General features: G+C 62.5%; 97 protein-coding genes, 2 tRNA genes and 1 riboswitch (2 of these 100 running past the window's edge). Of the genes, 35 read left to right on the forward strand and 64 right to left on the reverse strand.

The genetic code is table 11. From position 1 onward, the window contains the following. Nucleotides 1-781 carry the end of a TRAP transporter large permease gene (locus HS961_RS17675; protein ID WP_182324237.1) on the forward strand. The gene continues 1,040 nt to the left of window position 1, outside the view, so 781 of the gene's 1,821 nt are visible here — the last part of the coding sequence; its start codon lies beyond the left edge, outside the window; the stop codon is at nt 779-781. Nucleotides 782-1,015: 234 nt separating this feature from the next. Here HS961_RS17675 and HS961_RS17680 read toward each other — a convergent pair whose 3' ends face one another. The 4 genes from HS961_RS17680 to HS961_RS17695 form a co-directional block, all read right to left on the reverse strand. Continuing rightward, complete coding sequence (locus tag HS961_RS17680; protein ID WP_182324239.1) at nt 1,016-2,101, reverse strand: TRAP transporter substrate-binding protein; 1,086 nt, start codon at nt 2,099-2,101, stop codon at nt 1,016-1,018. Nucleotides 2,102-2,368: 267 nt separating this feature from the next. After that, a complete protein-coding gene (dxs, locus tag HS961_RS17685) occupies nt 2,369-4,282 on the reverse strand; it encodes a 1-deoxy-D-xylulose-5-phosphate synthase (protein WP_182324241.1) in 1,914 nt (637 codons plus the stop codon). A 125-nt stretch (nt 4,283-4,407) separates the two neighbouring features. Continuing rightward, nucleotides 4,408-5,316, reverse strand: a complete 909-nt coding sequence (locus tag HS961_RS17690; protein ID WP_182324243.1) for a polyprenyl synthetase family protein — start codon at nt 5,314-5,316, stop codon at nt 4,408-4,410. Between the two features lie 9 nt (nt 5,317-5,325). After that, nucleotides 5,326-5,583, reverse strand: a complete 258-nt coding sequence (locus HS961_RS17695) for an exodeoxyribonuclease VII small subunit (RefSeq protein ID WP_182324245.1) — start codon at nt 5,581-5,583, stop codon at nt 5,326-5,328. 396 nt (nt 5,584-5,979) lie between these two features. On the opposite strand from HS961_RS17695, the gene HS961_RS17700 reads away from it, so the two are divergent. The 3 genes from HS961_RS17700 to HS961_RS17710 all read left to right on the forward strand — a co-directional run bounded on the left by HS961_RS17700 (nt 5,980) and on the right by HS961_RS17710 (nt 9,312). Further along, nucleotides 5,980-7,119 carry an aromatic ring-hydroxylating oxygenase subunit alpha gene (locus HS961_RS17700; protein WP_182324247.1) on the forward strand — a complete coding sequence of 380 codons (1,140 nt, stop codon included), beginning with the start codon at nt 5,980-5,982 and terminating at the stop codon, nt 7,117-7,119. A 148-nt stretch (nt 7,120-7,267) separates the two neighbouring features. Further along, nucleotides 7,268-8,149, forward strand: coding sequence for a DMT family transporter (locus tag HS961_RS17705; RefSeq protein WP_182324249.1), 882 nt, complete (start codon nt 7,268-7,270; stop codon nt 8,147-8,149). A 242-nt stretch (nt 8,150-8,391) separates the two neighbouring features. Next, complete coding sequence (locus HS961_RS17710; protein WP_182324251.1) at nt 8,392-9,312, forward strand: sulfurtransferase; 921 nt, start codon at nt 8,392-8,394, stop codon at nt 9,310-9,312. 66 nt (nt 9,313-9,378) lie between these two features. Here the strand turns inward: HS961_RS17710 and HS961_RS17715 are convergent, their stop codons facing one another. The 3 genes from HS961_RS17715 to ppc all read right to left on the reverse strand — a co-directional run bounded on the left by HS961_RS17715 (nt 9,379) and on the right by ppc (nt 14,813). After that, nucleotides 9,379-11,325 carry a trypsin-like peptidase domain-containing protein gene (locus HS961_RS17715; RefSeq protein WP_182324253.1) on the reverse strand — a complete coding sequence of 649 codons (1,947 nt, stop codon included), beginning with the start codon at nt 11,323-11,325 and terminating at the stop codon, nt 9,379-9,381. A 119-nt stretch (nt 11,326-11,444) separates the two neighbouring features. Then, nucleotides 11,445-11,816: an SMR family transporter gene (locus tag HS961_RS17720; RefSeq protein WP_182324255.1), complete on the reverse strand. Its 372-nt coding sequence runs from the start codon at nt 11,814-11,816 to the stop codon at nt 11,445-11,447. Between the two features lie 111 nt (nt 11,817-11,927). Next, entirely contained in the window at nt 11,928-14,813 is a 2,886-nt protein-coding gene (ppc, locus tag HS961_RS17725; RefSeq protein WP_182324257.1) for a phosphoenolpyruvate carboxylase, read from the reverse strand. Between the two features lie 181 nt (nt 14,814-14,994). Between ppc and hemC the strand changes: the two genes are divergently transcribed. From hemC to galU, 9 genes are all read left to right on the forward strand, one after another. Further along, a complete protein-coding gene (gene hemC / locus HS961_RS17730) occupies nt 14,995-15,915 on the forward strand; it encodes a hydroxymethylbilane synthase (RefSeq protein WP_182324258.1) in 921 nt (306 codons plus the stop codon). Between the two features lie 17 nt (nt 15,916-15,932). Continuing rightward, entirely contained in the window at nt 15,933-16,769 is an 837-nt protein-coding gene (locus HS961_RS17735) for a uroporphyrinogen-III synthase (protein ID WP_182324260.1), read from the forward strand. Next, nucleotides 16,766-17,905: a uroporphyrinogen-III C-methyltransferase gene (locus HS961_RS17740; RefSeq protein ID WP_182324262.1), complete on the forward strand. Its 1,140-nt coding sequence runs from the start codon at nt 16,766-16,768 to the stop codon at nt 17,903-17,905. The genes HS961_RS17735 and HS961_RS17740 overlap by 4 nt, the downstream gene beginning before the upstream one ends. A gap of 3 nt (nt 17,906-17,908) precedes the next feature. Then, the gene (locus HS961_RS17745; RefSeq protein WP_182324264.1) at nt 17,909-19,195 is read left to right on the forward strand and encodes a heme biosynthesis HemY N-terminal domain-containing protein; all 1,287 of its coding nucleotides are present in this window, start codon (nt 17,909-17,911) and stop codon (nt 19,193-19,195) included. A gap of 271 nt (nt 19,196-19,466) precedes the next feature. After that, nucleotides 19,467-20,030 (forward strand): cytochrome b, encoded by a 564-nt coding sequence (locus tag HS961_RS17750; RefSeq protein ID WP_182324266.1) that lies wholly within the window; start codon nt 19,467-19,469, stop codon nt 20,028-20,030. A gap of 31 nt (nt 20,031-20,061) precedes the next feature. After that, entirely contained in the window at nt 20,062-20,637 is a 576-nt protein-coding gene (locus HS961_RS17755; protein WP_182324268.1) for a YceI family protein, read from the forward strand. Nucleotides 20,638-20,701: 64 nt separating this feature from the next. After that, complete coding sequence (locus HS961_RS17760; RefSeq protein ID WP_182324270.1) at nt 20,702-21,277, forward strand: YceI family protein; 576 nt, start codon at nt 20,702-20,704, stop codon at nt 21,275-21,277. A 231-nt stretch (nt 21,278-21,508) separates the two neighbouring features. Beyond that, complete coding sequence (locus HS961_RS17765) at nt 21,509-24,412, forward strand: valine--tRNA ligase (protein ID WP_182324273.1); 2,904 nt, start codon at nt 21,509-21,511, stop codon at nt 24,410-24,412. Between the two features lie 107 nt (nt 24,413-24,519). After that, a complete protein-coding gene (galU, locus tag HS961_RS17770; protein WP_182324275.1) occupies nt 24,520-25,407 on the forward strand; it encodes a UTP--glucose-1-phosphate uridylyltransferase GalU in 888 nt (295 codons plus the stop codon). 109 nt (nt 25,408-25,516) lie between these two features. On the opposite strand, the gene HS961_RS17775 is transcribed toward galU, so the two are convergent. The 3 genes from HS961_RS17775 to cysM are packed head-to-tail and all read right to left on the reverse strand — an operon-like array spanning nt 25,517 to nt 27,362. Then, nucleotides 25,517-25,744, reverse strand: coding sequence for a sulfurtransferase TusA family protein (locus tag HS961_RS17775; RefSeq protein ID WP_027010629.1), 228 nt, complete (start codon nt 25,742-25,744; stop codon nt 25,517-25,519). A gap of 32 nt (nt 25,745-25,776) precedes the next feature. Next, complete coding sequence (locus HS961_RS17780) at nt 25,777-26,403, reverse strand: NUDIX hydrolase (RefSeq protein WP_182324277.1); 627 nt, start codon at nt 26,401-26,403, stop codon at nt 25,777-25,779. Nucleotides 26,404-26,450: 47 nt separating this feature from the next. Further along, nucleotides 26,451-27,362 (reverse strand): cysteine synthase CysM, encoded by a 912-nt coding sequence (gene cysM / locus HS961_RS17785; RefSeq protein WP_182324279.1) that lies wholly within the window; start codon nt 27,360-27,362, stop codon nt 26,451-26,453. A 37-nt stretch (nt 27,363-27,399) separates the two neighbouring features. Between cysM and HS961_RS17790 the strand changes: the two genes are divergently transcribed. Next, a tRNA-Leu gene (locus tag HS961_RS17790) sits at nt 27,400-27,484 on the forward strand. A 308-nt stretch (nt 27,485-27,792) separates the two neighbouring features. Here the strand turns inward: HS961_RS17790 and HS961_RS17795 are convergent. From HS961_RS17795 to HS961_RS17805, 3 genes are all read right to left on the reverse strand, one after another. Further along, nucleotides 27,793-29,097: a hypothetical protein gene (locus HS961_RS17795; protein WP_182324281.1), complete on the reverse strand. Its 1,305-nt coding sequence runs from the start codon at nt 29,095-29,097 to the stop codon at nt 27,793-27,795. Nucleotides 29,098-29,311: 214 nt separating this feature from the next. After that, on the reverse strand, nt 29,312-30,493 hold the full coding sequence (locus HS961_RS17800) for a DUF11 domain-containing protein (protein WP_182324283.1): 1,182 nt from the start codon (nt 30,491-30,493) through the stop codon (nt 29,312-29,314). 348 nt (nt 30,494-30,841) lie between these two features. Then, on the reverse strand, nt 30,842-31,132 hold the full coding sequence (locus HS961_RS17805; RefSeq protein WP_182324285.1) for a hypothetical protein: 291 nt from the start codon (nt 31,130-31,132) through the stop codon (nt 30,842-30,844). Between the two features lie 609 nt (nt 31,133-31,741). On the opposite strand from HS961_RS17805, the gene HS961_RS23535 reads away from it, so the two are divergent. Then, nucleotides 31,742-32,857, forward strand: coding sequence for a DNA/RNA non-specific endonuclease (locus HS961_RS23535; RefSeq protein WP_202883124.1), 1,116 nt, complete (start codon nt 31,742-31,744; stop codon nt 32,855-32,857). 18 nt (nt 32,858-32,875) lie between these two features. Here the strand turns inward: HS961_RS23535 and HS961_RS17815 are convergent, their stop codons facing one another. The 6 genes from HS961_RS17815 to tenA form a co-directional block, all read right to left on the reverse strand. Then, the gene (locus HS961_RS17815; RefSeq protein WP_182324286.1) at nt 32,876-34,318 is read right to left on the reverse strand and encodes an efflux transporter outer membrane subunit; all 1,443 of its coding nucleotides are present in this window, start codon (nt 34,316-34,318) and stop codon (nt 32,876-32,878) included. Between the two features lie 3 nt (nt 34,319-34,321). After that, nucleotides 34,322-37,516, reverse strand: a complete 3,195-nt coding sequence (locus HS961_RS17820) for an efflux RND transporter permease subunit (protein ID WP_182324287.1) — start codon at nt 37,514-37,516, stop codon at nt 34,322-34,324. Continuing rightward, nucleotides 37,513-40,638 (reverse strand): efflux RND transporter permease subunit, encoded by a 3,126-nt coding sequence (locus HS961_RS17825; RefSeq protein ID WP_182324288.1) that lies wholly within the window; start codon nt 40,636-40,638, stop codon nt 37,513-37,515. The genes HS961_RS17820 and HS961_RS17825 overlap by 4 nt, the downstream gene beginning before the upstream one ends. Nucleotides 40,639-40,651: 13 nt before the next feature. After that, complete coding sequence (locus HS961_RS17830) at nt 40,652-42,328, reverse strand: efflux RND transporter periplasmic adaptor subunit (protein ID WP_182324289.1); 1,677 nt, start codon at nt 42,326-42,328, stop codon at nt 40,652-40,654. A 738-nt stretch (nt 42,329-43,066) separates the two neighbouring features. Further along, nucleotides 43,067-43,300 carry a hypothetical protein gene (locus tag HS961_RS17835; RefSeq protein WP_182324290.1) on the reverse strand — a complete coding sequence of 78 codons (234 nt, stop codon included), beginning with the start codon at nt 43,298-43,300 and terminating at the stop codon, nt 43,067-43,069. 224 nt (nt 43,301-43,524) lie between these two features. Next, on the reverse strand, nt 43,525-44,190 hold the full coding sequence (tenA, locus tag HS961_RS17840; RefSeq protein WP_182324291.1) for a thiaminase II: 666 nt from the start codon (nt 44,188-44,190) through the stop codon (nt 43,525-43,527). A gap of 286 nt (nt 44,191-44,476) precedes the next feature. On the opposite strand from tenA, the gene HS961_RS17845 reads away from it, so the two are divergent. The 3 genes from HS961_RS17845 to HS961_RS17855 all read left to right on the forward strand — a co-directional run bounded on the left by HS961_RS17845 (nt 44,477) and on the right by HS961_RS17855 (nt 46,761). Next, nucleotides 44,477-45,724 carry an NAD(P)/FAD-dependent oxidoreductase gene (locus HS961_RS17845; RefSeq protein ID WP_182324292.1) on the forward strand — a complete coding sequence of 416 codons (1,248 nt, stop codon included), beginning with the start codon at nt 44,477-44,479 and terminating at the stop codon, nt 45,722-45,724. A gap of 226 nt (nt 45,725-45,950) precedes the next feature. Next, nucleotides 45,951-46,163 carry a 30S ribosomal protein S21 gene (gene rpsU, locus HS961_RS17850; RefSeq protein ID WP_007833691.1) on the forward strand — a complete coding sequence of 71 codons (213 nt, stop codon included), beginning with the start codon at nt 45,951-45,953 and terminating at the stop codon, nt 46,161-46,163. A gap of 151 nt (nt 46,164-46,314) precedes the next feature. Then, nucleotides 46,315-46,761, forward strand: a complete 447-nt coding sequence (locus tag HS961_RS17855) for a GatB/YqeY domain-containing protein (protein ID WP_182324294.1) — start codon at nt 46,315-46,317, stop codon at nt 46,759-46,761. A 100-nt stretch (nt 46,762-46,861) separates the two neighbouring features. On the opposite strand, the gene HS961_RS17860 is transcribed toward HS961_RS17855, so the two are convergent. Continuing rightward, nucleotides 46,862-50,221: an IPTL-CTERM sorting domain-containing protein gene (locus tag HS961_RS17860; protein ID WP_182324296.1), complete on the reverse strand. Its 3,360-nt coding sequence runs from the start codon at nt 50,219-50,221 to the stop codon at nt 46,862-46,864. A gap of 520 nt (nt 50,222-50,741) precedes the next feature. Between HS961_RS17860 and HS961_RS17865 the strand changes: the two genes are divergently transcribed. The 3 genes from HS961_RS17865 (at nt 50,742) to HS961_RS17875 (ending at nt 54,721) form a co-directional block, all read left to right on the forward strand. Beyond that, the gene (locus tag HS961_RS17865; RefSeq protein ID WP_182324298.1) at nt 50,742-51,977 is read left to right on the forward strand and encodes a CaiB/BaiF CoA transferase family protein; all 1,236 of its coding nucleotides are present in this window, start codon (nt 50,742-50,744) and stop codon (nt 51,975-51,977) included. A 272-nt stretch (nt 51,978-52,249) separates the two neighbouring features. Beyond that, nucleotides 52,250-52,978 (forward strand): SIMPL domain-containing protein, encoded by a 729-nt coding sequence (locus HS961_RS17870; RefSeq protein WP_182324300.1) that lies wholly within the window; start codon nt 52,250-52,252, stop codon nt 52,976-52,978. Between the two features lie 195 nt (nt 52,979-53,173). Beyond that, entirely contained in the window at nt 53,174-54,721 is a 1,548-nt protein-coding gene (locus HS961_RS17875) for a hypothetical protein (RefSeq protein WP_182324302.1), read from the forward strand. A 29-nt stretch (nt 54,722-54,750) separates the two neighbouring features. On the opposite strand, the gene HS961_RS17880 is transcribed toward HS961_RS17875, so the two are convergent. Beyond that, a complete protein-coding gene (locus HS961_RS17880) occupies nt 54,751-55,662 on the reverse strand; it encodes a DMT family transporter (RefSeq protein ID WP_238347646.1) in 912 nt (303 codons plus the stop codon). Between the two features lie 209 nt (nt 55,663-55,871). Between HS961_RS17880 and HS961_RS17885 the strand changes: the two genes are divergently transcribed. The 3 genes from HS961_RS17885 to HS961_RS17895 all read left to right on the forward strand — a co-directional run bounded on the left by HS961_RS17885 (nt 55,872) and on the right by HS961_RS17895 (nt 59,641). Beyond that, entirely contained in the window at nt 55,872-56,954 is a 1,083-nt protein-coding gene (locus HS961_RS17885; RefSeq protein ID WP_182324307.1) for a tartrate dehydrogenase, read from the forward strand. Continuing rightward, nucleotides 56,935-58,215 (forward strand): PQQ-dependent sugar dehydrogenase, encoded by a 1,281-nt coding sequence (locus HS961_RS17890; RefSeq protein ID WP_238347647.1) that lies wholly within the window; start codon nt 56,935-56,937, stop codon nt 58,213-58,215. Before HS961_RS17885 ends, HS961_RS17890 begins: the two co-directional genes overlap by 20 nt. 142 nt (nt 58,216-58,357) lie before the next feature. Continuing rightward, nucleotides 58,358-59,641, forward strand: a complete 1,284-nt coding sequence (locus HS961_RS17895) for an MFS transporter (RefSeq protein WP_182324311.1) — start codon at nt 58,358-58,360, stop codon at nt 59,639-59,641. 13 nt (nt 59,642-59,654) lie between these two features. On the opposite strand, the gene HS961_RS17900 is transcribed toward HS961_RS17895, so the two are convergent. The 4 genes from HS961_RS17900 to HS961_RS17915 all read right to left on the reverse strand — a co-directional run bounded on the left by HS961_RS17900 (nt 59,655) and on the right by HS961_RS17915 (nt 63,799). Beyond that, nucleotides 59,655-60,638, reverse strand: a complete 984-nt coding sequence (locus HS961_RS17900) for a tripartite tricarboxylate transporter substrate binding protein (protein ID WP_182324313.1) — start codon at nt 60,636-60,638, stop codon at nt 59,655-59,657. Nucleotides 60,639-60,673: 35 nt separating this feature from the next. Next, nucleotides 60,674-61,861: an alpha-hydroxy acid oxidase gene (locus tag HS961_RS17905; protein ID WP_182324315.1), complete on the reverse strand. Its 1,188-nt coding sequence runs from the start codon at nt 61,859-61,861 to the stop codon at nt 60,674-60,676. 101 nt (nt 61,862-61,962) lie between these two features. After that, entirely contained in the window at nt 61,963-62,868 is a 906-nt protein-coding gene (locus tag HS961_RS17910; protein WP_182324317.1) for a LysR substrate-binding domain-containing protein, read from the reverse strand. A gap of 1 nt (nt 62,869) precedes the next feature. Continuing rightward, a complete protein-coding gene (locus HS961_RS17915) occupies nt 62,870-63,799 on the reverse strand; it encodes a LysR family transcriptional regulator (RefSeq protein ID WP_182324319.1) in 930 nt (309 codons plus the stop codon). A gap of 101 nt (nt 63,800-63,900) precedes the next feature. Between HS961_RS17915 and tam the strand changes: the two genes are divergently transcribed. Next, nucleotides 63,901-64,662 (forward strand): trans-aconitate 2-methyltransferase, encoded by a 762-nt coding sequence (gene tam / locus HS961_RS17920; RefSeq protein WP_182324321.1) that lies wholly within the window; start codon nt 63,901-63,903, stop codon nt 64,660-64,662. A gap of 3 nt (nt 64,663-64,665) precedes the next feature. Here the strand turns inward: tam and HS961_RS17925 are convergent, their stop codons facing one another. Further along, the gene (locus HS961_RS17925; RefSeq protein ID WP_182324323.1) at nt 64,666-65,373 is read right to left on the reverse strand and encodes a riboflavin synthase subunit alpha; all 708 of its coding nucleotides are present in this window, start codon (nt 65,371-65,373) and stop codon (nt 64,666-64,668) included. Nucleotides 65,374-65,498: 125 nt separating this feature from the next. After that, nucleotides 65,499-66,899: a metalloprotease PmbA gene (gene pmbA, locus HS961_RS17930; protein WP_182324325.1), complete on the reverse strand. Its 1,401-nt coding sequence runs from the start codon at nt 66,897-66,899 to the stop codon at nt 65,499-65,501. Nucleotides 66,900-66,979: 80 nt separating this feature from the next. On the opposite strand from pmbA, the gene yjgA reads away from it, so the two are divergent. The 3 genes from yjgA (at nt 66,980) to HS961_RS17945 (ending at nt 69,829) form a co-directional block, all read left to right on the forward strand. Further along, a complete protein-coding gene (gene yjgA, locus HS961_RS17935; protein WP_182324327.1) occupies nt 66,980-67,669 on the forward strand; it encodes a ribosome biogenesis factor YjgA in 690 nt (229 codons plus the stop codon). Nucleotides 67,670-67,696: 27 nt separating this feature from the next. Further along, nucleotides 67,697-68,293, forward strand: a complete 597-nt coding sequence (mog, locus tag HS961_RS17940; protein WP_182324329.1) for a molybdopterin adenylyltransferase — start codon at nt 67,697-67,699, stop codon at nt 68,291-68,293. A gap of 312 nt (nt 68,294-68,605) precedes the next feature. Then, a complete protein-coding gene (locus tag HS961_RS17945; protein ID WP_182324331.1) occupies nt 68,606-69,829 on the forward strand; it encodes a multidrug effflux MFS transporter in 1,224 nt (407 codons plus the stop codon). A 130-nt stretch (nt 69,830-69,959) separates the two neighbouring features. Here HS961_RS17945 and uraH read toward each other — a convergent pair whose 3' ends face one another. Both uraH and HS961_RS17955 read right to left on the reverse strand, forming a co-directional pair. Then, on the reverse strand, nt 69,960-70,373 hold the full coding sequence (gene uraH, locus HS961_RS17950; protein ID WP_182324333.1) for a hydroxyisourate hydrolase: 414 nt from the start codon (nt 70,371-70,373) through the stop codon (nt 69,960-69,962). Nucleotides 70,374-70,425: 52 nt separating this feature from the next. Beyond that, on the reverse strand, nt 70,426-70,932 hold the full coding sequence (locus HS961_RS17955) for a GlcG/HbpS family heme-binding protein (protein ID WP_182324335.1): 507 nt from the start codon (nt 70,930-70,932) through the stop codon (nt 70,426-70,428). 162 nt (nt 70,933-71,094) lie between these two features. On the opposite strand from HS961_RS17955, the gene HS961_RS17960 reads away from it, so the two are divergent. Together HS961_RS17960 and HS961_RS17965 are read left to right on the forward strand one after the other, a co-directional pair. Next, the gene (locus HS961_RS17960; RefSeq protein WP_182328321.1) at nt 71,095-71,769 is read left to right on the forward strand and encodes a heavy metal response regulator transcription factor; all 675 of its coding nucleotides are present in this window, start codon (nt 71,095-71,097) and stop codon (nt 71,767-71,769) included. Next, a complete protein-coding gene (locus HS961_RS17965; RefSeq protein ID WP_182324337.1) occupies nt 71,766-73,142 on the forward strand; it encodes a heavy metal sensor histidine kinase in 1,377 nt (458 codons plus the stop codon). Before HS961_RS17960 ends, HS961_RS17965 begins: the two co-directional genes overlap by 4 nt. A 92-nt stretch (nt 73,143-73,234) precedes the next feature. Here HS961_RS17965 and HS961_RS17970 read toward each other — a convergent pair whose 3' ends face one another. Then, nucleotides 73,235-76,336 (reverse strand): IPTL-CTERM sorting domain-containing protein, encoded by a 3,102-nt coding sequence (locus HS961_RS17970; RefSeq protein ID WP_182324339.1) that lies wholly within the window; start codon nt 76,334-76,336, stop codon nt 73,235-73,237. 370 nt (nt 76,337-76,706) lie between these two features. Here HS961_RS17970 and HS961_RS17975 point away from each other — a divergent pair, with 370 nt between their 5' ends. Then, on the forward strand, nt 76,707-77,927 hold the full coding sequence (locus HS961_RS17975; RefSeq protein ID WP_412101607.1) for an ABC transporter substrate-binding protein: 1,221 nt from the start codon (nt 76,707-76,709) through the stop codon (nt 77,925-77,927). Between the two features lie 175 nt (nt 77,928-78,102). Continuing rightward, nucleotides 78,103-78,786 carry a YitT family protein gene (locus HS961_RS17980; RefSeq protein ID WP_182324341.1) on the forward strand — a complete coding sequence of 228 codons (684 nt, stop codon included), beginning with the start codon at nt 78,103-78,105 and terminating at the stop codon, nt 78,784-78,786. A 273-nt stretch (nt 78,787-79,059) separates the two neighbouring features. Here HS961_RS17980 and HS961_RS17985 read toward each other — a convergent pair whose 3' ends face one another. Together HS961_RS17985 and thiC are read right to left on the reverse strand one after the other, a co-directional pair. Then, a complete protein-coding gene (locus HS961_RS17985) occupies nt 79,060-79,731 on the reverse strand; it encodes a nitroreductase (RefSeq protein WP_182324343.1) in 672 nt (223 codons plus the stop codon). Nucleotides 79,732-79,873: 142 nt separating this feature from the next. Next, the gene (gene thiC, locus HS961_RS17990) at nt 79,874-81,808 is read right to left on the reverse strand and encodes a phosphomethylpyrimidine synthase ThiC (protein ID WP_182324345.1); all 1,935 of its coding nucleotides are present in this window, start codon (nt 81,806-81,808) and stop codon (nt 79,874-79,876) included. A 294-nt stretch (nt 81,809-82,102) separates the two neighbouring features. After that, nucleotides 82,103-82,236, reverse strand: a riboswitch (TPP riboswitch). Nucleotides 82,237-82,435: 199 nt separating this feature from the next. Here thiC and HS961_RS17995 point away from each other — a divergent pair. Next, nucleotides 82,436-83,659 (forward strand): ABC transporter substrate-binding protein, encoded by a 1,224-nt coding sequence (locus tag HS961_RS17995; RefSeq protein WP_182328323.1) that lies wholly within the window; start codon nt 82,436-82,438, stop codon nt 83,657-83,659. A 74-nt stretch (nt 83,660-83,733) separates the two neighbouring features. Here HS961_RS17995 and HS961_RS18000 read toward each other — a convergent pair whose 3' ends face one another. From HS961_RS18000 to HS961_RS18155, 32 genes are all read right to left on the reverse strand, one after another. After that, nucleotides 83,734-84,717, reverse strand: coding sequence for a branched-chain amino acid ABC transporter permease (locus tag HS961_RS18000; protein WP_182324347.1), 984 nt, complete (start codon nt 84,715-84,717; stop codon nt 83,734-83,736). Between the two features lie 9 nt (nt 84,718-84,726). Continuing rightward, the gene (locus HS961_RS18005) at nt 84,727-85,611 is read right to left on the reverse strand and encodes a branched-chain amino acid ABC transporter permease (RefSeq protein WP_182324348.1); all 885 of its coding nucleotides are present in this window, start codon (nt 85,609-85,611) and stop codon (nt 84,727-84,729) included. A gap of 133 nt (nt 85,612-85,744) precedes the next feature. Further along, nucleotides 85,745-86,941 (reverse strand): ABC transporter substrate-binding protein, encoded by a 1,197-nt coding sequence (locus HS961_RS18010; RefSeq protein WP_182324350.1) that lies wholly within the window; start codon nt 86,939-86,941, stop codon nt 85,745-85,747. 76 nt (nt 86,942-87,017) lie between these two features. Further along, nucleotides 87,018-87,740, reverse strand: coding sequence for an ABC transporter ATP-binding protein (locus HS961_RS18015; RefSeq protein ID WP_182324352.1), 723 nt, complete (start codon nt 87,738-87,740; stop codon nt 87,018-87,020). A gap of 1 nt (nt 87,741) precedes the next feature. Continuing rightward, nucleotides 87,742-88,512: an ABC transporter ATP-binding protein gene (locus tag HS961_RS18020; protein WP_182324354.1), complete on the reverse strand. Its 771-nt coding sequence runs from the start codon at nt 88,510-88,512 to the stop codon at nt 87,742-87,744. Nucleotides 88,513-88,841: 329 nt separating this feature from the next. Next, a complete protein-coding gene (locus tag HS961_RS18025; protein ID WP_182324356.1) occupies nt 88,842-89,348 on the reverse strand; it encodes a DUF1178 family protein in 507 nt (168 codons plus the stop codon). A gap of 4 nt (nt 89,349-89,352) precedes the next feature. Beyond that, entirely contained in the window at nt 89,353-89,679 is a 327-nt protein-coding gene (locus HS961_RS18030) for a DUF2818 family protein (protein WP_182324358.1), read from the reverse strand. Between the two features lie 31 nt (nt 89,680-89,710). Further along, entirely contained in the window at nt 89,711-91,204 is a 1,494-nt protein-coding gene (gene nuoN, locus HS961_RS18035) for an NADH-quinone oxidoreductase subunit NuoN (RefSeq protein WP_182324360.1), read from the reverse strand. A 27-nt stretch (nt 91,205-91,231) separates the two neighbouring features. Continuing rightward, on the reverse strand, nt 91,232-92,701 hold the full coding sequence (locus tag HS961_RS18040; RefSeq protein WP_182324361.1) for an NADH-quinone oxidoreductase subunit M: 1,470 nt from the start codon (nt 92,699-92,701) through the stop codon (nt 91,232-91,234). Nucleotides 92,702-92,713: 12 nt separating this feature from the next. Then, nucleotides 92,714-94,753, reverse strand: coding sequence for an NADH-quinone oxidoreductase subunit L (gene nuoL, locus HS961_RS18045; protein ID WP_182324362.1), 2,040 nt, complete (start codon nt 94,751-94,753; stop codon nt 92,714-92,716). Nucleotides 94,754-94,781: 28 nt separating this feature from the next. Next, entirely contained in the window at nt 94,782-95,090 is a 309-nt protein-coding gene (gene nuoK, locus HS961_RS18050) for an NADH-quinone oxidoreductase subunit NuoK (RefSeq protein WP_133854614.1), read from the reverse strand. Further along, nucleotides 95,087-95,755 (reverse strand): NADH-quinone oxidoreductase subunit J, encoded by a 669-nt coding sequence (locus tag HS961_RS18055; protein ID WP_182324363.1) that lies wholly within the window; start codon nt 95,753-95,755, stop codon nt 95,087-95,089. Before HS961_RS18055 ends, nuoK begins: the two co-directional genes overlap by 4 nt. A 35-nt stretch (nt 95,756-95,790) precedes the next feature. Next, entirely contained in the window at nt 95,791-96,303 is a 513-nt protein-coding gene (gene nuoI, locus HS961_RS18060) for an NADH-quinone oxidoreductase subunit NuoI (RefSeq protein ID WP_182324364.1), read from the reverse strand. A gap of 15 nt (nt 96,304-96,318) precedes the next feature. Next, nucleotides 96,319-97,395: an NADH-quinone oxidoreductase subunit NuoH gene (nuoH, locus tag HS961_RS18065; protein WP_182324365.1), complete on the reverse strand. Its 1,077-nt coding sequence runs from the start codon at nt 97,393-97,395 to the stop codon at nt 96,319-96,321. Next, nucleotides 97,392-99,506: an NADH-quinone oxidoreductase subunit NuoG gene (nuoG, locus tag HS961_RS18070; RefSeq protein WP_182324366.1), complete on the reverse strand. Its 2,115-nt coding sequence runs from the start codon at nt 99,504-99,506 to the stop codon at nt 97,392-97,394. The genes nuoH and nuoG overlap by 4 nt, the downstream gene beginning before the upstream one ends. Nucleotides 99,507-99,520: 14 nt before the next feature. Further along, on the reverse strand, nt 99,521-100,876 hold the full coding sequence (gene nuoF / locus HS961_RS18075) for an NADH-quinone oxidoreductase subunit NuoF (RefSeq protein WP_182324368.1): 1,356 nt from the start codon (nt 100,874-100,876) through the stop codon (nt 99,521-99,523). Then, nucleotides 100,873-101,364, reverse strand: coding sequence for an NADH-quinone oxidoreductase subunit NuoE (gene nuoE, locus HS961_RS18080; protein WP_182324370.1), 492 nt, complete (start codon nt 101,362-101,364; stop codon nt 100,873-100,875). The genes nuoF and nuoE overlap by 4 nt, the downstream gene beginning before the upstream one ends. Then, on the reverse strand, nt 101,361-102,614 hold the full coding sequence (locus HS961_RS18085; protein WP_182324372.1) for an NADH-quinone oxidoreductase subunit D: 1,254 nt from the start codon (nt 102,612-102,614) through the stop codon (nt 101,361-101,363). The genes nuoE and HS961_RS18085 overlap by 4 nt, the downstream gene beginning before the upstream one ends. Nucleotides 102,615-102,641: 27 nt before the next feature. After that, the gene (locus tag HS961_RS18090) at nt 102,642-103,250 is read right to left on the reverse strand and encodes an NADH-quinone oxidoreductase subunit C (protein WP_182324374.1); all 609 of its coding nucleotides are present in this window, start codon (nt 103,248-103,250) and stop codon (nt 102,642-102,644) included. 8 nt (nt 103,251-103,258) lie between these two features. Further along, the gene (locus HS961_RS18095; protein WP_021028558.1) at nt 103,259-103,738 is read right to left on the reverse strand and encodes a NuoB/complex I 20 kDa subunit family protein; all 480 of its coding nucleotides are present in this window, start codon (nt 103,736-103,738) and stop codon (nt 103,259-103,261) included. A gap of 22 nt (nt 103,739-103,760) precedes the next feature. Next, a complete protein-coding gene (locus HS961_RS18100) occupies nt 103,761-104,120 on the reverse strand; it encodes an NADH-quinone oxidoreductase subunit A (RefSeq protein WP_182324376.1) in 360 nt (119 codons plus the stop codon). 73 nt (nt 104,121-104,193) lie between these two features. After that, a tRNA-Leu gene (locus tag HS961_RS18105) sits at nt 104,194-104,278 on the reverse strand. A 115-nt stretch (nt 104,279-104,393) separates the two neighbouring features. Beyond that, the gene (secG, locus tag HS961_RS18110; protein WP_238347648.1) at nt 104,394-104,861 is read right to left on the reverse strand and encodes a preprotein translocase subunit SecG; all 468 of its coding nucleotides are present in this window, start codon (nt 104,859-104,861) and stop codon (nt 104,394-104,396) included. A 43-nt stretch (nt 104,862-104,904) separates the two neighbouring features. Further along, nucleotides 104,905-105,648 (reverse strand): triose-phosphate isomerase, encoded by a 744-nt coding sequence (gene tpiA / locus HS961_RS18115; RefSeq protein ID WP_182328324.1) that lies wholly within the window; start codon nt 105,646-105,648, stop codon nt 104,905-104,907. After that, nucleotides 105,642-106,637, reverse strand: coding sequence for an NAD(P)H-quinone oxidoreductase (locus HS961_RS18120; protein WP_182328325.1), 996 nt, complete (start codon nt 106,635-106,637; stop codon nt 105,642-105,644). Before HS961_RS18120 ends, tpiA begins: the two co-directional genes overlap by 7 nt. A 99-nt stretch (nt 106,638-106,736) precedes the next feature. Continuing rightward, entirely contained in the window at nt 106,737-108,983 is a 2,247-nt protein-coding gene (gene pnp, locus HS961_RS18125) for a polyribonucleotide nucleotidyltransferase (RefSeq protein ID WP_182324381.1), read from the reverse strand. Between the two features lie 209 nt (nt 108,984-109,192). Further along, nucleotides 109,193-109,459 (reverse strand): 30S ribosomal protein S15, encoded by a 267-nt coding sequence (gene rpsO / locus HS961_RS18130; protein ID WP_182324383.1) that lies wholly within the window; start codon nt 109,457-109,459, stop codon nt 109,193-109,195. Between the two features lie 132 nt (nt 109,460-109,591). Next, a complete protein-coding gene (locus tag HS961_RS18135; RefSeq protein WP_238347650.1) occupies nt 109,592-109,921 on the reverse strand; it encodes an AzlD domain-containing protein in 330 nt (109 codons plus the stop codon). Beyond that, nucleotides 109,918-110,640, reverse strand: a complete 723-nt coding sequence (locus HS961_RS18140; RefSeq protein ID WP_182324386.1) for an AzlC family ABC transporter permease — start codon at nt 110,638-110,640, stop codon at nt 109,918-109,920. The genes HS961_RS18135 and HS961_RS18140 overlap by 4 nt, the downstream gene beginning before the upstream one ends. Before the next feature lie 130 nt (nt 110,641-110,770). Then, nucleotides 110,771-111,307, reverse strand: coding sequence for a GAF domain-containing protein (locus HS961_RS18145; protein WP_182324388.1), 537 nt, complete (start codon nt 111,305-111,307; stop codon nt 110,771-110,773). Further along, nucleotides 111,304-112,662 (reverse strand): MFS transporter, encoded by a 1,359-nt coding sequence (locus tag HS961_RS18150; protein WP_182324390.1) that lies wholly within the window; start codon nt 112,660-112,662, stop codon nt 111,304-111,306. The genes HS961_RS18145 and HS961_RS18150 overlap by 4 nt, the downstream gene beginning before the upstream one ends. 23 nt (nt 112,663-112,685) lie before the next feature. Further along, the gene (locus HS961_RS18155; RefSeq protein ID WP_182324391.1) at nt 112,686-113,918 is read right to left on the reverse strand and encodes a metal-dependent hydrolase family protein; all 1,233 of its coding nucleotides are present in this window, start codon (nt 113,916-113,918) and stop codon (nt 112,686-112,688) included. A 137-nt stretch (nt 113,919-114,055) separates the two neighbouring features. Here HS961_RS18155 and HS961_RS18160 point away from each other — a divergent pair, with 137 nt between their 5' ends. Further along, nucleotides 114,056-114,961: a LysR substrate-binding domain-containing protein gene (locus HS961_RS18160; protein WP_238347651.1), complete on the forward strand. Its 906-nt coding sequence runs from the start codon at nt 114,056-114,058 to the stop codon at nt 114,959-114,961. Between the two features lie 69 nt (nt 114,962-115,030). Next, nucleotides 115,031-115,343 carry the 5' portion of a low affinity iron permease family protein gene (locus HS961_RS18165; RefSeq protein ID WP_182324393.1) on the forward strand. The gene runs 80 nt beyond the window's last position, so 313 of the gene's 393 nt are visible here — the first part of the coding sequence; it begins with the start codon at nt 115,031-115,033; its stop codon lies beyond the right edge, outside the window.

Raw genomic sequence — 115,343 nt, forward strand, 5'->3', positions numbered from 1 at the left:
TGCCCGCCGCCGCCTGAACATGACCCTGCTCAAGCAGGCGCTGGGATCGACCACCAAGCTCGCCAGCTTTGTGATGTTCATCATGATTGGCGCGACGACCTTCAGCCTGGTGTTCCAGGCCGCTGACGGCCCCAAGTGGGTGGAACACCTGCTGACCAGCCTGCCAGGCGGCCAGGCCGGCTTCCTGATTGTCGTCAACGTGATGATCTTCTTCCTGGCCTTCTTCCTGGACTACTTTGAGCTGTCCTTCATCGTCGTGCCCTTGCTGGGCCCGGTGGCCGAGAAGATGGGCATCGACCTGATCTGGTTTGGCGTGCTGCTGGCGGTCAATATGCAGACCTCGTTCATGCACCCGCCCTTTGGCTTTGCGCTGTTCTTCCTGCGATCCGTCGCGCCTGACAAGCAGTATGTGGACCGGGTCACGCACAAGGTGATCGAACCGGTGACCACCATGCAGATCTACAAGGGTGCTGTGCCGTTTGTGCTGATCCAGCTGGTCATGGTGGGTGTGCTGATCGCCTTCCCGGGCATCGTGACCGGTGCGCTGGACAAACCGGTGGTTGTCGATATGCAGAAGATCGACGAGCAGATGATGAACCAGCTGGGCGACCACGACGGTGGCTATGGCGCAGACAACCCGTTTGCTACGCCGGATGTCCCTGCCGATGCTGGCGCAGCAGGTGCAACGCCCGCACCCGCCGCAGAAGGCTATGGCTCGGACGACCCAGCCAAGGCCTTGCAGGATTCGCTGGGCACAGCGCCTGCTGCAGAAAGCAAATAAAGGGCTCCCGGCCCATCACTCCTGAACCCTGGCTTGCCAGGGTTTTTTTATGGCTGACTGCAGCTGGGCCCAGCCTCTTCCAAGCGTTTGGCTGGCTGCCCCCCAGAAATCCTCTGAATACGCCAGCGGATCACCAACACCTACCTGTGCCCCGTAGACGCAAAAAAGCCGCAGCAAGCTGCGGCTCTTGGACTGTGCCACCAGGCCCCAATGGCCTAGTGCATCCCCTCCCGATCAGGGAAGTTTGGCCTGGGCCATGTACTGGTTGAACGGGTACTCGGAGAAGCGGTTCCACAGGATCTGGTCCTTCTGGAAGGCGCGCATGTCCTGGTGGATCTTCTTGAACTCGGGCGACTTGGCTTCGTGCTCGGCAAAGGTTTCCATCGAGGCCTTGAAGCCGGCGTCCATCAGCTCCTTGGAGAAAGGCTTGAGCTGGGTCTTGTTGGCAACCAGGTTCTTCAGTGCGATGGGGTTCAGCACCTGGTACTTGGCGGTCATGTCGGCTGCTGCCACGCGGGTGGCGGCGTCAAGGATGGCCTTGTTCTCGGGCGACAGGGCGTTGTACTTCTTGATGTTGATGAAGAACTCCAGATCGGCCGAACCTTCCCACCAACCGGGGTAGTAGTAGAACGGTGCGACCTTGTTGAACCCCAGCTTTTCATCGTCGTAAGGACCGACGAATTCAACGGCATCCAGCGTGCCCTTTTCCAGTGCCTGGTACACATCGCCAGCAGGCATATTCTGCGCCACCACACCCAGCTTGGCCATGGCCTCGCCGAACACGCCGCCGCCCATGCGCATCTTCAGGCCCTTCAGGTCGGCCACGGTCTTGATTTCCTTGCGGTACCAGCCGCCCATCTGGGTGGTGGTGTTACCGGCAGATGCGGTCTTGAAGTTGTACTTCTCAAAGAAGGCATCGAGCAGCTTGCGGCCATTGCCGTGGTCCTTCCAGCCTGCCATCTGCAGGGTGGTCAGGCCAAAGGGCACAGCGCAGCTGAATGCGAAGATCGGGTCCTTGCCGGTGAAGTAGTAGGCCGCCGTTTGGGCCATGTCGATGGTGTCGCCCTGCAGCGCATCAACCACGCCGAAAGCGGGCATCAACTCGCCGGCCGGGTGGACCGAGATTTCAAACTTGCCGCCCGACATGGCCTTGACGGCGGAGGACAGCTTTTCGGCGCTGCCGAAGATGGTGTCGAGCGACTTGGGGAAGCTCGATGCCAGGCGCCAGCGCACTGCTGCTTGCGCATGCACCGCCGGCGCTACCCCAGCAGCCAGAACGCCAGCAATACCGGCATTTTTGATAAGCGAACGACGATCCATGTATGTCTCCAATTATTTGTAGAAAGTAAAGGTAGCTATCGTGCCATAGGCGCAAGCCGCTTTTAGCATTGCAAATTGTAGAAATGGTTGCAGAAGTGACTTCAGGGGGTTTTCCCCAGAGTCGGACAAAGGATTTTGTCCGCATTGCGCCACAGTCCATGCAAAGCCCGCAGCGGCCCCACTCCAGCGCTTTCGCAGGCAACAAAAAGCCCGGTACGCAAAGGACCGGGCTTGTCGCGGAGCACCAGGCGCAGGCCTGGCAGCAGATCAGGCCGCTGCGCTCTGGCCGGAAGCAGCCTCAGAAACCGCAAAACGCTCGCGGATGCTGCGCTCGATGCCAGCGGCATCCAGGCTTTGCATGGCCATCAGCTTGACCGGATCGCCATGCTCGATAAACGCATCAGGCAAGCCCAGCTGCAGCACTGGCACATCGATATGCAGCTGCTGCAGGGCTTCCAGCACCGCACTGCCGGCGCCGCCCATCACGCAACCGTCCTCGACGGTGACCAAGGCATCATGGCTTTGGGCAACCTGCTGGAGCAGCGCAGTATCCAGCGGCTTGGCCCAGCGCATATTCACGACCGTGGCATTGACGGCCTCGCCCACTTCCAGCGCGGGGTAAAGCAAGCTGCCAAAGGCCAGGATGGCAATGCGCGGACGGCCGGCCACGGCAGGCTGGGCCTGGCGGCGGAGCTCGCCCTTGCCAAAGGGCAGGCCTTCCAGCGATTCGAGCGGCTCCACACCGGCACCGGAACCACGCGGGTAGCGCACGGTAACGGGATGGTTCTGCGCAAAGGCGGTGCTCAGCAGCTGGCGGCATTCGCGCTCGTCAGCGGGGCAGGCCACACTCATGTTGGGGATGGCGCGGGTAAAGGCGATGTCGTAATTGCCGGCATGGGTGGCGCCATCGGCACCCACCAGGCCTGCGCGATCAAGCGCAAACACCACGGGCAGGTTCTGCAATGCCACATCGTGGATCAGCTGGTCATAGCCGCGCTGCAGGAAGGTGGAGTAGATGGCCACGACGGGCTTGAGCCCTTCGCAGGCCAGGCCACCGGCAAAGGTCACGCTGTGCTGCTCGGCAATGCCGACATCGAAATAGCGCTTGGGGAAACGCTTTTCAAACTCGACCATGCCCGAGCCTTCGCGCATCGCGGGGGTGATCGCGACCAGGCGCTCGTCCTGGGCGGCCATGTCACACAGCCAGTGGCCAAACACCTGGGTGAAGGTTGGCTTGGGTGGTGTGGCCGGCTTGACCAGGCCAATGGCCGGGTCGAACTTGCCCGGGCCGTGGTAGGCCACAGGATCGGCCTCGGCCAGCTTGTAGCCCTGGCCTTTTTTGGTGACCACATGCAGAAACTGCGGGCCCTTGAGCTGGCGGATGTTCTCCAACGTGGGGATCAGCGAATCGAGGTCATGTCCATCGATGGGGCCAATGTAGTTGAAGCCAAAGTTCTCGAACAAGGTCGCCGGCACCACCATGCCCTTGGCTTGCTGCTCCAGGCGCTTGGCCAGCTCCAAGAGCGGCGGCACCTGCTTGAGCACGCTTTTGCCTACGCCGCGCGCCTTGGCATAGAACTGGCCGCTCATCAGCTGTGCCAGGTAGCGGTTAAGCGCGCCAACCGGTGGGCTGATGCTCATGTCGTTGTCGTTCAGGATCACCAGCAGGTTGGCATCGCTGACGCCGGCATTGTTCAGCGCCTCAAAGGCCATGCCAGCGGTCATGGCGCCGTCGCCGATGATGGCCACGGCCTGGTGCTCGCTGCCTTTGATCTTGAAGGCCTCGGCCATGCCCAGCGCCGCCGAGATGCTGGTCGACGAATGGGCGGTACCAAAGGCGTCGTACTCGCTCTCGCTGCGCAGAGGAAAGCCGGAGATACCGCCCCACTGGCGCAAGCCCTGCATACGGTCGCGGCGACCGGTCAAAATTTTGTGTGGGTAGGTCTGGTGGCCCACATCCCAGACAAAGCGGTCATGGGGCGTGTCGTACACCGCATGCAGCGCAATCGTCAGCTCCACCGTGCCCAGGTTGGAGCTCAGGTGGCCACCCGTCTTGGACACGCTCTCCAGCACAAACTCCCGCAGCTCACGTGCCAGGGTCTTGAGCTCGGCGCGCGACATCTTGCGCAGATCCGCCGGGTCGTTGACGGTGGCTAGCAGGGGGAAGGACTTCGTGGACATACTTTGGTTTGGATCACTTGCTACGCATGCCCAGGAGCATCCGCGCAGTTTTTTTACTTGAAGGGCAAGGGGCTATGTTAGCGCCTTGGGACCAGAAGACTGGTCTTTAGGCGCATTTGGCCTACTCAGTGGCTGCGGCGCACGACCATGTCGGCCAACGCCGCCAGAGCGGCCGTTTGTGGCAAACCGCTACCCGCCAGCGCCTGCTGGGCCTCGGCCAGCAGTTCATGGGCGTAGTCGCGTGCGGGCTGCAGACCCATCAGCGATACATAGGTGGGCTTGTCGTTGTCGGCATCCTTGCCGGCTGTTTTGCCCAAGGTGGCAGAGTCGGCCACCACATCAAGCACATCGTCAATCACCTGGAAGGCCAGCCCCAGCGCTGCACCATACTGCTGCAGCGCTGCCAGCGCCGCCCCCTGAATGCCGGCGCAGGTGGCGCCCATCTCGACGCTGGCTTGCAGCAGCGCGCCGGTCTTGAGCTTGTGCATCTGCTGGAGCTGGTCGCGCGTCAGCTGTTTGCCCACGCTCGCCAGGTCAATGGCCTGGCCACCGGCCATGCCGCTGTAGCCCGCTGCCAATGCCAGCTGCCGGCACAAACGTGCCTGCACCGCATCGGGGATGGCACTGCCCTCGGGCACCAACAGCTCAAAAGCCAGTGCCTGCAGCGCATCGCCAGCCAGCAGGGCCTGGGCCTGGCCAAACTGCACATGCACGGTGGGCTTACCCCGGCGCAGCACATCGTTGTCCATGCAGGGCATGTCGTCATGCACCAACGAATAGGCATGGATCAGTTCGACGGCGCAGCCGGCGCGCAAAGCGGCCTCCGCTTGGGCGGCATCCAGCTTGCCCACGGCCTGGGCAGCGGCCAGCACCAGCAAGGGGCGCAGGCGCTTGCCGCCATCGAGCACGGCATAACGCATGGGCTCGCCCAGGTTGGCGGGGGCATCGGCGGCGATCCAGCGTGTGAGGGCATCTTCGACGCGGGCGAGTTCCTGGCTGCACCAGAGGGCAAAATTATCGTGCGTTGATGTCATTGTTTGCGCTTATTCCTCGCTGGCCCAGGGCTTGAGCTGGCCCTCATCCAGTACTTTGATCTGGTCCTGCACGGCTTCGAGCTTGCCCCGGCAAAAGGCCAGCAGCACGGCGCCGCGCTGGTAGGCAGCCAGCATATCGCCCAAGGGCAGCTGTCCCGACTCGATACGCGCCACCAAGCCTTCCAGCTCCTGCAACGCACTCTCGTAGTTATCGGGTTCGGGCAGTTCTGGCGCGGCAGAGGTCTTGGAAACGGAGGCCTTGGGCATGGGCAAAGTGGGCAAACGGGTTGCCCAGGTGCATGAAGTTAAAGCCATGATTTTAGGCGCAGGACAAGCCGCCGCGCGCGCAGCTGCGACCGCACGCCCTCCCCGGCCGTGTTGCCCGCTTGCTATTCCCGCAAAGAATCCCTGCCATCTATCGTGGAATAAGCGGTTTCAGCTATCAATTTGATAATATGGGCACTCTGCAAGTGCGGCAGAGGCGAGCGGAGAAGATGTGCTGCCAACCTCCAATTCACGCATGGACAGAACGGGAATAACCCCACTGGGTATAATCCCATTTTTCGCGAAACCGGCCATCCTTTGTTGTTGCTGCCGGTTTTATTTTTTCTCAGTGTGCGTACGCGCACCCTCCCTGTGGGGAGTCTTTAGGTCAGGTCACCCATGTCTGATTTAAGTCTTCAACTGCAGCAGGCCGCAAGCCAACTTCCAGTTTCAAGCTACTTCGATCAAGCGCTGTTTGAGCGCGAGATGCAAACCATCTTCCAGAACGGCCCCAAGTATGTGGGCCACCAGCTGGCGATTCCCGAGATTGGCGACTACTACGCCCTTCCCCATGAAAAGGAAGGCCGCGCCTTGGTGCGCAATGCCGCTGGCCAGGCGGAGCTGATCTCCAACGTCTGCCGCCACCGCCAGGCGGTGATGCTCAAGGGCCGAGGCTCGCTGAACCAGCAGCAAAAAGGCAGCGCGGGCGGCAATATCGTCTGCCCACTGCACCGCTGGACCTACAGCCCCAGCGGCGAGCTGCTGGGCGCGCCGCATTTTGCGCAGGACCCTTGCCTCAACCTGAACAACTACAAGCTGCAGGAATGGAATGGCCTGCTGTTTGAGGACAACGGCCGCAATATCCAGGCCGACCTGGCCAATATGGGCCCGGCAGCTGCCTTGAGCTTTGATGGTTTTGTGCTCAACCATGTGGAGATGCATGAATGCAACTACAACTGGAAGACTTTTATCGAGGTCTACCTGGAGGACTACCATGTCGGCCCCTTCCATCCCGGACTGGGCAACTTCGTCACCTGCGACGATCTGAAGTGGGAGTTCGCCAAGGAGTACTCGGTGCAAACCGTCGGCGTGGCCCCCACGTTTGCGAAGCCAGGTTCGGACATCTACAAGACCTGGCATGAAGTGCTGCTCAACTTCCGCCAGGGCAAGATGCCCGAGCATGGAGCGATCTGGCTCACCTACTACCCCCACATCATGGTGGAGTGGTATCCGCATGTGCTGACGGTCTCGACCCTGCACCCGGTCGGCCCGGACAAGACCATGAATGTGGTGGAGTTCTACTATCCCGAGGAAATCAGCGCCTTCGAGCCGGAGTTTGTGCAGGCCCAGCGTGCCGCGTACATGGAAACCGCCATCGAAGACGACGAAATCGCCGAGCGCATGGATGCCGGCCGCAAGGCCTTGTACGAGCGCGGCGACAACGAAGTCGGCCCTTACCAGAGTCCGATGGAAGACGGCATGCAGCACTTCCACGAGTGGTATCGGGGTATGATGCAAGCCGCTGTTCCAGACAAGTGATCTGCCACGGCCAGGCACTCCCAACTTCCAGGTGACGTCTGCAAAACTCCTTGCCGTGGTCTGACACGGGCTCGGGCGAGGGTTCAGCAGAGGACCCATATAGCTGCTAGCGCTTTGCGATAGCAGCTTTTTTATTTAGAAAATTCCGATGCAAGCCCTTTGGATGGTGGCCGCCGCGTTCATGTTTGCACTCATGGGCGTGTGCATCAAGTTCGCCTCTGTGTACTTCAATGCGGCTGAGATCGTGTTCTACCGGGGCATCATCAGCATGGCGCTGATCTGGTGGCTCACCCGGCGCCAGCATATCTCCCTGACTACCCGCTACCCCAAGATGCATGCCTGGCGCAGCTGCATTGGCGTGACATCGATGGGCATGTGGTTCTACGCCATTGGCAAGCTGCCACTGGCCACGGCGATGACCTTGAACTACATGAGCAGCCTCTGGGTGGCGGCCTTTGTCGTGGGCAGCGCCCTGCTCACCTGGCGGCCCAAGGGCGAGGGCGACCAGCCCGCGCTGAACATTCCGCTGGTGCTGACGGTGATCAGCGGCTTTTGCGGCGTCATTCTGATGCTGCGCCCCAATATCGACGCCGACCAGATGTTTGCCGGCATGGTGGGGCTGATGTCGGGCCTGATCTCGGCCTTTGCCTATATGCAGGTGGTGGCGCTCTCGCGCATGGGCGAGCCCGAGCAGCGCGTGGTGTTTTACTTTGCCGTGGGCTCGGCCATTGCCGGTGGGCTGGCGACTTTGTTTGTCGGCACCTCCAGCTTCCCCGGTTGGCCCGCGCTGTGGCTGATTCCCGTGGGCATTCTCGCTGCTGGCGCGCAGCTGGCCATGACGCGCGCCTATGGCTCGGCCACCACGCGCCGCGCCACCTTGGTAGTGGCCAACCTGCAGTACTCGGGCATTGTTTTTGCCGGGCTGTTCAGCGTTGTGGTGTTTGGCGACCAGATTCCGGCCATCGGCTGGATGGGCATGGCCTTGATTGTCGCCAGCGGCATTGTGGCGACGGTGCTGCGCAAGCGCTAGAGATCCTCTGCAGTACCCTCGCCAAGCGGGATGGACGTGGATCGGGATGAGGGGCAAGGCGTGTTTTGCAGTCGAGCCGTAGCTATTGACAAGGAAGACAACGCAGCGGATCGCCCGAGACCGCATTCCGACCACGGCAGGGAGCTTTGCAGAGGGTCCCAAACGACAGGCAGTTCGCTGGCAGCGGCATGCCCGGCACTGCCACATAATGCTTGGCAGACCTTTCTCTGGAGCACCCTGCCATGGCCACCACGCCCCTCACCGCCACCTACTCCCCGCTGATCAGCGTTGCTCAATTGCAGGCGCTGCAGCAGTCCAGCCCTCAGCAAGTGATGGTGTTCGACTGCAGTTTTGACCTCGCCAAACCGGCCGCAGGCGCCGAGCAGTTTGCCCAGGCGCATATTGCAGGTGCTGTCTATGCCAATCTGGACAAAGACTTGAGCGCCGCCCATGGCGCCCTCAGCCATGGCCAGACCATTGCAGCCACCGACTTTGGCGATCCGGCATCGGGTGGCCGCCACCCGCTGCCCAGCCGCGAGCGCTTCGCGGTGTGGCTGTCGCAAGTGGGCTTTCGCAATGACATGCAGGCGGTGGTGTATGACCGCAATGGTGTGAACTATGCTGGCCGGTTGTGGTGGATGCTCAAGTGGGCGGGCCATGATGCGGTGGCCGTGCTGGATGGCGGCTTGCAGGCATGGCAGGCAGCAGGTGGCGCCATCGACACCGGAGAATCCGTCAGCCACTTCCAAAGCAACTTTGAGCTACGCCCGGCGCTGCGCACGCTCAAGACCGCTGCACAGGTGCAGCAAGCGCTGGGCGGCCAGCAAACCGTCCTCGACGCGCGAGCGCCTGCCCGCTACCGCGGCGAGGTCGAGCCTTTGGATCCTGTAGCCGGCCATATCCCCGGCGCGCTCAACCGCCCCTTCAGCAGCAATATTGGCGCCGACGGCCGCTTCAAGCCAGCCGCCGAACTGCGTGCCGAGTTCGATGCACTGCTGGCCGGGCACGATCCGCAAACGGTCGTGCACCAATGCGGCAGCGGCGTCAGTGCGCTGCCCAATTTGATGGCGATGGAGATTGCCGGCTATGCACCGACGGCACTGTTTGCCGGGAGCTGGAGCGAGTGGTGCAGCGACCCATCACGCCCGGTGGAAAAGGGCTGATGGGCCGGTGGCTGAACAGAAGGTCTGACCGCTCTCCCGCCAGCGGTCAGACCTGAAGGGCTTGCCTTACTGGCTGCCCCAGACGTAGTAAGCCACGCCCTCGAACAGGAACTGCGGGTAGGTCGCCACCACAAAATCACGCTCGGAGGGATTGGTGGTGTAGAAGTGCGCGCCGGTGAGCGTATTGTAGAAACGGTACATGGGCACCGAACCATCGCCTTGCGCCTGGCGCGCATACCAGGCCACACCTTCCACACTGAACTGCGGGTAGTTCGCGATCACAAAACCCCGCTCGTCGGCATTGATGGTGTAGAAATGCGAGCCCGAGTTGTTGTTGAAGAAACGGTAGACCGCATTGGGCGCTGCAGCCGTCTGCGTCGACGCATAGAAACCAATATTTTCATACTGGTAGTTCGGGTTGCCCTGGATCACCGCATCGCGCTCCTGCGCACTGGCCGTGAAAAAGTGCGTGCCGTTCTGCGTGTTGTAGAAGCGGTAGACCGGCATGCGGCCCGATGCGGGTACCTGCGTGCCGCCCGCATCCACCAACCATTTGCGCAGCGCAGGCATCACGCTGTTCAAGCTGGGATAGAAGCTGTAGGCACCCGCACCATTGGCCCGGCAACTGGCCTCCGAGGCGCCCGTCAACACGCCGGTGACGGCGCCGTTGTTGAACAGCGGTGAGCCACTGCTGCCTTGCTGGGTCAGGCCCAGGGACCAGCGCACATAGTAGTAGTTGCCGGTGCTGCGGGCAGAGGTGCAGAACACGCTCTCGCCATCCAGGCTGCAGTCATAGCGCGAAGACATGGTGCCCATGCTGATCTTCTGCAGGCCACCGTCGGGGTGGTGCACACCGATCACGCTGCTGTTGTCAGGCACGATGCTGCTGTCCCAACCCAGAAACACAGCACCCGCCGGCGGCGTGTCGTTGAGTTTCAGCAAGGTGACATCGGGGTTGGCGCTGCTGTACAGCAGCTGGGCGCCATTGCGCAGATTCACGCTGCTGGGCGACAGGCTGTTGCTGGAGCAGCGGGTGGAGGTATAGAACCAGTCGGTCTCCAGCGCCGAGGCCAGGGTCTGGGTCGACATGCAGTGCGCGGCCGTCAGAAAGTACGGCGTCCTGGAGCCCTGGGCATCGTTGAGCAGGCTGCCGGTGCACAGGCCGTAGTAGTAGCGGCCATCGGCCAGACGCTCGGTCACATAGGCCATGCGGGCCACGCCCTTGCGCTCGGTTTGCAGTTGGGTGAAGCAGTTGACATCCAGATGGCATTCAACCGGATTGCCCAGCGGCAGGGACTTGGCATCTTCTTGCGCTTCATCGGCCTCTGCCGTGCCCAGCGGCAGCGACAGGTTTTCATAGATGTGCATCACCTCTGGCATCGACACCTTGAGCTGGTCAGGCGCCGTGCCCGGGGGCAGCTCGATCTCCAGCGTCACCTGTTCGCCAGAGCTGCTCGGCGTCCACCAGGTGCGGCCTGCTTCGCTGTCATCACCGGCATCCCGATTGGCCTGCAGAATCTGCATCACGCGCTGGCCAGAGATCTCGAACACCGCGGCAGGCTGGTGGTCGGTATAGAGGCGCAGCATGGCGCTGCCGGGCAGTTGCTCCACCACCAAGCCCAGGCGCATGCCCTCGGCACCGCCAGAGCGCACACTCAGGGCCGCCACCGCGCCACCTTTGGCGGATGGTTGCCATTGCAGCAGCTGTGCCGTCTGGGTGGACGACTGGGCCTGCTGCACAGCGCGCGAGGCACCGATGATGTGCACGGGCAGCTGGGGGGCGGATTTCAGCCCCACCCACTCGCCCAGGTCAATGGCGACCGGCTGGATCGCCAGACCGGCCTCCATGCTCTTGGTACGCACAAATTCCAGCGGCACGCCTGCGGGCTGCTCCAGCGCAGGCACCTTGAACACCTGGTCTGCCAAGCCTTGCGGCAGCGCCGCGCCAGCCATTCCCGCCATCGAACCCCAGGTGACCAGACCGGCCACCCTTATTTTTGCCATCCATCCCATGCCTGCTATCCCTCCAGAGCCATCAATACAAAACGAAGCATTCTAAGATTTATTTTATAAATCGATGGCGGAAGTTCTGTGTCAATCCTTGCAAGGCTGGCATCTGTGGACAACAAGCATCAGTGCCCTGCCGACTTGGAAAACAGGTTGATCACCAGCACCCCGGCAATGATCAGCCCCATGCCCGCCATGGCGCCTGCATCAAGCTTTTGCCCATGCAAGGCCCAGGCGATCAGCGAGATCAGCACAATCCCCACGCCCGACCAGATGGCATAGGCAATGCCGGTGGGCACGGTTTTCAAGGTTTGCGCCAGCAGGTAAAACGACAGCACATAGCCGACGCCGCAGATCAGGCTGGGCACCAGCCGGGTAAAGCCCTCGGAGGACTTCATGGCCGTAGTGGCCATCACTTCCAGCGCAATCGCGCCGCCCAGGTAGACATAGGCATTCATCTCAACTCCTTTTGGTTTTCTAAGAGGATAGGCAAGCATGGAAGCACACCTATTCTGAATAGCAAAGGCCCCGGCTTTTAACCAGGGCCTTCGTCGTTTGTCAGGCTCCTTATCCGCCCGGTCCAGCAGTTCCGGCCTGCACCGGCTCCATCAACCGGTATTGCGCAACGCGGCAGCAATGCCGTTGATGGAGATATGGATGCCGGTCTTCACCCGCTCATTGTCTTCGCCATTGCGCCAGCGGCGGATCAGCTCCACCTGCAGATGGTGCAAAGGATCGATATAAGGGAAGCGGTGGCGGATCGAGCGCTCCAGCGCCGGGTTGTTGGCCAGGCGGTTGTCCTCACCAGTGATCAAGGCCAGGGCCTCGGCAGTGCTTTTCCACTCCACCTCAATCGCCTGGAACACCCGCTTGCGCAAGCGCGTGTCTGCCACCAGCTCGCTATAGCGCAGCGCCAGCGCCATGTCGCTCTTGGCCAGCACCATGTCCATGTTCGACAGCAGGGTGCGGAAAAACGGCCACTGGCGGTACATCTTCTGTAGCAGCGCCCACTGCAGCTTGGCGGTCTTGCCTTCCTGGTTCACAAAGGCCTGCACCGCCGAGCCAAAGCCGTACCAGCCGGGCAAGGTCAGGCGGCACTGGCCCCAGCTGAAGCCCCAGGGGATGGCGCGCAAATCCTCGATGCGCTGGCTGGCCTTGCGCGATGCAGGACGCGAGCCGATGTTCAGCTCTGCAATCTCGCGGATCGGCGTGGAGCTGAAGAAGTAGCTCTCAAAGCCCTTGGTGCCGTAGACCAGATCGCGGTAGGACGACATGCTGGCGGCCGACAGGTCAGCCGCCGCATCCAGAAACGCCTGGCTGGCTGGCTTGGTAGGCTGCAGCAAGGTGGCCTCCAAGGTAGCGGCCACCAAGGTTTCCAGATTGCGCCGGCCGATCTCGGGGTTGGCGTATTTGGAGGCAATGACTTCGCCCTGCTCGGTCAGCCGAATCTGGCCGCGCACGGTGCCCGGCGGCTGGGCCAGAATCGCCTGGTAGCTGGGGCCACCGCCCCGCCCCACGGTGCCGCCCCGGCCATGGAACAGGCGCAGCTGCACGGGGTTGGGCTGGCTCAGCTCGTCAAACAGGGCCACCAGCGCCAGCTCGGCCTGGTACAGCTCCCAGTTGCTGGTGAAGATGCCGCCGTCCTTGTTGCTGTCGCTGTAGCCCAGCATGATGTCCTGCTCGGCACCGCTGCGCTGGATCAGCGCGGCAATATGCGGCAGCGCATAGTACTCGCGCATGATGCTGGCGGCATGGCGCAGGTCGTCAATAGTCTCGAACAGCGGGCTCACGATCAGGGTGGCGCGCGATTGGCCATCGTTGATGCGGCCGTTCAGCAGACCCACCTCTTTTTGCAGCAGCAGCACTTCGAGCAGGTCGCTCACCGATTCGGTGTGGCTGATGATGTAGTGGCGAATGGCCTCCTGGCCATAGAGCTGCACCGACAGGCGGGCGCGCTCAAAAATCGCCATCTCGCTGATGCAACGGTCGCTGTAGGCAGCGCCCACCACGCGCAGCGGCCGGGCATCGCTCAGCAGCTGCAGCAGCAGCTCGCGCTTGGCCGTTTCGTTCAGCTGGCTGTAATCGGCCTGCAGGCCGGCGGTGGCCAGCAGCTCGGCAATCACCGCCTCGTGCTGGTCCGAGCTTTGGCGCAGATCGACGGTGGCCAGGTGGAAACCAAACACCTGCACCGCCCGGATCAGCGGCGACAGGCGCTGCTCGGCCAGCGCGCGGCCATGGTTGTCGCGCAGGGAGTCTTCAATCACGCGCAGGTCGGCCAAAAATTCCTCGCTGGCGGCATAGGGGTTTTGCGGCGCCACCGCATGGCGGGCGGCTTCGCCACCGCTCAGGTTTTTCAAGGTTGCGGCCAGGCGCGCATACACGCCAATCAGCGCGCGGCGGTAGGGTTCGTCCTCGCGGTGCTGGCTGGTGTCCGGCGAGCGTGCTGCCAGCGCCTGCAATGCAGCGGTGTTGCCCGCCAGGCGCTGGGACATCGACAGCTCGCCGCCCAGGTAGTGCACCTCGGTCAGGTAGTGGCGCAGCACCAGGTCGGACTGGCGGCGCAGCGCCTCTTGCAGGCTCTTGGCGGTGACGTTGGGGTTGCCGTCGCGGTCGCCACCAATCCACTGGCCCATGCGCAAAAAGGTGGCCAGATCGCGCTCGCCCAGCTCGCGCTCCAGCGCGGCATAGAGCTTGGGGATTTCGGTCAGGAAGGTAGCCTGGTAGTAGCTTAGTGCGTTGTCGATCTCGTCCTCGACCGTCAGCTTGGAGTAGCGCAGCAAGCGCGTCTGCCACAGCTGGGTCACCTGGGCACTCAGCTGCAGTTCGTTGTCGGCCAGCTGGCGCGGGGTCAGGGTATCCTTGCTGCTGTTGAAGAGCTGGGCGCGCTGGGCGATATCGTCACGCGCCACCAGCAAGGCGGCAATCGAACGCTCGGCATCCAGAATGCTCTTGCGCTGCACCTCGGTCGGGTGGGCGGTAAGCACGGGTGAGATGAGACTGTGCGCCAAGGTCTGCGCCACCGCTTTGACGGGAATGCCCGCCCAGCGCAGGCGCGCCAAGGCCACCTCGATGCTGCCCTCTTGGGTATTGCCAGCGCGCTCATGGATCTCGCGGCGGCGGATATGGTGGCGGTCTTCGGCCAGGTTCGCCAGGTGCGAGAAATAGGTGAAGGCGCGGATCACGCTGACCGTCTGATCGCCCGACAGACCCTTGAGCAAGGACTTGAGCGATTTCTCCGCATCCTGGTCGTCATTGCGGCGGTAGGCCACCGACAGCTGGCGCACCTGCTCGATCAGGTCAAAGGCGGCCTGTCCTTCCTGCTCGCGAATCACATCGCCCAGAATCCGGCCCAGAAGCCGGATGTCGTCCATCAAAGGCTGGTCCTTGTCTGCACGGCGGGCAACGGCCTGGGCGGGGGCGGGGCTGCTCGCCTTGGGTTTGCGCGCCGGGGGCTTGGTGACTGCGGAGGTGTCTTTTTTGCTGGCAGTGGTCATGGGCGAAGAGGGCAAAGTAGCAACGGGGGGCTGGACGCTTGATGCCGCTCAATGTCGCACTGCGCCAACAGCGGCGCTGCACATGCTAGCATCAGCCGCCTGTTGTGAACCGCTTGTTGACCACGTACCGTGCCCGGTCCCCGCTATGGATGCGCCCGTGCCTGTCGTGGCCCCTAATCCCATGAGCTCCTTGTCCCTGACCATCGCCACGCGCGAAAGCCAGCTTGCCCTGTGGCAGGCCGAACATGTGCAACACATCCTGCAGCGCCTGGGCCACCAGGTCAACCTGCTGGGGATGACCACCTTGGGCGACCAGATTCTGGACCGCACTTTGTCCAAGGTCGGCGGCAAGGGCCTGTTTGTCAAAGAGCTGGAGACGGCACTGGAGACCGGCCGTGCCGACCTCGCCGTGCACTCGCTCAAGGATGTGCCGATGGAGCTGCCACCGGGTTTTGCGCTGGCAGCCGTGCTCGAACGCGAAGACCCGCGGGATGCCTGGGTCTCCAACCACTACGCCAGCCTGCAGGATCTGCCCCAGGGCGCTGTGGTCGGCACCTCCAGCCTGCGCCGCCAGGTGCTGCTGCGCGCCTTGCGGCCTGACCTCGATATCCAGCCGCTGCGCGGCAATGTCAACACCCGCTTGCGCAAGCTCGACGAAGGCCAGTACGACGGCATCGTGCTGGCCGCCGCCGGCCTCAAGCGCCTGGCGATGGATGCCCGCATTCGCCATGCTTTCGATACCGATACCATGCTGCCCGCCGCCGGCCAGGGCGCGCTGGGCATTGAAGTGCGCAGCGACCGCCAGGATTTGCTGGACCTGTTTGCCGGCCTGGCCGATGCCCGCACTTGGCAGACGGTGACAGCCGAGCGTGCCGTGAGCCGCTGCATGGGCGGCAGTTGCTCCATGCCGCTGGCCGCGCACGGTGAATGGCAGGACGGCCAGCTCTGGCTGCGCGCCGCCTGGGGCGATGAAGCCAATCCCAACGCCCCCCTGGTGTCTGCCCAAGCCAGCGCTGCCGTCCACGACCTGGCTAGCGCCGATGCACTGGGCCTGCACGTGGCATCGCTGCTGCAGCAAGCGGGCGCACAGGGGCGCCGCTGAGCACCCGGTCCTTTGCCATGGCCCAGCCAAAGCACCGCATCATCATCACCCGTCCCCAGCCTGAAGCGGACGACTGGGTGGCCCAGCTGCACCAGCGGGGCCTGCTGGCCGATGCCCTGCCGCTGATCGCAATTGCCCCCGCCGATAGCCCCGCCCACCAGGCAGCCAGGATGCAGGCGCGCCAGCACTGGCAGCGCTATGGCGCGCTGATGCTGGTCAGCACCAATGCTGCGCGCTTTTTTCTGGACCCGGCCCTGGTGCAGGCGCTGGCCCAGCAACAGCGCAGCGCCCCCCACACCCGGCTGTGGTGCCCCGGCCCTGGCACAGCGCGCGCGGCCCAAGCCTTGGGTGTTCCCAGTGATCTGATCGACCAGCCCGCCACCGATGCCCCGCAGTTTGATTCCGAATCGCTGTGGACGGAGGTAGGCCCCCAAGCCGCTGCAATGGCGGCATCGGGCCTGCGGGTGTTGGTGGTGCGTGGCGCCAGCGCAGGCAGCGCGATTGACCAGCTGGTCAGCGGCTCGGGCCGCGAATGGCTGGCCCGCCAGTTGCAGGCGGCCGGTGTTGGCGTGGATTTTGTCGGCGTCTACGAGCGCCGGGCGCCCGCTTGGACAGCCGCGCAGCTGGCGCTGGCGACCGCGGCGCTGGCCGATGGCAGCGTCTGGCTGTTCAGCAGCTCCGAGGCAGTGATGCATTTAAGCAACAGATTCAACGCCGCCGCATTGGCGCCCGCGCAGGCGCTCACCACCCATGCACGCATCGCCCAGGCGACCCGCGAGGCAGGATTTGTGCATATCCAACAATGCAGGCCTGCGCTGGATGACGTTATAGCGTCGTTAGAATCAGCCCTATGACGCTGCCAGAGCACGCACCGAACCCCACGCCTTCCCACCCGGCCCCCGCCTCCAGCCAGGTCCACCCTGCTGGCAGCCGCATGCCGCAGACCTGGGTCTGGACGTCCGTGGCGCTCGGCGTGGCCGCCACCATCGCCATCATCAGTGCGGCCATGCTCTGGCAAAGGCTCAACAATATCCAGCAGCAGCTGGCACTGCAAAGCGCCGATTCACGCGGCCAGGCGGTAGAGGCCCGTACCCTCGCACGCCAGGCCGATGATGTCTCGCGCGACACCGCCTCGCGCATGTCGGTGATGGAAGCCCGTGTGGGCGAGGTGGCCCTGCAGCGCGGCCAGTTGGAAGAGCTGGTACACAGCCTCTCGCGCAACCGCGATGACAGCCTCGTCGGCGACATCGAAAGCGCTGTGCGCTTTGCGATGCAGCAAAGCCAGCTCAGCGGCAGCCCCGACCCTTTGGTCAGCGCCCTCAAGATTGCGCAGCAGCGCGTTACGGTCTCGGCCCAGCCGCGCCTGGCCCCACTGCAGCGTGCCATCGCCCGCGATCTGGACCGCATCGCGACCAGCAAATCGCTGGACACCGCCGGCCTGCTGGCGCGTATGGATGATTTGCTGCGCCAGATCGATGATCTACCACTGCAAAACGATGTGCTCGACAAAAATGCCCGCCGTGCGCCGCCGGCCCGCAACCGGGGCAGCCAGTCGCCCGCCCCGGCAGCAGCGAATGGCAGCGCCAGCACCCCAGCGGACGACAGCCCAGCCCCCAGCTGGTGGATGTCTGCGTTGAGCACCGCCTGGGGCGTGGTGCATGAGGAAGCCCGCAGCCTGGTGCGCGTGCGACGCATCGACTACCCCGATGCGGTGCTGCTCTCGCCCACGCAGGCGTTTTTTGTGCGTGAGAACCTCAAGCTGCGCATCATGAATGCCCGCATGGCCCTGCTGGGCCGCCAGATGAATGCCTCGCGCAATGACTTGGCCGCTTCCGCCGATGCCGTGCACAAGTACTTCGATGTCAGCTCGCGCCGTGGCCAACAGGCTGCGCAGCAGCTCAGCCAACTGCAACAGGCCATGCAGGATGTGGAGGTGCCACGCGCCAATGACACCTTGGCCGCATTGGCCACCGCCGCCGCAGGACGCTAAGCGATGAGAGCCGCACTTTGGTTGATTGGCCTGTTTGCCGTGGCAGTGGCCGCTGCGCTGTTTGCTGGCAGCAACCAGGGCAGCGTCACCCTGCACTGGCCGCCCTACCGCATTGATTTCTCGCTGAACATGGTCGTCGTGCTGCTGCTGCTGGCCTTTGTGCTGGTCTACGGCGCATTGCGCGGCGTCAGCGCCATGTTCGAGCTGCCCCGCCAGGCCAAGCGCTGGCGCATTCAGCAAAAAGAGCGCGCCATGCATGGCGCAGCGCTGGATGCCGTGACCCAACTGCAAGCCGGCCGCTTTGTGCGCGCCCGCAAGGCAGCGCTGTCGGCCCTGGCGCAGGAGCAAGCCTTGCAGGACAGCGGCGCCGCCATCCCCAACGGCTTGCAACTGCGGGTGCTGGGCCATGTGCTGGCGGCCGAGAGCTCGCACGCGCTGCAGGACCAGGCCCAGCGCGACCAGCACTGGGAGATGGCCATGCAGGAAGCCGCCACACCCCAGGCTAAAAACCTGCCTGAGCTGGCCGAAGGTACGCAGCTGCGTGCGGCCCAATGGGCACTGGACGACCACAACGCCCACGACGCCATTGAGCAGCTTGCGCGCCTGCCCCAAGGTGCCGCGCGCCGCACCCTGGCGCTGCGCCTCAAGCTCAAGGCCGCGCGCCAGTTGCGCCAGGCCTTGACGGCCTTGGACACCGCCCGACTGCTGGCCAAGCACCGGGCCTTTTCCGCGGCAGCGGCGCAAAGCATCATCAAGGGCTTGGCGACCGAACTGATCAACGACGCCCATGACCCCGAGCAGCTGATGCAGGCCTGGCGCAACCTGGATGCCAGCGAGCGCAGCCTGCCCGAGGTCGGTATCCAGGCCGCGCGCCGCCTGCAACAACTGGGCGGCAACCCGCAGCAGATGCGCGAATGGCTGTTGCCCGCCTGGGAGCGCTACACCAACAGCAACAATGGCCTGCCGAGTTTGCAAGCCGAGCGCCTGGTGCGCGTGCTGGAAGACAGCTTGGGCGCACTCGACGCCAGCTGGCTGGCCCGCATCGAAGCCGCGCAGCAGCGCCGCCCGCACGACGCCTATCTGCAGTACCTGGCCGGCTGCGCCTGCCTGCAGCGCCAACTCTGGGGCAAGGCCCAGCAGTGGCTGCAGCAGGCTGCGCCTTCGCTGCAAGAGGAATCGCTGCGCCGCCGCGCCTGGCAGCACCTGGCCCGGCAAGCCGAATACCGGGGCGATGCGGCAGCCGCCGCCCAGGCCTGGAAGCAGGCGGCTCTGGCCGGCGAACCGGGCTAACACCCAGCTAGCCCGACAGGCTTTGCGCAGGACGATATACAAGACGATACAAAGTCCTGCGCCGTCGCTGTTGTAAGCGCACCCCTGAAAGCGCGGGTCTGTGTCTGCTCAGCATATGCTTATGCGCATTGGTTCTGGAACCGACCAGGCCGCACCCGATCAATTCAATTAATTTGAACTTCGCCATCAATTGCGCTGAACTTCTACCGATTGATCCGCTCCTACACTCGCTTCAAACACTACCGCTGCATCCTTCGCTGCAGCGTTTTTTATGGCTACCACGACCAATAACACCCGCTATACCGGCACCGCGATCGCCCTGCACTGGATTCTGGCCCTGGCCCTGATTGGTATCTTTGCCTTCGGCCTGTACATGACCAGCCTGCCCTTCTCCCCCACCAAGCTCAAGTATTTCAACTGGCACAAATGGGCCGGCATGACGATCCTGATTCTGTCGGCCGTCCGCATCCTCTGGCGCTTTACCCACCGCCCGCCCGCCTTGCCTGAAGCCACCGCCCGCGCGATGCCCGCCTGGCAGCATGTGGCCCACCACGGTGTGCACCACCTGATGTATGCCTTGTTCTTTGCCGTGCCGCTGATGGGCTGGGTCTACAGCTCGGCAGCAGGCTTTCCCATCGTGCTGTTTGGCGTGATGCCCCTGCCGGATCTGGTGAGTCGCAGCCCCGAGCTGGCAGAAGCCCTCAAGCCCTGGCATGCTTACCTCGCTTACACGCTGGCAGCCTTGGTGGTCATGCATGTGGCGGCCCTGCTCAAGCACCAGCTGATTGACCGCGACGGCCTGCTCTCCCGCATGCTGCCCGGCCGCGCTTCTTAATTCCTTCCGTTTTTTACTGGAGTCTGATCTGATGTCCAAGCTCTCCCCAACCGCCCTGTTTGCTGCCGCACTGACCGCCGCAGCCTTTGCCGCCCCCGTGATGGCCCAGCAAGTGCTGGTGCCTGCGCAAAGCGCCGTCAACTTCGAAGCCAAGCAAATGGGCGTGCCGATCAAGGGCCACTTCCAGAAGTTCGATGCCAAGATCGCCTTCGACACGGCCAAGCCCGAAGCCAGCAAGATCCATTTCTCGGTCGACACCGGCAGCGCCACGATGGGCGTCAAGGAAACCGATGCCGAGCTGCCCAAGGCCGAATGGTTCAATGTCGCCAAGTTCCCGCAAGCCACCTTTGATTCCACCGCCGTCAAGGCGCTGGGCGGCGGCAAGTACCAGGTCGATGGCACCCTGACGATCAAGGGCAATGTCCAGAAGGTCAGCCTGCCCGTCACCCTGACCCAGTCGGGTACCACCACCACCGCTGCCGGCACCCTGCCCTTGAAGCGCCTGACCTACGCAATTGGCGACGGCGACTGGAAGGACACCTCGATGGTGGCGGACGAGGTGCAGGTCCAGTTCAAGCTGGCCCTCACTGGCGTCGGCAAGCTCTAAGCACGTTTCGCGATCTACGCTTTTTTTGTTTCCCCCTGTTCCCTTACCTTTAGGAGATACCTAGATGCGCACTTCCCTGATGGCCCTGGCCGCTGCTTCCCTGTTTGCCGGTGCTGTGCACGCGGCTCCAGCCACCTACGCGATCGACCCGACGCACACCTTTGCGACCTTCGAGATCGACCACAACGGCGCCAGCACCAACCGTGCCCGCTTCGACAAAAAAGAAGGCACCTTGACCCTGGACCGCGCTGGCAAGACCGGCTCGGTGGACATCAGCATCGACATCGCCTCGGTGAACTCCGGCACGCCCGGCTTTGACAAGCACCTGCAAAGCAAGGACATCTTCAACGTGGCCGAGCACCCCAAGGCCCGCTTCCAGTCCACCAAGTTCGTGTTTGATGGCGACAAGCTGGCTTCCGTTGAAGGCAACATGACCCTGTTGGGCAAGACCCAGCCCGTCACCTTCAAGGCTAGCAAGTTCAGCTGCTACCCCAACAAGATGCTGCAAGACCGCGAAGTCTGCGGTGGCGATTTCGAAACCACGTTTGACCGTACCGCCTTCGGCCTGGACTACGGCGTGAACTGGGGCGCTGCCAAGAACGTGCGCCTGGTGGTGCAGATCGAAGCCGTCAAGCAGTAAGCAAGTTTGAAACTGCCGGGCTCCTCTGCAGACGAGCCCCTGACTGCCAGCAGCCGATTGACGGCGGCTGGCAGTTTTTTTATGGCTGCCACCAGAGATGCAGGCCGCAGCCAAGCGGCACACAAGCCCACGCAGGCCGGTCATGGCCGCAGGCGGGCTAAAATCAGCCTATTCATTCCAAGCTATTCAACGGCATCTCGATCTGTGGTGCCGTTTTCCATTGATCACACCATGAGCGACACCAACAGCCAAGCGATCCCCCAACCAGGTCTCGATAGCCTGTCCAAGTCTTTTGAGCCGTCGGCCATTGAAGCCCAATGGGGCCCCGAGTGGGAAAAGCGCGGCTACGGCAACGCCGGCTATCGCGGCACCGGTGCGCCAAATGCGGAATCGGTGGCCGAGCAGCGCAATTTCTCGATCCAGCTGCCGCCCCCCAATGTGACCGGCACCCTGCACATGGGCCATGCGTTCAACCAGACGATCATGGATTCGCTCACCCGCTACCACCGCATGAAGGGCTACAACACGGCCTGGATTCCGGGCACCGACCACGCCGGTATCGCCACCCAGATCGTGGTGGAACGCCAGCTTCAGGCCGCCGGCCAAAGCCGCTATGATCTGGGCCGCGAGAACTTTGTCGCCAAGGTCTGGGAGTGGAAGGAACAGTCGGGCAACACCATCACCACGCAGATGCGCCGCATGGGCGATACCGTGGACTGGAGCCGCGAGTACTTCACGATGGACGACAAGCTCTCCAAGGTGGTGACCGAGACCTTCGTCAAGCTCTACCAGCAAGGCCTGATCTACCGTGGCAAGCGCCTGGTGAACTGGGACCCGGTGCTGCAATCGGCCGTGTCTGACCTGGAAGTGGAAAACCAGGAAAAAGACGGCTCGCTGTGGCATATTGCCTACCCGCTGACCAGCGGCGAAGGCCAGCTGGTGGTGGCCACCACCCGCCCCGAGACCATGCTGGGCGACGTGGCCGTGATGGTGCACCCCGAAGACCCGCGCTACCAGCACCTGATCGGCCAGACCGTGACCCTGCCGCTGGTGGGCCGCCAGATCCCGATCATTGCCGACGACTATGTGGACCGCGAGTTCGGCACCGGCGTAGTCAAGGTCACGCCTGCGCATGACCAGAACGACTACCAGGTGGGCCAGCGCCACAAGCTGCCGATGATCGTGGTGCTGACTCTGGAAGCCAAGATCAACGACGAGGCGCCCGAGAAATACCGTGGCATGGACCGCTTTGTGGCCCGCAAGGCCATCGTCGCCGACCTGGAAGCCCAGGGCCTGCTGATCGAGACCAAGAAGCACAAGCTGATGGTGCCCATCTGCGACCGCACCGGCCAGGTGATCGAGCCGATGCTGACCGACCAGTGGTTCATCGCGATGAGCAAGGTCAGCGACCAGGACCCCACTGGCAAGAGCATTGCGCAAAAGGCCATCGATGCCGTCGCCAGTGGCGATGTGCAGTTTGTGCCCGAGAACTGGGTCAACACCTACAACCAGTGGATGAACAACATCCAGGACTGGTGCATCTCGCGCCAGCTGTGGTGGGGCCACCAGATTCCCGCCTGGTATGACGAAGAAGGCAATATCTACGTGGCCAAGAACGAGGCCGAAGCCCAGGCGCAAGCGCCCGGCAAGGTGCTGCGCCGCGATGCCGATGTGCTGGACACCTGGTACTCCTCGGCCATGGTGCCGTTCAGCACCATGGGCTGGCCCGAGCAAGGCGATGCTGCCGATGACGACTTCAACCTCTACCTGCCCTCGTCGGTGCTGGTGACGGGTTACGACATCATCTTCTTCTGGGTCGCGCGGATGATCATGATGAGCACGCATTTCACCGGTCGCGTGCCGTTCAAGCATGTCTACATCCACGGCCTGGTGCGTGATGCGCAGGGCAAGAAGATGTCCAAGTCCGAAGGCAATGTGCTGGACCCGGTGGACCTGATCGACGGTATTGCGCTGGAGCCCCTGCTGGACAAGCGCAGCGTGGGCCTGCGCAAGCCAGAAACCGCGCCCCAGGTGCGCAAAAACACGCAAAAGGAATTCCCCGAAGGCATTCCCGCCTACGGTGCCGATGCGCTGCGCTTCACCTTTGCGGCGCTGGCATCGCTGGGCCGCTCGATCAACTTTGACAGCAAGCGCTGCGAAGGCTACCGCAACTTCTGCAACAAGCTCTGGAACGCCTCGCGCTTTGTGCTGATGAACTGCGAAGGCCATGACTGCGGCCTGCTGGAACACAGCAAGGACCAGTGCGCTAGCGGTGACTACCTGCAGTTCAGCCAGCCAGACCGCTGGATCGTCTCGCAACTGCAAAAGGTCGAGGCCGAGGTGGCCAAGGGCTTTGCCGAGTTCCGCCTGGACAACGTGGCCAACACGCTCTATGACTTTGTCTGGAACGAGTTCTGCGACTGGTACCTGGAGATTGCCAAGGTGCAGATCCAGACCGGCAACGACGCCCAGCAGCGCGGCACCCGCCGCACGCTGATCCGCACCCTGGAAACCATTCTGCGTCTGGCCCACCCGATCATCCCGTTCGTGACCGAGGAGCTGTGGCAGAAGGTTGCGCCGGTGGCCGGCCGTGCAGGCCCCTCGGTGGCGATTGCCGCCTACCCGCAAGCCCAGCCCGAGAAGATCGACGAAGCGGCCGTGGAGTACGTCGCCCGTATCAAGCAGATGGTGGACGCCTGCCGTGCGCTGCGCGGTGAAATGGCCGTGTCGCCTGCCCAACGCGTGCCGCTGCTGACGGTGGCTGGTTCGGCTGACGGTGCCGCCTTCCTGCGCGCCAACGCTGATGTGTTGAAGAACCTGGCCAAGCTGAGCGAAGTCAAGGTGTTTGACGACGAAGCGACCTGGGCTGCAGAGGCCCAGCACGCACCGGTATCGGTGGTGGGCGATGCACGCCTGGCGCTGTTTGTCGAGGTGGATGTGGAGGCCGAGAAGCTGCGCCTGGGCAAGGAGATCAAGCGCCTGGAGGGCGAGATCACCAAGGCCAACGCCAAGCTGTCGAATGAAGCCTTCTGCGCCAAAGCCCCTGCCGCGGTGCTGGAGCAGGAGAAAAAGCGCATGGCCGACTTTGGCGCCTCGGTGAGCAAGCTCCAAGAGCAGCTCCAGCGCCTCGCCTGAAACGGTCTGGGCCGGGCAGAAATCAGCACATAATGCCCGTTGACCCTGCACACAAAGGCGCAGCTTGCTGCGCCTTTGTCACACCCGAGTCTTGAAACCAGGTATTTATGACTACACCGACCCGTGTCCGCAAAGCCGTTTTCCCAGTCGCTGGCCTGGGCACCCGCTTTTTGCCCGCCACCAAGGCATCGCCCAAAGAGATGTTGCCCGTGGTGGACAAGCCCTTGATCCAGTACGCCGTCGAAGAGGCCTACGAGGCGGGCATCCGTGACATGATCTTTGTCACCGGCCGCAGCAAGCGCGCGATCGAAGACCACTTCGACACCGCCTATGAGCTGGAAAACGAGCTGGAAAACGCCGGCAAGCAAGCCATGCTGGATCTGGTGCGCAGCGTCAGCCCCGACGACATGAACTGCCTGTTTGTGCGCCAGCCGCGCTCGCTGGGCCTGGGCCATGCGGTGCTCTGCGCCGAACCGCTGGTCGGCAATGAGCCCTTTGCCGTGCTGCTGGCCGATGACTTGATGACCGGCATCCCCGGCGGACCCGGCGTGATGGCGCAGATGACGGCCGCTTTCTCCAAACAAGGCCGCTCCCTGCTGGCGGTGCAGGAAGTGCCGCTGGAGCACACCAAGCGCTACGGTATCGTCAAAGGTGAGCCGGCAGGCGGCCCGCTGATGCGCATTGACGAGATCGTCGAAAAGCCCGCGCCCGAGAAAGCCCCGTCCCGCATGGGTGTGGCCGGCCGCTATGTACTCACCCCCGGCATTTTTGACGAGATCCGCAACCAACCCAAGGGCGTGGGCGGCGAGATCCAGCTGACCGATGCGATTGAGCGCCTGATGCACAACGAAACCGTGTATGCCTACCAGTACAGCGGCAAACGCTATGACTGCGGCAGCAAGGAAGGCTTTTTGCAGGCCACGGTGGAGCTGGCCCTGCAGCACCCCGATGTCGGCGATGACTTCCGGGCGTTTTTGAAGAACCTGCAGTTCTGATCGCCTGCGCGGCTAAGACCGCTGCACACTTCCCCAAAAAACCAAGGCCTGCATTAAGCAGGCCTTGTTCTTTGAGCGCCGGAGAGCGCCAGCGCAGGCTTCAGCCGCCTCAGCGGCGGCGCAAGATGTGGATGAACTCCTCACCCACCGTCTGCTGCTCCACCAGCTCATTGCCGGTTTGCTTGGCAAAGGCCTGGAAATCGCGGATCGAGCCGGTATCCGTTGCCACCACCTTGAGCAGTTGCCCGCTCTGCATGGTGGCCAAGGCCTTCTTGGCTTTCAAAATCGGCAGCGGGCAGTTCAGCCCCCGCGTATCCACTTCCTGGTCAATATCCATCGTGTTCATTCGTTGTTGATAGCGCAGCTGGTTCAACCCAGGCGGGGTGCCACCACAAAGCGGGCATCCTCTTCCCAGTAGTTCACCGGCCATTTGGCGGGATCAGGGTCGGGGTTGGCGTTGTTGGGGCGGAAGGCGCCAAAGCGCACCGGCTCGCCCTTGCTCTTGACCCATTCGGCCATCGCATAACCCGTGCCAGAAGGCCAGCAAAGCACATCCTGCGCCGTCTTCCACTGGTATTCCACCAGTTCGGGCGACAGGCGCACATCCTCGGGCCGGCCAGCCACGCGCACATGGTAGGCAATCAACACCTGGTTCATGCGCAAAAACTCCCAGCAGCCAATCAGGCGCAAGGCCTTGGTCTGCAGGCCGGTTTCTTCCAGCACTTCGCGGGCAATGCCGGCTTCGGGCGATTCACCGGCTTCCATAAATCCGGTGATCAGACCAAACATGCCCGGCTGCCACATCGCATTGCGCGCCAGCAGCACCTGGCCCTGGTCATTCTCAACCACGGCAGCCAGCACCGGCGTGGGGTTGCCCCAGTGCGTCCAGCCACAGGCGGGGCAGCGCAAGCGGCTGACATCGCCGCTGTCCTCAGCCACCACCATCCATTCCAGCGCCGTGGCGCAGTTCAGGCAGAATTTCGTTTCGTATTGCATAGGGCTTTCATGCCAGCAGCCGAGCGCAAGCAGCTCGGCGTTCGCGTTCAGGCGGGAAACACGCCGGTGGACAGGTAACGGTCCCCCCGGTCGCAGACGACAAACACAATGGTAGCGTTGCGTTCGCGGCGCGCAATTTCCTGGGCGACATGGCAGGCGCCTGCGGCAGAAATACCAGCAAAAATGCCTTCATCACGGGCCAGACTGCGGGCCATGTCTTCGGCATCGTTCTGGGTCACATAGACCATCTCATCGACTGCGCTCGGGTCATAGATCTTGGGCAGGTACTCTTCCGGCCACTTGCGAATACCGGGAATGCGCGAGCCCTCGGTCGGCTGGGCGCCGATGATGCGCACGGCCGGGTTCTTTTCCTTCAAGTAGCGCGACACACCGGTGATGGTGCCGGTCGTACCCATCGCGCTGACAAAGTGGGTGATCTGGCCACCCGTCTGCTCCCAGATCTCGGGACCGGTGGTCTCGTAGTGGGCGCGCGGATTGTCCGGGTTGGCGAACTGGTCCAGCACAATGCCCTTGCCTTCGGCCACCATCTTGTCGGCCAGGTCACGGGCATATTCCATGCCGCCGCTCTTGGGCGTCAGGATCAGCTGCGCACCATAGGCCTTCATCGTCTGTGCACGCTCGATGGACAGGTCCTCCGGCATGATCAGCACCATGCGGTAACCCTTGATGGCAGCGGCCATCGCCAGCGCAATACCCGTATTGCCCGAGGTGGCCTCGATCAGGGTGTCACCGGGCTTGATCTCGCCCCGCTCCTGCGCGCGCTGGATCATCGACACCGCTGGCCGGTCCTTGACCGAGCCCGCCGGGTTGTTGCCTTCCAGCTTGCCCAGCACCACATTGCCATGGGTTGCGTTGTAGTCAGCACCGATACGCTGCAGGGCCACCAAGGGCGTCTTGCCGATCGCATCTTCAATCGTTGGGTATTTTTTGGAACTCATTATTTGTGCCATAATTGCGAGCTGCGATACAGACACAGCCCGGGTGGTGAAATTGGTAGACGCAGGGGACTCAAAATCCCCCGCCGCAAGGCGTGCCGGTTCGATTCCGGCCCCGGGCACCACACTCAAAGCCGTTAAGTTTAAACAACTTAGCGGCTTTTTCTTTGTCTGGCGTGGAGTGATACATGTCTTGGCGCTTGCGGTGGAGTGGGCTGGGCTCGTATAAAAACGATAGCAGCCAACATTCTAACCAGAGGGCAAGGCCCTTGCTACGTCGGTGTTGGGGCGCCGGCTGAGCACCCGATTTCCACATCGATGCACATCGCGACTGCCCCTACGCTTTCGCCATCACCCTGCGCCACATTGCAACGATGGCTACCGGTGCACCCGGCAGCCACCCAATACGACGATGGGCATCCGTTGAAATGGACTAGCCGCCATCTCCACTGCGAACAAAATCTGCCGCCTCTTTGGCGATTTCCCGGACTGCGCCTTCCCGAACTGCATCAAAGCGAACGGTATTGTTCCTAGAGCAAAATTCTTGAACCACCGGAGGAACGGTGTCAAGCGTGCCTTCTCCACCAAATACATTGCGGTAGCGAAGGTTGCTGCATTCGACTTTCTCTGCGCTTCTCTTGCCTGCAATCACCTTGGCCTTCCTGGATTGGCTATCGCGAACGTTCATGCTCCAGTTCAAGTCGTATTTGGTGGTTGTGTAGTCGAACAGGACGCTGGCGTTTCTGGGGATAAAGAGCAGGGTTGCAAAATCCAGTTGCGAGACCGTCTGCGTCTGAACGGCGGGAGCACCCTCACGCTCGCTAAAACGCAGCCTGGACAGGGTGAGGGTTCGCTTGGCTTCGTCGTCAATACTGATCCACTCATTGGACTTGGGCAGCTCGGTGGCCAGCTCATCCACGAAAGGATCATCGCTTTCAGACGTGACGCGCAGCTTGGTCTCACGCCTCTGCATCTCGGCGACGATAGTCTTTGAAAACTCATCCTTGCCATAGGCGGTGAGCTGCTCCCTACTCAGCGATGGCGATTGAAAGTGCTTCACCACCAATGCGCGCAATTCGGCATCTTTGGTGTCGGAATAAGCACCCATCACGGTGTTCAGAGCTGAGCTGCCCTTGTCTTCAGCCAACAGCTTTGAAGCCTGTATTCGCAATTGTGGCAGAAGCATTTGCGCTTTCTCCGGGCTCTCGGCTTTTACAGAGCGGTAGACGCCCACATAGTCCGCAAAGGCCTTCAACTTGCCATCCAGTGCATGCTGAAATTCAACATTCTTTGCTTCTGCAACCAGCTCCGGCAGCTTGGGATAAGCGCGCTTTACCCGATCGCTGACATCTTTTTGGAGCACGATGTTGCTAGCAATCTGGCGCCCCAGCGCGAGCTCAACCTTCTCGGCACCGGCTTCGGACAGCAAGCCTGTCTCTTTGGCTCGATCCAAGTAGAGCCTTCTGTTCAGAAAGTAAGTCTCAGATTCGCCGATTTGATTCAACGGAGAAAGCGTTTGGGCGAGAAACTCATTTTGGAAGTTTGGACCTGCAGCTTCCTTGATGCGTTGCGCCGCCTTTTTGACTTGATCAGCAGGTGCAGGGTTGTGGTACATGCTGACCGAGTAAAAAGCCGTGGCATAGGCCTTACTCTCAATCGCTCCATCAACATAGCTCGTAGCACAAGCCGATAACAGAGCGCTCACAATTACTGCCAATGCAAGCTTTCCCAATCGCATACCTTTTCCTTTTAATGACCGCAATTACATACCTTAACAATCATTTTCCGCTCGGAGGGGCTGATGGACCTCTCCTTGAAAAGGCGAGGCTATTTTCTTGAGATACCAGCCAACCTGAGGCAAATGCTGCCATTGCAAGACTTCTCACTGCGCGCTACCGGCACAGCAAAAAGCCCTCACCAGGAGGGCTGCATCCACGCACTGGCCAGAACATTTACTCTTCGGTCCTTGGCGAGTTTCCGTCCCTGCGGCGCCAAGCCATAAAACCGAAGGCTGCCGTCAATGCCGCCAGTGCGCTGGCGCCCAATACAGGAACCGGGGCTGGGGCAGGCATGACGACAGGCGGATCTGCAGGCGTCAAGCGCGTGTAATTGGGGCTGACATTAGCGGAGCACCCCGTGGTGGCCGAGCACACTCCGCCGGCACCTGGCGTGATGGTGGCGGTATTGTCCAAGCTAGCCAGACCCGTGACGGTGCCTGCCAAGCTGAACACCAGGCTGGATTGGGCGGGCAAATCAAACACCGCATCGCCGCTGACCGGACTAGGACACACGGCGCTTCCCGCCCCTGCAGTGCAGGACCAGACGGGGTTGTTCACACCCGCAGGCAGCGCGTCTGCCAGCGTCAGACCACGGGCATCCACCAACCCCTGGCTGCTGACCGTGATGCTGTAGCGGATCGCATCTCCAGGTAGATAGCTGGCCTTGTCCGCCGTCTTGGTGATGCTGATCGGAGACACGGAACAGACGGACTCACCCGCAGTGTGGGCGCGCGCCAAAAAGCCTGCCGCCCAGCCGGTGTCAGCGGTGCTGAACACCAAGGTGTTGAGGCCCGCTGTCCAGCCACTGTTCAGCGCCGTGTACACCCCCATGCCAAACCCGTTGGGCGAGAAAGGCGACACTGCCACACCATTCACGTACGCGGCAGTGGCTACGTCGTCGCCCATGTATTCGAGCGCGATGCTGAGGGCGGAAGGAGGCACTTCTGGCGACAGATTGAACTGCATCCGGTAGTGGTTGTAGGTGGGGATCGCACTGGGCGTGGGGCGGGGCCACCAGTTTCCTGACCAAGATTGGTTGAAAGCACCGTTCACGCTCGAAAAGCCCGGACTGAGCCATTGGGCATCGCTGAAGGTCACCCAAGCGGGATCGACCGTTCCCGGGGTATAGGCCTGGGCCCAGGAAGCCGTATCTGGCGGCGGTGTTTGAGGGGTGGGCGTGTATTCCTTGAACTGGCTCCAGATGCGATCGGGCTGGGCAAGTCCCAATTTTGTGCCGTCGACAACTCCCGTATTGAGCTCCGAGACCAGGCTCGAACAAGACAAGGTGGGAACCGTCTGCGCGAAAGCAGACAGGGTGCAGGCAGTTGCTGCAACGGCCAAAAGGTGCTTTTTCATGGCTGAAAGGAAGATGGTGAGGATCGGCTCTGCCAGCTTGCGACGGGGCGGAACAACCAACATTTCCAAAACCAGAGTCGACGCCAATAGAGAAACTTATTGTCACATATTTAGGCAATAAGTGTTAGTTTTAGTTACAAGGATGTTGGAAATGTCTTTTTTTGGAGCGGCGTCGTGCAGCACACGGCAGGGAGACTCAGCGATCCGGGCAGAGCTACTGGTTCAAGCTTGGTGGGCAAAGGCGATGACAGGGCTTCAGGTCCCTGTGTTGAACCCTCGCCAAGTGGGATGGACGCGGATCGCCCGAGACCGCGCTCAGATCATGGCAGGGATTGTCGCAGAGGGTCCTTAAAGCCCACTGACATTATCATCCCCACCCGATTTAGCCCTCCCACCCATTTGCTCGTCATAAAACTGCCCCAGCCCCAGGCTACCCACATCGCGGCGCAATTGGATGTCGTAGATAAAAATCTTGTTGAATACCCGGTCCAGGCGCACATACTGGTAGGTGGCCACCGTGGTTTCATTGACCACTAGCTTGATGGGATCCGTTCTGTACACACCGAAATGGCTGGTGGGCCGGAGTTTTATCTTAGAAAACGGCTCTGACGACAAATACACGTAGACAGGGGTGTACATTGAGTAAATATTGTCTTTGCGAATTAGGAGCAGCAAATACCGTTTGCCGCCCATTATCTGCAATGCCTTTCATACCTCTGCACTGATTTACTGCTTCAGTGCGCGAAGTACCAAATGGCATGGATGCAGCGATTAACTCTGCGCTAACACTTAGCTATAATTGATAGCTATATCATATTCGATCAAATCTATTTGTGCTTGGCGATATATGGGAGTTTGCAGTTGTTTGCTATTTGCAAGGGACTTAAGGGACCCTCTGCAAAACTCCCTGCCGTGGTCTGAACGCGGTGTCGGGCGATCCGCGTCCATCCCGCTTGGCGAGGGTTTTGCAGCGCATCCCAAGGTTTTCTCTGACCGCGGGCAGGGAGCGGCCTGTTCGGCGCTGCGCTTTGCACGGCGATGCAGCCCTCCCCAGCGGCGGGCGCTACAGCGCAACATGTGCCATATTTTTATACAGTAGCCTTCAACAGCAACCTTTGAGCATGTTTAGCTTTTAGGCATCTGCAGTGCTGAATAGTTAGCTTAAAAATTCATAGCATTTGCCCAGTCCCAGGTAGCAATTTACGCCACAATACTGCAGTTGTCTTGCTGTGCGGGTTGACTACCCGCATGCCCTGGTTGTTGTCGTTCATGGCCTGTCCTCCTCCCCGTTCCACCAAGCGTTCCGCCAAAAAGAAGAAAGCATCCTCGTCGGCTCCTGGTCTGCTGCGCGGCTTGTTGCGTGGGCTGGTCGGCAAGGGGGCGATTGCAGCTTATGGGGCAGTCGCAGCACTGGCCTCGGCTGCCTATGTGCCGCAGCTCGACCAGGCACGGCAATGGGCCATCAGCAGCAGTACCCAGTGGTTGCAGCAACAGGCACCGGTGCAAACGCTGCAGCACTGGCTGGCGCAGATCCAGGGCACGGCCACAGATTGGCAAGGCCGCTTTGTCGAGATTGCCCGGCAAAGCCGGGGTGGCGCGGCGGATGCCGGTGCCGGCCAGGCGGCCTCTCCCTCATCGGGGGCGCCAGCCAACAGCGCAGCGCAGTCGCCCCGCGCAGGCAACAGCGACAAAGGTAGCCAAGGCTTTTCCGACTGCGCCGAGCAGTTGCCCGCGAGCGCCCCACTCAGCGCCACTAGCGTGGGCCGCAGCTGGATGCCCGTCACCTTGTGCTCCACCGGGTTTGCGGTGCTGTACTCAGGACTGTCCAAAACGCCGATCGTCACGGTCGAGCGCTTGAGCCGCCAGCGCTTGCAAAATGCCGCCGGTCTGCAGCGCACCGACCACTTCTATGCCGATGCGCGCCTGCGCGCCGCCTACAAGGCCGAGCTGTCCGACTACCAGGCCAGCGGCTATGACCGGGGCCATATGGCGCCTGCGGCGGACCAAAGCAGCGTTACGGGCATGGCACAGTCGTTTGCGCTGTCCAACATGGTGCCCCAGGACCCGACGCACAACCGCCAGGTGTGGTCCAAGCTCGAAGCCGATGTGCGCAAGTACGCCAAACGCGCGCGCGGCAATGTGTTTGTCTACACCGGGCCGCTCTTCGAAGGCCAAACCCCCACCATTGGCCGCAACCAAGTCTGGGTACCCAGCCATTTGTACAAGCTGGTGTTTGATGAGCAGCAGCAGCGCGCCTGGGCCTGGGTGCTGCCCAACCGGGCCGATGTGCAGCTGGGCGCGCCTATGAGCTATGCCCAGTTTGTGCAGCGGACGGGGCGCAATTTTCTGCCCCATCTGCACTGAGCGCCCTCGCCTGAGGTTTTAGGCCTCTGGCTTTGTCCAATCGGCATGCCAACCGCCGCCCAGCTCCTGGATCAGCTGGGCCGCCGCCAGTTGCTGGTTCAGCTGCAACTGGATCAAGGAGCGGCGCGCCGACAGCGCAGTCGCCTGGGCGGTGACCACGTCGGTGTACTGCACCTGGCCTTCCTTGTAGCGGTTGAGCATTTGCTGCTCCACCTTTTCGGCCGAATCCAGGCTTTGCTGCAGCAGCGGCAGCTGGGCATTGAGCGCGGCCACATTGCTCAGCACATCCTCGACCGCCTGGAACGCTGACAGCACCGACTGGCGGTAGCTGGCAGTGCGGGCGGCGTGGGCCGCGCGGGCGGAATCTACCTGCGCCGTCGTGGCCCCGGCGTTGAAGATGCTCTGGCTCAGCGACGCGCCCAACGACCACAGCAGGCCCGAGGCGCTGAACAGATTGCCGATGTTGGATCCGGAGCGGTTCAATGAGCCACTCAGGCTGAGGCTGGGGTAGTAGGCGGCCTGGGCCACGCCGATCTGCGCATTGGCAGCGGCTACGGCGCGCTCGGCCGCCGCAATGTCGGGCCGGCGCTCCAGCAGGGTGGAGGGCACAACACCCGGCACTTGCGGGACGGTTACGTTCCAGGCAGCGGCGGGCAGATCAAACTGCGCCGGTGCCTGGCCTGTCAGCACCGCAATCGCATGCTCATAGGTCTGGCGCGATTGGCGCAGCGATTCCACACTGGCCTGGGTAGTGGTCAAGGTCGTCTGCGCCTGCAGCACCGCAGTGCGCGCTTCGACCCCCACGTCGTAGCGGTTCTGCACAATCTGCAGGCTGCGCTGGTAGCCCTCGATCGACTGCTGCAGGATCTGCATTTCCGCATCCGCCTCGCGCAGTCGGAAGTAGTTTTGCACCAGGCTGCCCACGGCGGACAGCCGCGCGCCCGCCAGGTCGGCCTCGCTGGATTGGGCACTGCTTTGTGCGGCGCTGACCGACTCACGCAGCCGGCCCCACAGATCCGCATCCCAGGCGGCGCTGATGCCCAGCGATGAGCTGCCGTTGCCGCTGGCCTGGCCTCCGCCCTGGCGCGTCTGGCCCAAGGTGCCGTTGACCGTGGGCATCAAACCGGCCTGCTCCAACCGCAAAGCCGCCTGGGCCTGCTGCACGGCAGCAGCGGCCGCTGCAATGTTCTGGTTGTTGATCTGTACCTGTGCAGCCAGCTGGTTCAGGGGCTCGTCGGCAAACAAGGTCCACCAGTCGCCCCGGTCAATCGCATCATTGGGCTGGGCGCTTTGCCACAGCGCGCCCGCTTCTTTAAAGCTGGCTGGTGCGGGGGTGGCGGGCACTTGGTAGGTAGGCGCGACCGAGCAGGCGCTCAGCAGGCCGGCGCAGCACAGAGCCACGGCCAGGCTGCGCAGCCTGGGCGCGCGATAAGAAGGAGAGAGTTCAAGAGAGAGCGTCATGGCTTATCCGTGTTCCGGGGTGGGCATGCCATCGGTGGTGGCACGGCCCAGGTCGCGCTCGTTGGGCGCGCGGCGGCGTAGTTTGTCCAGCAGCACATAGACCACCGGCGTGGTGACCAGGGTCAGCAACTGGCTGGCCAGCAGGCCGCCGATGATGGCGATGCCCAGCGGCTGGCGCAGCTCCGAGCCCTGGCCAAAGCCAATGGCCAGCGGCAAGGCGCCCAGCGCTGCGGCCAAGGTGGTCATCAAGATGGGGCGGAAGCGCAGCATGCAGGCCTCGCGCACGGCATCGATGGCGGACAGCCCGCGCGAGCGCTCGGCCTCCAGCGCAAAGTCGATGATCAGGATCGCGTTTTTCTTCACGATGCCGATGAGCAAGAACACCCCAATGAGCGCAATCACCGTGAACTGCATGTCAAACAGCATCAGCGCAATCACCGCACCCACCCCCGCCGATGGCAGGGTCGACAGCACCGTGATCGGGTGCACCAGGCTTTCATAAAGCATGCCCAGCACGATGTAGATCACCACGATGGCCGCCAGAATCAGGTACAGCTGCTGGTTTTGCGATTTCTGAAAACTCAGCGCCGTGCCCTGGAAGCTGCCGCGCACATTGATCGGCATGGCAATATCGGCCTCGGCCTTGGCGATCACCTGCTGGGCTTCGCTCAGCGCCACGCCAGCATCCAGGTTGAAGGAGATGGTGGTGGACAGCTCGCCATCCTGGTGGTTGACGCTGGTGGGCGCCGGCCGCTCCATCACTTTGGCAAAGCTCGACAGCGGCACCATGGTGGCCACGCTGGTGCTGATCACACTACCAGTCGATGCACTGCGCAGAGCTGGGTTGGATGCCGTGCCCTCGGTGCCGCTCAGGTTCGATGGCACATAGATATCCTGCAGCGCCGGCGGCCCGCGCGTGTACTCCGGTGCCCATTCCATGATCACCGAGTACTGGTTCAGATCGCTGTAGATGGTGGCCACCGAACGCTGGCCAAAGGCGTTGTAGAGCGCATTGTTGATGGACTTGGAGTTGACCCCCAGGCGCGCTGCGGCCTGCTTGTCCACCTCGACATACACTTCCACGCCGCTCTCCGACTGGTCGGTGTCCACGTCCTGCAGCAAGGGCTCTTCCTTCAAACGCTCGGCCAGGCGCGTCGCCCATTTCTTCATGTCGGCGGTGTTGTCGCTCTTGATGGTGTACTGGTAGGTGGAGTTGGACGAGCGCCCGCCCATGCGCAAGTCCTGCACCGGGTTCAGAAACACGCGCAAACCGGTGATCTGCGCCAGCTGCGGCCGCAGCCGCGCCACCACCTGCAGGCTGGTCACGTCACGCTGGCTCACCGGCTTGAGGTTGATAAACACAAAGCCCCCGCCCGAGCGGCTGCCACCAGCAAAACCCACCACCGTGTCGATGGCAGGGTCCTGTTGGATGATGGCCAGCGCCTCCTTGAGCTTGCCGGCCATCGCGGTGGACGAGATGCTCTGGTCCGCGCGCAGGCCGCCGGCCAGCTGGCCGTTGTCCTGCTGCGGGAAAAAGCCCTTTTGCACATGCATGAACAGATAGCCATTCATGGCGATGACGATCAGCAGGATCAGCATCACCACGGTCTTGGCATGCAGGGCCCAATCCAGGCAGCGCTCGTAGACGCGCAGCATGGCGTTGTAGCTGCCTTCCAGCGCGCGGGCAAAACGGCCGCGCGGTGCCGTCTCGATGGCGTCTTCGTTGCGCAAGAACCAGGCGCACATCATCGGCGTGGTGGTCAGCGAGATCACCAAGGAGATCATCACCGCGACCGACAAGGTCACCGCAAACTCCTTGAACAAACGGCCAATCTGGCCTTCCATGAACAGCAGCGGTATAAACACCGCCACCAGGGACAGGCTGATGGACAGCACGGTAAAGCCCACCTCGCGCGCGCCTTGCAGTGCGGCGGCCATCTTGTCCATACCTTCCTCGATGTGGCGGCTGGTGTTCTCCAACACCACAATCGCGTCATCGACCACAAAGCCGGTGGCCACCGTCAGCGCCATCAGGCTCAGGTTGTTCAGGCTATAGCCCAGCAGGTACATGACGCCAAAGGTGCCCAGCAGCGATACGACCGTGGCTACCGCCGGAATCACCGTGGCCCGCGCCTTGCGGATAAAGGCACCCACCACCAGCACCACCAGGATCACCGAGACCAGCAAGGTGGTCTCGATCTCGTGCAAGGACGAGCGGATGGAGTTGGTGCTGTCGCTGGCCACCTGGATCTTCACATCCTTGGGCAGCTGGGCCTGCAGCTCGGGCAAGAGCTTGCGCACGTTGTCCACGGTGTTGATGATGTTGGCGCCGGGCTGGCGCGTGATCAGCACCAGAATGGCCGGCTGGCCATTGAACAGGCCCATGGTGTAGACATTGGCTGGCCCGTCAATGACGCGGGCCACATCGCCCAGCCGGACGGCCGCATTGTCGCGCCAGCCCACCACCAGACTCTGGTACCAACTGGCCTTGCGCTCGGGCGCGGGGGTGTAGATCTGCAGGCGGTTGCCACCGCTCTCGATGGCGCCCTTGGGCCGGTTGGCATTGGCCGCCTGGATGGCGGCGCGCACATCTTCGGTCGCAATACCGTAATGGCTCAAGGCCTGGGGCAGCAGCTCAACCCGCACCGCAGGCAAGGAGCCGCCACCGATTTCCACATCGCCCACGCCATCGACCTGGGAGATGCGCTGACTCACCACATTGGAGACTTCGTCATACAGCTCGCCGGGCGTGCGCGTGGGCGAGGTCATCGCCAAGATGATGATCGGCGAATCCGATGGGTTCATCTTGCGGTAGGTCGGGTTGCTGCGCAGGTCCGATGGCAGATCGGTGCGCGCGGCGTTGATCGCTGCCTGCACCTCGCGCGCCGCGCCATTGATGTCGCGGTTCAGGTCAAACTGCAAGGTCACATTGGCCGACCCGGTGGAGCTGCGCGAGGTCATTTCGTTGACCCCGGCAATCACACCCAGGTGGCGCTCCAGCGGCGTGGCCACGCTGGAGGCCATGTTCTCCGGGCTCGCGCCCGAGAGGCTGGCCGACACCGAAATCACCGGGTAATCCACCTGCGGCAAGGGCGCCACCGGCAGCGCAAAGAACGCAGCAATGCCCGCCAGCGCGATGCCGATGGTCAGCAGAACCGTCGCGACCGGACGTTTGACAAAGGGCGCGGACAGGTTCATGCCTGCACCTCGGCAGGGCCGTTGCCGTTGTCCTTGTTGTTGCCGCCAGGGCGTTGGCGGCGGCCCATGCGCGCGCCGATGCGGTCAAACACCAGGTAGATCACCGGCGTGGTGAACAAGGTCAGCAGCTGGCTTAGCATCAGTCCGCCAAAAATCGCCAGGCCCAGCGGGCGGCGCAGCTCGGCGCCCTCGCCCCAGCCAAACATCAGCGGCAAGGCGGCAAACAAGGCCGCCAAGGTGGTCATCAAGATGGGCCGGAAGCGCAGCAAGGCTGCCTGGTGGATGGCCTCTTGCGGCGCCATGCCCTGGGTGCGCTCGGCATCAATCGCAAAGTCGATCATCATGATCGCGTTCTTCTTGACGATGCCAATCAGCAAGATGATGCCGATGATGCCGATCACGCCCAGGTCGTTGCCGCTGATCATCAAGGCCAGCAACGCGCCCACGCCAGCGGACGGCAAGGTCGAGAGGATGGTGAGCGGGTGCACATAGCTCTCGTACAGCACGCCCAACACGATGTAGACGCAGACCAGCGCCGCCAAAATCAAGACCAGCTGGCTGGTGAGCGAGTTCTGGTAGGCGGCAGCAGCGCCCAGGAACTCCACGGTCAGCGACGAAGGCATACCAATATCTTTGGCCGCCTGCTTGATCGCATCGACCGCATGGCCCAGCGACACGCCGGGCGCGGTGTCGAAGCCCAGGGTGGCGGCGGGGTACTGCGATACGCGGGTCACCTGCAGGGGGGCCATCTGCTCCTCGATCTTGGCAATGGCCGACAGCGGTGTGGCGCCCGTGCTGCTGGCGCTGATCGCCAGGTTGCCCAGGGTCTGCACGCTGTTGAGCTGGTCTTGTTGCGCCTCCAGAATCACACGGTACTGGTTGGTCTCCGTAAAGATCGTCGACACAATGCGCTGGCCAAAGGCGCTGTAGAGGCTGTCATCAATGCTGCTGGCGCTGATGCCCAGGCGCGATGCGGTATCGCGGTCCACATTCACAAAAGCAGACAGGCCCTTGCGCCCGGCATCGCTGGTGGCATTGCGCACCGCGTCCACGTTCTGCAGTTGGCTGACGAGCTTTTGCGTCCAGTCATTGACCTGGTCGGTGTTCACGCCACCAATCGACAGGCGGTATTCGGTGGGACCGGTTTGCGAGTCAATGGTCAGGTCTTGCGAGGGCTGCAAGAAAATACGTACCCCTGCCACCTGGCTCACCCGCTCGCGCAGCCGCTGCATCACCTCGTCCTGCGCATCATGTGGCCGGGTCAGGTTGATGGACAGGCTGCCGGTGTTGAGCATGGTGTTGTTGGCGGCATCCACCCCCACCACCGAGCTGACCGAGGCCACATCCTTGTCCTGCAGGATGGCGCTCACCGCCTGCTGCTGCAGGTTGCTCATGCGGGCAAAGGACACCTCTTGCGCGGCCTCGATCTGCGCCTGCAGCTGGCCGGTATCCTGCGTCGGGAACAAGCCCTTGGGAATGGCCAGGTAGAGCAAGCCCGTCAACACCACGGTGGCCACCGCCACGACCATGGTCAACGCCTGGTGGCGAAACACCCAGTGCAGGCCGCCGTCGTAGTGGTGGATCACCTTATCAAAACCGCGCTGCACCGAAGCCGCCCAGCCGCGCGTGTGCGCCGTCGTGTCCTCTGGCTTGAGCCAGCGCGCCGACATCATCGGCACCAAGGTCAGCGAGACCACCGCCGAGATCAGGATGGTGATGGCCAGGGTCACGGCAAACTCGCGGAACAGGCGGCCCACGATGTCGCCCATAAAGAGCAGCGGAATCAGCACCGCGATCAGCGACACGGTCAGCGAGATGATGGTGAAGCCGATTTGCGCCGCACCCTTCAAGGCGGCGGCCATGGGCGCCTCGCCCTTTTCGATATAGCGGGCGATGTTCTCGATCATCACGATGGCATCGTCGACCACAAAGCCGGTGGCAATGGTCAGCGCCATCAGGCTCAGGTTGTTCAGGCTGTAGCCCAGCAGGTACATGGCCCCGCAACTGCCGATCAGCGAGATGGGCACCGCCAGGCTGGCGATCACCGTGGCGCGCAGGCTGTGCAGGAAGAAGAAGATCACCAGCACCACCATCACCACGGCCAGCGCCAGCTCCATCTGCACATGCTCGACGGAGGCGCGGATGCCGGTGGTGCGGTCGGTAAGCACCTTGACCTCTACCGAGGCGGGCAAGGAGGCGGTGAGCTCGGGCAGGCGCTGCTTGATCGCATCGACCGTGGCAATCACATTGGCACCGGGCTGGCGCTGCACATTCAAGATGATGGCTGGCGTCTCATCGACCCAGGCGGCCAGCCGGTCGTTCTCGGCACTGGCCACCACGCGCGCCACATCCTTCATCATCACCGGGGCGCCGTCCTTCCAGGACACGACCAGGTTCATATAGTCGTCCGCCGTCAGCAGCTGGTCATTGCTGTTGATCGAGTAGGAGCGCTTGGGGCCGTCAAAGCTACCCTTGGCGGTGTTGGAATTGGCATTGCTGATGGCAGTGCGCAGGCTGCTCAAGGTAATGCCATTGGCCGCCAGTGCCTGGGTGTTGGCCTGGATGCGCATCGCTGGCTTTTGCCCGCCTTCCAAACTGACCAGTCCCACGCCGGTGACCTGGCTGATCTTTTGTGCCAGGCGGGTGTTGACGATGTTCTGCACCTCGGTGAGCGGCAGCTCCTTGGAGGTGATGGCCAGGCTCATCACCGGCGTATCGGCCGGGTTGACCTTGGCATAAATCGGTGGCGCGGGCAGGTCGGCCGGCAGCAGCGCGCTGCTGGCGTTGATCGCCGCCTGCACCTCTTGCTCCGCCACGTCCAGCGACAAGCCCAGCTGGAACTGCAGGGTCACGATGGACACGCCTGCGGCGCTGGTGGACGACATGCGGTCCAGCCCGGACATCTGGCCGAGCTGGCGCTCCAGCGGCGCAGTCACGGTGCGGCTCATCACCTCAGGGCTGGCGCCGGGGTATAGGGTCTGCACCTGGATGGTTGGGTAATCGACCTCGGGCAGCGCCGACAATGGCAGCAACCGGAAGCCGACCAAGCCGGTCAGCACAATGGCCAGCATCAGCAAGGCCGTCGCTACCGGCCGCTGGATAAAGGGACGGGAAGGACTCATCGCTCAGCCCGCCTTAAGGATTGGCGCGCTGGGCGGGTTGCACGGTGGCGGCGGGCGCCATGCCCTTGGGCAAGTCTTCTGGCTTGATGGGGGTACTGCCTTGACCTGCCGGTTGGCCGGTAGAAGGCGAGGAGGACGATCCGCCAGACGCGCCTGCCGCCGGCTCTGGGTTTGCCGCAGGCGCAGCATGGCTGGGTTGACCGGCATTGGGCTCTACGGCAGCACCACTGCCACCACCGCTACCGCCTCCATTACCGCCGGCCGTGCCAGTGCCCGCAGCGGCAGCAGGTGCGGTGGCACCGGCAGCGCCACGGCCCTCGCCATTGCCACGTCGGCCGCTGCCATCGCGCGGGGCGCCCTCACGCGCGCCGCCCTCACGTGGGCCGCGCCGGCCACTGCTGGCGCCTTGGGCTTGCGTGGGGGTATCGCCCTGCAAGGCCACCACGGCGCCATCCTTCAAACGGTCGGCACCCTCGGTCACGACCAGCTCGCCTTCCTTGAGGCCCGAGTTGATGGCCACCCATTCCACCGTGCTCATGCCCCGGATAACGGTGCGCTGGGTGACGGTGCGGTCGGCATTGACCACATAGACAAAATCGCCATTGCCGCCGGTGCGGATGGCAGTCACCGGCACCACCAACGCGCTCTCGTCCTTCAAGGTCAAGCGGGTGTTGACGAACTGGTTGGGGAACAGCGCGCCGTCGGCATTTTGAAAGCGGGCCTTGGCCTTGACGGTGCCGGTGGCGGTGTCGACCAGGTTGTCCAGGGTCAGGAACACGCCCTGCGCCACAGTCTTGTTGCCGGCGCGGTCCAGCGCCACCACCTGCAGCCGGGCATCGGCCTTTTGCGCGCCCATCACCGAGGGGATATGGTCCTGCGGCACGGTGAAGCTCACATCGATCGGCGCAATCTTGGTGATAACGGCAATGCCGGTGGTACCACCCGCGCTGATGTAGTTGCCCGGGTCCATCGTGCGCAAACCAATGCGGCCATCGATGGGCGAGGTGATGCTGGCATAACCCAGGTTGAGCTGGGCCGTTTGTACCTGTGCCTGGTCGGTGAGGACCGTGCCTTCGAGCTGCTTGGCCAACGCGGCCTGGGTGTCCAGATCCTGGCGGGCGATCGAATCCTGGTCCCACAAGGTCTGGTAGCGTTTCAGCGTCACGCGCGCTGCATCGAGCTGCGCCTGGTCGCGCGCCAGCTGGCCCTTGGCCTGCTGCAAGGCCTGCTCAAACGGGCGCGGATCAATCTGGGCCAGCTTCTGGCCCTTCTTGACCATCTGGCCTTCGGTGAACAGCACATCGCGCAGAATGCCCGAGACCTGGGTGGTCAAGGTCACCGTGGTGGTGGGTACCACCGTGCCCATCGCTGTCAAGGTCACGGGCAAGGTCTCGCGGCGCGCGGCCGCACTGCCTACCGTGACGGCCATGGCGCGCATTGCTGCACCGCCGCCCATGCCGGGAGGGCCTCCCATGCCAGGCGGGCCACCGGCCATGCCCATCGGGGTTTTCTTGCTCTGCACAAGGTACCAGGCGCCGCCCGCCAGCGCCGCCACCAGCGCGATGGCAATCGCCGAGCCCAACCAGCGGCTGCGGCGCTTGGGTGCTGTTGTGGCATAGGTACCAGGCGATGTGCCGCCTGCGGCTGGGGCTTGGGTGGGACGGGTTGAATTATTGGAGTTATGGTCCATGGCAGCAATCGGTCAGAGGTGTGTTACAGCAGCGGCTGGAGGCGAGATTCCTGCATCGGCAACGGCATGTAAAGAATGACCGCATCCTAGTGCAGCCATGTTGCACGAGGCCTGTACCGACTGCGAAGATAAGTAAACGCCTCCACCGCCAGACCCAGAGTCTACGGGGATTCAGAGGCGGCAAGCTATCTGCAGGGCTGTTTGGCAGCCGGGTTTTGGGCCCGAGGTACTCGCAGCAGAAATTGCGCTGGCAACGTTGCATTGTCTCCCTACACCAAAGTGAGCCAACACTACGGCATCCCTTGATCCGACCGCCGCGTGCGATCCGCGATGGCAAGTCCAGCCCCAAATGGGCGCGACACTGCTTGTCCCCATTGCACGGGCACAATGCTGTGGAAAGCTGTGAAGAAGCTTGTAGATAAGCGGGGCAATGTTTTGATTTACAAGCACAATGCCAGCCATGCTGAAAATTGAGGCATACCGGGCTATTTGCGCAGTTCCGCTGCAGTTTTCGGCCCCCTCGACGCTCTCAACACCCTTTTGAGGTAGGGAAAAGCCCGCTTTCAAGCGGTTCCCGGCTTGTCCCCATTCCGTGGGCACAATCTTGTGGAAAGCTCTGTGTACAGCTGTAGATAAGCTTTCCAAGCTATTGAAATGATGGCACTAAGCGATTGATGGTGAAAAAAAAGGCAGCCTGCTTAGGTTGCCTGGGTGCTTTGGCTTGGCGCTGGCTGGGGATCAGGCATCGTTGCGCTTGATCTGTTGCAGGCCTTGCTCGGTAATGGCCATGTAGCCCTCACGCTCCACCACCATGCCGCGCTCCAGCAGGCGCTTGGAGACATGCGCATGCACGGCATCCTCCAGCGAAATTTTTTCTCCCAATTCCAGCTTCTTCAAAACAGCCAACTCATCGACCGTGGGTTCAAACACGGGGGCGTGGTAAGTGGTATGGGTCGTATTGCTAGACAACATGGCAACTCCTTTTAAGGTTGCGATACGTGCGTGTAGGCCTCGGGCTCGCTCGGGGTCTGCGCGTTGGCGCATCTGGTAAATGAATGCCACGAAGCGTAAGACCGTTTTACGAAAGCGCCTGTAGGCGAATACCGCCAGCCTATCGCTCCTTGGAGCAGCATTGCATAACTTTACGCCGGCGCTGCCCTGTCTTTACCAACTGCGCACGCCCCACCCGCTGCGGTTCATCGCGTGGGCCAGTTGCTCTCTTGGTAGGCGCTGTCCCAGAACATCCATTCCAGCTCGGCGCTGTAGCGGTAGGCCTCGGCCATGCGCGTGCGGGTGGCGCTGTCTGCGGCGTCGGCCACGCGGTCGATGGTAGCGATCACGGCGCGCACGGCGGCATGGAATTCCTCACTGGCATAAGTGTCCACCCAGGCCTGGTAAGGGTTGCCGGGCTGCGAGCGGGCGTGGATATCGCGCCCCACTTCCGCATAGATCCAAAAGCATGGCAGCAGCCCCGCCAGCGCGACCGGGTAGCTTTCCGACCAGCTGTTGGCCAGCAAAAAGCTGGTGTAGTGGTGGCAGGCCGGCGTCAGCGGCGTGGTGGCAAAGTCCTGCGCGCTGATGCCAAAGTCGCGCATAAAGCCATCGTGCAGCTTGCGCTCTTCCACCACCGCCTCGTTCGCGGCATTGGCAAACTGCACCACGCCTTCTGCCTGGTCGGCCTTGGCAGCAGCCACCGCCAGCGCACGGCCATAGGCAACCAGGTAATGCGCATCCTGAATCATGTAATGGCGAAAGCGCTCGACCGACAAGCTGCCTGCTGCCAGCTCGCGATTGAAAGGGTGGTCCAAAGTGCGCTGGTACAGCGCCTGGTTGGCTTGCCACAAGCCCTGGCAAAACGACATGCGAACTCCTCAACGGATCTAAGACAAGCGCTGATTGTCGGCGACAGCGCTTGGGGCTCAGACGAACCGGGCCGCTGATCGGCGGGGCATGCCTGCTTGGCGGAACTGGATCTCTTCACTGGCGTCCTTATTAAGCACATGGCTCGCCTTCCAAGACGCTCTGCAAAAAGCCTGGCATGGCTGGGACCGTCTGGGTCGGGCGCACGGTAGGCAGCCACATCACCGATAATCGCTGCTTTTGTCAGCGCAGCACTCCCCGCGGTGCCCGCCCAACTTCCGGATCCGCATGTCTTCTCCCGCCCCCACCCACCTGTTTGATACCGTCATCCTTGGCGCAGGCGCTGCAGGCCTCTTCTGTGCGGCGCAGGCGGGGCAGCGCGGGCTCAAGGTGCTGCTGATCGACCATGCAGCCAAGGTGGCAGAGAAGATCCGCATCTCGGGCGGCGGCCGTAGCAACTTCACCAACCGTGATCTGGATGTGCGCCAGCCGCATAAGCATTTTGTCGGCCAGAACCCGCAGTTTTGCCGCTCGGCGCTGTCGCGCTTTGGGCCGGCCGACTTTGTCGCGCTGGTCGACAAGCACGGCATCGCCTACCACGAGAAGCACAAGGGCCAGCTGTTTGCTGACCACTCCGCCGAAGACATCATCGCGATGCTGATGGCCGAGTGCCGCGCAGGCCAGGTGACCCACTGGCAGCCTTGCGCCGTCAATGGCGTCACGGCGCTGGAAGCGGATGCGCAAGGCAACCGATTCCAAGTCAACACCGCCCAAGGCATGGTGCATTGCCGCCACTTGGTGGTGGCCACCGGCGGCCTGTCCATCCCCAAGATTGGTGCCAGCGACCTGGGCTACCGCTTGGCGCAGCAGTTTGGGCTGGCGCTGGTGCCGCGCGTGCCTGGCCTGGTGCCGATGACCTTTGATGGCAGCGCCTGGGCGCCCTATGCACAGCTGGCAGGCCTGGCCTTGCCGGTGGTGATTGGCACCGGCAGCAAGAAAACCCGCATGAGCTTCAACGAGGACCTGCTGTTCACACACCGGGGCCTGTCGGGGCCGGCGATCCTGCAGATCTCCAGCTACTGGACGCCGGGCACGCCCATCGACATCAACCTGGTGCCCGACATCGATGTGGCCGCGCACCTGATGGCGGCCAAGCAGCAGTCGCGCAAATTGATCGTCAACGAATTGGCGGGCCTGGTGCCCGCCCGTCTGGCCGATGCCTGGGTGGCGCAGGATGCGGACTTGCAGCGCCCGGTGGCCGAAGCCAGCGACAAGGCCTTGCAGCGCCTGGCCGAGCGCCTGACGCGCTGGGAGCTGACCCCCACCGGCACTGAAGGCTACAAAAAAGCCGAGGTCACCGTCGGCGGCGTGGACACCAAGGAGCTGTCGCAGCAGACGATGGAGGCCAAGCAGGTGCCGGGCCTCTACTGCATCGGCGAGGTGGTGGACATCACCGGCTGGCTGGGCGGCTACAACTTTCAGTGGGCCTGGGCCAGCGCGGTGGCCTGTGCAGCGGGCATGGCGGAGAGCCAGTAGCAAGATGCCTATAACGGCGCGCTGTAACAACAGTTCAGCTTCACATCCGTTCCCAAGCGGCAGCCCTATTGCCTTTTGATGAAAAGCTGGTTATAATCCCACCTCTTTGCTGGCAAAGCCCTGTCTGCCAATACTAGTCAATATGACAGGGCAAAACCGCCATTCAAGGCTTTGGGGCCCGATCTTTCCCAAAACCCGCTGTTGGCACCAATGGAAACATTAGCTAATGACGACTATCCGTGTAAAAGAAAACGAACCCTTTGACGTTGCGCTGCGCCGCTTCAAGCGCACCATCGAAAAACTGGGCCTGCTGACCGACCTGCGCGCTCGCGAGTTCTACGAAAAGCCAACCGCTGAGCGTAAGCGCAAGAAGGCTGCTGCCGTCAAGCGCCACTACAAGCGCGTTCGCAGCATGCAGCTGCCCAAGAAGCTGTACTAATTGCAGCGTTCACACGCCCGGCGCTATTTGCCCAGGCTGTGACACCACCCGCGCTCGGGACGCCAGGCGCGGGTTTTTTATTTTCTGGCCACGGCCAGCATTGTTAGGCAGACCGCTGCTTGCTCGGACGGCCTGCCACCAGGAGCCTGTTATGAGCTTGAAAGCACAAATCACCGAAGACATGAAGACAGCGATGCGCGCCAAGGACACGGAACGCCTGGGCACCATCCGCTTGCTGCAAGCTGCGATGAAGCAGAAGGAAGTCGATGAGCGCGTCGAGATCGACGACACCATGGTGATCGCCATCGTCGACAAGATGATCAAGCAGCGCAAGGACAGCATTGCCGCGTTTGAAGGCGCAGGTCGCCAGGATCTGGCCGACAAGGAAAAGTCTGAGATCGAGGTCATCAAGGCCTATCTGCCAGAGCGCATGACCGCCGAAGAAGTGACCGCCGCCGTCAAGGCCATCGTGGCCGAGCTGGGTGCCGCAGGTCCTGGCGACATGGGCAAGGTCATGGGCGCCGTCAAGACCCAGCTGGCCGGCAAGGCCGACATGGGCCAGGTCTCTGCCGCTGTAAAAGCCGCACTCGCACCCTGATCGCTTTGATCCACGGCACGGGGCAGCAGTGCCCCAGCGCCGCCATAAAAAAACCACTGCAGCAAGCGCTACAGTGGTTTTTTTGTGGGCACTGCGGCGTTCAGCGGCGATGGGGTTGGCGCGCTCGGCGCAGGCCCCATGCGGCGCCACCGCCCAGCAGCAACGACATCAGCAACAGTCCAGCCGGCGATACCGTGGGCACTGCAACTGGCGCAGGCCGAGGCGTTGGATCCGGTGTGGGGTCTGGCGTCGGATCGGGTGCTGGATCAGGCGCAGGGGGATCCACCTCGATGCCATTGCGGTAGACCTCATCCTCGTCCTCACTGACGCACGGCGCTTCCAGGCTGCATGGGGCCGCACCGGTTACACGTGCCAGGTTGCGGGCCCGCGCCGGTGCCAGGGCCGTTATCTGGGCTAGCACGGCATAGCGGATCGATTCGCCACCCGCCAGCCTCACGCCCGTACAACCGGAAAGGCTGCAAACACCAGCGGCGCTGCTGGCACCTACCTCAGTCGCACTGATGTCAGTCACCAGCATGCCGGTCGGCACATCGTCCCACTGCAATTGCGCAGGCATACCGCCCTGGTTGCTGAGCGTCACCACATAGCGGGTGCTGCTGCCTTCCAGCACCTGGCTCACGCCATTGCTTTTATGCACGCTGATGTGGGCCGGTGCCAGTACATCGGTGCGCGCCTGGGCACAGCTCTCGGCAGGCATGCACGCAGCGCCCGGCTCCGGAGGCTCGCTGCCACCCAGCGGGTCCATCGCTGCATGGTTGATGATGGCGCCTGCGGTTGCGGGTGCCAGCGTATGCAGACGGAAGGCCGCTCTGGCACCCTGCTCCAGCGCGGCATCCAGCACCACGTCGCACCGCAAAGGCGCTCCAGTACAGACTACCGATTCCACGCCATCACCCGGGGTCGCACCCGTCAAGCGCATGCCCTCCGGCAAGGCCTCGGCCACGGTCAGCGTATGCCCGGCTGCCACGGCCGTTTGGCCACTGTTGCCGATGCTGAATAGGTAGTCCAGCGCCTGGCCAGCTTCCACCGTTTCAGCCCCGGTCTTCGTCAACGTCAAATGCACAGGGGTGCGCAAGCTGTCGGTATCGGTGGCGGTGCAAGGGGCCGCTGCAAGGCAGTTGGCGCCTGTCAAAACCGCCGTGTTGCTCACCACCGCATCGGCGCTCCCTTCCACCAAGGCCGTCAGCTTTGCCCGCACCTGGTAGCTGACGCTGGCCTGCGCGGCAACGTTGATACCCGTGCAACCCATCGGGGCCTCCAGGCTACAGCTGCCGGCATCGCTGGGCGCCGTGGCAGGCAGCGGCGTGATGGCTTCAATCTCCATGCCAGCAGGGCTGTCCAGCCAGGCCAGTCCGCTGGCGGGCATGCCGCCGCTGTTGCTGATGGTGACGGTGTAGGTGGTTTGGGCGCCTTCTGCCAGCGCCTCGGTGCCATTGTCCTTGCGGATGCTGACAGCTGCAGGCAGCACAATCGCGTCCCGGTCTTCAGCGCTGCAGCTGTTGCCGGCGCTGCAAGTGGCGCCACTGAGGGTGACGGTATTGCGCGCGGCATCCGCACCGACCTCGCCAGTCACCGTTGCCTGCACGGCATACACCATGGTTTCTCCAGCGGCGACCGAGATGTCCGAACAACCGCTGACCGTGCAGAGGCCGGCGTCACTGTTGGCGCCCACCGTCGTCGCGCTGATGCGGTCAATGCGCAGGCCTACCGGGGTCTCCGCCCAGCGCAGACCCGTTGCAGCGCTGCCGCCGGTGTTGCGCAGCACTACTTGGTAGACCGTGCTGGCACCCTGGGCCAGCACCTCCACACCATTGCTCTTGCGGATATCCAGGTTGGCCAGGCTAACCACCAGATCCGTGTCCGTGCTGGCGCAGCCTGCGACCAACTCGCTCGTACAGGTACCGCCCAGCACCACGGCCTTGTTGCTGACCGATGCACCTGCAGCGACCGCAGCATTCAGTTTGGCGGTGACGAAGTAGGTAATGGACTGGCCGGCCGCCAACGCCACGCCCGTGCAACCGGCGGTCGTGCAGGTCCCCGCCACACTGCCAGCACCGACGGTGCCTGCCCGGATACCGCTGACCACCATGCCGCTGAGCACATCGCTCCAGCGCAGGCCCGTGAAAGCGGTGCCCGCGCTGTTGCTCAGGGTCACGCCGTAGGTCGTCTCGGCACCCACGGTCAAGCGGTCCACGCCGTTGGTTTTGACCACGCTCACCGAGTCGGACGCGACAATCAAATCCGCGTCCGTGCTGCTGCAACTGGCAGGGCTGCCGTTGCTGCAGTTGGCCCCATCGACCAAGGCGGTGTTGGATGCCATCGTGCCCACGGCAGCGATGATTTCGGCCTCGACCTGGTAGGCCAACGACGCACCAGGCGCCAAGCGCAAGCCCGTACAACCTGCGGTATCACAAACGCCAGCATCACTACCCACGCCCACGTCGCTGGCCTGTATGCCCAGCACGCGCAGACCCTGTGGCATATCCAGCCAGAAGACATCACTGGCCAGCGAGCCCCCGGTATTGCTGATGGTGACGGTGTAGACCGTGCGGCCGCCGGCGATCACCGCAGCCAGGTTGTTGGTCTTTTGCACGCCCAAGGCGGCGGGGGTGCTCACGGCCTCCTGGTTGTAGGCCACAAAGGCGATGTCCGAGTCACCGCTCAAAGCCTGCACAAATCCTGCTACCCGGCCCATGTTTTCAGGTGTGATGCCAAAGTCCGCAAAATGGTAGGCGCGCATGCGCAGATCGCGGCTGCCGTCGCCCACACTGGCCTTGGTGTGGTTGGGGTTCCAGAACTGCCAGTTCTGCCGGGCAACCACCGGCACACTGCTCAGCGCGATGCTGACAGCGTTGCCGACCACAGCGCCAGTGTCGTCGATGAAATAGAACTGGTCGGCCTTGCTGGACGGCTGGCCCACCTGGGTGACCAGCACATCGGGCACGGTATCCGTCGTGGATTCCGGATTGCCCACGCTGGCACTGAAGCGCAGCGAACTCGCCGGGATGTTGAACAGCGCGGTGTTGAGGTCCAGTCCACGCACGCCATCGGACAGGTAGGAAGCCCGGGTCTTGGAGATGTCGTAACTGCCACTTTGGGCAATCGCATTGAGTCCGCCCGACGCTGGGAGCGAGCTGGGGTTGGGCGTAAAAGCCTGGAACACCGCCGGCTGGAAAGCACCGGTGACTACCGCATCGTTGACACCGGTCGAGTAGCGTACACCACCTGCGATAAACGCCAGCAAATCGTTATGCCCATTGGCTGCCGCCACACTGGCTGCATTGCTGGTGTTGGCAGTCCAGCTATTGCTGTTGAAGCTGCCCCATACGGCGGTCACGTTGTCTGCCGCATGCGCGGAAGCCAAGCCCGCCAGACAGGCCATGCCCACCCAGCCACGCAGCAGTTTGGCACCGGCTGCCACCCCATTCGCTGAACCCATCACACCTTAACCGTTCTTGTAGAAAACACCGGCAAACGACATGCCAAGGCCCTGAAGCCTGTGCAGCATCAGGGCCAGTGTTCATTAGTTGAAATTAAGAAAAATATATTAACTTAATCAATTATCAAAAATAAGCCTTTGATTCCATGTATTCACTTTGGTTAACAAAGAGTGAAACGCCGCAAAGGCCAGACCTTGATGCGGATCAAGAAATTTCAATTCGTTATATTTGTATCTTAACATTACAAGAAATTCGGACCCGATGGCTGGTATATGGCATCTATCGGGCAGGCCATCAGCGCCATTTTTTGCAGGCCGCCTGCGGCCAACAGATACCTGCTTTCTGAATCCTTTCTGTACCGCAGGGACAGCCGATGGCGCTTGTAACCTGGCGGATGTGGTACACACGGCATAGTCCTGTCTACCCACCTGGCTGGCTGCCGCAGCGGCACCCGCTGCGAGATGTACCGAGCCCTGCGCTCACCCCCCTGCCCGCCGATGCTTTCTGCTTTCCTGAGTCATGCACCACACCGACACTCCCGCCTCTCCGAATACGCCTCCCACTTCATCGACGCTGCCTCTCGCCGGCCTGCGCGTCGTCGAGTTCAGCCATATGGTGATGGGCCCCACCTGCGGCCTGGTGCTGGCCGATCTGGGGGCGGAGGTCATCAAGGTGGAGCCGGTGGAGGGGGACCGCACCCGCCACCTGCTGGGCGCGGGGGCAGGATTTTTCCCGATGTTCAACCGCAACAAGAAAAGCGTGGCCATCGACCTGCGCCAGGCCTCGGGGCTGGAGGCGGCGATCCGGCTGGCCAGCACGGCCGACATCGTGGTGCAGAACTTCAAGCCCGGCGTGATGCGCAAGTACGGGCTCGACTACCGCGCGCTGTCACAGCTCAACCCGCGTCTGATCTATGTGAACCACACCGGCTTTCTGCCCGGGCCCTACGAGCACCGCACTGCGCTGGACGAGGTGGTGCAGATGATGGGCGGCCTGGCCTATATGACCGGCCGCCCCGGTGATCCGCTGCGCGCAGGCACCAGCGTCAACGACATCATGGGCGGCATGTTTGGTGCCATTGGTGCGATGGCTGCGCTGATGCAGCGCGCGCAGACGGGCCGGGGACAAGAGATTGATTCCGCGCTGTTCGAGAACAATGTGTTCCTGGTCGGCCAGCACATGATGCAGTTCGCGGTGACGGGCGAGGCGGCCGAGCCCATGCCCAACCGCATCTCGGCCTGGTCGGTGTATGACGTGTTCACCGTGCAGGATGGCGCGCAGATTTTTCTGGCCGCCGTGAGCGATGCGCAATGGGCCACCCTGTGCCAGGCCTTCGGCTGGGGCGATCTGCTGGCACACCCGGGCTACACCAGCAACAACGACCGGGTGCGCCTGCGCCCCCAGCTGCTGCCCGAGCTGCGCCAGCGCTTTGCCACGATGACGGCTGCGCACATTGGCCAGATCTTTGAGGACAACGGCCTGCCCTACGCGCCCATCAGCAAGCCCGAAGAGCTGCTGGACGACCCGCACCTGCTGGCCAGCGGTGGCCTGGCCCCTGTGCGGCTGAGCGATGGCGAGCGCGCCGGGCAAATGGCGCCCACCACCTTGCTGCCGCTGCGCATGGCCGGTGAGCGCCTGGGCGTGCGCATGGACCCGCCTCAGCTGGGCCAGCACACGCAGGAGCTGCTGCGCAGTCTGGGCTATGGCGATGACGGCATTGCCGCCTTGCGGGACAGCCAGGCCATTGCGGGTTGAGAACAGGGCCAGTGCCCCAGGCCCCCAAGCCCCTTGTGCAAATGTGAAAATCCATCAACCCGGTCCATTGCGGCGGGCTGTCCTACAGGGACGCTGCTGGGTCCGGCCTACGCTGTCGCTCTTCGTCGTGGTGGAAGCCCTGCTACAAACGCTTGCATCGGTAGTACGCTTTGCGAAACTTGCAAGCACTCCACCACTCCAAGCCCGGTGATCTGAGCTCCTGGGCTTGAGCCAGGATGCCCTCCGCGACTGTTTTGAAAAAGGAAAGTTTGATGAAAAAAATGCGCATGCTGGCCACCGCCGCCCTGATCGCTGCCACCCCTTTTGTAGCCTCTACCGCCATGGCCCAAAACACCACCCCTGCCGCCGTCGACAAACGCCCAAGCCTGAACCTGGATGCCGAAGCCACCACGCGCGTGCCTGAAGACACGGCCTGGGCGCAGTTCAGCGTGGAGAAGGAATCCAAGGACCAGGCCCAGGCCCAGCAAATGGGCAAGACGGCGCTGGCCGATGTGCTGGCCACCGCCAAGAAGTCCTCGACCCTGCAAGTGACGACCGAGAACCTGTTTACCAGCCCCGTCTACAACAAGGATGGCAAAGTGACCAGCTGGCGCACCCAGTTCAATGTGCAGCTCGAATCGACGGACACCGCCGTGCTGGGCCAGACGATGGCAGCGCTGATGGACAAGGCCCGCCTGACCGGCTCGGGCTTCCGCCTGTCCGATGCAGCGCGCAACAAGGCGCAGGACCAGCTGATCGCTGAAGCCGTCAAGAACTTCAACGCCAAGGCCAAGGTCACCGCCAATGCCATGGGTTATGCGCAGTACGAGTACGACACCATCAACCTGAGCCAAAGCGGCAGCAGCCAACCGATGCCGCGCATGAACCGTGGCGTAGCCATGATGAGCAAGATGGAAGACAGCAGCGCGCCCGTGGGCCTGGAGCCGGGCTACACCACCGTGTCGGTCAGCATGTCGGGTGCAGTGCGTTTGATCAAGTAATCAGCAGCTGCAGGGCGCAGTGAACCAGCGCCCCACCGAATCCAAGCCAGTGGATGGGCCAAAACCATCCCCTGGCTTTTTTACGCCCACCCGGAGCAAGTGATTAACCACTCACAACCCTCAGCCAATCTCACACACCGTAAACATTTGTAGCAATATGGGCGCCGTAGCCATCCCGGCTAGCAGGAGTGCATCATGTTCCGTACTGGTCGCCCTTGGCTGCAGCGCAGCCCGCTCTTTAGATCTGCCGTGCTCGCCAGCACCATCGCCTTGGCGTCCAACCCGCCGGCGCAGGCGGCCAGCGACTTCACCCCCCTACCGGGCACCTGGATTGTCAGCGCCGAGCAGGATGGTAAGCCTGGCCGGGGCATGGCCATAGATGTGCAGGATGGCGTGCTGGTCATGCAGGTCTACAACTACCGGGCTAATGGCACGGCTACCTTCCACCTCGCCGTCGGCAGTATCGACGGCAACCAGGTCGCTGCGCCGCTCAAAAGCTACCGGGGCGGGCGCTACTTCGGCAGTGGGCCGCTGTCGGGCGTCGAGGATGGCGATGCCGGAGAAGTGCGCATCGAGTTCACCAGCGCCACCCAGGCGCAGCTGCAGTTTCCGGGTGAGCCCACGGTAGCGATACAGCGCTTCCGCTTTGACAACACCGCGCCCTCTGCCTTGCCTTCGGCCTACTGGCTGATGTCGATGCAGAACGCCAGTGGCACAGCAGTGCAATCGGCGCTAGCGTTGACTGGGGTGGACACCAGCTCCGGCCCCGCCATGGCCATCGTGTTCCCCGCGGGGAACCAGACCGTGGTCGCTTGCAGCTACAGCGCAACCTTGCAAGGCTTCAACTGCAGCAATGGCAGCGGCACTCCAGCTGTCAGGCTGCAGTTCCAGACAGCCCTCCACCAGATGAGCGGTGCAGCCCAGATCGATGGCAGCAACTACCAAATGGTCGGCCAGCGCCTGCTCAGCCCGGATGGCTATGACTCGCTGGTTTTCAGCGACAACCCGCCCGTGCCCGCCAGCGGCACCTGGATCGTGACCGGCGAGAAAAACGGCCAGCCCGGGCGCGGCATGGCCATCGATGTGCAGACCGGCACCCTGGTCATGCAGGTCTACAACTACCAGGCAGACGGCAATGCCACTTTCCACCTGGGCGTGGGCGCCTTTGCCAACGGCCAGGCCAGCGCCCCGCTCAAAAGCTACCAGGGCGGCCGCTACTTTGGCAGCGGCCCGCGCAGCGGCACGGAGGCCTCCACGGCGGGCGACGTGTTTCTCGATTTCAGCTCACCGACACGCGGCCATATCCGCTTTCCGGGCGAAGGGGCAGTCGCCATCGAGCGCTTTCAATTCGCACCGGTGGCGCCGGACCCTGCCAGCCTGCTGGGCAACTGGACCTTCCACGACACCACCAACAAGGAGACCGCACATGTGGCGCTGACCCAGGTCGATGGCAATGCCGCCACCACCGCTGGCGGCGGCGTGCGCTGCAGCTTTCAGAACCCAGCCACCGCCCAGGTGCGCTGCGTCGAAACCTTCACGATCTCGGGCCGGGGCAGTGTCTACCTCAAGGACTACCGCTTTGTGCTGCAAACCGATATGGGAGCGGGCAAGGCTTTGACAGCAGGCGAGCTGGCCCGCAGCGATGTGCTGCCCGATGACAGCAGCACGGCAAACAACTCTTTGCTGGCCTTGCGCACGATGGACCGCCGGGGCATGAAGCTGGGTCTGGGCACCTCGTTCTAGCGCAGCTACGCTGGGCGCCCCCGCCCGGCTCAGCTCAGCCGGGCCAGAATCAGCACCACGCCGGCCACCGTGAGCAAGGCGCCGCCCATCGCGCCCAAGGTGGGCGGCACCTTCGTCTTCCACCACAGCAGCGGCAGCAGCAAGATGGGTGAGACGGAGGACAGCATGCCCACCAGCCCGGCACTGCCGTATTTGAGTGCGGCGAGGATCAAGGTCATGCCCATGGCCATCGACAAAAAGGCGCTGCCTGCCAGCAGCATCCAATCACGGCCCTCCATCACGGCGGTCAGCCGCGCAGGCTTCCAGCCCACCAGCAGCAGCAGGGCATGAAAGCCAAAGCCTGCCGCCATGCGCACAGCAGATGCGGCGACCGGGTCCACATCGGGGCCCATCACCGGCTTGACCACCAAGGTGCCGAGCGCCTGGCCCAAGGCGGCGACCAGCCCCAGGCTCACGCCCACGGCCAGCCGGCCGCGCGTGGCCTCCAGGCTCGATTCGCTGCCGGCCCGCTTGCCAAAGGCAATGGCGCACATCACGCCGCTCAGCACCAGCGCGCAGCCCAGCATGGCGACGGCGCCCATGCGCTCGCCCAAAAACAAGGCGGCCAACACCGCCGACATCATCGAATGGGTGGCAAACAAAATGCCTGATCGGCGCGGCCCCAGCCGGTTCATGCAGGCAAACAACACCGTGTCGCCAATGAAGATGCCAATAAAGCCCGACAGCACCAGCACGCCCACCAGCGCCAGGTTCAGGCTGCCCCAGGTGCCCGCCACGGTGGCCCAGCCGCCCAGCATCAGCGTGGCAAACACCATGCGCCAGCGGGTAAAGGCAAAGGCGCCCATCTTGCGCGCCACCGGGGCGGAGAACAGCGCAGCCATCGCCCAGCAGGCGGCGGCCAGCACGGCCAGAGATTCGGGGGGAAAAGGAAAAGTCGACACGGCAGGCGGCAAAATAAGGCGCCAGCGGTGCAAGCTGTCTCGCACCATGCTGCGCAGCCGCCCCAACAGCGCTAGGATGCCATCCAGACACCCCAGCCCGGCACCCAGGTGCGAGGACGAGCGATTGTAGGGCCCAGCGACGGCCTTCGCGAGCGCGGCCAGTCACCCGGGCGGCCACCACCCCTTTCCACCAGGATTTCAGGACCAGCATGAGCAAGAAACTACGTATCGCGGTATTGGCAGGCGACGGCATTGGCAAGGAAGTAATGCCCGAAGGCATCCGCGTGCTGGAGGCCGCCGCCAAGCGCTTTGACCTGCCGCTGGAGATGCAGCACTTTGACTGGGCGCATTGCGACTACTTTGCCGCCCACGGCCAGATGATGCCCGACGACTGGAAAGCGCAGCTGCAGGGCTTTGACGCGATTCTGTTCGGCGCCGTCGGCTGGCCCGCCACTGTGCCCGACCATGTCTCGCTCTGGGGCTCGCTGCTCAAGTTCCGCCGCGAGTTCGACCAGTACATCAACCTGCGCCCGGTGCGCCTGTTTGAAGGCGTGCCCTGCCCGCTGGCTGGCCGCAAGCCCGGCGATATCGACTACTACGTGGTGCGCGAAAACACCGAGGGCGAGTACACCGCGCTGGGCGGCATCATGTTTGAAGGCACGGACCGCGAGATGGTGCTGCAAGAGGCTGTGTTCACCCGCAAGGGCGCCGACCGCCTGCTCAAGTTCGCCTTTGACCTGGCCCAAAGCCGCAGCAAAAAGCATGTGACCCTGGCCACCAAGTCCAACGGCATTGCAATCAGCATGCCCTGGTGGGACAAATGTGCCGAAGCCATGGCCAAAAACTACCCCGATGTGGTGCTGGACAAGCAGCATATCGACATCCTCACCGCCCGCTTTGTGCTGCAGCCCGGCCGTTTTGATGTGGTCGCCGCCACCAACCTGTTTGGCGACATCCTGAGCGACCTTGGCCCTGCCACCACCGGCACCATCGGCCTGGCGCCCTCCGCTAACCTGAACCCCGAGCGCAACTTCCCGTCGCTGTTCGAGCCGGTGCATGGCTCGGCGCCCGACATCTATGGCCAGAACATTGCCAACCCCATTGCGATGATCTGGTCGGTGGCCTTGATGCTCGACTTCCTGGGCGACGGCAAGGGCGCATGGCGCAGCGCCCACGACGCCATCGTCGATGCCATCAGCCAGACCATTTTGAGCGGCCCTAGCACGCCTGATCTGGGCGGCCAGGGCAAGACGCCCGATGTGGGCAAGGCGATTGCCGAACGCTTGGCCTGACCGCCGGGCACCCCAGGCGGCGCTCGCTGCGCTGGCCAGCGTGCTGCTGGCCTGGGCGCCGTTGGCGCATGCCCGGGGCTATACGCCCCAGGGCCGCTGCGGCGGCTATGAAAGAGTCAACATCGGCAGCCCGGCCGGCACCTGCGTGGCCCTGGTGGCCGATGAGCGCGACGGCCTGCGTGCGCCCCGCCGGGTGCTGGAGATCAGCCCCGGCCGCCTGTGGATCATCGACATGGGCAGCTGGGTGCCGCGCCAAGGCAGGCTACTGGAGCTGAGCCTGCCATCGCCCTCGGGCGCCGCCACCCAACGCCCCCAAGTCAAGGTGCTGGCCGACAAGCTCGATCGCCCGCTCGCGCTGCTGCGCGGGCCCGATGCGCAGATCTATATCGGCGAGGCCGGCCGCATCTGGCGCACGCCCGTGCCGGCCATCGGCCAGCCTATCCAGCCCCATACTGTGCTCGACCAGCTGCCCGATGACGGCGCCCACCCGCTCAAGGAAATCAGCTTTGGGGCCGATGGCAGTCTCTACGTCAACATCGGCTCGGCCAGTGACCGCTGCCAGGACGCACAAGGCGCACTACCTTATCCCTGCCCCGAGCGCGGGGCGATGCAGTTCCGGGGCGCGGTATGGCGTGCGATATTGCGCAGCCCAACGGCCACCGGCCAGCCCGCGCAATCGCCTGTGCAGCAGTTCGCACCCTTTGCGCTGGGCCTGCGCAATTCTGTGGCCCTGGCCACCCTGCCCGATGGCCCTGCCAAAGGCAGCCTCTGGCAGGCTGAGAACAACATCGACTACCGCGACAGGAACGAGCCACCCGAAGAGCTCAACGAGCTGCTGGAAGGCGCCGACTACGGCTGGCCCTACTGCATAGGCGCACAGCGCCCGGCGCGCGGCTATGAGCAACGCGCGCGCTGCGCCGCCACCAAGGCGCCGCATATGCTCTGGCCCGCCCATACGGCACCGCTGCATTTGCTGGCCACCCCGCAGGCCAGCCCCTTCCAAGGCCAGTTGCTGGCCGCCTGGCATGGGCCGCAAGGCCACCGAGTGGTGGGCTTTGCGCGCCAAAAGGATGGCAAACCCGGCGGCAAGGCGATCGAATGGCTGGGCAACTGGACCGCAGATGGCAAGACCCGGCCACTGGGCCGCCCTACCGGCCTGGCACTGAACCATGCCGGCCAGCTGATGGTGGTGGAAGACTACAACCGCACGCTGTTGATGCTGCTGCCCGATACGGCCAGCGCCCCCGCCCCGCAGCGCTGACCCGCGCGCTGGCAGCCCTGCCGCCAGCGCGACATCCAGCCGCGCGCCCCGCTTGCCGTTCCTGCGCCCCGGCCTATCATCGGCCCTACTACATCCCCATGTTGCGCAGGCCTTTTGACAAGCGCCTCGCGGCCACCGCGTCATGACAGCGCTCCCCACCTCGGTGCCTCCGGGCCCCACCCCACCGTCCGGTCTGTATTTCGGCTGGGTGATCGTCGCCGCCTCCACCCTCCTCACCCTGCTTACCGTGGGCATGCGCATGGGCATCGGCCCCTTCGTCGTGCCGCTGTCGCAAGACCTGGGTTTTAGCCGCAGCCTGCTGTCATCCATCATCGCCTTTGGCATGCTCTGCTACGGCCTGGGCATGCCCCTGGCCGGCTGGCTGGTGGCGCGCCAGGGTACGCGGCGGGTGCTGCTGCTGGGCACCGTCATCGTGGTGCTGTCCTGCATCTGGGCCGTCAACGCCCGCACGCCCTGGATGTTCTTCTGGTCCTATGGCGTAGTACTTTCGCTGGGACTGGCCTTCACCAGCCCGGTGGCAGTCACGCCGATGATCAGCAGCTGGTTCACACGCCAGCGAGGCATGGCGCTGTTCTTCCTGTCCACCGGCTCCATGGCGGGCATTGCGGTGATGACGCCGGTCTTCACCTTCACGATCGCGCGCTGGGGCTGGCAGCACAGCTTGCTGGGCTTTGCACTGGTGTTTGCGCTGATCGTGACCGCGATGGCGCTGTGGGTGGTGCGCGACGATGCGCCCGAGCACACCGACCTGACACCCGCCGAACAGGCGGCGCGCCAGGAGCGCCTGCGCGCGATGGCCGGGCAGCCAGCCGCGCCCTCGCTGCGCTTTGCCCAGGCCGTGGCCACGGCACCCTTCTGGCAGATCTTTCTAGGCCTGTTTGCCTGCGGCTTCAGCATGAACCTGCTGGGCACCCATGGCGTGCCGATGCTGATGGACCATGGCTTTGATGCCGGCAGCAGCGCGGGCGGCATTGGGCTGATCGGCTTGGTCGCCATCTTCAGCACCTTAGGGCTGGGCAAGCTGTCCGACATGGTCCCGCGCCGCTACATCCTGGCCGTCATCTACCTGGTGCGGGGGCTGGGCTTTGTTGGCCTGGTGGCCGTCGTCCACCACTGGCAGCTCTATGCCGTGGCCGCCTTGGGTGGCATTGTCTGGGCCGGCTCCATCGCCGCCTCCTCGGCCATTCTGGGCGATCTCTACGGCATCAAACTGGTCGGCATGCTGTATGGCTGCGCCTACCTGGGCCACCAGATCGGCGCGATGATCAGCAGCTGGCTGGGTGGCTGGGCCTATGAGCAGTTTGGCACCCACTGGATCGCCTTTGGCGCAGCGGCCGTGTTGCTGGTGCTGGCCGCGGGCGTATCGCTGCTGCTGCCCACGCGGCTGGCGGCCGCTGCGCGTTAAGGCGGCTCGGGTTTCAGTCGATCTTGAGCTTGGTGGCCTGCGCCACCTCGGCCCAGCGCTTGATTTCGCTGTTGAAGAAGCGCTGAAAGCTGGCCGGCGAATTGGGCGCCGGCGGCAGCATAAAGCCATTGCTCTGGTACTTGGCCCGCACATCGGGGTTGGCATTCAGCGCGCGGTTGATGGCCTTGTTGACGGTATCCACCACCTGGGCGGGTGTGCCTGCTGGCGCAAACACGCCAAACCAGGCGGCGACCTCAAAGCCGGGCACACCGGATTCAGCCACGGTCGGGATGTCCGACGCAAAATCGACGCGCTCTGCGGTGGTCACCGCCAGGCCCTTGAGCTTGCCGGCACGGATCTGCGCCAGCAGCGGCGGCAGGTTGTCCATCATCGAATCCACCTGCCCGCCCAGCAGGTCCGACACCGCCGGGCCGCTGCCCCGGTACGGCACATGCAAGATGCTGGTGCCCGTCTTGAGCTTGAACAGCTCGCAACCCAGATGCGCCGAGGAGCCACTGCCCGGCGATGCGCAAGTCAGCTTGTCCGGGTGTTGCTTGCCGTAGGCGATGTATTCCGCCACCGAGTTGACCGGCAGCTTGGCGCTCACCGCCAGGATATTGGGCACCACATTGAGCTGGGCCACCGGCACCAGGTCCTTGCCGGCATCAAAGCCCAGCTTGGTGTAGAGGCCCTGGTTGATCGCCGTCGATATGGAGCCGACAAACAGCGTATAGCCATCGGCGGGTGCGCGCACCACATATTCCGCACCGATATTGCTGTTGGCACCTGGGCGGTTTTCCACAATAAAGGTCTGGCCCAGGTCCTTGCCCAGCGCGTCGGCCATCAGCCGCGCGCCAATGTCGGTGGCACCGCCGGGGGCGTATCCCACGACCAGTTTCACGGGCTTGCTGGGGTAGCCCGTGCCTTGGGCCTGTGCGGCGGGCAACAGCGCCCATGCGGCGGCCAGGCCCAGCGCGGCCTTGCTCAGTGTCATCATTTTTTTGTCTCCTTGATTGCAATAGGTGCAGCGCTTTAGCGCTGACTGGGGGGTAGCGAAAAATCGCCCTGGATGCGCAAATAGTCCGCTGTCAGCTCCTGCGGGCGGTTCACGCCCAGCAGCGCCAGGTTGGTCATCAGCTCCTGGCGGAACAACTGCACCGCATGGGCAATGCCCGCCTCGCCTGCGACGGCTGCGCCAAACAGCTGCGGCCGGCCGGTAAAGACCAGATCGGCGCCCAGCGCCATGGCCTTGAGCACATCGCTGCCCCGGCGAAAGCCGCCGTCGATGAACACCGGATAGCCGGCAGGGACGGCTTGGCGAATCTCGGGCAAGGCCTGCAACGGCGAGATGCAGGCATCGAGCTGGCGCCCGCCATGGGTGGAGACGATGACCGCATCGGCGCCATGGGCCACGGCGAGTCGGGCGTCATCCGGGTGCATGACGCCCTTGAGCACCAGCTTGCCCTTCCAGGCAGCGCGGATCTGGTCGATGCAGTCCCAGTCGAGCTGGTCGCGCTCACCCCGAAAGCCATGGGGCGGGTCGGCCGTGATGGCCGGCCCCGTCTCATGGGCCAGGTTGGCAAAGCGGGGCACGCCTTGGCTCAACACGGTGCGTAGAAACACATCGCTGCTCCAACGCGGGTGGCACAGGCCGTCCAGCAGCAAGCGCCAGCTAGGGCGAAACGGCACGGTAAAGCGCAGGCGCTGCAGGTTCTCGCGGTTGGCGCCCACACAGGTGTCGATGGTGACCACCAACACGGGGATCTGCGCTTTTTCGAGCCGTTGCAGCAGCGGCAGGATGCGCGCCATATTGCCCGGCAGGTAGGCCTGGTACCAGCAGCGCTGGTCATGCGCACTTTGCAGCTGTTCCAGCGGTACGGTGGATGCGCCGCTGATGATGAAGGGCAGCGCCTGCGCCTGCGCCACCTTGGCCAGCGCGGCATCGCAGTCCTTCATCACAATGGCGGCAAAGCCGGTGGGCGCAAAGCCCATGGGCAGCGAATAGGTCTGGCCCCACAAGGTGGTGGCCGTGCTGCGCTGGGCCACATGGCGCAGGCCGCGCGGCACAAAGCCCAGGCGCGAGAAGGCCTGCAGGCTTTGCTGCAGCGATACGCCGTCTTCCGTGCCGCCGCAGACATAGCCGCGCACACAGGCGGGCAAGCGCTTGCGGGCAGCGCGTTCCAGGTCGGCAATCGAGAGGTAGTGGTGCAGCGCGGCCATGGTGCGCGGTCTCCGTGGTTATTGTTCTTTCCAACCACGCATTGTTGACAGCCGCCAGGCCCAGGGCAAACGAAATTAAATGATCGGGCTATTCCAAAATTTCATGCGAGCGGCTGGGTGGCCTGTGCCTGCGCCCGCACCCAATCAACAAAATGGCGGATCTTGGGCAAGGCCGCGCAGTGGCTGGCATGGGCCACGTAATAAGCGCCATCGCTGGGCTGCACAAATGGCCAGGCTTGCACCAGCCTGCCCTGGGCCAGCGCCTGCTCGGCAAACATGCGCGGCATGATGGCCAAACCAATGCCCTCCTGCGCGGCCTGCAGGCACATCGAAAAGGTGTCAAAACGCGGGCCCCGGTAGGCATCGGCGGGCACAAAGCCCTGGCAGGCAAACCAGTCGCGCCAGATCTCGGGCCGAAACGAGCACTGGACCATGGGCAACTGCTCCAGCTCCGCAAGCGACGCCAGGCCAGCGGCGGGCAGGATGTCCGGCGCGCAGACCACCGCTACATCGGCCTCGAACAGGCGGTGGCAGTCCGCCCCCGGCAGGCTGCCATCGCCATAAAACAGCGACACATCAATGCGCGACTGCATCAGGTCAAAAGGCCGGGCATCACCCTTGGTGACGACCTGGATGTGCGGATAGGCCTGCATGAACTGCCGCAGGCGCGGCACCAGCCAGGTAATGCCGAATGTAGGCTGCACGGCAATCGTCAGGGTTTCATCCGCTTCGCCATAGCCCATCACATAGCGGGCCGAGGCATCGACCTGGTTCAGGATGCTGCGCACCTCCCCCAGGTACATGCGCCCGGCCGGCGTGAGCGCCAGCCCGCGCGCCGAGCGGTGGAACAGCGCCTGGCAGACGGTGGCTTCGAGCTGCGCGATCTGCTTGCTGATGGCGCTCTGCGTCAGAAACAAATCCTGGGCTGCCAGCGTAAAGCTCATGTGGCGCGCCACCGCCTCAAAGCACTGCAGGGCCATCATCGATGGCATCACACGTTTTTGCATATCAGACGGCCCCTCGGCGTGCCGGCTGCTGGGCCAGCTGTTGGTCAAAAATACTGCCCAGGTGCTGGAGCAGCGCCTGGGCCTGGGCCTCGGGGCGGCGCTGGCTGACGAGGATCAGGGGCGCCACCAGGCCGGGCGCACCACTCAGCCGCCGGAAGGCCAGCCCATCGCTGCGCAGGTGCTGCATGGAGGCCGGCACAATGCTCAAGCCCAGGCCGGCAGCCACCAGGCTCAGGGTGGCGGTCAGGCGCGGAGCCTCTTGCACGACCTGAGGATGAAAGCCCGCGCCCACGCAGGCCGCGACGATGCCATCGTGCAGGCCCGGGCCCGCTGGCCGCTTGTACAGCACCAGGGGCTGGCCCCGCAATTGCGCCAGCGGCAAGGCCCGTTTGGACTGCAGCAACGCATGCTCGGCTGGGCCGACCACGACCATAGGCTCAGTCAGCACATGGCGGCTGCTGAGGCTAGGCTGGGCCTCCCAGGCCGAGCGCACCAGCGCCGCATGCAGGCGCTGCGCGAGCAGGGCTTCCAGCAGCTCGCCCGATCCCGCCTCCTCCAGCGCCACCTTCACGCGCGGCCATTGCGCCCGAAAAGCGCGCAGCACCTGCGCGACCAAGGGGTGCAGCGCTGCCGAGCTGGTAAAGCCAATGGCGATGTGGCCGCGCCCGCCCTGGGCAGCATCCTGCACCAGCCCCGCCATCGCCTCCACCCGGGCCAGCACCATGCGTGCCTCCTGCACCAGCGCCAAGCCAGCAGCGGTGGGGCGCATGCCACGCGGCAGGCGCTCCATCAAGGGCGTGCCCATCTCCGCCTCCAGCTGCTGCAACAGGCGCGTCAGCGGCGGCTGCTGCATGCCCAGCTGCTGGGCAGCGCGGGTCAGGTTGCCACAATCGGCAATGCAGACCAGGGCCCGCAAATGTCTCAGCTCCATCGAGCGATACCTCAAAAGTATGGTTGTGGTTTTTATAGCGCATTTGTCAGCATGGGTAAAGCGCACTACAGTGCGCTGCAACCCCACACAAGGAGAAAACCATGACTTGGTCCGCCCAGCAGTACAGCCAGTTTGAAGCCGAACGCACCCGCCCTGTGCGCGACTTGGTAGCCGCCATCCCGAACACCGAAGTGCAGACCGCCATCGACCTGGGCTGCGGCCCCGGTAACTCCACCGAAGTGCTGCAGGCGCGCTACCCCGATGCGGCGGTGACAGGACTGGACAATGACGAAGACATGCTGCGCGCTGCCCGCGAGCGCCTGCCGCAGACGCCGTTTGCGCTGGCCGATATTGGCAGCTGGCAGGCCACGCCGGTGGTGGATGTGGTGCTGGCCAATGCCAGCCTACAGTGGCTGCCCGACCATGCCCGCCTCTACCCGCAATTGCTGCAGCAGCTGCGCGACGGCGGCAGCCTGGCGGTGCAGACGCCCGACAACCTGCAGGAACCTGCCCATGTGCTGGCGCGTGAGGTAGCCGCGCGGGGGCCTTGGGCCTCGCGCATCGGCGCGGTGCGCCACCCCGATCGGCATAACCTGGACTGGTACTACGCATTGCTGCAGCCGCTGTGCAGCCGGGTCGATGCCTGGCGCACCACCTATATGCACCCGCTGGCCAACCACGAGGCGGTGGTGGAATGGTTCAAGGGCTCGGCGCTGCGGCCGTTTTTGGCGCAGCTCGATGCGCAGGAGAAGACGCAGTACCTCGCGGACTACCTGGCCGCCATCCGCCAGGCCTACCCGGCGCTGCCCAGCGGCACGGTGCTGCTGCCCTTCCCTCGGATCTTTATCGTGGCGACCCGTTAAAGGCTAGGCTTTGGGCAGCTGCGGCGGCTGCACCAGATCATCCAAGCTCAAGCCCTTCTCGCGCAGCAGCGCTTCAAGCAGGGGCTTGAGCTTTCCCAGGTTCTCGTCCACTGCTTCGCGCACGGTGTCGACCACCACCTGGGTGCTGCGCTCAATCTCGATGTTCAGGCGGTCGCCAGCGCGCTTGTCGCCAAACACGGTCATGCGCAGGGTCTCGGGAATCAGCCAGACCTCGAACCAGCCTTCCTGGCGGTTGACCTCGGCAACGGTCAGGCTGGCGCCGTTGATGGCGATATAGCCCTTGGCAAACACATAGCGGCGAAAGGCCTCGGGCACTGCGATGCGCATCACATGGTTGTTGTCAAACTGGCGCACCTGGGCCAAGGTGCCGGTAAAGTCCACATGGCCCGACAGCGGGTGGCCACCAATCTCGGCGCCATCCTTGGCGGCGCGCTCCACATTGACGGGCGAATCCAGCACCAGCGCCCCCAGGGTGGTGATGTTCAGGCTTTGCTGCATCACATCAAAGCGCGCATGCCTCGGATCCAGCAGCTCGGTCACCGTCAGGCATACGCCGTCGTGCGACACGCTGGCCCCTATCGCCAGGTCTTCGCAAAAGCCATCGGGAAAGGCCACGGTAAAGCTCCGCAGCCCCGGTTGATCGTCGATCGCGCTGATGCGCGCCACTGCTTGAATAATGCCGGTAAACACAGCCCACTCCTTACAGCGCTGGCAAGCCTGGGCCAGCGGCTGACACAAAAAAATAAAACCCGCCCGCCGCCCCTGGATTGGATGGCTGTGGGCGGGCTAGATAGGCGCTAGAGATCGGCGAGGGATCAGGCCCCTGCGACCTTCATGCGGTTGATGAGGATACTGCCCAAGGTCTTGGAGCCGGCGTTGTAGGCATCGGCGCCCACGGCTTCGATGCCCTTGAACATGTCCTTGAGGTTGCCGGCAATCGTGATTTCTTCGACCGGGAAGGCAATCTTGCCGTTCTCGACCCAGAAACCGCTGGCACCCCGCGAGTAGTCACCAGTGACCGGGTTCACGCCCTGGCCCATCAACTCGATCACAAACAGGCCCGTGCCCAGCTTTTGCAGCATCGCATCCAGGTCGTCAGAAGGACGCGTCTTGGTCGAGAAGAAATGCAGATTGTGGGCGCCGCCGGCATTGCCGGTGGTGTGCATGCTCAGCTTGCGGGCGGAGTAGGTCGACAGGAAATAGCCGGCCACCTTGCCGTCCTCGATCACCGAGCGCTTGGCCACGCGCACGCCTTCGTCGTCATAAGGCGCACTGCCCTTGCCGCCGATGATGAACGGGTCTTCGATGAGCTGGATGTGCTTGGGAAAGACCTTCTTGCCCAACGAATGCAGCAAAAAGGAGCTGCGGCGGTAGAGCGCGCCACCGCTGATGGCCTGCACCAGCGAACCCACCAAACCTGCGGCCAGCGGTGCATCGAACAGTACCGGGCATTCGGTCGTGGAAATCTTGCGTGCGCCCAGGCGCGACAGTGCCCGCTCGGCGGCATAGCGGCCCACCACGGCCGGGTCGGCCAGGTCATCGGCATGGCGCATGCTGCTGTACCAGGCATCGCGCTGCATATCGGCACCCTTGCCAGCGATGGGCGCTACCGACAGGCTGTGGCGCGAGCTGGCATAGCCGCCGGCAAAGCCATTGGTGTGGGCGCTGTAAAAATGGCTTTGCTGGGCCGATACACCGGCGCCTTCGCTGTTGCTGATGCGCTTGTCGGTGGCAAAGGCTGCTGCCTCGCATTGCAGCGCCAATTGGGCCGCTGCTTCGCTGTCAATGGCCCAAGGATGGAATAGCTCCAGGTCACGGTGCTCGGCTGCTGGCACAATGTCGGCTGCGTCGGGCAGACCTGCGATCGGGTCCTCGGCGGTGAAGCGTGCAATGTCATAGGCCGCCTGCACTGTGCGCTGCACTGCTTCGGCAGAGAAGTCGGACGTGCTGGCATTGCCACGGCGTTTACCCAGATAGACCGTCACCCCCAGTGACTTGTCCCGGTTGCGCTCCACCGTCTCCAGCTCGCCTTTGCGCACACTGACCGACAAACCGGAGCCTTCGGAGGCGTCGGCCCCGGCATCGCTGGCTCCCAGTTTCTGGGCATGCGATAGCGCCTGCTCGACAAGATCTTTGAAAAAAGCGCGGCTGTAGCTGAAGCCGGACTCAGCCTTGGCATCGCCTTGGCTGTTAGTGCTGGATACGGATTTATTCATACTGCCCGCTATGATACTGATAACCGCCATCGCCCAGGCACTGCGCCGGGCGATGGCCTTTTGAACAAAAGCATTTAACCATGTCACGCAAACCCAAAAAAGGCTATTTCGTACGCGGCAAGTTCGTGGCCGAAGGCAGCGAACTCGATATCGAGCTGAAGGCCGAACTCAAAGGCACCACCGAGTCGAGCAAATCCGACCTGAAAAAGGAGATGGATGACCTGCAAGACCTGGGCAAAGATCTGCTGACCTTGCGCAGCGACCTCTTCAAGCGGCTGGAGCTGCCAGAGATTCTGGCCACGGCGCTGGCTGAGGCCAAGCGCATCACCAATTTTGAAGGCAAACGCCGCCAGATGCAGTTCATCGGCAAGCTGATGCGCAAGCTTGACGAGAAAGAGCTGGCCGCCGTCAAAGCCGCGCTCGCCGAGCAAAAAGAAGGCTCCAGCCTGGAAAAGGCCCTGCTGCATGCGGCCGAGCAATGGCGCGACCGCATGATCGTCAGCGACGACGCGGTGGCCCAGTGGATCAACGAGGCGCCCGATACCGACATCCAGCAGCTGCGCTCGCTGGTGCGCCAGGCCCGCAAAGACCTGCCCAGCGCGCATGACGCGAATGTGCAGGAATCCACCGGCCTGGCCCCCCGCAAAGGCCGCGCCTACCGCGAGCTGTTCCAGCTAGTGCGCGACCACGTGATGGCCTCCCACGGTGCTAGCCGCAGTGCCGCTGCTGCCGACGCCGAAGACGGCGACGATGAAGACGACCAGGCTTAACCGCAGCGAAGCAAGGCAAGCAACCCCATGAGCGCAAGCTACGACACCGTCAAGGTTGGCCTGGTCTCCATCAGCGACCGCGCCAGCACTGGCGTTTATGAAGACAAGGGCCTGCCTGCGCTGCAAGACTGGCTGGGCCGCGCGCTGCGCAACCCGCTGCAGTACGAAACCCGTTTGATTGCCGACGACGAGGCGCTGATCAGCCAGACGCTCATCGAGCTGGTGGACCTCGGCTGCGCGCTGGTGCTGACCACCGGCGGCACGGGGCCTGCGCCCCGCGATGTGACGCCCGAGGCCACCTTGGCTATCGCCGACAAAGTGATGCCGGGCTTTGGCGAGCAAATGCGCCAGATCAGCCTGCAGTTTGTGCCCACCGCGATTCTGTCGCGCCAAGTGGCCGTCATCCGGGGCAGCAGCCTGATCATCAATCTGCCCGGCCAGCCCAAGGCGATTGCGCAGACTCTGGAAGGCCTGAAGGACGCAGAAGGCCAGCAGCAGGTACCCGGCATCTTTGCCGCCGTGCCCTATTGTGTGGATCTGATTGGCGGCCCCTATCTGCAGACCGACGAAGCCCTCTGCAAAGCCTTCCGTCCCAAAGGAGCCGAGCGCACCAGCGCGGGCTAAGAAGCTGCTCCAAGTCTCTTCGCAGACGGCATCCGCTCAGAGCGCGAAATGTGTACACAGTTTCGCGCTCTTTGCATTCCAGCCAGCCAATGTCCCAGGTGTTTTGCGCTGCGTCGGCAGCGGGCACAGGCAGCGGTATTTTTTGGTTAAATGCCTGCTTGCCGCTTTGCCCCTCCCATCTTGTCGGGGGCGGTGGTTCTTCATTTCGGCGCCCTAGCCCCCACCCGCTTCTTCTTCCATCCAAGCCTTTGGCCCACACGGCCAAGCAGCGCTTGCTGCGATCGCGGCCCGGGGCAGCGCGCCCAGCGCCCCATGCAAAAGTTATCCGCTCAGAAATCGCCCGTTACGCTCACCCTGCTGTTCGCCCTGTGCACCATGATCGGTCCACTGGGCATCGATACCTACCTGCCCTCCTTCCATGCCATTGGGCAAGAATTTGGCGCCACGCCGATAGCGGTGCAGCAAACGCTGAGTGTTTATGTGTTTGCGATGGCGACCACGATGCTGTTCTACGGCACGCTCAGCGACACCTTTGGCCGCCGCCGGGTGTTGATGGTCTCGGCCATCGGCTACTGCATCACCTCGCTGGCAGCAGCTTTTGCGGGCTCGATTGAATCGCTGGTGCTGATGCGCCTGGTACAAGGCCTGTGCGCCGGCTCAGGCATGGTCATCGTGCGCGCCATGGTGCAAGACCAGTACCAGGGTGCCGAAGCGCAGCGCATGATGGCGCTGGTGATGATGGTGTTTGGCCTGGCCCCTGCGCTGGCGCCCGTGCTGGGCGGCTGGTTGCAAAGCCATGGCGGCTGGCGCTACAGCTTCTACTTTCTGTCGGGCTTTGGCGCGCTGCTGGCGCTGCTGATCTGGCGTCAACTGCCTGAAACCCTGCCGCCCGAACGCCGCACGCCGTTGAAGCTCAAGGTCATCGCCGGCAACTACCTGCAGGCGCTGCGCAACCGCAAGTTCCGCACCATGCTCATCGGCCTGGCACTGATGGCCGGCGCCAACTCCATCTACATCAGCTCGGCGGCCGAGTTTGTGATGACCATCCTCGGCATGGACGAAACCTCGCTAGGCTGGCTGTTCATTCCGCTGATCGCCGGCACCATGCTCGGCTCGGCCGTCTCCAGCATGTTCGCCCGTCGCATTCCGCCCACCGTGCAAAAGCGCATCGGCTACGCCTGCCTGCTCGTCGCCTGTGCGTGCAACCTGCTCTACAACAGCCTGACGCAGCAGCCCACCGTTCCCTGGGCCGTCCTGCCGATTACGCTCTACACCTTTGGCATCTCCCAGCTGATGCCCATCCTGACCCTGGAAGCCATGGGCCAGTTCCCCCAGATGCGCGGCCTGGCCTCCTCATTGCAAGGCTTTAGCCAGATGATGGTCTTCACCTTGATCTCCGCGCTGGTAGCCCCCCAGATCTTTCACAGCGGCCTGCTGCTGGCGCTGGGGCTGGCGATCACAGTACTGCTGGGGATGGCGGTGTTTGCCTGGGCATCGCGCATGCCGGATGCGCGGGGGCTGGGGCAGGTGGTTTGAGGGAGCGTGGCTCTGATAAGCGCTGACGATCCTGGATAAAACGAGTGCCCCCTTTGGACCCCTGCAGCAGCAGCAGCAGGGCCCAGGGCCGCCCGCTGCTGCCATGCTTGCGCAGGCCAAAGGCCGGAGATCAGTTGCCGCGGTAGCTGGAGAAGCCGTAAGGGCTCAGCAGCAAGGGAATATGGTAGTGCGGGACCGAGCCGTCAGCCTTGAAGATCACCGGGATTTCCGGGAAGAATGTGATGGTCTTTTGCTTGTTGAACCACTCTTCGGTCTGGAAGGTGACGCGGTAGCTGCCTTTTTCCATCGTGGACTCGGTGGGGAAGAGAGCGGGAATGCGACCTTGGGCATTGGTGACACCCTCGTTGATCTGCACCCACTTGTTATCGACCTTCTTTTCCAAGGTCACGTTCACGCCCACCGATGGCAGGCCATCTTGCAAGTTCAGTACATGAACGCTCAAGGGATTTTGCGCGGCCAGCGCGGAAGTGGCGATAGCGGCATTCAGCAGCAAGCCGGCGATAAGCAGTCTAGTTTTTTGCATGGGAGCTCCAGGGTTGAGGTCAATGAATAAGAAACGACACGAATAAAAGCAGTTACTTGGCGGTGCCCAGCACCTTGTCGATGGCCTCCACGGCGCAAGCCTCGTCGAAGGCAGCGCCGCCTGCACCACCAACACCGATAGCGCCAATGACGTCGTCGCCCACCTTGACGGGCACGCCACCGCCGATCAGCAAGAGGCTGTCAATGGTGTTCAGGTTGTTGGCATCGGGGTTCTTGCGGGCGTTGTCCGCAAAAAGGCGCGAAGGCGTCTTCGTGGAAAGCGCCGTGAATGCCTTTTTCACAGCGGCATCGGTGTTGTGCGGGCCCACCCGGTCGTCGCGCTGCAATGACAGCAGATGGCCGCCCCGGTCAATGACGGCAGCCACGGCGAAGCGGCCTTGTGCGTGACATGCCGACATGGTTGCCTCCACCAAAGCATTGGCCAAAGCGAGAGACATATTGCTTTGCTGCAGAGGAGCAGGTGCGGCTGCAGCTGCAAAGGCCTGGACGGAAGTCATCAGCAGAAAGCCGCAGACTGGTTTGGCGGAAAGCCATGGCATGTTGATCATCCTGCATTCGAGTTTATGTAGCGAACAGCGGGCATTTTGCGCACTGCCTCTAACAGCAAGATGGCAGGTTCATTACATTTTTTTAATGTTTCAGCATCCAATTATTGCTATGATTCCGCACTTTCAAAAATCCCCATTCCCATTAGTAGATTCATGCGCATATTGATTATTGAAGACGAGATTAAATCCGCAGAATATCTGAAGAAAGGTCTTGGGGATTCAGGCTTCCAGGTGGAGGTGGCCAACGATGGCATCGACGGTCTGTTCATCGCCCAATCCAACGATTTTGATTTACTGATCCTGGATGTCATGTTGCCCGGCATTGATGGCTGGGGGGTTATCCGCCGCTTCCGCGAACGCAGCCAGGTTCCGGTGCTTTTTTTAACGGCAAGAGACGCCGTAGAGGACCGCGTCAAAGGGCTGGAGCTGGGCGCCGATGATTACCTGATTAAACCTTTCTCTTATGCCGAGCTTTTGGCACGGGTGCGTACCCTCTTGCGCAGAACCCCCATGCGCCAGCAAGACATTGTCGAGATGGCTGATCTGGAAGTGGACATGCGCAAACGGCGGGCCTTGCGTGGCGGCCAGCGCATTGACCTGACGAACCAGGAGTTCGCCCTGCTGCAATTGCTGCTGCAACACCAGGGGGAAGTGCTGTCGCGCAGCCAGATTGCCTCCCAGGTCTGGGACATGAACTTCGACAGCGACACCAATGTGGTGGATGTGGCCATTCGCCGCCTGCGCGCCAAGATCGATGATGCGTTTGCGGTCAAGCTGATTCAAACCGTGCGCGGCATGGGTTACCGCATTGAGGCACCCTTGCCGTGAAACACCAACGACATGCCAGCCTGCGGTTACGGCTCGCCTCGCTGTTTGCGTTGGCCAGTGCGGTACTTTTTGCGTTGATGGGAATTTATGTTTATAGCGCGCTGGAGCGAGAAGTGGCCTACCGCGACGACATGGCCTTGCTGGGGCGCATAGACCGCATAAAAAGCATTATCAAAGACAACAACAATATCGATTTACTAAAGAAGCAGCCCAAGATTTACTCGAATATGCTGGGCAACAAAGACAATGCCCTATGGATTATCGATGGCAGCGGAGAGCTATTGATTGAAGTCAATCCGGAAAGCTTGCCCATACCGGTGATTGCTGAGCTTCAGCCCCAGTCCTTGTTCAGCACCTCAGGCGCTAAAACAGCGCGTATGGCCTGGAAGCGGATGCAGAACGGAGAGTCAGACCTCATCATCATCGCGAGCAAATTGCTGGCGGAGCGGGAGCAGATGATGGCCGCCTACCGCTGGAATCTTGGCGCGGCGTGGCTGATCGGTGTGCTGTTGGCCTTCGCCTTCGGCTGGGAAGTGGTGCGCCGTGGACTGCTTCCCTTACAGCGGCTCAGCCAGCAAGCGGCCGCCGTCAGCCCCCAGCATCTGGGCCTGCGCCTGGATGCGCAACAACAACCCCAGGAACTGCAGGCCTTGACGGCCGCCCTGAACCTGATGCTTGCACGGCTTGAGCAAGGCTATGACAAGCTGGGCCAATTCTCTGAAGATCTGGCCCATGAAATGCGGACTCCGCTGAACAACCTGATGCTGCAAAACCAGTTGGCATTGAGCCAGCCCCGAGCCTTGGAAGACTATGCGCAGTTGCTGGATTCCCAGCAAGAGGAGTACGAGCGCCTGGCACGGATGATCGACAACATGCTGTTTCTGGCCCGGGCGGAAAAGCCTGATGCAGCCTTGCATTTGGAGTCCGTGGACGTGGAGTCACTATCCCAGCAGCTTTCGGGGTACTTCGAGGGAATGGCGCAGGAGCGCGGCATTCGGATCGAGGCCACCGCGCAGGGCCATCTGAGCGCAGACAAGCGCCTGATCCGCCGGGCTTTGGCCAATCTGTTGGCGAACGCGATTCGCTACGGGGCGGCGAACAGCGTCGTCACATTGCGCTGCAAAGCGCCTTCCCCGAACTGGCTGGATATCGAGGTGATGAATCAGGGAGCACCCATCGGAGAGGAGCACCTTCCCCGCATATTTGACCGTTTCTACCGCTGTGATGCCTCCCGCTCCCACCCTGATGATTCTGGTGGTCTAGGCCTCGCGATTGTGCAATCGATCATGCACATGCACGGCGGTCAAGTGTTGGTCAGCAGCTCGGACAGCGGTACGCAGTTCACGCTTCGTTTTCCCAGGCAGTCGTACTGACCCGCGCACGCAAGGCATCTGCGCGCATAGAAAAAACCGCCAGGGCACCCCAAGGCACCACTGGCGGTCAACTACCAATCAAACCCTGACGATCAAACCAGCGCCTTGCGCTTGCGGCGCCAGGCCAACAGGCCCATGCCGCCGGACAGCAGCGCCAGCGCTGCATGGCCCAGGGTGGGTACAGGGGTTGCAGTTGCGCCGGGGGTGCCCGGGTTCACAGGGTCATCCGCCAGCACCGCCACACCACCCGGATCACGGATGACGCCGTTGGCCAGCAGGTCATCATCGCCGGTCTGGCCGTCGGTCAGGGTCAGGACCACCTGGTTGCCGCTGATGCTGGCATTGGGGTAGACATACCAGTGGTCCTGGTTGTTGTCGGCGGTCTTTCCGTACTTGTAGTACTTGGCGTTGGCGGGCAAGGCTTGCGGGTAGGTCATCTCGACCGTGGCGCTCTGGCCTGGCTGGCCACCGGTCAGCTGCAGGCTGACGACGCCAAAGGGAAAGCTCACACCATTGGGCGCAGCAGTTGCGGGGCTGATGGCGACCGCTTGCGCGGCATCAAAGGCCCAGAGGCCTGTGCCGCCGCCGCGCACGGTGGCTTGCATCTCACCTTCCTTGCCGACAGGCGTCAGCGATGCGCTGGCGGGCTTGGCTTCAAAGTCAAAGCGGACCTGGCATTGCGCGGCAATCGTTCCAGTGGTGTAGGCCGTGTTGTCGGCATTCCATTGGCCCGCAGGGCAGTTGCTGTCTGCCGCCAGGCCCACCAACTGGTAGCCCGGTTGTGGCACTACGGCGCAGGTGCTGGTTTGTCCGGGCACCGCGCTGCTGCAGCTGACATTGCCGGCAGCAGGCGCATTGGGCGTGCCCACCACACCGTCGCTGCCGTCGCCCACCACCCAGGTCACCGGCTGGCCCATGATGACGTAGCTGTAGGTGGCATCCATCTGGTGGCGGTAGCCGGGCATGACGATGGCGGTGCCTGCGCTGCTGAAGCTGAGGCCGCCCTGGCCATCGGGCACTGCGGTAGCGGTACCGCCCAGGTGCACCAGCTCCGTGGCGACAGCATCGTTCTGCGCGCGCAGTTGGGTGGTCAGGGTCACACCCAGGCTCAGCGGCTCATTCAAAGCCAGTGCAACGGTCTGTGGCTTGGCAGCGATGTCGACGGGGAAGTTGCTGGCCAGGTAGGCATCGTTGGTGGTGATGCCGTGGGTGCCCCAGCTGTAGTACTTGTAGAACAAAGCCGGGTCATTCACCGTCCAGGGCCAGAAGGTCACGCCCCGGTGCTTGGCCGCTTCCATCGTGCTTTGGCGAATGGCGCCGTAGCTGGGGTTGAAGGTGGAGGAGTTGGCCTGCGTGGCCTCCAGCACGTTGCGCACGCTGGCGGGCACATCGGCGCTGTCGGCAATGCTGTTGAGGAAGCCGCCGGTCAGCTCGGGCATTTGCTCGCCGCTGCGCTTGAGCTGGTCGGCAATGAAGGAGATCGCAACCGACTGGTCGGCGACGCCTTCTTCGGCCATTTCCTTTTTGAGCTGGGCAATGATGCGCGGGTTGCTGCTCTTGAGTTCAATCACATGGGTGATGGGATCGTTCTTGAACGCCTTGAAGTACTCACGCATGGTGGGCACCTGGTAGCCCTTGGTCTTGGTGGTCAGGGCCTTGACCTGCGCCAAGCTCATGCTCTCGACCGTGCCCGTGCCATTGGTGGTGCGGGTGACGGTGTCGTCATGCATGATGACCAGGTGGTCGTCGGTGGTGATGTAGATGTCGTTTTCCACCGCATCAGCGCCTGCAGCCACTGCTGCTTTGGCGCTTTCCAGCGTGTTCTCGTCCTCACGGCTAGGCATGCCGCGGTGGCCAATCACCAGGGGCTTGCGCAGCAAGGTGTTGGTGGGCAGCTTGCGCAGCACCTCGGCATAGGCAGCGCTGTTGGCAGAGACGACGCCGTTGACGCCGCTGACCAGCAGCTTCGCTGCTTGCTCGGGGGTAGCGGCCTCGGCATTGCTCCACACGGTGATCAGCAGGCGCTGCAGGTGGGCTACAAAGGCGCGGGTGCTCAGGCTCTCAGGCAGGATCGCGATCTTGGCGCCAGCCCGGTTGGTGTCACCGACGATGGTCAGCAGATCGGCCTTGGAGGTGGTCAGATTGCGCGCGCTGAAATCTACCGCTGTGCGCAGCTTGGGCAAGGCCACGCGGGCCTGCTTGAGCAGCGCCACATCGCTGGACAGCAAGGTCAGATCGGCGAGATTGTGGACCTGGTCGGAGAAGGTCACCAGCGCGTTCACGGTGGCTTCATCCTGGATGCGCAGCAGCGGGATGGTATTGCGCGTGGGCTGGGCAAAGTAGGCGGCGAGCGTGCCCACGGTGGCGCCCTTGGCATCAAGCAGATTGAGGCTGCTATCCAATGTCCACAGGGCGTTGCTGGCGCCGGTGCCAGCCAGCGATTGCACACCCTCCGCCGCCTGCACCAGGGTGGGTGCCATCGCTGCCGGGCTGCCGGTGTCCTGCACGGCCACAGGCATGTCGAACTCGGGCAACGGTGTGAGCTGCTCAGTCACCTTGATGCTTTTGACACGCATGACCATGCCGGTGGTCTGCATGCCGATCCCGCCCTTGGCCAGGTCGGGGCTCAGGATGGTGTCATGCTGCAAGGCGCCGTCAAGGTACTGGCGCACGCGGTTGCCATGGACCACCACGCTGGCGGTGTAAGTCTTCGCGGCGCTGATGTTTTCCGTGAATGGCTTGGTGGCCTGCACCGACCAGGCACCCGCCTTGCGGAACGCAAACTCGGTGCCGTTGGCGGCCGTCGCCGTCTGCCGAACGGCGAACTGGTAGTAGGGCTCATGCGCAGGGGTCGTGGTGGAGGGCGAGGTGCGGTACATCACACTGCCCCAGCGCGAGCTGTTGGCGGGCAGCTCAAAGCTGAACTCCATGTCCACGCGGTAGTTGGAGAGGCTCTCCAGCGCCAGGGGCAGCAGCACGGCCGTCATCGCGGAGTTGTCCTTGCGGCCATCGATCAGCAGATTGCCGGTGCTGGCATCAATGGATGCCGTGCCCTTGTTCCAGCTTGCGGTGCGCCAGCCGGCCGGCAGCGCGGTGGCCGTATTGTCGCTGAACACATGGTTCACATAGACCTGGCCTTGCGGATCGGCTACCGCCAGCTTGGCCTCCAGCGCCTGGCGCGCGGGTGTCTGCATCGCCAAATCTGCCGCAACCGTGGTTTGAGTCGTGAGGAGGAGCAAAGAGGCCATAGCGGCCACAAGGGGTAAACGTCGCATAGGGATCCCAAAAGAAAGGCGGGAGTGTTGCAACCGTGGGTGACATCCTGATGAAGAAGATTTGACACACCCACAGTCAAAGCCTCATGCCCTCTGAACAAAAATTCCTATGCGTTATTGAGTATTTATTTGTATTTATCAACTTAGCAAGTATTCCTTTATCCCAAGCGCTCGGTAACGTGGGTGACAAGCGCAGCGCGCTGCCGCGGCTTCTACCCTGTCCCCGGCTGGCATCTGCTCTTAGCATGGGTCCTGCACAAGCAAAGCAACCCATAACAAAGGAGTCACCATGTCCCAACCCTTTTTCCTGCGCCGCCGCGCACATGCACTCAGCGCCTGCGCCCTCGCCTGCAGCACCTTCGCCGGTGTTGCTCAGGCACAAGCGCCCGCGCCCGTGCGCCTGGGTTTTCTGACCGACATGTCCAGCCAGTATTCGGATGGCGACGGCAAAGGCGGCGTGACCGCCATCCAGATGGCGATCGAAGACTTTGGTGGCAAGCTGCTGGGCCGGCCGATTGAGCTGCTGTCGGCCGACCACCAGAACAAGGCCGATATCGCATCGACCAAATCGCGTGAATGGGTGGACACCCAGGATGTGCAGCTGCTGATTGCCGGCACCAATACGGCGACCGCCCTGGCGATGGGCCAGGTAGCCAATGAGAAAAAACGCGTGCTGCTGATCAACGGCGCCTACTCCTCCAACCTGACCGGTAGCCAATGCTCCCCCTACTGGGTGCACTACAACAGCGACACCACGGCCATTGCACGCGGCACCGGCCGGGCGGTGTCCGAGCAAGGCGCCAAGACCTGGGCGCTGCTGGTGGCGGACTACACCTTTGGCCACACCCTGGAAGCCGATGTGACCCAGGTCGTGCAGGCCCAGGGCGGCCAGATCGTCAAGGCGGTGCGCGCACCTTTCCATGCGAATGATTTCTCGTCCTACCTGGTGCAGGTGCAGGCCAGCAAGGCCGAGATCCTGGGCTTCGCCAATGCCGGTGGCGATTTTATGAACGCGCTCAAAGCTGCGCGCGAGTTCGGCATCACGCCCAAGATGAAGCCCGTCGCGCTGATGGTGTTTGCCAACGAGGTCGAAAGCCTGGGCCTCAAGCTGGCCGGTGGCCTGATGTTCACCGACAGCTGGTACTGGGACCGCTCGCCCGAGGCCCGCACCTGGACGGACCGCTTCTACGCCCGCACCAAGAAGATGCCCACCTCCTTGCAAGCCTCCGATTACTCATCGGCGATGAGCTACTTCAAGGCCGTGGAAAAAGCCCAGAGCCTGGATGCCGACAAGGTGATGCAGACCCTCAAATCGATGCCGCTGAACGACATGTTCGGCAAGGGCAAGATAGAGCCCAATGGCCGCTATGTGCACGACATGTACCTGCTGCAGGTCAAGACGCCCGAGGAGTCCAAGGGCAAGCATGACTCGTTCAAGCTGATCAAGGCGCTGCCGGGCGATACGCTGTTTGCCAGCAAGCAAGAGGCCCAATGCCCCATTTGGAAGTAAACGATTGAACCGGGGTGGCGTAGCGTGGCTGAATGCTGCGCCAATCCTCGGCAGGGTCTGAGGGATAAGGGTTAGCCCTATATTTCAGGGCTATCTTGCCCCGTTGCGCGGGTCTGAGCCAACGGGGTGCATGCACTGCGCCCAAGCTGGCAGGACTCTTGCTTGCCCTCCTCCCATGACCCGATACCGCCTCTCCGCCAGCGCTAGCTTTGCGCGCGTGACCCAACTTACCGCCAACAAATTCCGCTGGGCGCTCAAGTCCGGCTCCTCCGGCCATTCTTGGCTGGAAGATGGCATTGCAATGGCGGTCGGCATTTTGCTGATCTCTACCGCCTTGGTGCTGTACAAAAGCGCGGGGCTGCTGAGCGGCGGCATTGCAGGGATTGCGCTGCTGGGGCACTACGCCACGGGCACCGATCTGGGTCTGCTGTTTTTCTGCCTGAACCTGCCGTTTTACTGGCTGGCGGCAAAGCGCATGGGCACCGCCTTTGTGGTCAAGACCTTTATCAGCGTGGTGGCCACCTCCTGGCTCACCGAGCTGCTGCCCGGCCTGCTGGCCATCTCGTATGTGTCCCAGCCGCTGGCCGGCATCCTGGGCGGCGTGCTGCTGGGCACGGGCTTTTTGATTCTGTTCCGCCACCGGGTCAGCCTGGGCGGCTTTGGCATTTTGGTGCTCTACCTGCAGGAGCGCCATGGCTGGTCCGCCGGCAAGGTGCAGATGGGCCTGGACTGCATCATCGTCGCCTTCGCGCTGTGGCTGGTGCCGGCCGTGTCGGTCGCCTGGTCGATTGCCGGTGCGGTGATCCTGAACCTGATCGTGGCGATGAACCACCGCAAGGACCGCTATATCGCGGTCTGATGTCTCGGCCCAAGAGTCGCTAACACGGCCCAGCAAACCGAAGGTTTGCGGTTGAGACTAGGCGTCCCCGACTAGGCGCCCCCGACTAGGCGCCCCCGACTAGGCGCCCCCGACTAGGCGCCCCCGACTAGGCGTCCCCGACTAGGCGCCCCCGACTAGGCGCCCCCGACTAGGCGCCCCCGACTAGGCGCCAAGCCGCAGGCAGTACAAACGTACGACAAGGCTTGGTGCGGCCGGCCAGGTGACGACGTATCAAGGGTTGTGTTAGCGACTCTAGATTCCGTCGAACCCGCGCATCTGTGCCCAGTCCCCAAACGGCGCCCGCTCTGCCCGCAAGGTGTTGATGGGGGCGGCCAGGTCTTCATACCCCAGTGCAATGCCATAGGCCACCTTGTAAGGCTCGGGCGCCTTCAGCACCCGCTCCACGGTGTCGCCATAGCGGCGCCAGTAGCCCTGGGCACAGGTGGCCAGGCCGCGCTCGGTGGCCAGCAGCATGAGCGACTGCAGATAAATGCCCAGATCCACCCACTGCGCATAGCCCATGCGTTCATCGGCAAACACCAGCAACCCCACCGGGGCATCAAAAAAGCGGCCGTTCTTGGCCAGCTGCTCCAGCCGGGCAGCCTTGTCCTCCCGGGGGATCTCGATGGTCTTGTACAGGTCCTCGCCGTTTTTGAAGCGGCGCGTGCGATACGGCTCCCACAGGTTGGGCGGGTAGGTGTAGTTGTTGCCGCCTTCGGGCAACGGCTGCGCGCTGGCAATGGCATCGGTCAACTCTTGCAAGGCATCGCCTGCCAGCGCCACCACGCGCCAGGGCTGCAAATTGCCGCCGGACGCCGCCTGCGCCGCATCGGCAATCAGGCTGTGCACCTCCAGGGCAGGCGGGGCTTTGGGCAAAAAGGAGCGCACCGAGCGGCGCTCTTTCATGGCTTGCGTGACGTTCATGGCAAAGGGCTTTCTGGCGTTGAAAGGGGCGGGCACATGGCAGCCCGCAGTTTAGTGCAGCGCAGCAAATGCAGCTGACACCGAGGTGCCAAGGCCGCCACCGGTTGCTAGCCGCATGGCTGCGCCCTAGCCCCTTATGCCCTTAGCGTGCCGTGGTGTCGCTGGCGATGGGGATGTAGAAATCGCCGCCGGCCCGGTTGAACTCCGCCGCCTTGGCCTGCATACCCACCGCAATACCCTGCTCGGCGGCCACGCCCTGGTTCTTGGCAAACTCGCGCACTTCCTGGGTGATCTTCATCGAGCAGAACTTGGGCCCGCACATGGAGCAGAAATGCGCCACCTTGGCGCTGTCCTTGGGCAGGGTTTCGTCGTGGAAGGCGCGGGCCGTGTCCGGGTCCAGCCCCAGGTTGAACTGGTCTTCCCAGCGGAAGTCGAAGCGCGCCTGGCTCAGTGCATCGTCACGCGCGCGGGCACCAGGGTGGCCCTTGGCCACATCGGCCGCATGCGCAGCAATCTTGTAGGCGATGATGCCCTGCTTGACGTCATCGCGGTCGGGCAGGCCCAGGTGCTCCTTGGGGGTCACATAGCAGAGCATGGCGGTGCCAAACCAGCCAATCATCGCCGCGCCAATGGCGCTGGCGATATGGTCGTAGCCCGGCGCAATGTCGATGGTCAGCGGGCCCAGGGTGTAGAACGGCGCCTCATGGCAGTGCTTGAGCTGCTCGGTCATATTCGCCTGGATCATGTGCATGGGCACATGGCCCGGGCCTTCGATCATGGTCTGCACATCGTGCTTCCAGGCCAGCTGGGTCAGCTCGCCCAGGGTGGCCAGCTCGGCAAACTGAGCTTCGTCATTGGCGTCCGACGCGCAGCCCGGCCGCAGGCCATCGCCGAGCGAGAAGCTTACGTCGTACTGCTTCATGATGTCGCAGATATCTTCGAAATGCTCGTAGAGGAAGCTCTCGCGGTGGTGGGCCATGCACCACTTGGCCATGATGGAGCCGCCGCGCGAGACGATGCCGGTGCGGCGCTGCGCCGTCAGGTGGATATAAGCCAGGCGCACACCGGCGTGGATGGTGAAATAGTCCACGCCCTGCTCGGCCTGCTCCACCAAGGTGTCGCGGAATATCTCCCAGGTTAGATCCTCGGCAATGCCGCCCACCTTCTCCAGCGCCTGGTAGATCGGCACGGTGCCAATCGGCACTGGCGAGTTGCGCACAATCCAGTCGCGCGTGGTGTGGATGTTTTTGCCGGTAGAGAGGTCCATCACATTGTCGGCCCCCCAGCGGATGGCCCAGACCAGCTTCTCGACCTCTTCCTCAATGCTCGAGGTCACGGCCGAGTTGCCGATGTTGGCATTGATCTTGACCTTGAAGTTGCGGCCAATGGCCATCGGCTCGATCTCGGGGTGGTTGATATTGGCGGGGATGATGGCCCGGCCCCGCGCTACCTCGTCGCGCACAAACTCGGGCGTGATGATCTTGGGGATCGCCGCGCCCAGGCTGTTGCCGGCCAGGCGCGCCTCGCGCGCGGCATCGCGCTGGTACTCGGCCATCCATTCGCGGCGGCCGTTCTCGCGCAGGGCCACATACTCCATCTCGGGGGTGATGATGCCTTTGCGCGCATAGTGCATCTGGGTCACATTGGCACCGCTCTTGGCGCGACGCGGTTGGCGCTGCAGCGCAGCAGCCTCGGCACGCAGCTGGGCCACACGCCGGTCCTCATCGCCGCGCTTGCCGCCATCATCCAAGGCCACACGCTGGCGCCCCACATAGTATTGGCTGTCGCCCCGTGCGGCGATCCATTCGGCGCGCAAGGCTGGCAAGCCCTGGCGCACATCGATGGCCACGGCCGGGTCGGTGTAGGGGCCGGAGGTGTCATAGACGCTGACCAGCTCGCCGTTGGTCAGCGCAATATCGCGCACCGGCACCTGCAGCTGCGGGTGGAGCACGCCGCTCAGATAGGACTTGGTGGATGCCGGAAAGGGCTGGCGCGACTCGGCCAGCAGTTGGCTAAAGCGGGCAGCATCGGGTGCATCGCCTGCGGCGGGGATAAACAGGGACTCGGGTGCGTTCATGGCTGTCTCCTCAAAGCGGTTGATTTCATCGAACGCTCCGAGACCTGCCGGCCCTGCTCTGCTGGCTCAGGCCAAGCATTGCTGCATGGCCGCACCATCCCCCTTGTGCGCGCACCGGCCCTGCCGTGCTGTGCGCTGTGACCTCTGCCCCATGGGGGCGATGGCCGCACCTGTGGCGCACTGACAGGTGCCGTCCCCAAAAGACAAAACCCCAGTGCGCGAGGCGCCTGGGGTTTGCGTTGCCAACGGCTGCAGGCGCGTGCTGTGCAACGCTGCCTGCCCACCATGGGCTGTGCTTCAGGGTCCCGCTCTTCTTCCGCCGGCATGAACCGGATCAAGTTCGTCGGGTTCACCGCAGCAGCTGCCGATTCGCAAGAATCAACAGCCCTTTGGCATCTCAGCGCTTATGCACACCCCGGAGCTGCGTGGAGTATAGCGGGTTCAGGCGGTGCTGCGCCAGCCCCCGCCGCCGGCAGCGCAAACCCGCGCTGGTGCTTACCCCAGTAGGCGCGCGCGATGCAGCCTGCAACCATCGGGGCGCAGCAGCCCACGGGTGCGCCGCACCTGGCCCTCGCGCTGTCCGCATGTCTATTTGAACAAGGAGACCTTCCGATGAAAGTTCCTGCAATGCCCTCTTTGCGTTCTGCGCTGCCGCACCGGCGACGAGCGATCTCGGCCGCTGCCGCTGGTTGCGTGCTCGCCCTGTTCGCCCAGGGCGCACTGGCGCAAGACAAGGTCCGGATCGGCTTTATCACCGACATGTCCAGCGTCTATGCCGACGTGGATGGCAAAGGCGGCGCCCTGGCCTTGCAGATGGCGATTGACGACTTTGGCGGCAAACTGCTGGGCAAGCCAGTGGAGCTGATGGTGGCCGACCACCAGAACAAAGCGGACGTGGCGGCTTCCAAGGCCCGCGAGTGGTTTGACCAGCGTGATATGCAGATGCTGGTGGGCGGCACCACGTCCAGCACCGGCCTGGCGATGGCCAAGGTGGCCGAAGAGAAAAAGCGCCTCATCATCGTGAACGGCTCGGGCACATCGGCCCTCACCAACGACCAGTGCAGCCCCTACACCGTGCACTATGCCTATGACACCGTCGCGCTGGCCAAGGGCACTGGCGGCGCCATTGTGGGCCTGGGCGACAAGGACTGGTTCTTTCTGACCGCCGACTATGCCTTTGGCCATGCGCTGGAGGCCGACACCACCAAGGTGATCAAGGCCGCAGGCGGCCGCGTGATCGGGGCCGTGCGGCACCCGATCAATGCCTCGGATTTCTCGTCCTTCTTGCTGCAGGCCCAAAGCTCCAAGGCCCAGATTCTGGCCATGGCCAATGCGGGCGGTGACACCATCAACACCATCAAGGCTGCGCGGGAGTTTGGCGTTACCAAAACCATGAAGCTGGCCGGCATGCTGCTGTTCAGCTCGGACATCCACAGCCTGGGTCTCAAGCAGACCGAAGGCCTGATGTTCACCGACAGCTGGCATTGGGATTTGAACCCCGAGAGCCGCAAGTTCTCGGACCGCTTCTTCGAGAAATTCAAGAAGATGCCCACCTCCCTGCAGGCGGCCGATTACTCGGCGATGATGACCTACCTGAAGACGGCGGACCGGATCAAATCCACCGATTCGGACAAGGTGGTGGCCGCGCTGAAGGCCGAACCCCTGTCCGACTTTTATGCCAAGGGCGTCGTCCGCCCCGATGGCCGCTACGCCCATGACATGTACCTGATGCAGGTCAAGACACCGGCCGAGTCGAAAGGCGCCTGGGATTACTTCAAGGTGCTCAAGACGCTGGGCCCTGACGAGGTCTGGACCACCAAGGCCGAATCCAGCTGCAAGCTCTGGAAATAAGGCCCCCGCTCCTCCCCAAAAACAAAGGCTCGCGCAATGCGAGCCTTTGACTTGGGCGGGTCTGCGACCCTCCGCTATTTCTTCTTGCGGTCGATGAAGGCGATCAACTCGCCCATGATGCCGCGGCGGAATGCCAGCACACAGATCACAAAAATCAGGCCGGTCACGATCGTCACCGACTCACCCAAGGTGTTGAACCACTCGACGCCGGTCAAGCGCGACAGCCAGGTGCCGATATCGCCGATCTTGTTTTCCAGCGCGACGATCACCGCCGAGCCGACGATCGGGCCCGAGAGCAGGCCCAGGCCACCGACCAGGGTCATCAGAATGACCTGGCCAGATGCCGTCCAGTGCACATCCGTCAAGGTGGCAAAGCCCAGCACCACCGTCTTGAGCGAACCTGCCAGCCCGGCCAGTGCTGCCGAGATAACAAAGGCCAGCAGCTTGAAGCGGTCCACGTCATAGCCCAGCGAGATGGCACGCGGCTCGTTTTCCTTCAGGGCCTTGAGCACCTGGCCGAAAGGCGAATGCACCGTGCGCATGATCAGCAGGAAGGCCAGCACCACGATGGCCAGCGCCACGTAGTACATGGTCCAGTCGCTCTCCAGGCTCAGCACGCCGAACAGCTTGCCGCGCGGCACCGCTTGCAGGCCGTCCTCACCACCGGTAAAGGGCATTTGCAGACAGGCAAAGAACAGCATCTGCGCGAGCGCCAAGGTGATCATCGAGAAATAAATCCCCTGGCGGCGAATGGCCAGCCAGCCAAACACCACACCCAGCGCGGCACCAAAGGCCACCCCTAGCAAAATGCCCAGCTCCGGCGTCAAATGCCAGACCTTGATCGCATGGCCGGTGATGTAGGCCGCGCCCCCAAAGAAGGCCGCATGGCCGAAGGACAGCAGACCGGTATAGCCCAGCAGCAGGTTGAAGGCACAGGCAAACAGTGCAAAGCACATCAGCTTCATCACGAACACCGGGTAGGCACCCATGAATGGCGCAGCAATCATGCCGAGCAGCAGCAGCCCATACCCCAGTTTGGCAAATTTCTTGGAATTCATCCCCTCACCTCACTTCGCTTTGCCAAACAGGCCAGCCGGGCGCACCAGCAGCACGATGACCATGATCACGAACACGACCGTGGCCGAGGCTTCCGGGTAGAAAACCTTGGTCAAGCCTTCGATGATGCCCAGACCCAGACCGGTGACGATGGCACCCATGATGGAGCCCATGCCCCCAATCACCACCACGGCAAACACGGTGATGATCAGGTTCTGGCCCATCAGCGGCGTGACCTGGTAGACCGGCGCTGCCAGCACGCCGGCAAAGGCGGCCAGGCCGACTCCAAAGGCGTAGGTCAGCATGATCATCAGCGGCACGTTCACACCGAAAGCCTCGACCAGACGCGGGTTCTCGGTGCCGGCACGCAGGTAGGCACCCAGGCGGGTTTTCTCGATCACGAACCAGGTCGCAAAGCAGACGACCAGCGAGGCCACCACTACCCACATGCGGTAGTTGGGCAGCAGCATCACGCCAACATTCGTGGCGCCTTCGAGCAGCTCGGGCGTGTCATAGCCCAGGCCGGAGACGCCGTAGATCGAGCGGAACACGCCCTCGATCAGCAGCGACAGACCCAGGGTCAGCAGCAGGCCGTAGAGATGGTCGAGCTTGTAGATATGCCGCAGCAAGAAGCGCTCGATCAGCACCCCGATGATGCCCACCAGGATCGGCGACAGCAGCAGCATCACCCAGTAGTTGATCCCGAAATAGGACCCTGCCATCCAGGTGAACATGGCGCCTAGCATGAACAATGCGCCATGGGCGAAATTGATCACGTTGAGCAGGCCAAAAATCACGGCCAATCCCAGACTGAGAATGGCATAGAACGAGCCGTTGACCAGACCCAGCAAGAGCTGGCTCATCAAGGCCGGTAGTGAAATACCAAAGATTTCCATGAAGAGCTCACGAATCGGTGAATGAACACAACACGCTTGGCGTCAGGCTGCTGCTGCCATCGGCACCCGTTCCACCAGCGGTGGGCAGGGGCCTGGGCAGGCAACGATGGCGCAGCTTAGGCGTGCGCGGTGCTTACTTCCAGAGCGCGCACTTGGATTCGGCCTTGGTCGTCCAGACCTGGTCTGCAGGCAAGGTGGACAGGACCTTCAGGTAATCCCAGGGCTTCTTGGATTCGGCAGGCGACTTGGCTTCCACCAGGTACATGTCGTGGGCATAGCGGCCATCGGGGCGGATGACACCCTTGCCGTAGAAGTCGTTCAGCGGCGTGCTCTTGAGGTAGGCCATGACCTTGTCGGCATCGGTGGTCTTGACCGCCTCGACCGCCTTCAGGTAGTTCATCGTGGCCGAGTAGTCAGCGGCATGCAGATCGGTGGGCATGCGCTTGGTCTTGGCGAAGAACTTGTCGGCAAACTTGCGCGTCTCGTCGTTCAGATCCCAGTACCAGCTGGTGGTGTGCAGCAGGCCTTCGGTGTTCTTCAAGCCCATGCTGTGGATGTCGGACAGGAAGACCAGCAAGCCGGCGGTCTTCATGCTCTTGTTGATGCCGAACTCACGCGCGGCCTTGATGGCATTGATGGTGTCGCCACCGGCATTGGCCAGTCCCAGGATCTGGGCCTTGGAGCTTTGCGCCTGCAGCAGGAAGGACGAGAAATCGGAGGCATTGAGCGGGTGGCGCACGGAGCCCAGCACCTGGCCGCCCTTGGCCTTGATCACCGCCGTGGTGTCGGCTTCCAGCGAATGGCCAAATGCGTAGTCAGCCGTCAGGAAGAACCAGGACTTGCCGCCCCGGTCCACCACGGCGCCGCCGGTGCCCTTGGCCAGCGCCACGGTGTCGTAGGCGTAGTGCACGGTGTAGGGGCTGCATTGCTCATTGGTCAGCGCAGACGAGCCTGCACCGCTGTTGAAGTAGACGCGCTTTTTCTCTTGGGCCACCTTGGCAGCGGCCAGTGCCGTGCCAGAGTTGGTGCCACCAAACAGCATGGTCACGCCAGCGGTGTCGATCCATTCGCGTGCCTTGGAGGCAGCGATGTCGGCCTTGTTCTGGTGGTCGGCCGATACCATCTCGATCGGTTGGCCCAGCAGCTTGCCGCCAAAGTCATCGATCGCCATCTGGATGGCGACGGCGCCGTTCTTGCCTTCGACATCGGCGTAGAGGCTGGACATGTCCGTGATGAAGCCGATCTTCACCTTTTCTTGTGCCTGGGCAGCGCCTGCGGACAGAGCGGCCAAACATGCCACCTGGGCAAGGGCTTTGAGCTTTGCTTTCATCTTTGTCTCCTAAAAAATATCTGTTTTCAATACAAGGCAGCAGTCTTCGCTGCGCCAGGGTTGCAAAAGGTGGGGACTAGACCCCCAGCAAGGTGTTGAGCAAAGGCATCTTGCCTTCCAGCTCACCCGAGCTGAACTGCTCGACGATCTGGCCGTGTTCCATCACATAGAGGCGGTCGGCCAGCGGTGCGGCAAAGCGGAAGTTTTGCTCCACCATTACGATGGTGTAGCCCTTGGCACGCAGGCTCACGATCATGCGGGCCAGGGCCTGCACGATGACGGGAGCCAGGCCTTCGGAGATTTCATCGAGCAGCAGCAGCTTGGCGCCCGTGCGCAAGATGCGCGCCACGGCCAGCATCTGCTGCTCGCCCCCCGACAGGCGCGTGCCCGGGCTGTGGCGGCGTTCGGCCAGGTTGGGGAACATCTCGTAGATCTCTTCGACCGACATGCCGGCCGAGCCGGTTTTCAGGTCCGGCGGCAGCATCAGGTTTTCTTCGCAAGAGAGGCTGGCAAAAATGCCGCGCTCTTCCGGGCAGTAACCCAGGCCCAAATGCGCAATCTTGTGCGTGGGCATCTGGATGGTTTCCACGCCATGGATCTTGATCGAGCCCTTGCGCGAACCCGTCAGGCCCATGACGGCCCGCATCGTGGATGTGCGGCCCGCACCATTGCGGCCCAGCAGGGTCACCACTTCGCCGGGCATCACGCGCATGTTCACGCCATGCAGCACATGCGATTCGCCATACCAGGCATGCAGATCGCTGATCTCCAGTGCGGGCACTCCGTTGTTCTCGTTCATGTCAGTGCGCTCCCTGCAGCTGGCCGTCAGTCGTTCCCATATACGCTTCCATCACCTGCGGGTTTTGCGACACCGTTTGGTAGTCGCCCTCCGCCAGGATGGCACCGCGCTGCAGCACCGTAATGCGGTCGGCAATGGTGGAGATGACCTTCATGTTGTGCTCGACCATCAAGATGGTGCGGCCGGCCGATACCTTCTTGATCAGCTGGGTGACGCGCTCCACGTCTTCATGGCCCATGCCCTGGGTGGGCTCATCGAGCAGCATCAGCTCGGGCTCCATCGCCAAGGTGGTGGCAATCTCCAGCGCGCGCTTTTGGCCATAAGGCAGGTTCAAGGTGATCTCGTCGGCCAGATGGGCCAGGCCCACCTCTTCGAGCAAGGCCACCGCGCGGCCGTTGAGCTTGTCCAGGCTGCGCTCGCTGCTCCAGAAATGGAAGGAGGTGCCCAGCTTGCGCTGCAAGGCGATGCGCACGTTCTCCATCAGGCTCAGGTGCGGGAACACCGCCGAGATCTGGAACGAGCGGATCACCCCCCGGCGGGCAATCTGCGCCGGCTCCTCGCTGGTGATATCCGTTCCGTTGAAATGGATGATGCCCTTGGTGGGCGTCAAAAACTTGGTGAGCAGGTTGAAGCACGTCGTCTTGCCGGCACCGTTAGGGCCGATCAATGCATGGATCGAGCCCCGTTGCACCGACAGGTTGACATTGCTGACTGCTGTAAATCCCCGAAATTCTTTGGTGAGATCTCGGGTTTGAAGAATGACATCACTCATGGGCACGGCACCGCTTCGCTGGAAAAAAGTGCGGCGTCATTCCTGAATGGAAATATACGCCGCTTCGATGCTGCCAATACTAGGAAAGAATACTGCAATGCAACAGTGGGGAAAGCCTGTAGGTGAGGCTGCGTACGCGTTTACCCGCGCGCTTTATGCGCTCACTTTTTGATAGTCACCTGAGGGACAAGCGGTCGTCTTTTTGTCATCTGAATCAAGCATGGGCGACAATGCGCAGCCCTTGGTCTGGATGATCCATACGCGCTGTGCATCGTCGGTAAGGGCGCCTGCATCGGCAGGCGAACTGCTGCCAAGGTGACAGCGCAGGTTTATTGCAGGCGGTGTTTGCTGGCTTCCGGCAGCAACAAGGGCAGCACATCGATGCCCTCCTCGACCAAAGCCTGGTGCTCGTCTGCGGTGGCGGTGCCTCGTATCGGCCGGGCATCGACCTCGCCCTCGTGCATCTGCCGGGCCAGATCGGCAAAGCTGCTGCCCACATCTTCGGTATTGGCCACCACCTGGCGCGAGATCTCCAGCCAGGCCTGTTGCAGGCGCTGGGCATCGCTGAGCGGTGCATCGGGTGGAGGTAGCACGGCCCTGCTCGGGGGCGGTGCTGAGGCTGCTGACGGCGCAGCAGCTGCAGAAGGGAGAGTCTGGGGCAGGCTGTTGGACTTGCGCGCCAGATGCGGGGCGCTCAGGCCTTTGACGATGTCGTGCGAGTTGCACAGCGGGCAGCTGAGCCAGCCCTGGCTCTTTTGCTGCTCGAATGCGGCCTCTGACGCGAACCAGCCTTCAAAGAAATGCCCCAGCGGGCAGCGCAGGTTGAAGACCTTCATGGGCTCAGCCCGGGGTACGCACCTTGCGTAGCAGGTACTGGTAAGCAAAACCGGGGAAGGCGAAGGTCAGGAACAAGGTGCCGGTGACGGCATAGAACTCCCAGCCCTGGCTGCTGCGCTGGCCACCCCGGCCTTCCAGCAGCATCGCAAAGCTGCCGATCAGAAAATACAGCGCTACCAGCTCGACCAGGCGAATCCACAAAGCCTTGCCGTCATCGCTGCCCTGCCCGCACACCGGCCCTGCGGCCAGAATGCGGTGGTTCAGAAACGGCAGATTGGCCGCAACAAAGCCCGCCACGATCACCAGCCAAATGGATGCAGTGATAGACATGCGGGCTTTGCAGGGCTAAAGGTGCGGGGGCTTAGCTGGCGAGCGCGCGCAGCACGGCGTCCGAGCACAGCTTCATCAGACCGCCGGGCATGATGCCGAGGATCAGCACCAGCGCGCCATTGACGACCAGCACGGCACGCACGTCCAGCGGTGCATGCACCTTGGCAGCGGTGATCGGCTTGTCAAAGTACATGACCTTGACCACGCGCAGGTAGTAGAAGGCGCCGATCAGGGACATGATCACCGCAAACACCGCCAGCGCAATGTAGAGGCCACTGCCCGATGCCACCAGCGCCTGCAGCACAGCCAGCTTCGAGTAGAAGCCCACCAGCGGAGGAATACCAGCCATCGAGAACAGGCAGACGGCCATCACGCCAGCGTACAGCGGGCTGCGCTGATTCAGGCCGGCAAAGTCGGCGATCTCTTCGCTCTCAAAGCCTTCGCGGGCCAGCAGCAGGATCACACCGAAGGTGGCCAAGGTGGTCAGCACATAGCTCACGACGTAGAACATCGATGCGCTGTAGGCATTGCCAGCGGTGGCGGCCTCGACATTGCCGTTGACCACGCCGGACATCAGGCCCAGCAGCACAAAGCCCATTTGCGAGATGGTCGAGTAGGCCAGCATGCGCTTGATATTGGTCTGGGCGATAGCGGCCAAGTTACCAATCAGCAGCGACAGGATGGCGAGCACGCCCAGCATCTGTTGCCAGTCAAAGGCCAGCGGCAGCAGTCCATCGACCAGCAGGCGGATCACGATGGCAAAAGCTGCCAGCTTGGGCGCGCCGCCCACGATCATGGTGATAGCCGTTGGTGCGCCTTGGTAAACGTCAGGCACCCACATGTGGAAAGGCACCACACCCAGCTTGAACGCCAGGCCAGCGACCACAAACACCAGACCGAACACCAGCACCTGGTGGCGGATCAGGCCGGAGTTCACCGCCTTGAACACTTCACCAATATCGAGCGAACCGGTGGCGCCGTAGATCATCGACAGGCCGTACAGCAGGAAACCCGAAGCCAGAGCACCCAGCACGAAGTACTTCATGCCGGCTTCCACCGCAGCGTTGTTGTCACGGCGCAGGCAAACCAGCGCGTAGCTCGACAGGGTCAGCAGTTCCAGGCCCAGGTAGATGATCAGGAAGTTGTTGCCCGAGATCATCACGTTCATGCCCAGCAAAGCCAGCAAGGACAGGATGAAGTATTCGCCGCCGTTGAGCATGCCACGGTCACGCGAGTAACCACGACCGTAGACCAGGGTCACCGCCATCGCGATGGCCGCAGCGCACTTGAGCCAGTTGCCCATGGCGTCGGAGACGACCATGTTGCCAAAGGCGTAGAAGGTGTTGCCGTTGGCAGCGTAGATACCGGTGATCACCGCCACGACCCCGAGGGTCAGCAGCGATAGCACGTAGGTGAGCGTGCGGCCCGGGCTCTTGACGCCCAGGTCCACGAGGGTGATGACGCAGGCCATCACCAACAGCACGATTTCAGGATAGATAGCCAGCCAGCTGATGTTATCAATCATCTCAAGTCTCTCAATTCTGTCTGACCATCACAGCTTGGACACGGCGACATGCTTGAGCAGGTCGGCTACCGAGGCACCCATCACATCAGTGAATGGCGCGGGGTAGATACCCATGATCAGCACGGCAGCGGCCAAGATGCCCAGGATAAGGAATTCGCGGCAACCGATGTCCTTGAGCTCGCGCACATGGTCATTGGCGATGGGGCCGAAGTACACGCGCTTGTACATCCACAGCGTGTAGGCAGCGCCCAGAATCAAAGCCGTAGCCGACAGCACACCAATCCAGAAGTTGAACTTGGTGGCGCCCAGGATCACCATCCACTCGCCGATGAAACCGGCGGTGCCTGGCAGGCCGCAGTTGGCCATCGCGAACAGCAGCGAGAAAGCGGCGAACTTGGGCATGGTGTTGACCACACCGCCGTAGGCAGCGATGTCACGCGAATGCACGCGGTCGTACAGCACGCCGATACACAGGAACATCGCGCCCGACACAAAGCCGTGGGCAATCATCTGCACCAGGCCACCCATGACACCGATGTCATTGAAGATGAAGAAGCCCAGGGTCACAAAGCCCATGTGTGCGACGGACGAATAAGCCACGAGCTTTTTCATGTCCTTTTGCACAATCGCCACCAGGCCGACATAGATCACGGCGATCAGCGACAAGGTGATGATCAGCCAGGCCCATTCATGTGCCGCATCGGGGGCGATAGGCATCGAGAAGCGCAGGAAACCATAGGCGCCCAGCTTCAGCATGATCGCGGCCAGCACGGCAGAACCACCGGTAGGCGCTTCCACGTGAACGTCGGGCAGCCAGGTGTGGAACGGAAACATCGGCACCTTCACCGCAAAAGCCGCGAAGAAGGCAAAGAAGATCAAGGTCTGCTCGGTCATCGACAGCTGCAGCTGGTGCCAGGCCAGGATCTCGAAGCTACCTGCCTTGGTGTAGAGGTACAACAGCGCGATCAAGGTCAGCAGCGAACCCATCAGGGTGTACAGGAAGAACTTGAAAGCCGCGTAGATGCGGTTCGGTCCGCCCCAGATACCGATGATCAGGTACATCGGGATCAGGGTCGCTTCAAAGAACACGTAGAACAGCAGGCCATCGAGTGCGGAGAACACACCGATCATCAGACCCGAGAGGATCAGGAACGCGCCCATGTACTGGTTCACGCGTTCGGTGATCGACTCCCAGGAGGCCAGCACCACGATCACCGTGATGAAGGCGGTCAGCGGCACAAACCAGAAGGAGATGCCATCCACGCCCAGGTAGTAGTTGATACCAAAGCGTGGAATCCAGGAGGCCTTCTCGACGAACTGCATCGCCGAGGTGCCCAGCTGGAAGCCGGTGTACAAGGGCAGCGTCACCAGCAGCCCGATCAGCGCACCGACCAGTGCGATCCAGCGCACCATCTTGGCATGCTCTTGCTTGCCAAGGGCCAGCAAGGCAGCGCCAAAGACGATGGGCGTCCAAATTGCAAGACTCAACAATCCCATTTTTCTTCTTCCTTACTTGTTGAGCAGCACGAAGTACGTCATGGCCAGGAAGATACCCAGAATCATGACCAATGCGTAGTGGTACACATAACCCGTCTGCAGCCAGCGCACCAGAGCGGAGATGCGGCCAACCACCTTCCAGGAACCGTTGACGATCAGGCCATCGATCAGACCCTGGTCGCCCACCTTCCAGAACACACCGCCCAGCACGCGCGAGCCGCGGGCGAAGATGTTTTCGTAGACCCAGTCCACACCGTACTTGCCTTCCAGCACCTGGTATAGACCAATCTTTTCGCTGATGCGCTTGATGGCGGCAGGAATCTGGGGCATGACCATGTAGAACACATAGGAGGTCACCACACCAGCCAGCGCCAACCAGAACGGCGCAGCGGTGAAGCCGTGCAGTGCCATCGGAATCCAGCCGTGGATCTTCTCGGCCAGCTCGGCCATTGCGCCGTGCTTGCTGCCATCCACATAGATGACGCCCTTGAAGAAATCACCGAACAGCATCGGCATCAGCGCAATCGCACCGATCACCACCGAAGGGATCGCCAGCAGCACCAGCGGCAGGGTCACCACCCAAGGCGACTCATGCGGCTTGGCATCGTGGCCATGGCCGTGGTGGTCGTCATGACCATGGTGGTCATCGTGGTGGGCATCGGGGTTCTGGTCGTAGCGCTCTTTACCGTGGAACACGATGAAGTACAGGCGGAACGAGTAGAACGCGGTGATGAACACACCGGCCAGCACCGCAAAGTTGGCAAAGCCGGCGGCAGGCAGGTTCGAGGCGTGTACCGCTTCGATGATCGCGTCCTTCGAGTAGAAGCCCGAGAAGAACGGCGTACCGATCAGTGCCAGGTTACCCAGCAGGAAGGTGATCCAGGTGATGGGCATGTACTTGCGCACGCCACCCATCCAGCGGATGTCCTGGTTGTGGTGCATGCCCATGATGACCGAGCCGGCTCCGAGGAACAGCAGCGCCTTGAAGAACGCGTGGGTCATCAGGTGGAACACGGACACCGAGTAGGCCGACACGCCCAGCGCAATGGTCATGTAACCCAGCTGCGACAAGGTGGAGTACGCGATCACGCGCTTGATGTCGTTCTGGATGATGCCCAGGATACCCATGAACAGCGCGGTGATCGAGCCAATCACGAGGATGAAGTTCAGCGCGGTATCGGACAGCTCATACAGCGGCGACATGCGCGAGACCATGAAGATACCGGCGGTCACCATGGTGGCCGCGTGGATCAGTGCCGAGATGGGGGTAGGACCTTCCATCGAATCGGGCAGCCAGGCATGCAGCGGGAACTGGGCGGACTTGCCCATCGCACCGATGAACAGGCAGATGCAGATCACCGTCATCAGCGACCAGGTCGAGCCTGGCAAGGTCATGCCGTTCAGCTCCTGGCTCTTGGCGAAGATCTCGGTGTAGTTCAGGGTGCCGGTGTAGGCCGCAATCAGGCCAATGCCCAGGATGAAGCCGAAGTCACCGACACGGTTGACCACAAAGGCCTTCATGTTGGCGAAGATCGCGGTTTCCTTCTTGAAGTAGAAACCGATCAACAGGTACGACACCAGGCCCACCGCTTCCCAGCCGAAGAACAGCTGCAGCAGGTTATTGCTCATCACCAGCATCAGCATGGAGAAGGTGAACAGCGAGATGTACGAGAAGAAGCGGTCGTAGCCTTCGTCTTCTTCCATGTAGCCCATCGTGTAGATGTGCACCATCAGCGACACGAAGGTCACCACGCACATCATCATTGCGGTGATGGAGTCGATCAGGAAACCGATCTCCATCTTCAGCGACCCGACGGTCATCCAGGTGTAGAGCGTCTGGTTGAAGGTCGCGCCTTCAAACACCACGCTCTGGAAAGTCATCGCAGAGATGACGAAGGCAATGAACACACCCAGGATGGTGAGCGTGCGGCTGCCAACGCGGCCGATGCGGTTACCGCCCAAGGCGGTGCCGAAAATGCCTGCCAGCAAAGATCCTGCCAGGGGCGCCAAAGGCACCGCCAACAGTGTTGAAGCAGAAAGGGTTTGACTCATTCTTCTTAACCTTGCAAGTATGGGTGCCTCAACCCTTCAGGGAGTTGAGATCTTCCGCATCAATGGTGGATTTGTTACGGAACAGCAACACCAAGATTGCCAACCCAATTGCCGACTCCGCCGCCGCAACGGTCAGGATGAAGAACACGAAAATCTGGCCGTGCATGTCTCCCAGGTAGTGGGAGAAGGCCACAAAGTTCGTGTTCACCGCCAGCAGCATCAACTCGATGGCCATCAGCAGCACGATCAGGTTGCGGCGGTTCATGAAGATACCGACCACGGACAGCGCGAACAGCATCGCGCCCAACGTCAGAAAATGACCCAGTGTGAGCGTCATACCTTCTTCTCCTCGGCATCAGCAGCAGGCGGCACCAGCGGTGCAGGCGGCTTGCTGGCCTCGACTTTGACCAATTGCAGACGATCTGCAGCACGCACGCGCACTTGCAGCGAGGCATCGATGGCCTTGGAATCCTTGCGCTGGCGCAGGGTCAGGGCAATCGCGGCAATCATCGCCACCAGCAAGATGACCGCAGCCACTTGCACAGGGAACAGATACTCGGTGTAGAGCATGGTGCCCAGCGCCTTGACGTTGCTGTAAGGCACAACATTGCCAGCCGCATCCATCACCGCAGGAATGGCCTTGGGCGCATCAATGGCGCTGAAGCCACCGATCAACACCACACCCATTTCAAAGGCGACGATGGCAAAAATCACCGCTGCGAGCGGGAAATTCTTCCAGAAGTTCTTGCGCAGCTGGTCGATGCGGATATCCAGCATCATCACCACGAACAAGAACAGCACCATGACAGCGCCCAGGTAGACCATCACCAGCACGATGGCCAGGAACTCCGCCTTGAGCAGCAACCAGATACCGGCTGCCTGAGAGAACGCCAACATCAGGTGCAGCACAGCGTGCACCGGATTTGGGGAAGTAACCACTCGGAATGCCGCATACAGCAGCACTACCGAGAACAGATAGAAAAAACCAGTTGTGACATCCATGTGGGGCTCTTTTCGATCAGTCTCCAAGTGCCGCGTTAGCGGTACTTTGCGTCCGCAGCCTTGGCTGCAGCAATTTCAGGTTCGTAACGGTCGCCCACGGCCAGCAGCATTTCCTTGGTGAAGTACAGGTCGCCGCGCTTCTCGCCGTGGTATTCCAGAATCTGGGTTTCCACAATGGAGTCAACGGGGCAGCTTTCTTCACAGAAGCCACAGAAAATGCACTTGGTCAGGTCGATGTCGTAGCGGGTGGTGCGGCGCGAGCCGTCATCACGCACATCCGACTCGATCGTGATCGCCATAGCAGGGCAAACGGCTTCGCAGAGCTTGCAGGCGATGCAACGCTCTTCGCCGTTTTCATAACGGCGCAGCGCGTGCAGGCCACGGAAGCGCGGAGACAGAGGCGTCTTCTCTTCCGGGAACTGGACCGTGATCTTGCGCGCAAAGGTGTAGCGGCCGGTCAGGGCCATGCCCTTCAACAACTCCCAGAGCATGAAGCTCTTGAAGAAATCCTTCACCGAGAAAGAGCGGGGAGAAACTGCAGTAGTCATGTTGTATTTCTCCGCTTATTTCCAGATGTTCCATGGCGACAGCAACCAGCCGCCGACAAAGACCAGGAACACCAAGGTCACGGGGATGAAGATCTTCCAGCCCAGACGCATGATCTGGTCATAGCGGAAACGTGGGAAGGTAGCGCGAATCCAGATGAACATCGACACGACCAGGAAGGTCTTGGCGGCCAGCCAGATCCAGCCCGGGATGAAGGACAGGAAATCGAACGGTGGCAACCAGCCGCCCAGGAACATGATCACGGCCAGGATCGAGACCAGCCACATGCTCGCGTACTCCGCCAGGAAGAACACGGCAAAGCCCATGCCCGAATATTCCACCATGTGACCGGCCACGATTTCCGCTTCGCCTTCAACGACGTCGAAGGGGTGGCGGTTGGTCTCGGCCACGGCCGAGATCAGGTAGACGATGAACATCGGGAACAGCGGCAGCCAGTTCCAGGACAGGATGCTGGCACCGGACGATGCCATCATGCCCCGGCCCTGGGCCAGCACGATCTCGGTCAGGTTCATGCTGCCGGTGACCATGATGACCACCAGGAAACAGAAGCCCATCGCGATTTCATAGCTCACCATCTGGGCCGATGCGCGCAGCGCACCGAGGAAGGCGTACTTGGAGTTCGATGCCCAGCCGGCGATGATCACGCCATAGACTTCGATCGAGGTAATCGCCATCACCAGCAGCAGGCCCACGTTGACGTTGGCCAGGGCCACATCGGGGCCGAAGGGGATGACCACCCAGGCGGCCAGCGCAGGCATGATCGCCATGATCGGGCCCAGGCGGTAGAGGCCGGAGCTGGCAGCCGTTGGCGTGATGATTTCCTTGGTCATCAGCTTGAGGCCGTCGGCCAGAGGCTGGAGCAGACCAAAAGGACCGACCCGGTTAGGGCCGTAACGCACCTGCATGAAGCCCAGGAGCTTGCGCTCCCACAGCGTCAGGTAGGCGACGGCGCCCATCAGCGGCAAAACGATGCACAGAATCTTGATCAGGTTCCAGAGCACAGGCCAGACCAGGGTCGCCCACCAGCCCGCTGCGATCAGGGTCAGACCGCCGTTGTAGATTGCGTCGATCATGCTGCCACCACCTCCGAGGATTGGCGGGCATCCGCCGTCATTTGCAACGCAGGCGCGCGGCGCACGATGCCATCGAGTTGGTAGATGCTGGCAACCACCGGATCTTGACCCGCAGGCGCCGATACCGCCATGTTGGTCTTGGTGCTGTTGGACAGCAGGTCCGCAGGCACCTGGCCTTGCGAGCCGGTGGCCACGGCCAGCACGTCTTGCGAGGAGTCAAAGTCCATGCCTGCAGCGTCCAGCAGATTGCCCAGCACGCGCAGCACCTTCCAACCGGGACGGGTATCGCCCAGCGGCTTGACCACGGCGTGGAAGCTCTGCACACGACCTTCGGCATTCACAAACGAGCCCGAGGTCTCGGTGAACGGCGCGATCGGCAGCATGACATCGGCGATGTCCATGTTCGCCTTGAAGGGGCTCAGGCTGACCACCATCTCGCAACCTTGCAGCGACTGGCTGCCAGCAGCCGTGTCGAATGCAGGTTCGCAGTTGAGCAAGATTGCTGCCTTGATGCCGCCGGCGAGCATCTCGCCCGCATGCATGCCATGGGCCTGGGGCACAGCACCCACCCATTGTGCGCCCACGGTGTTGGCCGCTTCGGTGAGGAAGCCGACCGTTGCACCGGTTTGTGCGCCAATCCAGTTGGCAATCGACAGCAAGGTGCTGGCTTGTGCATGGTGCGCCACCGCATTGCCCAGCAAGATCGCCTTTTGCTCGCCGTTTTGCAGCGCGCGGGCGATCTCGATGGCCTCAGGCGTCACCGTACCGGCATTGTTAGGCGCTTCCACACCCTTGGACTGGGCGAGGGCCGCTGCCACGGAGGACAGCGCATAGGCCCACTGCGCAGCAGGTGCGATCACCTGGTGTGCCAGCGGAATGGCCAGATCAAAAGCCTGGGACTGGAGGGCGGTCACCACCGCGCCCTTGCGGGCAGCTTGGCGGATACGCTGGGCAAACAGCGGATGCTCCTTGCGCACATTCGAGCCCACGATCAAGACCGTGTTCAGGTCCGACAGCGAAGCGACCGAGCGGCCCAGCCAGCGCACACCGTCCGCCTTGGCGAAATCGGCATTGCGCAGGCGGTAGTCCACGTTCTGGCTGCCCAACGAGCGCAGCAGTTCACCGGACAGGAACAGCTCTTCGAGCGTGCTGTGCGGGCTGACCAGCGCACCCAGGGCGCTGGCGCCATGATCGCGCTGCACGCTCTTGATGCCATTGGCCACGTATTCCAGCGCAGCTTGCCAGCTCACTTCGAGCCATTGACCGCCCTGCTTGATCATCGGCGCGGTCAGGCGCTCTTCACCGTTCAGCGCTTCGTAGGAGAAGCGGTCACGGTCGGCAATCCAGCATTCGTTGACGGCGTCGTTCTCGAAAGGCACAACGCGCATCACCTTGTTGTTCTTGACCTGGACGATCAAGTTGGCACCGGTGGAATCGTGTGGCGAGACCGACTTGCGGCGCGACAGCTCCCAGGTACGGGCGCTGAAGCGGAAAGGCTTGCTCGTGAGCGCGCCCACGGGGCAGATGTCGATCATGTTGCCCGACAGCTCGGAGTCCACCGTATCGCCCACGACTGTGGTGATCTCGGCGTGCTCGCCGCGGTTGACCATGCCCAGCTCCATGATGCCCGAGACTTCTTGCCCGAAGCGCACGCAGCGGGTGCAGTGGATGCAACGGCTCATCTCTTCCATGGAGATCAGCGGGCCCACGTTCTTGTGGAACACCACACGCTTTTCTTCGTCGTAGCGCGAGCTGCTGGCACCGTAGCCGACTGCCAAGTCTTGCAACTGGCATTCACCGCCCTGGTCGCAGATGGGGCAATCCAGTGGGTGATTGATGAGCAGGAATTCCATCACCGACTTCTGGGCCTTGATCGCCTTGTCCGAGGTGGTGCGCACGATCATGCCTTGCGTCACCGGCGTGGCGCAGGCCGGCATGGCCTTGGGCGCCTTCTCGACGTCCACCAGGCACATGCGGCAGTTCGCCGCGATCGACAGTTTCTTGTGGTAGCAGAAGTGAGGAATGTACTTGCCCGCCGCATCGGCCGCATGCATGACCATGCTGCCTTCCGCGACCTCGACCTTCAGGCCGTCTATTTCAATTTCAACCATATGCTCACTCGCGATCAGGAAGAAGCAGCGGTCTGCTTTTCAGCAGCGTTGATCTTTGCTTCGAATTCATGGCGGAAATGCTTGATCATGGCGCGTACCGGCATCGCAGCTGCATCGCCCAATGCGCAAATCGTGCGCCCCATGATGTTGCCGGCTACCGAGTCCAGCTTCTCCAGATCCTCGGGGCGGCCGTGGCCGTGCTGGATGCGGTCGACCATGCGCCACAGCCAGCCCGTGCCTTCACGGCAAGGGGTGCACTGTCCGCAGGATTCGTGCTGGTAGAAGTAGGACAGGCGCAGCAGGCTCTCGACCATGTCGCGCGAGTCGTCCATCACGATGACGGCACCCGAGCCCAGCATCGAGCCGGCCTTGGAGATGGAGTCATAGTCCATCGTGCAGGCCATCATGATGTCGGCAGGCAGTACGGGGGCCGACGATCCGCCAGGGATCACGGCCTTGAGCTTGCGACCGGTGCGCACACCGCCCGCCAGCTCCAGCAAGGTGGAGAACGGCGTACCCATCGGCACTTCGTAGTTGCCGGGCTTGTTCACGTCACCGCTGACCGAGTAAATCTTGGTGCCGCCGTTGTTGGGCTTGCCGCATTCCAGGTAGGCCTGGCCACCGTTGCGGATGATCCAGGGAACGGCCGCAAAGGTTTCGGTGTTGTTGATCGTCGTGGGCTTGCCATACAGACCAAAGCTGGCCGGGAATGGTGGCTTGAAACGGGGCTGGCCCTTCTTGCCTTCGAGCGATTCGAGCAAGGCGGTTTCTTCGCCGCAGATGTAGGCGCCAAAACCATGGTGGGCATGCAGCTCGAAGCTGAAATTGCTGCCCATGATGTTGTCACCCAGGAAGCCGGCGGCACGCGCCTCTTCCAGTGCAGCTTCAAAGCGTTCGTAGACCTGGAAGATCTCGCCGTGGATGTAGTTGTAACCCAGCGAGATACCCATCGCATACGCAGCAATCGCCATGCCTTCGATGACGATGTGCGGGTTGAACATCAGGATGTCGCGGTCCTTGCAGGTACCGGGCTCGCCCTCGTCCGAATTGCACACCAGGTGCTTCTGGCCGGGGAAGTTGCGGGGCATGAAGCTCCACTTCAGACCGGTGGGGAAGCCTGCACCGCCGCGGCCACGCAGGCCGGACTCTTTCATCGTGGCAATGACCTGGTCCTGGGTCAGACCCTCGCCACCATCCTTGCCCAGCAGCTTGCGCAGGGCCTGGTAGCCGCCGCGTGCTTCGTAGTCCTTGATCGACCAGTTCGTGCCATCCAGACCTGCATAGATCTGGGGTTCGATGTGGCGGTCGTGGAAGCAGGTTTCCACGCCGGTGGCCTGGAACTGCGTCAAAATTTGAGCGGCTGTCGTCACTGGGTGTCCTCCGCTGCGCGCAAGCCGGTCATGAGCTGATCGAGCTTTTCGTTGTCCATGAAACTGCACATGTGGCGGTCATTGACCAGCAGCACCGGTGCATCGGCGCAAGCGCCCAGGCATTCGGACTGCTCGATGGTGAACACGCCATCGGCGGTGGTATCACCCATCTTGATGCCCAGCTTGTCTTCCAGGTGCTTGAGCGCCTCGCGGCCACGGCGCAGCTGGCAAGGCAGGTTGGTGCACACGCTCAACTTGTACTTGCCCACCGGGTGCTGGTTGTACATGTTGTAGAAGGTGGTCACTTCATGCACGGCGATCTCGGGCATCTCCAGGTACTCGGCGATCACCGCCTCGCTCTCCTGGCTGACCCAGCCTTGCTCCTGCTGCACGATAGACAGGCAAGCCATGACGGCCGACTGCTTCTGCTCTGCCGGATACTTGGCAACTTCGCGGGCAAAGCGTGCTTTTGTTGCTTCGGTAATCATCGGTCAACGTCTCCAAACACGATGTCCAAGGTGCTCAGCACCATCACGGCATCGGCCAGCATGTGGCCACGGCTCATTTCATCGAGCGCCGAGAGATGCACAAATCCTGGTGGACGAATCTTCAGGCGGTAAGGCTTGTTGGCACCATCGCTGATCAGGTAGATGCCGAATTCGCCCTTGGGGTGTTCCACCGATGCATAAGCCTCGCCCTCAGGCACTTTGAAGCCTTCGGTGAACAGCTTGAAGTGGTGGATCAGCTCTTCCATGTTGGACTTCATGGCTTCGCGATCGGGAGGTGCCACCTTGTGGTTGTCGGTGATGACCGGACCGGGGTTGGCACGCAACCAGTCCACGCACTGCTTGATGATGCGGTTGGACTCGCGCATCTCGGCGATGCGCACCAAGTAGCGGTCATAGCAGTCGCCGGTCTTGCCCACAGGGATGTCGAAATCCATGCGGTCATAGACTTCATAAGGCTGCGACTTGCGCATGTCCCAGGCCAGGCCCGAGCCACGCAGCATCGGGCCGGTCAGGCCCAGGTTCATCGCGCGGTCGATATCGACCACGCCGATGCCCACATTGCGCTGCTTCCAGATGCGGTTGTCGGTCAGCAGGGTTTCGTATTCGTCCACGCACTTGGGGAAACGTGCGGTGAAGTCATCGATGAAGTCGATGAGCGAACCTTGGCGGTTGCGGTTCATCTGCTCGATGGCCTTGGCATTGCGCACCTTGCTGGCCTTGTACTGCGGCATGCTCTCGGGCAGATCGCGGTACACGCCACCTGGACGGAAGTAGGCTGCGTGCATGCGCGCGCCGGAGACGGCTTCGTACATGTCCATCAGGTCTTCACGTTCACGGAAGCTGTAGATCAGGATGGTGGAGCTGCCGCCGTCATTGCCCGAAGAGCCCAGCCACATCAGGTGGTTCATGACGCGGGTGATTTCGGAGAACATCACGCGGATGTATTGCGCGCGGATCGGCACTTCCAGGCCCAGCAGCTTTTCAATAGCCAAGCAGTAGGCGTGCTCGTTGCTCATCATCGAGCAGTAATCCAGCCGGTCCATATAGGGCAGCGACTGGATGAAGGTCTTGCTCTCCGCCAGCTTCTCGGTGGCGCGGTGCAGCAGACCGATATGCGGGTCTGCACGTTGCACCACTTCACCATCGAGCTCCAGCACCAAACGCAGCACGCCGTGTGCTGCAGGATGCTGGGGACCGAAGTTGAGTGTGTAGTTTTTGATTTCAGCCATGGTTCTTCATCGTGAGGACAGAGCGCCTCAGTGCAGGCCTCCGTAATGGTCTTCACGAATAATGCGGGGCGTGATCTCGCGCGGCTCGATCGACACCGGCTCGTAGATCACCCGGCCTTGCTCGGCGTCGTAACGCATTTCCACATGGCCCGACAGCGGGAAATCCTTGCGGAAAGGGTGACCGATAAAGCCGTAATCCGTCAGGATGCGGCGCAGGTCGTCATGGCCTTCGAAGACGATGCCAAACAGGTCAAAGGCTTCGCGCTCCAGCCAGTTGGCCGAGGCCCAGATCTGGCTGAGGGTGTCGAGCACCGGGAAATCATCGTCCTGGCAGAACACGCGCACACGCACGCGCTGATTCAGGCGGATCGACAGCAGGTGGGAGACCACGGCAAATCGCAGGCCATCGGTGCCCACATCCTTGTAGGCGGAGTAATCCACGCCGCACAGGTCCATCAGCATCTCGAATTGGCATTCGGGCGCATCGCGCAGCAGCTGCATGGCCTGCAGGTAGTTGGCCGCCGAGACCTCCACGGTCACTTCACCCAGTGCCAGGGTCACCGAGCGCGCCTTGTCACCCAGCACGCGGGCGATCGTCTCTTGCAGCACGCTAGGCTGTATCTGTTCAACACTCATCACAACTCCTAAGCGCGCGCAATGGTATGGGTGCGGCGGATTTTTTGCTGCAGCTGGATGATGCCGTAGATCAGCGCCTCTGCCGTGGGCGGGCAGCCGGGCACGTACACATCCACGGGAACAATGCGGTCGCAGCCACGAACCACCGAGTAGCTGTAGTGGTAGTAACCACCACCGTTGGCGCAGGATCCCATCGAGATCACCCAACGCGGCTCGGCCATCTGGTCGTAGACCTTGCGCATGGCGGGCGCCATTTTGTTGCACAAGGTGCCAGCCACAATCATCAAGTCAGCCTGGCGGGGGCTGGCACGGAAGACTTCGGCGCCGAAACGGCCGATGTCGTAACGCGCAGCGGCCGCGTGCATCATTTCGACGGCGCAGCATGCCAAACCAAACGTCATGGGCCAGATCGACCCAGTCTTGGCCCAGTTCACCACCGAGTCATAGCTCGTGGTGACGAAGCCCTTCTCCAACACACCTTCAATCATCGTGTACCTTTTTGATTTCCGGTTATTCCCAGGTCAGCGCGCCCTTTTTCCATTCATAGGCGAAACCCACCACCAGAATGGCCAAGAACACGAGAACCGCGATAAAACCAGGCATTCCCACTTCATGCAGCGAGACCGCCCATGGGAAGAGGAACGCAATTTCTAAGTCGAAGAGAATGAAAAGAATGGCGACGAGGTAGTAACGCACATCGAATTTCATGCGCGCGTCTTCAAAGGCCTCAAAGCCGCATTCGTAAGGGGAGTTTTTCGCCGCGTTCGGGCGATTCGGTCCGAGGATGTAGCCTATGACCAGGGGACCCAGGCCAACGCCCGCTCCCACCAGGATAAACAAAAGGACCGGGAGGTATTGTTCGATGCTCATCTTGATGTCTACTCACCGCAGGAGCCAACCCAGGTAAGCACAAGACGCGACCCAGGCAGGCCTTTTATTGTGTTGGTGCCGTCGGCGAGACTCGAACTCGCACAGCTTTCGCCACTACCCCCTCAAGATAGCGTGTCTACCAATTTCACCACGACGGCTGATTTGACTTGACTGGCAAGCATCGATTGCTTTTGAAACAATCTGCTCACCAGACAGACTCAGATTCTACTCTGGAAAAACCCTGATCACAGGGTTTCCATTCAAATAGTTGAGTTATTTGGCGGCTGGCTCAGCCGGTGCGGCAGGCGCCGCAGCAGGTACGGAGGCATCAGCAGCAGGGGCAGCCGGAGCAGCAGCAGGCACCGATGCATCCGCAGCCGGGGCTGCAGCAGGTGCAGCGGCAGGCGCTGGCGTGGAGGCGGGAGGAATCGTGGTATCCACAGGTGCGCTCGACTGGGGAATCGTCGCTGCCGGGCCTTCCAGCACGCTGCCTGCCGTGTTGGGACGGGCATTGCTCAGGTAAGCCAGACCCAGGGTCGTGACAAAGAACACCGCCGCCAGCACGCCGGTGCTGCGCGACAGGAAATTGGCGCTACCCGAGGCACCGAACAGGCTGCCTGCGCTGCTACCGCCACCAAAGGCGGCGCCCGCGTCAGCACCCTTGCCATGCTGCACGAGCACCAGGCCAATCATGACCAATGCCGCCAGCATTTGAATCGTCAACAGAATCGTTACCATCATCTACCCTTTTATCAAAACTAGGTCGTTGCCTACTGCTTGCTTATCAAACAGCGGCTGCAATAATCTTCAGAAAATCCTGGGCCTTCAGCGAGGCGCCACCGATCAATCCACCGTCAATATCGGGCTGCGCCAGCAGTTGCTCGGCGTTGCCCGCATTCATGCTGCCACCATACAGCACCTGCACCTTGGCGGCTTGCGTGCTGGCCGCTGCCAGTTGCGCGCGCAACACAGCATGCACGGCCTGCGCCTGCTCGGGGCTGGCGGTCTTGCCGGTACCAATCGCCCAAACCGGCTCATAGGCCACGACGATTTCCGTCACGCAGGCGCCCACGGTATGGATCACCGCCGCCAGTTGGCGCTTGACCACGGCCTCGGTCTGCCCGGCTTCGCGCTCGGCCAGAGTCTCGCCCACGCAGACAATCGGCGTGATGCCAGCGGCCAGCGCCTTTTGCGCCTTGGCTGCCACCAGCGCATCGGTCTCGCCATGGTACTGGCGGCGCTCGGAATGGCCGACCAGCGCATAGCGCACACCGCAATCCCGCAGCATCGGAGCCGACACCTCACCGGTATAGGCACCGGCATCGTGCGCCGACACATCCTGCGCTGCCAGCGCAATGGCAGAGCCTTGCAACAAGCCCTGCACCTGGCCGATATATACAGCAGGCACGGCCACGGCTACATCGCAGGCCGGTTGGCCCAGGCCTTGCAGCAGCTCGGCCAGCAAGGCCTGGTTGGCAGCGAGGCTGCCGTTCATTTTCCAGTTTCCAGCAATCAGTTTTTTCACAATAGATCCCAGGTCAGCACGATCTTGCCGATATGTTGGTTGGACTCCATCAGCGCATGCGCTTGGCTGGCATGCGCTGCGCTGAATTGGCTGTGGATGATGGGGCGCACCTTGCCAGCAGCCAACAGCGGCCAGACCTTGGTCTGCAAGGCCTTGGCAATGGCCGCCTTGAAGGCCACCGGGCGCGGACGCAAGGTCGATCCGGTGATCTGCAAACGGCGGCGCAGCACCAGGCCGGCATTGAACTCGGCCTTGATGCCGCCTTGCACAGCGATGATGACCAGGCGGCCATCTTCGGCCAGCGCCTCGACCTCACGGGCCACATAGTCGCCCGCAACCATGTCCAAGATCACATCCACACCCTTGCCAGCGGTGATGCGCGCCACTTCGGCGACAAAATCCTGGCTGCGGTAGTTGATGGCCTCGTCGGCACCCAGCGCCAGGCAGGCCTGGCATTTTTCGTCGGAGCCTGCGGTCACGATCACCTTGGCACCAAAGGCCTTGGCCAGCTGGATGGCGGTCACGCCAATGCCACTGCTGCCGCCCTGGATCAGCAAGGTCTCGCCAGGCTGCAGCGCACCCCGGTCAAATACATTGCTCCAGACGGTGAAGAAGGTCTCGGGCAGGCAAGCCGCCTCCACATCCGTCAAACCTTCGGGCACCGGCAGGCACTGGGCGACGGGCGCTACGCAGTACTCTGCATAACCACCACCCGCCACCAGCGCGCATACGCGGTCGCCCAGCTTCAGGCCCTGCTCGGCCATGGCCGCAGCATCGCCTGCCACCACCACACCCGCCACCTCCAGACCGGGAAGGTCCGAGGCACCCGGGGGCGGTGCGTAATGTCCTTTGCGCTGAATCACATCCGGGCGGTTCACACCACTGGCGACCACGCGAATGCACAGCTCACCCTGCCCCGCTTGCGGCACAGGGCGCTCTCCCAGCTTCAATACCTGCGGATCACCAAAGGCGGTGATCTCGACTGCACGCATCTTGTCCACGCTTGTTTCCTCAGCAAATCACCATTCGCACGCTTATAAAGCAGAAAAACGCACCCAGCGTCTCAAAGACATCTGGGTGCGTACAACCGATTATTGCTGTTGTTGCTGCTGCTGGTCGTTGTTGTCGCCTTCAACGCGCGGCTCGCGGGGTTCGCGGTGCTGGCGCGGAGCGCGATCACCACGGTCACCGCGGTCGCCACGATCACCACGGGGTTCACGTGGCTCACGCTCTGGCATGCCTGCTGGGCGGTCCAGCAGTGCCTTCATCGACAGCTTGACACGGCCCTTTTCGTCCGTCTCCAGCACCTTGACCTTGATGACCTGGCCTTCGGTCAGATAGTCGGTCACCTTTTCCACGCGCTCGTGAGCGATCTGGCTGATGTGCAGCAGACCATCCTTGCCGGGCAGCAGGTTCACCAGTGCACCGAATTCCAGAATCTTGACGATCGGGCCTTCGTAGATCTTGCCGATTTCGACTTCGGCGGTGATCTCTTCGATGCGGCGCTTGGCTTCGTCAGCCTTGGCAGCGTCGGTCGCGGCGATGGTGATGGTGCCATCTTCCTCGATGTTGATCTGGGTGCCGGTCTCTTCGGTCAGCGCACGGATGGTGGAGCCGCCCTTACCGATCACATCACGGATCTTCTCGGGGTTGATCTTCATCGTGTACAGCTTGGGCGCAAACGACGAGACCTCGGCCTTGGCTTCGCCCATGGCTTCTTGCATCTTGCCCAGGATGTGCATGCGCGCTTCCTTGGCTTGTGCCAGTGCCACTTGCATGATTTCCTTGGTGATACCTTGGATCTTGATGTCCATCTGCAGCGCGGTGATACCGTTGGTGGTACCGGCTACCTTGAAGTCCATGTCACCCAGATGATCTTCGTCACCCAGGATGTCGGTCAGCACAGCAAACTTGTTGCCGTCCTTGATCAGACCCATGGCAATACCAGCCACGTGGGCCTTCATCGGCACACCGGCGTCCATCATCGACAGGCAGCCGCCGCAGACCGAAGCCATCGACGAGGAACCGTTCGATTCGGTGATCTCCGACACCACGCGGATGGTGTAGGGGAACTCTTCCTTCGACGGCAGGCAAGCGGCCAGAGCGCGCTTGGCCAGACGGCCGTGGCCGATTTCGCGGCGCTTGGTCGAACCCATGCGACCCACTTCGCCGGTGGCAAAGGGAGGCATGTTGTAGTGGAACAGGAAGCGGTCTTCAAACTCGCCAGACAGGGCGTCGATACGCTGGGCATCGCGCTCGGTGCCCAGGGTGGAGATCACCAGCGCCTGGGTTTCACCACGGGTGAACAGGGCCGAGCCGTGGGTGCGTGGCAGCAGGGACGAGCGGATCTCGATAGGACGCACGGTGCGGGTGTCACGGCCATCGATACGGGGCTCACCAGCCAGAATCTGCGAGCGCACGATGCCAGCTTCGATGTCGAACAGCATGCCATCGACCTTGACGCCGTCAAAGGCCACGCCTTGCTCATTCAGGCCAGCCTTCACAGCGGCATAAGCCTGGCGGCAAGCCAGCGTACGGGCTTGCTTGTTGCGCAGCTGGTAAGCGTCGCGCAGGGCGACATCGCCCAGCTCGCCGACCTTGGCGATCAGGGCTTCATCCTTGGCAGGAGCGGCCCAGTCCCAGGTGGGCTTGCCGGCTTCGCGCACCAGCTCATGGATCACGTTGATCGCCACTTGGCTTTGCTCATGGCCATAGACCACGGCGCCCAGCATCACTTCTTCAGGCAGTTGCTGTGCTTCGGACTCGACCATCAGCACAGCGGCTTCGGTGCCCGCCACCACCAGGTCCATCAGCGAATCCTTGCGCTGGGTCTGGCCGGGGTTGAGCACGTATTCGCCATTGATGTAACCCACGCGGGCAGCACCGATAGGGCCATTGAAAGGAATGCCCGAGATCGACAGTGCAGCGGACACGGCGATCAACGCAGCGATGTCGGCATCCACTTCTGGGTTCAGCGAGATGGTGTGGATGACCACATGCACGTCGTTGAAGAAACCTTCGGGGAACAGCGGGCGGATCGGACGGTCGATCAGGCGGCTGGTCAGGGTTTCGTGTTCGCTGGGCTTGGCTTCGCGCTTGAAGAAGCTGCCGGGGATCTTGCCTGCGGCGTAGGTCTTCTCAATGTAATCAACGGTCAGCGGAAAAAAGTCCTGACCGGTCTTGGCGATCTTGGAGCCCACCACCGTGGCCAGCACGACGGTATCGTCAATGTTGACCAGCACCGCGCCCGAAGCTTGGCGCGCGATTTCACCCGTTTCCATGGTGACCGTGTGCTGGCCCCACTGGAAAGTCTTGGTGACTTTGTTGAATATGGACATAGATTGCTCCTGGTTAAACGGCCAAAAACCTGTCGGTTTTCAGCAGGAGCCGGCATTCAGAACACGATGCCATTCCAGGGAGGTTGAAGGCTTCCAACCTGGGGTTCAGCCCCCTTGGAATGACACAGCTTCGCTCTGTTTGCGCGGCGTTGAAGTAAAAAACGCCTGAGCTAGCGGACTAACTCAGGCGTCTCCATCTCACCCTGGGCTTACTTACGCAGGCCCAGCTTAGCGATCAGTGCAGTGTAACGGTCAGCGTCCTTGGACTTGAGGTAGTCCAACAGCTTACGACGACGGCTCACCATGCGCAGCAGGCCGCGACGACCGTGGTGGTCCTTGGCGTGCGTCTTGAAGTGAGGAGTCAGTTCGTTGATACGTGCGGTCAGCAAGCCCACTTGGACTTCTGGGCTGCCAGTATCGGTAGCGGAACGTGCGTTGGCCTTTACAACTTCGGCCTTGATAGATGCGGCGATCATGTGTTTTCCTTATAAGGAACACCGGCTTGCGCTGGCATTCTGGTTACTTGCGTCGCTGCCGGAAAAGCTTGCGACGTGCGTCTTGCACCATGCAAAACCCTGCAATTATACCCAATAACTTCTTTTAGGTTTTTAGCCCCAAAACCGCACCAACGCCGATGCCGCCGCGCCCAGCACCACCACCAGCAAAAACGGCGCGCGCAGCGCCAGCGCGATGATGGCCACCGCCAGCGCAGCCAGGCGGGCATCCAGCACCAACTGCTGGCCGCTGACGAGGGTGTTCATGGCCGTCAAGGCCGCCAGCAGCGCAATCGTCAGCGCCCCTGCCACCCGGGCCATGCGCGGGTGGCGCAGCCAGTGCGCGGGCACACTGTAGCCCAACAGCTTGGTGCCATAGGTCACGGCGCTGGCCAGCAGCACCCATATCCACCAGTGGTTGCCCACCTCTGCCATGGCGTTCATCGTGCGGCCTCCTGCGCGTTGGCGCCCTGCCCGGCCGGGCCGCTGCTGCGCGATCCGTAACCCCAGGCGGCACCCACCACCGCCGCAATCAAGATAGGGACGCCAGGCGCCACCCAGGGCACCGCCAGCATCGCAATGCTGGCAGCGACCACCGCCAGCGCAATCGGCTCCTTGTGCGTCAGGCGCGGCCAGAGCAGGCCCATAAAGGCCGCGACCGCTGCGCCATCCAAGCCCCAGCGCCCGGGGTCGCCCAGGGCATTGCCCAGCAAGGCGCCCGCAGCGGTGAACAGGTTCCACAGCAGGTAGACCCCCACGCCAGCGGTCCAAAAGCCACGCTTTTGCTCGGCTTTCTCGGTTTGCCCCAGGGCCGTGGCCGCAGATTCATCAATCGTCAGCTGCGCCGACAGCAAGCGCCCCAGCCCGCGCGGGCCCAGCAAGGCCGCCATCTGCATGCCGTAAACCGCATTGCGCACCCCCAGCAAGCTGGCAGCGCCCAGGGCCGCAGCCCCGGCACCACCGCCTGCGACCACGCCCACAAACGCAAACTGCGATCCGCCCGTGAACATCAGCAAGCTCAAGGCGCAGGTCTGCCAGACCGACAGGCCCGCAGCCACGCCCAGCGCGCCAAAGGAGATGCCATACAAACCGGTAGCAATGCTGATCGACACGCCCATGCGCACGGCGGGCGAGGACCACAAGCCTGAACTGTTAGAAGCCATGGGCGGCGATTGTAGAGCCTGTTGCTGCGCGATCGCGGCGCCCCCTGTCTCTGCGATGCAGGCGGCTGACCGCGCAAAAAAGCCCGCAGGGCCAGGGGCCGTGCGGGTTGGGATGGTTTCATCCAGGCGCTTAGACGCTTTGCAGGCTGGCGCTGTCGATACCACGCGCCGCCTCTTTCGCCGTCTCGCGGGCGGAGGCCAGTGCCGGCACGCAAACGCCAGCCACCAGGTGGATCAGTGCCTCAGGCACGGCGTTGTAGGCGCCGCGCGGGCCCAGGATATTGATGGAGCCCAGTACCTCGCCGCCATACCAGACGGGGATGTTCAGCACCGCATGCAAGCCCCGGGCGACCAGGTCCTCGGCTTCGGAGAAGACAGTGCGGATGTCCGCCTCATCCCGGCCGATATAGGGCAGGCCCTGGTCCAGCACCCGGGCCGACCAGGGGCCCTTGCCGGTGGCCTTGAAGCCGCCCAGCGGGCTGATGGCCTCGTCGGACGAGTAGATGCGGCGCATCAGCTTTTCTTGCTGCAGGTAGACTAGGCCGGTCAGCAGGCCATAGCCAAACAGCTGCTGGCAGGCCTCCGAGATGGCGGCCCAGTGGCGCTCGGCATCGTTGCTCTGGCCCAGGGTGTGGGCCAGGCGGCCCAGGATATGGGTGGTGCTCATTGCTGAATCCCTTCGAGCGACACGCCGTGGGTGTTCTTGCCGAACAGCAAGATGCCCATGCCGCCGACAAACAGCACGCCGGTCATCATCGCAAACACCCCGCCAAAACCCAGCACCGGGTAAGCAGCGCCCACGATGGTGGGTGACGCAATCGCGCCAATACGTGCCAGCGCCGAGGCCGTTCCCATGCCGGTGGCACGGATCGACGTGGGGTAGATCTCCGAGGTGTAGGTGTACTGGCCGGCAATCACGCCGTTCATGCCAAAGGACAGCAGCATGCTCAGCAGGATGATTTCCTGGTCAGAACTGGCAAAGGCCAGGCCCAGTGCGGACAGGCAAGACACCAGCATGTAGGCCAGGATGGTGTATTTGCGGCCGATCTTGTCATTGAAGTAAGCGGCAGAGTAATAACCGGGGATCTGCGCCAGGTAGATCAGGATGGTGAAGGAGAAGCTCTTGGTGACCGCAAAACCGCGCGCCACCAGCAGGCTGGGAATCCAGACCAGGAAGGCGTAGTAGCAGAACATCACCGTGATCCAGAACACCCAGACCACCAGGGTGGTTTGCAGGTACTGGGGCTTGACCAAGGTCGCCAGCTTGGCCCAGGCGCCTTGCACGGCAGAGTCAGCAGCCTTGGCCGCCAGACTCATCTTCACCGGCTCAGGCAGCGGCTTGCCACTGCTGCGCAGCACCTGCGCTTCAATCTCGGTACAGATCCGGCTGGCCTCTTCATAGCGGCCCACCTCTTCCAACCAGCGGGGGGATTCAAACAGCGCGCGGCGCATCCACAGCAAAAACACCACCGGCACCGAGGCGATGACCATGATCCAGCGCCAGCCGTCGTCACTCATCGGCACGATGAAGTAGCCCAGCAACGCCGACATCACAAAACCAAAGGAGAAGAAGCCCGCCAGCGCGCCGGTGAAACGGCCCCGGTAGCGGCTGCTGACAAACTCGGCCAGGTAAGGCGCCACGATGGCGCCCTCGGCCCCCATGCCCACACCGGCAATCATGCGCAGGATGTAGAACTCATGGAAGTTGGTCGCAAAGGCATTGATGAAGGTGGCCACGCAAAACAGCACCAGCGCCCACATCATCACCACCTTGCGGCCAAAGCGGTCGCCCAGCATGCCCGAGAGCAGCGCGCCCACCAGAAAGCCGACATAGGTGCTGCTGGCAATCCAGCCGGCCTGCAGGCCCGTCAGGCCCCACTGCTCGCGCAGCGACGGCAGGATAAAGGCGATGATGCCCGCATCCAGTGCCTCAAAGGCCAGGCCCAGGCCGCCGATGATGAGCAGGGTGAAATGAAAGCGGCTGAAAGGCAGCCGCTCCAGACGTTCCGAAGCGTTGTACATATTGTTGTTCTCGCGCAAAGGGATTAGCAGGCGTTTTTGTGGATGAAGCCGTCACGCATGATCAGCTTGATCGCTGCGTCATGCTGGGTCAGCACCGAGACATCTTCCAGCGGGTTGCCATCGACCAGCAGCAAGTCCGCATAGGCGTTCTCCACCACTTCGCCCAGCAGGCCTTCGTGGTTCAGAATCTCGGCGCCGATCAAGGTAGCTTGCTGCACCACCTTGGCATGGCCCAGCACCTTGGCGCGCAGCACCAGCTCGTCCGATTGCATGTAGTGCGTCTCGCCCAGCAAGTCGCTGCCAAAACCCATCTTCACGCCGGCGGCGTCCAGCACTTCCAGCGCCTTGAGGCCGTTGGTACGCACCTTGGCAATCTTTTGCACCGATTCATCGGGCAGACCGTACTTGGCACCGTCGTTGGCTAGGCCTTCGTAGGTGATCAGGGTCGGCACCATGTAGGCACCCTTTTCCTGCATCAGCTTGGCGGTGGGTTCATCGACCAGGTTGCCGTGCTCGATGGTGCGCACGCCGCACTGGATGGCACGGGTGATCGCCTGGGGCGTGTACGCATGGGCCATCACATAGGTGTTCGCATTGTGGGCCTCTTCGACGATGGCGGTCAGCTCCGACACCGAAAAGCCCAGGTTGTTGATGGGATCGTTGGGCGAGGCCACGCCACCCGACGCCATCACCTTGATCTGGGTGGCGCCCTTCAAAATCTCTTCGCGCACCGCCAGGCGGCAGGCGTCAACGCCATCCACCACTTTGCCGATATTGCCGATCTTGTAAGCGCAGGAGCAGGGGTCGAGCGTGTCATTGCGCGCCCGAAAATCGCCATGGCCGCCGGTTTGCGACAGCGCCTTGCCGGCGCAGAACAAGCGCGGGCCGGCCACCTGGCGGGTACGCACGCCTTCGGCCAGCGCCCAGTCGGCACCGCCGGCATCGCGCACCGAGGTAAAGCCCCGGTCGATCATGCCCTTCATGATGGGCAGCGCGCGCAGCAATGCCAGCGCATTGGGCAAGTTGGCAACCGCACCCAGGTTGAAGCCCGAAGCCATCACGTGGACGTGGCAGTCGATCAGGCCAGGCATCAAGGTCATCCCCTTGGCATCGATGACGGTGGCATCCGCCGCCTCGAAGTCTTCAGCGCTGATCTTTTCGATCAGACCGTTGCGCACCAAAATGGTATGAGTAGAAGTCAATACGAGATTTCGGGTGTCGAGAATCTTGGCATTGCGGATCAGGGTGGATTGCATAATCGGTTTTGGCGTTCACAGCGCCACAGTTGCCTCTAATGCCCCGAACTCTAGCCAAGCTGCAACAATATGTGGCAATGACATGACGCCATGCATCTGCCAATTTTTTCTACCATCATGAGTGGAGCTCATACCCCATGCGCCGTCGCTGCCCCACGATTTCCGAGCTGAACGCGTTTTTGCTCTCGGCGCAGCACCTGTCTTTCTCCAAGGCCGCCAAGGAGCTGTTTGTCACGCAAAGCGCCATCAGCCGCCACATTGCGGGGCTGGAGGCCTACCTGGGCCACCCGCTGTTCATGCGCCGCAGCCATGGCCTGGCGCTCACCCAGATCGGCGAGAACTACCTCAAGCTCGTGCGCCCGGCGATGGAATCGCTGGAGCGGGCCACCACCCAGGTCATCTCTACCGCGCAGAACGCGCATCTGCTCAGCCTGTCGGTCGCGCCCACCTTTGCGGCCAACTGGCTTTTTCCCCGGCTGGAGAGCTTTCGCGCCAGCAACCCGCACATCGCCATCCACTTTGTGCGCTACAGCACCACCGACAGCGCCGAGACCGGCGATGGCTTTGATGCCTCCATCCAATACGGCTACGGCGACTGGCCGATTGCCGATGCCCAGTACCTGATCGGACGCGAGACCAGCATTGTCTGCTCGCCCAGCTACCTGGCGCAGCACCCTATCCAGCATTTCAGCGACCTCAAGCAGTGCAGCCTGTTGCAGCACATCGAGCTGCCCACCTCCTGGGACGACTGGTTCAACGCCTATGCCGGCCCTTATGAAGGTGCGCGCATCGGCCCCGGCTTCAACCTGTTCACCCTCATCATCCAGGCCGCTATTGCCGGCCTGGGTGTGGCGCTGGTGCCCAGCTGCCTGCTGCAAGAATCGCTCAGCAGCCGCAAGCTGGTCGAGCCACTGGGCCAGCGCTTTGAAAGCCCCCTGGGCTACTACCTCTGCGCACCCAACTGGCGCAGCGACATGGAGAGCTACCAGCGCTTTGGCGAATGGCTGCAGCAAGAATGCCGCCGCCCTCCTACAGCCTCTTGATCTGCAGCGGCAGCACGGCCGCCGCCCCTGGCTCTATGCTGGATTCCATCTGTCACCGAAGGAGTCCCTGTGAAGACCCAGCATTCCCCTTTCAACAAAATTGCCCGCTCGGTTGCCAAGTTCAGCGGCCACCCCGTCTGCTTTGTCGGCGCCCTTGCGGTCATCGTGCTCTGGGCCATCAGCGGCCCGGTTTTTGGTTTCAACGACACCTGGCAGCTGGTGATCAATACCGGCACCACCATCATCACCTTCCTGATGGTGTTCCTGATTCAGTCCACCCAGAACAGCGACACCGAGGCCATGCAGATCAAGCTCGATGAGCTGATCCGTGCGATCGAACCGGCCCGCAACCGCATGCTCTCGCTGGAAGAGCTGGACCAAG

Origin of the sequence: Comamonas piscis (assembly GCF_014109725.1) — a bacterium.
GTDB lineage: Bacteria > Pseudomonadota > Gammaproteobacteria > Burkholderiales > Burkholderiaceae_C > Comamonas > Comamonas piscis.

What these genes read in the sequence shown, in the direction of transcription:
- HS961_RS17955 (WP_182324335.1), bottom strand. Translation starts at nt 70,932, where the DNA reads ATGCCATGGCTTTCCGCCAAACCAGTCTGCGGCTTTCTGCTGATGACT.
- HS961_RS17830 (WP_182324289.1), bottom strand. Translation starts at nt 42,328, where the DNA reads ATGGACCATAACTCCAATAATTCAACCCGTCCCACCCAAGCCCCAGCC.
- HS961_RS18100 (WP_182324376.1), bottom strand. Translation starts at nt 104,120, where the DNA reads ATGAGCATCGAACAATACCTCCCGGTCCTTTTGTTTATCCTGGTGGGA.
- galU (WP_182324275.1), top strand. Translation starts at nt 24,520, where the DNA reads ATGACTACACCGACCCGTGTCCGCAAAGCCGTTTTCCCAGTCGCTGGC.
- mog (WP_182324329.1), top strand. Translation starts at nt 67,697, where the DNA reads ATGAGCGCAAGCTACGACACCGTCAAGGTTGGCCTGGTCTCCATCAGC.
- HS961_RS17945 (WP_182324331.1), top strand. Translation starts at nt 68,606, where the DNA reads ATGCAAAAGTTATCCGCTCAGAAATCGCCCGTTACGCTCACCCTGCTG.
- HS961_RS17895 (WP_182324311.1), top strand. Translation starts at nt 58,358, where the DNA reads ATGACAGCGCTCCCCACCTCGGTGCCTCCGGGCCCCACCCCACCGTCC.
- HS961_RS17820 (WP_182324287.1), bottom strand. Translation starts at nt 37,516, where the DNA reads ATGAACCTGTCCGCGCCCTTTGTCAAACGTCCGGTCGCGACGGTTCTG.
- HS961_RS17735 (WP_182324260.1), top strand. Translation starts at nt 15,933, where the DNA reads ATGGCCCAGCCAAAGCACCGCATCATCATCACCCGTCCCCAGCCTGAA.
- HS961_RS18150 (WP_182324390.1), bottom strand. Translation starts at nt 112,662, where the DNA reads ATGTACAACGCTTCGGAACGTCTGGAGCGGCTGCCTTTCAGCCGCTTT.
- HS961_RS17815 (WP_182324286.1), bottom strand. Translation starts at nt 34,318, where the DNA reads ATGACGCTCTCTCTTGAACTCTCTCCTTCTTATCGCGCGCCCAGGCTG.
- HS961_RS17695 (WP_182324245.1), bottom strand. Translation starts at nt 5,583, where the DNA reads ATGCCCAAGGCCTCCGTTTCCAAGACCTCTGCCGCGCCAGAACTGCCC.
- nuoE (WP_182324370.1), bottom strand. Translation starts at nt 101,364, where the DNA reads ATGATTACCGAAGCAACAAAAGCACGCTTTGCCCGCGAAGTTGCCAAG.
- rpsO (WP_182324383.1), bottom strand. Translation starts at nt 109,459, where the DNA reads ATGATCGCCGCATCTATCAAGGCCGAAGTTGTAAAGGCCAACGCACGT.
- HS961_RS17905 (WP_182324315.1), bottom strand. Translation starts at nt 61,861, where the DNA reads ATGGCCGCGCTGCACCACTACCTCTCGATTGCCGACCTGGAACGCGCT.
- HS961_RS17975 (WP_412101607.1), top strand. Translation starts at nt 76,707, where the DNA reads ATGTCCCAACCCTTTTTCCTGCGCCGCCGCGCACATGCACTCAGCGCC.
- HS961_RS17885 (WP_182324307.1), top strand. Translation starts at nt 55,872, where the DNA reads ATGAGCAAGAAACTACGTATCGCGGTATTGGCAGGCGACGGCATTGGC.
- HS961_RS17855 (WP_182324294.1), top strand. Translation starts at nt 46,315, where the DNA reads ATGAGCTTGAAAGCACAAATCACCGAAGACATGAAGACAGCGATGCGC.
- nuoL (WP_182324362.1), bottom strand. Translation starts at nt 94,753, where the DNA reads ATGAGTCAAACCCTTTCTGCTTCAACACTGTTGGCGGTGCCTTTGGCG.
- HS961_RS17900 (WP_182324313.1), bottom strand. Translation starts at nt 60,638, where the DNA reads ATGATGACACTGAGCAAGGCCGCGCTGGGCCTGGCCGCCGCATGGGCG.
- HS961_RS17750 (WP_182324266.1), top strand. Translation starts at nt 19,467, where the DNA reads ATGGCTACCACGACCAATAACACCCGCTATACCGGCACCGCGATCGCC.
- HS961_RS17700 (WP_182324247.1), top strand. Translation starts at nt 5,980, where the DNA reads ATGTCTGATTTAAGTCTTCAACTGCAGCAGGCCGCAAGCCAACTTCCA.
- HS961_RS17995 (WP_182328323.1), top strand. Translation starts at nt 82,436, where the DNA reads ATGCCCTCTTTGCGTTCTGCGCTGCCGCACCGGCGACGAGCGATCTCG.
- HS961_RS17860 (WP_182324296.1), bottom strand. Translation starts at nt 50,221, where the DNA reads ATGGGTTCAGCGAATGGGGTGGCAGCCGGTGCCAAACTGCTGCGTGGC.
- thiC (WP_182324345.1), bottom strand. Translation starts at nt 81,808, where the DNA reads ATGAACGCACCCGAGTCCCTGTTTATCCCCGCCGCAGGCGATGCACCC.
- HS961_RS17805 (WP_182324285.1), bottom strand. Translation starts at nt 31,132, where the DNA reads ATGTACACCCCTGTCTACGTGTATTTGTCGTCAGAGCCGTTTTCTAAG.
- HS961_RS17985 (WP_182324343.1), bottom strand. Translation starts at nt 79,731, where the DNA reads ATGAACGTCACGCAAGCCATGAAAGAGCGCCGCTCGGTGCGCTCCTTT.
- HS961_RS18005 (WP_182324348.1), bottom strand. Translation starts at nt 85,611, where the DNA reads ATGGAAATCTTTGGTATTTCACTACCGGCCTTGATGAGCCAGCTCTTG.
- HS961_RS17915 (WP_182324319.1), bottom strand. Translation starts at nt 63,799, where the DNA reads ATGGAGCTGAGACATTTGCGGGCCCTGGTCTGCATTGCCGATTGTGGC.
- nuoH (WP_182324365.1), bottom strand. Translation starts at nt 97,395, where the DNA reads ATGATCGACGCAATCTACAACGGCGGTCTGACCCTGATCGCAGCGGGC.
- HS961_RS17835 (WP_182324290.1), bottom strand. Translation starts at nt 43,300, where the DNA reads ATGTTGTCTAGCAATACGACCCATACCACTTACCACGCCCCCGTGTTT.
- HS961_RS17720 (WP_182324255.1), bottom strand. Translation starts at nt 11,816, where the DNA reads ATGCTTGCCTATCCTCTTAGAAAACCAAAAGGAGTTGAGATGAATGCC.
- HS961_RS18090 (WP_182324374.1), bottom strand. Translation starts at nt 103,250, where the DNA reads ATGAGTGTTGAACAGATACAGCCTAGCGTGCTGCAAGAGACGATCGCC.
- HS961_RS18030 (WP_182324358.1), bottom strand. Translation starts at nt 89,679, where the DNA reads ATGTCTATCACTGCATCCATTTGGCTGGTGATCGTGGCGGGCTTTGTT.
- HS961_RS17745 (WP_182324264.1), top strand. Translation starts at nt 17,909, where the DNA reads ATGAGAGCCGCACTTTGGTTGATTGGCCTGTTTGCCGTGGCAGTGGCC.
- HS961_RS18120 (WP_182328325.1), bottom strand. Translation starts at nt 106,637, where the DNA reads ATGCGTGCAGTCGAGATCACCGCCTTTGGTGATCCGCAGGTATTGAAG.
- HS961_RS17910 (WP_182324317.1), bottom strand. Translation starts at nt 62,868, where the DNA reads ATGCAAAAACGTGTGATGCCATCGATGATGGCCCTGCAGTGCTTTGAG.
- pmbA (WP_182324325.1), bottom strand. Translation starts at nt 66,899, where the DNA reads ATGAATAAATCCGTATCCAGCACTAACAGCCAAGGCGATGCCAAGGCT.
- dxs (WP_182324241.1), bottom strand. Translation starts at nt 4,282, where the DNA reads ATGTCCACGAAGTCCTTCCCCCTGCTAGCCACCGTCAACGACCCGGCG.
- HS961_RS17765 (WP_182324273.1), top strand. Translation starts at nt 21,509, where the DNA reads ATGAGCGACACCAACAGCCAAGCGATCCCCCAACCAGGTCTCGATAGC.
- nuoN (WP_182324360.1), bottom strand. Translation starts at nt 91,204, where the DNA reads ATGATTGATAACATCAGCTGGCTGGCTATCTATCCTGAAATCGTGCTG.
- HS961_RS18055 (WP_182324363.1), bottom strand. Translation starts at nt 95,755, where the DNA reads ATGGATGTCACAACTGGTTTTTTCTATCTGTTCTCGGTAGTGCTGCTG.
- HS961_RS18135 (WP_238347650.1), bottom strand. Translation starts at nt 109,921, where the DNA reads ATGAACGCCATGGCAGAGGTGGGCAACCACTGGTGGATATGGGTGCTG.
- HS961_RS18010 (WP_182324350.1), bottom strand. Translation starts at nt 86,941, where the DNA reads ATGAAAGCAAAGCTCAAAGCCCTTGCCCAGGTGGCATGTTTGGCCGCT.
- nuoG (WP_182324366.1), bottom strand. Translation starts at nt 99,506, where the DNA reads ATGGTTGAAATTGAAATAGACGGCCTGAAGGTCGAGGTCGCGGAAGGC.
- HS961_RS17825 (WP_182324288.1), bottom strand. Translation starts at nt 40,638, where the DNA reads ATGAGTCCTTCCCGTCCCTTTATCCAGCGGCCGGTAGCGACGGCCTTG.
- HS961_RS17780 (WP_182324277.1), bottom strand. Translation starts at nt 26,403, where the DNA reads ATGCAATACGAAACGAAATTCTGCCTGAACTGCGCCACGGCGCTGGAA.
- HS961_RS18140 (WP_182324386.1), bottom strand. Translation starts at nt 110,640, where the DNA reads ATGGCTTCTAACAGTTCAGGCTTGTGGTCCTCGCCCGCCGTGCGCATG.
- HS961_RS18085 (WP_182324372.1), bottom strand. Translation starts at nt 102,614, where the DNA reads ATGGCTGAAATCAAAAACTACACACTCAACTTCGGTCCCCAGCATCCT.
- HS961_RS18015 (WP_182324352.1), bottom strand. Translation starts at nt 87,740, where the DNA reads ATGAACGAGAACAACGGAGTGCCCGCACTGGAGATCAGCGATCTGCAT.
- HS961_RS17775 (WP_027010629.1), bottom strand. Translation starts at nt 25,744, where the DNA reads ATGGATATTGACCAGGAAGTGGATACGCGGGGGCTGAACTGCCCGCTG.
- HS961_RS17705 (WP_182324249.1), top strand. Translation starts at nt 7,268, where the DNA reads ATGCAAGCCCTTTGGATGGTGGCCGCCGCGTTCATGTTTGCACTCATG.
- HS961_RS17800 (WP_182324283.1), bottom strand. Translation starts at nt 30,493, where the DNA reads ATGAAAAAGCACCTTTTGGCCGTTGCAGCAACTGCCTGCACCCTGTCT.
- tenA (WP_182324291.1), bottom strand. Translation starts at nt 44,190, where the DNA reads ATGTCGTTTTGCCAGGGCTTGTGGCAAGCCAACCAGGCGCTGTACCAG.
- HS961_RS17795 (WP_182324281.1), bottom strand. Translation starts at nt 29,097, where the DNA reads ATGCGATTGGGAAAGCTTGCATTGGCAGTAATTGTGAGCGCTCTGTTA.
- HS961_RS18155 (WP_182324391.1), bottom strand. Translation starts at nt 113,918, where the DNA reads ATGCAATCCACCCTGATCCGCAATGCCAAGATTCTCGACACCCGAAAT.
- rpsU (WP_007833691.1), top strand. Translation starts at nt 45,951, where the DNA reads ATGACGACTATCCGTGTAAAAGAAAACGAACCCTTTGACGTTGCGCTG.
- cysM (WP_182324279.1), bottom strand. Translation starts at nt 27,362, where the DNA reads ATGAGTTCCAAAAAATACCCAACGATTGAAGATGCGATCGGCAAGACG.
- HS961_RS23535 (WP_202883124.1), top strand. Translation starts at nt 31,742, where the DNA reads ATGCCCTGGTTGTTGTCGTTCATGGCCTGTCCTCCTCCCCGTTCCACC.
- HS961_RS17865 (WP_182324298.1), top strand. Translation starts at nt 50,742, where the DNA reads ATGCACCACACCGACACTCCCGCCTCTCCGAATACGCCTCCCACTTCA.
- HS961_RS18095 (WP_021028558.1), bottom strand. Translation starts at nt 103,738, where the DNA reads ATGATTGAAGGTGTGTTGGAGAAGGGCTTCGTCACCACGAGCTATGAC.
- HS961_RS17845 (WP_182324292.1), top strand. Translation starts at nt 44,477, where the DNA reads ATGTCTTCTCCCGCCCCCACCCACCTGTTTGATACCGTCATCCTTGGC.
- HS961_RS17740 (WP_182324262.1), top strand. Translation starts at nt 16,766, where the DNA reads ATGACGCTGCCAGAGCACGCACCGAACCCCACGCCTTCCCACCCGGCC.
- tam (WP_182324321.1), top strand. Translation starts at nt 63,901, where the DNA reads ATGACTTGGTCCGCCCAGCAGTACAGCCAGTTTGAAGCCGAACGCACC.
- HS961_RS18025 (WP_182324356.1), bottom strand. Translation starts at nt 89,348, where the DNA reads ATGAAGGTCTTCAACCTGCGCTGCCCGCTGGGGCATTTCTTTGAAGGC.
- ppc (WP_182324257.1), bottom strand. Translation starts at nt 14,813, where the DNA reads ATGACCACTGCCAGCAAAAAAGACACCTCCGCAGTCACCAAGCCCCCG.
- HS961_RS17875 (WP_182324302.1), top strand. Translation starts at nt 53,174, where the DNA reads ATGTTCCGTACTGGTCGCCCTTGGCTGCAGCGCAGCCCGCTCTTTAGA.
- uraH (WP_182324333.1), bottom strand. Translation starts at nt 70,373, where the DNA reads ATGCAAAAAACTAGACTGCTTATCGCCGGCTTGCTGCTGAATGCCGCT.
- HS961_RS17960 (WP_182328321.1), top strand. Translation starts at nt 71,095, where the DNA reads ATGCGCATATTGATTATTGAAGACGAGATTAAATCCGCAGAATATCTG.
- HS961_RS17970 (WP_182324339.1), bottom strand. Translation starts at nt 76,336, where the DNA reads ATGCAGACACCCGCGCGCCAGGCGCTGGAGGCCAAGCTGGCGGTAGCC.
- secG (WP_238347648.1), bottom strand. Translation starts at nt 104,861, where the DNA reads ATGATGGTAACGATTCTGTTGACGATTCAAATGCTGGCGGCATTGGTC.
- HS961_RS17690 (WP_182324243.1), bottom strand. Translation starts at nt 5,316, where the DNA reads ATGACATCAACGCACGATAATTTTGCCCTCTGGTGCAGCCAGGAACTC.
- HS961_RS18020 (WP_182324354.1), bottom strand. Translation starts at nt 88,512, where the DNA reads ATGAGTGATGTCATTCTTCAAACCCGAGATCTCACCAAAGAATTTCGG.
- pnp (WP_182324381.1), bottom strand. Translation starts at nt 108,983, where the DNA reads ATGTCCATATTCAACAAAGTCACCAAGACTTTCCAGTGGGGCCAGCAC.
- HS961_RS17980 (WP_182324341.1), top strand. Translation starts at nt 78,103, where the DNA reads ATGACCCGATACCGCCTCTCCGCCAGCGCTAGCTTTGCGCGCGTGACC.
- HS961_RS17760 (WP_182324270.1), top strand. Translation starts at nt 20,702, where the DNA reads ATGCGCACTTCCCTGATGGCCCTGGCCGCTGCTTCCCTGTTTGCCGGT.
- HS961_RS18040 (WP_182324361.1), bottom strand. Translation starts at nt 92,701, where the DNA reads ATGGGATTGTTGAGTCTTGCAATTTGGACGCCCATCGTCTTTGGCGCT.
- HS961_RS17870 (WP_182324300.1), top strand. Translation starts at nt 52,250, where the DNA reads ATGAAAAAAATGCGCATGCTGGCCACCGCCGCCCTGATCGCTGCCACC.
- HS961_RS18160 (WP_238347651.1), top strand. Translation starts at nt 114,056, where the DNA reads ATGCGCCGTCGCTGCCCCACGATTTCCGAGCTGAACGCGTTTTTGCTC.
- yjgA (WP_182324327.1), top strand. Translation starts at nt 66,980, where the DNA reads ATGTCACGCAAACCCAAAAAAGGCTATTTCGTACGCGGCAAGTTCGTG.
- HS961_RS18000 (WP_182324347.1), bottom strand. Translation starts at nt 84,717, where the DNA reads ATGAATTCCAAGAAATTTGCCAAACTGGGGTATGGGCTGCTGCTGCTC.
- nuoK (WP_133854614.1), bottom strand. Translation starts at nt 95,090, where the DNA reads ATGACGCTCACACTGGGTCATTTTCTGACGTTGGGCGCGATGCTGTTC.
- HS961_RS17710 (WP_182324251.1), top strand. Translation starts at nt 8,392, where the DNA reads ATGGCCACCACGCCCCTCACCGCCACCTACTCCCCGCTGATCAGCGTT.
- hemC (WP_182324258.1), top strand. Translation starts at nt 14,995, where the DNA reads ATGAGCTCCTTGTCCCTGACCATCGCCACGCGCGAAAGCCAGCTTGCC.
- HS961_RS17715 (WP_182324253.1), bottom strand. Translation starts at nt 11,325, where the DNA reads ATGGGATGGATGGCAAAAATAAGGGTGGCCGGTCTGGTCACCTGGGGT.
- HS961_RS17755 (WP_182324268.1), top strand. Translation starts at nt 20,062, where the DNA reads ATGTCCAAGCTCTCCCCAACCGCCCTGTTTGCTGCCGCACTGACCGCC.
- nuoI (WP_182324364.1), bottom strand. Translation starts at nt 96,303, where the DNA reads ATGACTACTGCAGTTTCTCCCCGCTCTTTCTCGGTGAAGGATTTCTTC.
- HS961_RS18145 (WP_182324388.1), bottom strand. Translation starts at nt 111,307, where the DNA reads ATGAGCACCACCCATATCCTGGGCCGCCTGGCCCACACCCTGGGCCAG.
- HS961_RS17680 (WP_182324239.1), bottom strand. Translation starts at nt 2,101, where the DNA reads ATGGATCGTCGTTCGCTTATCAAAAATGCCGGTATTGCTGGCGTTCTG.